This window comes from Streptomyces sp. SUK 48, from assembly GCF_009650765.1.
Classification (GTDB): Bacteria; Actinomycetota; Actinomycetes; order Streptomycetales; family Streptomycetaceae; genus Streptomyces.
Genome location: NZ_CP045740.1, coordinates 2,868,005 through 2,980,466, shown reverse-complemented (window position 1 = coordinate 2,980,466; position 112,462 = coordinate 2,868,005). Strand labels below are relative to the sequence as shown.

The following is a 112,462-nucleotide window of genomic DNA, read 5'->3' as shown; positions in this document are numbered from 1 at the left end:
GTCGATCAGGTTGTCGAGCCGGGCGGCGTGGATCCGGGCGAACTCGGCCGTCCGGTCGGCGATGAGCCCCTCGCGGTGACCGACGGCGACCGACTCGGTGAAGGACGTCACGCCCTGCGAGGCGGCCTCGGCGCGGATGGAGATGGTCAGCAGCCGGGCGGCGAGCCGCGAGTACGCGGGGTCCTCGGAGATCAGGCCGGCCGCGGCCTCGGTCGCGAGCTCGCGCAGCTCCGCCTCGTCGGCGCGGGCCGAGCGGCCGCGCAGCGCGGCGGCGGCGACCCGGCCGGGATCGGCGTCGGGGAGGTCCGCGGTCAGCTCGGTCAGGGTCCGCAGCAGCGCGGTACCGGGACCGTCGTTCTCCAGGCCCTGGGCTGAAGCCGGTTCGGCTGGCGCGATGGTCACGTGGGGCTCTCCCTCGCTCGGCACGGGGCCAGGCGGAGGGCAGGGGCAGTCACGAGCGCACACGGCGTCGCGTCCACCGGCCCACTCCGCGAGGCCCGGACGTCTCAGAGCACCCGGACCGGTGGGCCGGGTGCGCTGCCGGCAGGTCCTCGGACTGATCCCCGTGCGCGGATACGCACAAGTACACCGTTGCGGGACAGTTCCGGATTCGCACCGGATTCCCCTGCGACGACAGCGACCATGAGCATACATCTAGTGCCGGGCCGGAATGCCACCCCCAGATGTTGTGTCACCGTGTGTCTACGAGGGGTATGCGAAACGGGGCGCGAGGGGCACGCGAAACGGGCCGCCGACGCCCTCGGCGCCGCCGGCCCGCCCTTGGTCGCCCGTGTCCCCGGGCGCCGCGCTAGTGAGCGCTGCCCGCCGTGGCGGGCGGCAGTTCGACCGCCACGCCCGGGTCGCCGGCGTCCGCCGTGTAGTCCTCCGGACGGGTCTCGTCGATGCCCTCGGGGGCCTTCACGGCCTTCAGGACGACGGTCAGGACGACCGTGACGAGGACGTTGAGGACGAAGGCCGTCATGCCGATGTAGCCGATCTGGCCGATGCCCGGGATGTCGTCGGCGGAGCCGCCGAAGTGCTTCTGCGTCGGCGAGGCGACCCCGTAGGCGGCGAGGGTGCCGTAGATCATGCCGGCCGCCCAGCCCGCGAGCAGCGCCCAGCGGTGGAACCAGCGCGTGAACAGACCGCCGACCAGGGCCGGGAAGGTCTGCAGGATCCAGATGCCGCCGAGCAGCTGGAAGTTGATCGCGACCGTCTTGTCCATGCCGAGCACGAAGATCAGCGCGCCGACCTTCACCAGCAGCGACACGATCTTGGAGACCTGCGCCTCCTGCTTCGGCGTGGCGTCCGGCTTGATGAAGTCCTTGTAGATGTTGCGCGTGAACAGGTTCGCCGCCGCGATCGACATGATCGCCGCGGGCACCAGCGCGCCGATGCCGATCGCCGCGAAGGCCACACCGGCGAACCAGTCCGGGAACATGTCCTCGAACAGCTGCGGGATCGCCAGCTGCCCGTTGGTGACCTTCACCCCGGCCGCGATCGCCATGAAGCCGAGCAGCGCCAGCAGGCCCAGCATCAGGGAGTACAGCGGCAGGATCGTGGTGTTGCGCCGGATCACGTTACGGCTCTTGGAGGAGAGCGTCGCGGTGATCGAGTGCGGGTACATGAACAGCGCGAGCGCGGAACCGAGCGCCAGCGTGGCGTACGTCCACTGTCCGGCAGGCGCCGGCGCGAGCGCCCCGCGCGGCTTGCCGGTGGCCGGGTTGACCTGGCTGAACGCGTGGGCCGCCTTGGCGAAGATGTCGTCGAACCCGCCCAGCTTGATCGGGATGTAGATGATCGCCACACCGATCACGATGTAGATCAGCGCGTCCTTGACGAACGCGATCAGGGCGGGCGCCCGCAGACCCGAGGAGTACGTGTACGCCGCGAGCACCGCGAACGCGATGAGCAGCGGCAGGTCCTTCACGAACCCGTTGGTGTGCTCGCCGCCGCCGACGCCCATCACGTCCAGCACCGCCTGGATGCCGACGAGCTGGAGCGCGATGTACGGCATCGTCGCCAGGATGCCGGTCACCGCCACCGCGAGCGACAGCCCCTTCGAGCCGAAGCGGCCGCGCACGAAGTCGGAGGTGGTGACGTAGCCGTGGCGGTGCGAGACCGACCACAGCCGCGGCAGGAAGGTGAAGATCAGCGGGTACACCAGGATCGTGTACGGCACCGCGAAGAAGCCGGACGCGCCCGCCGCGTAGATCGCCGCGGGCACGGCCACGAAGGTGTAGGCCGTGTACAGGTCGCCGCCGAGCAGGAACCAGGTGATCCAGGTGCCGAACGACCGGCCGCCCAGGCCCCATTCGTCCAGCGTGTGCTCGTTCTCGGCCCGGCGCCAGCGCGCGGCGAGGAAGCCCAGGACCGTGACGGCCAGGAAGAAGAAGATGAAGACGCCCAGTGCGACGCCGTTGACCCCGGTCTTCACTTCGCGGCACCCCCCTGCGCGTCACGGCGGGAGCGCTGGTCGTGCTGCCAGAGCTTGTACGCGGTCATGGTGAGCGCGGTGGAGATCAGCACCCAGAGCATCTGGTACCAGTAGAAGAACGGGATCCCGATGAACGCCGGGTCCGTCTTCGCGTAGGAGCCGACCCACAGCATCGCCACGAACGGCGCGACGAGACACATGCCGATGACCACGCGCAGCGGTGTCACCACCGGTGGTTGCACTTCGGGCGTTTCTGACATGCTGCGGCTCCGTCCCCTCGCTGATCACCTGTGTAATGCGCAGGCAATCTAGGTGACGGTATCCAGTTGGTGGAAGACCCCGTCTCAAGCCGTGTGTATCGATTCGGCGAAGGAGCGAACGCCTCCGGACGCGCCCCCGCGCCCCCGCCTAGTCCATCGGGCGCTTGAGGCGGGCCACGAACTTGTACCGGTCGCCGCGGTAGACCGAGCGGACCCACTCGACCGGCTGACCCGCGCGGTCCAGCGAGTGCCGGGAGAGCATCAGCATCGGCAGCCCGACGTCCGTACCGAGCAGACCGGCCTCGCGCGGGGTGGCCAGCGAGGTCTCGATGGTCTCCTCGGCCTCGGCGAGATGGACGTCGTACACCTCGGCGAGCGCGGTGTAGAGGGACGTGTACTTCACCAGCGAACGGCGCAGCGCGGGGAAGCGCTTGGCGGACAGATGGGTGGTCTCTATGGCCATGGGCTCGCCGTTGGCCATCCGCAGCCGCTCGATGCGCAGCACCCGGCCGCCGGCGGAGATGTCGAGCAGCTCGGCGAGCCGGTCGTCCGCGGTGATGTAGCCGACGTCCAGCAGCTGCGAGGTCGGCTCCAGGCCCTGGGCGCGCATGTCCTCGGTGTAGGAGGTGAGCTGGAGCGCCTGGGAGACCTTGGGCTTGGCGACGAAGGTGCCCTTGCCCTGGATGCGCTCCAGGCGGCCCTCCACGACCAGTTCCTGGAGGGCCTGGCGGACGGTGGTGCGGGAGGTGTCGAACTCGGCGGCCAGCGTGCGCTCGGGCGGCACCGGCGTGCCGGGTGCCTGCGTCTCCGTCATGTCGAGCAGGTGCTTCTTCAGGCGGTAGTACTTCGGCACGCGCGCGGTACGGACGGTCGTGCCGGCCTCGTTCTCCGCACTGCTGACATCGGTGCTCATGCTCCGCCTTCCCGGCTCCGGATGCCGAAAGCGACCGACATCCCATCGGCCACGGCTCACATCGTGGCACGGCTTACTGTGTCAGGACTCCGCCCGCACGCTCCGTGATCCCCTCTGTATACCGTCGGGACCCGAGCTGGTCTAGTCCAACAGGGGTCCCGTGGGCACCGGGTCCGGCCGGGCTAGATCCCCTGCCACTCCGGCTTGTTCGCGTAGGTGTGCCGGAAGTAGTCCGCCAGCTTCAGCTTGGCGGCGGCCGGCTCGTCCACGACGACGGTGGCGTGCGGGTGCAGTTGCAGCGCCGAGGCCGGGCACACGGCCGCCACCGGACCCTCGACGGTCGCCGCGACCGCGTCCGCCTTGCCCTCGCCGGTCGCGAGCAGCACCAGGTGCCGGGCCTCCAGGATGGTGCCGATGCCCTGGGTGATGACGTGGTGCGGGACCTGCTCGATCTCGCCGTCGAAGAAGCGCGCGTTGTCCACGCGGGTCTGCTCGGTCAGGGTCTTGATCCGGGTGCGGGAGGCGAGCGAGGAGCAGGGCTCGTTGAACCCGATGTGCCCGTCGGTGCCGATCCCGAGCAGCTGGAGGTCCACCCCGCCGGCCGCGGCGAGCGCGCGGTCGTACGCCTCACACGCCGCCTGTACGTCCTTCGCCGTGCCGTCGGGACCGAGGAAGGAGTCCATGCCGATGCCCAGCGGCTCCAGCACCTCGCGGCGCAGCACCGAGCGGTAGGACTCGGGGTGCTCGGCGGGCAGCCCCACGTATTCGTCGAGCTGGGCTATCCGGGCCCGCGCGGGGTCCGCGGCGCCGGCGCGCACCTTGGCGGAAAGGGCCTGGTAGACGGGGAGCGGGGTGGAGCCGGTGGCGACGCCGAGCAGGGCGTCGGGCTTGCGTCGCAGCAGCTGCGCCATGGCCTCGGCGATCAGCTCGCCACCCGTCGCGGCGTCCGGAACGATGACAACTTCCACGCTGGGCCTGCCGTTCTGGAGAGGGCTCGTGCGTCTATGTGGTTTAGACCAATCTAACAGAGCGGGCCTCCCGCGCCGATGCCTCGGTGGCCGGGCCACGGAAATTGCCGGCGCCTTCTGTCCCCATGGTCGACCCGGGCGGGCTAGGCTGCGTGGCATCGAGTGCCATGGGCCGCGCATGCCCGTCCGGGCATGGACACGCCCCATGGTCTAGTCCACAATCGAAGAGACTGTTCGAGCCGGCGGTGCGCGGTGACACGCGGGCGGACAGTACGAAGCGAACAAGCCCCGTCTTCCCCGCACAGGAAGGCGGATCGAGGAACCGGCGCTCTCTGCCCTGACTGCCCCGGCTCCTCGGCCTTCGGCCGACCGGGACCGCACACCCCACGGCCGATGATGCTCCGGGCTGCGGTGCCGGGAGGGTTGAGGGTCCCTTCCAGGCGCCGCGGCCCGCGGGTGTTTTTCGGCCGTGCCGAGGCCCGCGGGTACGCTCGCCATCGTGCCCTCCATGAACGAGCTGGTCCGCCAGCACACCGCCCTCGACGACTCCGATCTCGAGTGGCTCCACCTGCTGGTCTCGGAGTGGCAGCTGCTCTCCGACCTCTCCTTCGCCGATCTGGTCCTGTGGGTCCCCACCCGGGACGGCACCCGGTACGTCTCGGTCGCCCAGATGCGTCCCAACACCGGTCCCACCTCCTACCAGGACGACATGGTCGGCCATCTGGTGCCGCGCGGCCGGCGGCCCATGCTGGACGTGGCGCTGGACGAGGGCCGGATCGTGCGCGAGGGCGACCCGGAGTGGCGCGAAGAGGTCCCCGTACGGGTCGAGTCCATCCCCGTGCGCCGCGAGGGCCGGGTCCTCGGGGTGATCGCCCGCAACACCAATCTGCTCACCGTGCGCACCCCGAGCCGGCTGGAGCTGACCTACCTCCAGAGCGCCTCCGACCTCGCCCAGATGATCGCGGCCGGGTCCTTCCCCTTCCCCGGCCAGCAGGTCGACATGGACGCCTCGCCGCGCGTCGGCGACGGCCTGATCCGGCTGGACGCCGACGGCATCGTCCAGTACGCCTCCCCGAACGCGCTGTCCGCCTACCACCGCCTCGGCCTCGCCGCCGACCTGGTCGGACACCACCTCGGGCAGACCACCGCCGAACTCGCCCCGACCCGGGGTCCGGTGGACGAGGCGCTGGCCAAGGTGGCCAGCGGCTGGGCGCCGCGCGAGTTCGAGATCGAGTCGCCCGACGGGGTGATCCAGTTCCGGTCCATCCCGCTCAAGCCCAAGGGCACCCGGATCGGCGCGCTGGTGCTGTGCCGGGACGTCACCGAACTGCGCCGCCGCGAGCGCGAGTTGATCACCAAGGACGCGACCATCCGGGAGATCCACCACCGGGTGAAGAACAATCTCCAGACGGTGGCCGCCCTGTTGCGGCTCCAGGCCCGGCGGATCGACTCCGAACGCGGGCGCGCGGCGCTGGAGGAGGCGGTGCGCCGGGTCGGCTCCATCGCCATCGTGCACGAGACGCTCTCCCAGAACCTGGACGAGCGGGTGGAGTTCGACGACATCGCCGACCGGGTGCTGTCGATGGTCGCCGAGATCTCGCCGGGCAAGGTGACCGGCCGGCGCAGCGGGCGCTTCGGGATACTCGACGCCGAGGTGGCGACCCCGCTGTCGATGGTGCTCACCGAGGTGCTCCAGAACGCCCTGGAGCACGGCTTCCGCGAGGGCGAGACCGGCACGGTGGAGGTGTCGGCGGTGCGCGGCGGCAGCACCAAGGAGGCCCGCCTCCTCGTCACCGTCCAGGACGACGGGGTCGGCCTGCCCGAGGGCTTCGACCCGCACCGCTCGGGCAACCTGGGGCTCCAGATCGTACGGACCCTGGTGGAGGGCGAGTTGGGCGGCACGTTCGACATGGTCCCGGCGCCGGAGCGGGGGACGAGGGTGATCCTGGACATCCCGGTGCGCGCGCAGAAGTAGTCAACGGCCCCCGGGGGAGGGGGCGTTGGTATGGACCAATGGTGGCGGGTGTGAAGGCCGGCGGGACGCGGCCCGGGACCTGGCCCGAGGTCCAGTCCGGGACCCGGGCCAGGGCAGCAAAAAGCCCCGGACCGTCATTGGTCCGAGGCTTGTGCTCGTTGCTGCGCTGCTGTTCGCTGGCGGCATCGGGGGGATACTGCGCGCTGCTGCTCGGGGGCGGGAGATGCGTGCTCGATGCACGCGCCGCCAAGCTCAGGCTGTCAGCTGGGGTGGGTGTGTCAGGCGGATGCCTGACGGGCCCGGTTGCGGGCGGCACGGCGCTTCATTGCGCGACGCTCGTCCTCGCTGAGGCCACCCCAGACGCCGGAGTCCTGGCCGGACTCAAGCGCCCACTGCAGACACTGCTCGATCACCGGGCAGCGGCGGCAGACGGCCTTGGCTTCCTCGATCTGCAGCAGCGCAGGACCGGTGTTGCCGATGGGGAAGAAGAGCTCGGGGTCTTCCTCGCGGCAAACGGCGTTGTGACGCCAGTCCATGGCTGCTACCTCTCCTTGGTATTACGTGCAAGTTGCTTGTGAATGTGAACGCTTTCACGAATCCCTCGACAAGTGAAGGGCCGAACGCCGAGTCTTCCCCGGCGGGGTCCTTGGTATGAAGAGGGGTTCCGGTGATCAGTGGAGGCCGGTGTTTGGGGGCCGTCCCGATCGCCACGTAGAGACTCGCAAACCTCAGCGGCGGATACAACCCCTTCCGGAAAGTTTTTTTTGATTCCTCGGTGTCGACTGGGTCACAGCCGTACTTCCATGGGGTGGATCCTGGCCTAAACGTTCGAGTGAAAGGACTTTCGCCTCTTCCGCTCACACAATCACACGCAGTGCGCGGCGTACGCCTGTGAACGTCACGCTTCTGCGCAGCCCCAGGTGGTCACCGTCCATCTGGAGCGGCAGGGGAGCCTTCGAATGCAAGGTGAAGCGGTCCAGATCATGGAGGGGGAACGCATGCCTGCCATGGGGTCCGCGCTCGGGGGACGAAGTGAGCAACTGGGTGCCATACCGGGCAACCGAGGCCGTCGAGAGGCGGCTGAGACCCAATACGTCGATGCCCGTGTCGAACGAAGCCTTAGGCGATGTGTACATGGGGCGATTGCCGAGATACGTCCAAGGGGACGTGTTCGAGACTATGGCGACAACAAGTTCCTCGATCGGGTCCTCGCCGGGCCGCTCCAGTGTGATCAGGCCGTGCCGGCGATTGGCCTCGCCGAGGAACTGCCGGATCACCTGCCGCACATAGAGCGCGTGCGTCGACTTCTTGCCGAGCTCGCGCTGCTGCTCGACCCGGCCGACGACACCGGCGTCGAAACCGAGCCCCGCGTTGAAGGTGAACCAGCGGGCCGGGACCCCTTCGTCCTCGGTACCGGGGGTGCCGGAGGCGAGGCCGAGGCCCACCACCCGCTCCCGCTTCTCCCGCAGCGCGTCCAGCAGAGCGCCGGTGGCCTCGACGGGATCGTTGGGCAGGCCGAGGGCGCGGGCGAAGACATTGGTCGATCCGCCGGGTACGACGGCGAGGCCGGGCAGCCGGTCCAGATCGGGGCCCGCGTGCAGCAGCCCGTTGACCACCTCGTTGACGGTGCCGTCGCCGCCGAGGGCCACCACCATGTCGATGTCGTCGCTCTCCGCGGCCTGCCGGCCCAGGTCCCGGGCGTGCCCGCGGTACTCGGTGGTGACCGCCTCCAGCTTCATCTCGCTGGCGAGCGCGTGGGTCAGCACATCACGCCTGCGTGCGCTTGTGGTGGTTGCCGCCGGATTGACCACGAGGAGAGCACGCATGCACGTCAGCGTACCTACCCGGCGGTACCGGGCCCAGGCCGAGGTAGGGATCGGGTAAGACGGACAGGGCAAGAGGGGAGGGCGTGAGCCCGCACCCGTGGGCGGCCACCGGTGACCGAGCCCACCCCCGGCCCGCCTCCGCCGACGGCTACCCTGCTGAGGTGAGCAGCGAGCAGACCTCCGTACCGGACACCGCCGAAGTCCAGGGCACCGGCCCCCGTCCCCGTCGGCTGACCTACGCCGCCGCGCTGGCCGGCCTGGAGGGCGTCGCGCTGTTCGTCGGCGGCCTCTGGGTCCTCGTGCTCGGCATCACCGGCGCCCCCGACGGCCGGCAGCAGGCCGTGACGCTGGGTATCACCCTCGCCGTACTCGCCCTGCTCCCGCTGCTCGCCGCCCGCGGCCTGCTGCTGCGCCGCGGCTGGAGCCGGGGCCCCGCCGTGATCACCCAGCTGATGGCCCTCCCGGTGGGGCTGAACATGCTCAAGTCCGGCGGCATCGCCGTGCCGGTCGGTATCGTGCTCGCCGTCGTGGCCGTCGCGGCGCTCGTGCTGCTCGTCAACCGCGAGACGACCCAGGCCCTGAACATCAAGGGCCCGGGCCGCGCCGAGTAGGGCAGGCGCGCCACCACCGCTCCCACGCGCTTCCGCTTCCGCGCGCTACTCCTCCACCAGCAGCTTCTCCCGCAGCTGCGCCAGCGTGCGCGCCAGCAGCCGGGAGACGTGCATCTGGGAGATGCCGACCTCCTGCGCGATCTGCGACTGCGTCATGTTCCCGAAGAACCGCAGCAACAGGATGCGCTTCTCCCGCGGGGGCAGATCCTCCAGCAGCGGCTTGAGCGACTCCCGGTACTCCACCCCCTCCAGCGCCTCGTCCTCCGCGCCGAGCGTGTCGGCGACCGCGGGGGACTCGTCGTCGGTGTCGGGGACGTCCAGGGACAGCGTGGAGTACGCGTTCGCCGACTCCAGGCCCTCCAGGACCTCCTCCTCGGAGATCGCGAGCTTCTCCGCCAGTTCGTGCACCGTCGGCGAGCGGCCGTGCAGCTGGGACAGCTCCGCCGTCGCGGTGGTCAGCGCGAGCCGCAGCTCCTGGAGGCGGCGCGGCACCCGGACCGCCCAGCCCTTGTCCCGGAAGTGCCGCTTGATCTCGCCGACCACGGTCGGCGTGGCGTACGTGGAGAACTCCACGCCGCGCTCCGGGTCGAACCGGTCCACGGACTTGATCAGACCGATCGTGGCGACCTGGGTGAGGTCGTCCAGCGGCTCGCCGCGGTTGCGGAACCGGCGCGCCAGGTGCTCCACGAGCGGCAGATGCATACGGACCAGCTGGTTGCGCAGCTCCGCGTACTCCGCGCTGCCCGTGTCGAGCCCGCGCAGTTCGACGAACTTCGCACGGGCGCCGCTGCGGTCGTGCGGGTCGTGCGGTGCGGCCTCCGCGCTCAGCGCGTCGTCGTCCGCGTATCGCTCGTGCTCGCTCATCGTCCCGCCCGTAGCCCTTCCCCGAGCCCTCGCCCCCGCGCGGCCGGCGGGAGCGGCCCCGCCGCGCGCCTCGGTCGAGGAGTCGGGGCCCGCGCCCGCATCGCCGGGCCCTGCGGAGTGGTCCTCCGGGTGTGGCCTGGCCTGCTCGGGGATGCCGTCGATGCCGTCCGCCATGCGCCGGGAACCGTCGCGGGGGCTCTCCCCGGAGGTCTCCGCCGCACTCGACCAGGGGGCACCCCCGTCCCCGGTCGGCAGCTCACGCGTGCCGCGCTCTTCGTCCCGCACCGGACCGTCCCCGTTCTCCCTCACGCCGGCCCGGGACCCGCGCCGCGCTGTTTGTAGAGGCTGATGGACACCGTCTTGTCCTCGTCGACGGCGGACGAGACCTTCCCCGCGAGGGCCGACAGCACGGTCCAGGCGAAGGTGTCCCGCGAGGGGGCGTGGCCGTCCGTGGTCGGGGCCGACACGGTGACCTCCAGCGAGTCGTCGACGAGCCGGAAGACACAGCTGAGCACCGAGCCAGGCACGGCCTGCTGGAGCAGGATCGCGCAAGCCTCGTCCACGGCGATGCGCAGATCCTCGATCTCGTCCAGGGTGAAGTCCAAGCGGGCCGCCAGACCGGCCGTGGCCGTCCGCAGCACCGACAGGTAGGCACCCGCGGCCGGCAGCCGGACCTCCACGAAATCCTGGTTCGCCGCGGGTTCGCCTGCGATCTGGGACACCCTCACCTCCATGGTGGTACAAGCTTTACAGGGGCCGAGGGTCGCCCCCCGGGGCTAACGCGTAGGTGGTTCAAGCGGTGACGCTATCGCGCGCCGAATGTTTCCGTCCCCGGGACCCCGACCCCCTGGCGTCACTCACAGTAAAGCTGTGGATACGCTCCGTGTCTAGGGGGTGTGCGGCCCCAAATCGGAAGAGCGCGCGCCGGGTTGACGTACCCAGACGTCAGACGCCCGAACCGTCGTGCGCACGCCGCCGCATGCAGTGTCACACGACACAGTGCCCGAACGAGAAGATGATCAACGATCGGACCCGGGAACCGCTCAGACGAGGACGTGGTCCACGAAGCACCACCGCCAGTCCTCGCCCGGTTCGAACGTCCGCATCACCGGATGCCCGGTCTGCTCGTGATGCCCGGTGGCGTGCCGGCCCGGTGAGGAGTCGCAGCAGCCGACATGGCCACAGGTCAGGCAGAGCCGCAGCTGCACCGGGTGCGTCCCGCTCGCCAGGCACTCGGGGCAGGTCGCGGAGCGCGGCTCGGGTTCCGGTCGCGGCAGCGCGTCGGCGTGCGTGCACTGTTTCATGATTGCCAGATTACGACGGGTGTGCGGGTGGCCGCGCGGAAAACGAGGGTGGGCGAGAAGCATGGACGTGATGCCCCTGCTGTTGCTGGTCGCGGGCAGTGCCGCGGTCGCCGGGATCGCCCGACGCACCCCGGTGCCCGCGCCGCTGCTGCTGGTCGCGGCGGGCCTGGTGGTGTCGTACGTCCCCGGCATCCCCGACTACACGCTCGAACCCGAGGTCGTGCTGCCCCTGGTGCTGCCCCCGCTGCTCTACAAGGAGGGCACCGAGAGCTCCTACCTGGACCTGCGGGCCCAGATGCGCCCGGTGGGGCTGCTGTCCGTCGGCTACGTGCTCTTCGCGACCTTCGTCGTCGGCTGGGCCGCCTATCTCCTCGTACCCGGGCTGCCGCTGCCCGCCGCGCTGGTGCTCGGCGCGGTCGTGGCGCCGACGGACGCGGTCGCGGCCGCGGCGATCGCCCGCCGGGTCGGGCTGCCGTCCAGGATCACCACGATCCTCCAGGGCGAGTCCCTGCTGAACGACGCCACCGCGATCACCGCCTACAAGGTCGCCGTCGCCGCCGCCGTCGGCGCGGGCTCCACCTGGGCCGGCGGCATCGAGGAGTTCCTGCGCGCGGCGGTCGGCGGCGTCGTCGTCGGCCTGGTGCTCATGGTGCCGATCCACTGGCTGCGCACCCGGCTGACCGAGGCGCTGCTGCAGAACACCCTCTCCCTGCTGATCCCGTTCGTCGCCTACGGGGTCGCCGAGCAGGTGCACGCCTCCGGGGTGCTCGCCGTCGTCGTGGTCGCCGTCTACCTCGGGCACCGCGCCTGGGAGGTCGACTTCGCGACACGGCTCCAGGAGGAGGCGGTGTGGAAGATGGTCGCCTTCGTGCTGGAGTCGGCCGTGTTCGCGCTGATCGGCCTCCAGCTGCCGCCCATCCTCAAGGGCCTCGCGGCCTACCACGGGGCCGACGCGGCCTGGTACGCGATCGCCGTCTTCCTGGTCGTCGTGGCCGCCCGGTTCGTCTGGACGTTCCCGGCGACCTTCCTGCCGCGCGTCCTGTCCCGGCGCGTCCGGGAGCGCGAGGAGAACCCCACCTGGCGGGCGCCGGTCGTGGTCTCCTGGGCGGCGATGCGGGGCGTGGTGTCCCTGGCCATCGCCTTCTCCATCCCGGAGACGGTACGGGGCGGCGCGCCCTTCCCGCAGCGCAACCTGATCCTCTTCCTGACCTTCACCACGGTCATCGGCACCCTGGTCGTCCAGGGCCTCACCCTCGCCCCGCTGATCCGCCTGATGAAGTTCCCGGGCCGCGACCGCCAGGCCGAGACCCTGGCCGAGGCCAACGCCCAGGCGCAGGCGTCCCTGGCCGCCGAACGCCGCCTGGAAGAACTCCTCGCCGACGAGCGCAACGCGCTGCCGCCGCCGCTCGCCGACCGCCTCCACGACGTCCTGGAGCGCCGCCGCAACGCCGTCTGGGAGCGCCTCGGCCAGGCGAACCCCGTCACCGGTGAGTCCGTGGACGACACCTACCGCCGGCTGTCCCGTGCCATGATCAGCGCCGAGCGCCAGGTCTTCGTACGGCTGCGCGACCACCGCTACATCGACGACGAGATGCTGCGCGCGCTGCTGCGGCACCTGGACCTGGAGGAGGCGGCGGCGTACCGGGAGGCGGCGTAGCCCGCCGCGTGGCTAGGACTCGGGGAACGGCCGGCCGGTGACGACGGCCGCCAGCGTCGTGCCGCGCGGGAAGGCGCCCTCCTCGGCGAGGGCGACGAGTCCGTAGAGCAACTTGGCGACATAGAGACGCTCCACGGGCAGTCCGTGCCGCCGCTCGAAGTCCTCGGCGAACGCGTCGAGTTCGGGGGTGGTCCTTGCGTATCCGCCGAAGTGGAAGCGGTCGTCCAGCGACCAGGTACCGGTACGACCGCCGAAGGCACCTTCCTGCAACGCCTCGACGTCGGCCGCCAGGAAGCCGCCCTTGAGGACCGGCACGCCGAGCGCGCGCTGCCCGTCCGCGAGCCCGGCCGCGAGCCCGGCGAGCGTCCCGCCGGTGCCGCAGGCGACCGCGACGACATCGGCGTGCCCGCGCAGTTCCGCCCCGAGCGCCGTACAGCCGCGCACCGCCGCCGTGTTGCTGCCGCCCTCCGGCACGACGTACGCGCCCTCGGCGCCGGCCGCGCGCAGGATCGCCGCCAGCGTCCGCGGCTCGGACGTGCGCCGGTAGGCCGGCCGGTCGACGAAGTGCAGCCGCATCCCGTCGGCCGCGCACCGGGCGAGGGACGGGTTGAGCGGCCGCCCGGCCAGCTCCTCACCGCGCACCACCCCCGTGGTGGCGATGCCCAGCAGCCGTCCGGCGGCCGCGGTGGCGCGCAGGTGGTTGGAGTAGGCCCCGCCGAAGGTGACCAGCGGCCGCCCGCCGGCCGCGGCGATGTTCGGCACGAGCTTGCGCCACTTGTTGCCGATCAGCTCGGGGTGGATCAGATCGTCCCGCTTGAGCACCAGCCGGACCCCGTGCCGGTCGAACCGCTCGTCCCGGAGCTCCCGGAGGGGCGAGGGGAGGCGGGGGGCGAGGGGATCGCTGCTGGTCACGGAGTCATTGTCGCCGACGCCGCGGAGTCGCACCCGAGCGTGGCCCGATAGCGGGCCGAGCACGTCCCGAACGCGTTCCGGGTACGGCCCGAGCACGGCGCCTTTTTCGCGGTCCTCCTTTCTGCCCACTAGTCCGATGATCCATTCCCCCTCTTTCGGGTAATGGCGTGGCAACCGTGCGTGATGGGACGCTCGATGCGAGACCGGCCCGTTGCGACCGGTGCATTACATGGGAGGGCATTTCCACATGTCGGTAGGCGAAGAGCTCCGCACGGATCAGGGCAAGCCGCAGCAGTCCCTCGGGACCGCGGCAGCGCGGAACCTGGCCACCACCACCAAGTCCGTTCCGCAGATGCAGGAGATCAGCTCCCGCTGGCTGCTGCGCACGCTCCCCTGGGTGGACGTCCAGGGCGGCACGTACCGGGTGAACCGCCGGCTGACGTACGCCGTCGGCGACGGCCGCATCACCTTCGTCAAGACCGGGGGCCAGGTCGAGGTCATCCCGGCCGAACTCGGCGAACTCCCGGCCCTGCGGTCGTACGAGGACGAAGAGGTGCTGGCCGAGCTGGCCCGGCGCTGCCGCCAGCGCGACTTCGCCCCCGGCGAGATCATCGCCGACTTCGGCAACCGCAACGACGGGGTGTATCTGCTCGCCCACGGCCGCGTCGAGAAGATCGGCACCGGCCCCTACGGCGACGACTCGGTCCTCGGCGTCCTCGCCGACGGCTCCTACTTCGGTGACCAGGCACTGGTCGACCCGGACGCCATCTGGGAGTACACGGTCCGCGCGGACACCGCCAGCACCGTGCTGATCCTCAGCCGCCAGGACTTCGAGCAGATCTCCGAGCGTTCGGAGTCCCTGCGCAACCACCTGGCCCAGCTGCGCTCCATCCCGGAGCAGCGCACCAACAAGTACGGCGAGAAGGCCGTCGACCTGGCCGCCGGCCACTCCGGCGAGGCCGACATCCCGCACACCTTCGTCGACTACGAGGCCCGGCCCCGCGAGTACGAACTGAGCATCGCCCAGACCGTGCTGCGCGTCCACTCCCGGGTGGCCGACCTGTACAACCAGCCGATGAACCAGACCGAGCAGCAGCTGCGGCTCACGGTCGAGGCGCTGAAGGAGCGCCAGGAGCACGAGCTGATCAACAACCCGGAGTTCGGTCTGCTCAGCAACTGCGAGTACGACCAGCGGATCCAGCCGCACGACGGCGTGCCGAGCCCGGACGACATGGACGAGCTGCTCAGCCGCCGCCGCGGGACCAAGCTGTTCCTCGCCCACCCGCGCGCGATCGCCGCGTTCGGCCGCGAGCTGAACAAGCGCGGTCTGGTGCCGGAGACCATCGACATGGGCGGCAACCGCATCCCGACCTGGCGCGGCGTGCCCCTCTTCCCCTGCGGCAAGATCCCGATCAGCGAGGCGCGCACCACCTCGATCATCGCGATGCGCACCGGCGAGGACGAACAGGGCGTCATCGGTCTGCGGCAGTCCGGTCTCCCGGACGAGATCGAGCCGAGCCTGTCCGTCCGCTTCATGGGGATCAACGAACAGGCGATCATCAAGTACCTGGTCACGGCCTACTACTCGGCCGCCGTCCTGGTGCCCGACGCGCTCGGCGTGCTGGAGAACGTCGAAATCGGCCGGTGGAGGTGACGTTTCCGCACGTCGCGGCCGTGTCCCCGGCCGCCCGGACGGGTACACCCTCGGGGTACGCGTCCGGCCGGGCAGGATCCGCCGAGGCCCGCGGACCTGGCGAGGGGGAGACATGGCCGAGTCCATGACGGAGACCGAACAACGTCCCTCCGGTGTGCCGTACCCCGGCACACCGGAGGGGCGGCGGGGGACCGGTGACACCGGCCCCGGCCCGCACGACGGGCAGGAGGCGCCGGCACTGCTGGAGCGGAGCCGGGCCCTGGTCGACCCGGCGATGCGCGCCGCCGTCGACTCGCTGCCCGCTTCCATGCGCCGGATCGCGCGCTACCACTTCGGCTGGGAGCACGTGGACGGCAGCCCGGCGGCGGGCCACGCGGGCAAGGCGATCCGCCCCGCCCTGGTGCTCGCCGCGGCCACCGCGCTCGGCGGTACGGCGGCCCGGGCGGCCGCCGTACCGGCCGCGGCGGCGGTGGAGCTGGTCCACAACTTCACCTTGCTGCACGACGACGTGATGGACCGGGACCCCACCCGCAGGCACCGGCCCACGGTCTGGACCGTGTTCGGGGACGCCGACGCGATCCTCGCCGGGGACGCGCTCCAGGCGCTCGCGCTGCGGCTGCTCGCCGAGGACCCGCACCCGGCCGCGGGCCCGGCCGCCGCCCGGCTCGCGGACTGCGTGCTGGAGCTGTGCGCCGGCCAGCACGCCGACACCGACCTGGAGCACCGCGCCCCGGACGAGGTCACGCTGGACGAGGTGCTCGCCATGGCCGAGGCGAAGACGGGAGCGCTGCTGGGCTGCGCCTGCGCCCTCGGCGCGCTGTACGCGGGCGCGGGGCCCGAGGAGGTGGCCGCGCTGGACGGCTTCGGCCGTCAGGCGGGGCTCGCCTTCCAGCTGATCGACGACGTCATCGGGATATGGGGTGAGCCGCTGCGGACCGGCAAGCCGGCCGGTGCCGATCTCGCGGCCCGTAAGAAGTCCCTGCCGGTGGTGGCGGCGCTCGTCTCCGGCACCCCGGCGGCGGCCGAACTCGCCGCGCTGTACGGAAAGCCGTACCTCACCGGGGACAGCGAGGGCATAGCGCGGATCGCGCTGGCCGTGGAGCGGGCCGGCGGCCGGGACTGGGCGCAGGCGGAGGCGGCCGACCGGATGGCCCGCGCGATGCAGGAGCTGGCCCGGGCGATCCCGGACCCGGAGGCGGCGGGCGGGCTGCTCGCCCTCGCCGAGTTCGTGACCCGGCGCAGCAGCTGAGCGCCGCGGTCCGTGCCGCCGGTCCGTCCGGCGGCCCCCAGGACCCGGAGTCCCCGGGCCCGTGCGGCTCCTGACCCCGCACGGTGCCCCGGGGGCTCCGGTCGGCCGGGTCCCGTGAATCCCCACAGTTCACGGGGCCCGCCGTCTACCGTGGAGCCATGCCGAAACCGTCCCGCGTCGTCCACATCACCGAGCGCTCCCTGTGGGAGGCCGCGCGCGAGCGGGGCACCTACGAGGTGTCGACCCGGGGCCGCACCCTCGACCAGGTGGGCTTCATCCACTTCTCCTCCCGCGAGCAGCTCCCGGCCGTCGCCGCGTTCCTGTACGGCGCGTACGAAGGCCCGGACGAACTGGTGGTCCTGGTGGTGGACCCGGCGCTCTTGGACGCGCCGCTCAGGTACGAGCCGGTGAAGGAGGGCGGGGAGGAATTCCCGCACCTCTACGGCCCGTTGCCGGTGAGCGCCGTCGTGGAGGTGGAGCCTTGGCGCTGAAGTGCCGCGTGCCGTAGGGGAGTTCAGGCCGACGGGCGCTGGGAGCAGCGCAGCAGGTTGCCCGCCGGGTCGCGGAAGGCGCAGTCGCGGACGCCCCACGGCTGGTCGGTCGGCTCCTGGAGGACGTCGGCGCCGGACGCGCGCAGCCGCTCCCACAGCGCGTCGCAGTCGTCGGTGGCCAGGATGACCCCGCGCAGCATGCCCTTGGCGAGCAGTTCGGCCAGCGCCTGCCGGTCGGCCGGGGACGCGTCCGGGCTGGCCCCCGGCGGCTCCAGCACGATCTCCACGTCCGGCTGGTGCGGCGAGCCCACGGTCACCCATCGCATCCCCTCGAAGGCCACGTCGTTGCGGACCTCCAGACCGAGGATGTCGCGGTAGAAGGCGAGGGCCTTGTCGTGGTCGTCCACGGCGATGAAGCACTGTGCGAGTCGTACGTCCATGCGTTCACGCTAAGCCGGTCGGGGCCCCGGCGCGCGCGGCTCCGGGGAACGGCCCGGGAAGATCAACAGGGGCGGCGGCGGGGCCGGGTGAAGGTGCGGGCCACACAGGAGGGGATCACCGCGGCCGGTTCGTGCGAGGCGGCGCGATAGGCGCTCGGGGTCCGGCCGACCAGCTCGGTGAAACGGGAGCTGAAGGACCCCAGGGACGTACACCCCACGGCCAGGCAGACCTCGGTCACCGTGAGGTCGCCCCGGCGCAGCAGCGCCTTGGCCCGCTCGATGCGGCGGGTCATGAGATAGCTGTACGGCGTCTCCCCGAACGCCTTGCGGAAGCTGCGCTGGAAATGGCCCGGGGACATCAGGGCGCCGCGCGCCAGCTCGCTCATGTCGAGCGGCTCGGCGTACTCCCGGTCCATCCGGTCCCGTACCCGCCGCAGCCGCCGCAGATCCTCCAGACTCACGCCCACCAGCTTGGCACAGCCCGCCGACAGCGAACCCGGACCAGCCGCCGGCCCCGGCCTCCGCACCCCTTCTCCTCCCGCGCATTCCTGGGCCTTCGCTCCCAGTTCGCGCGGAATTGGCCAGGTCTTGGTTGGCTGGAGTCATGGACCACATCACGTTGCTCGTGGCGGTCGTCATCGTGACGGCGCTGGCGTTCGACTTCACGAACGGGTTCCATGACACCGCCAACGCGATGGCCACCTCCATCGCCACCGGCGCGCTCCGGCCCAGAATCGCGGTCCTGATCAGCGGTGTTCTCAATATCGCGGGCGCTTTCCTGTCCACCGAGGTGGCCCGGACGATCTCCGGGGGCATCGTGGACGACGCGGTGGTCACCCCCGCGATGATCTTCGCCGGGCTGGTCGGGGCGATCCTGTGGAATCTGGCGACCTGGCTCGCCGGGCTGCCCTCCAGTTCCTCGCACGCCCTGTTCGGCGGGCTGATCGGCGCGGTCTGGGTCGGCGCGGGGTCCAAGGGGGTGCACTTCGACCAGGTCCTCGACAAGGTGCTGCTGCCCGCCCTCGTCTCCCCGGTGGTGGCCGGCGCGGCCGCCTGCGCCGCCACCTACCTCGCCTATCTGCTCTCCGCCCGCGCCCGCCAGGACCGGGTGACCAAGGGTTTCCGGTTCGGCCAGATAGCCTCCGCCTCCCTGGTCTCCCTCGCGCACGGCACCAACGACGCGCAGAAGACCATGGGCGTGATCACGCTGACCCTGATCTCCGCGGGCGCGCTCGGCCATGACGCCGGACCGCCGGTCTGGGTGATCGGCTCCGCCGGCCTCGCGATCGGCCTCGGCACCTATCTGGGCGGCTGGCGGATCATCCGCACCATGGGCAAGGGACTGACGGAGATCCAGTCGCCGCAGGGCTTCGCCGCCGAGACGGCCTCCACCGCGGTGATCCTCACCTCCGCCCACCTCGGCTTCGCCCTGTCCACCACCCAGGTCGCCTCCGGCAGCATCCTCGGCGCGGGCCTCGGCCGCCGGCTCGCGGAGGTCCGCTGGGGCGTGGCCGGGCGGATGGCGCTGGCCTGGCTGATCACCCTGCCGTTCGCCGCGCTGGTCGGCGGGCTCGCGGCGAGCGTGGTCAAGCACGGCGGCACCATCGGCACCGTCGTCGTCGCCCTGGTGGCGCTGGCGCTCGCCCTCGGCGTCGTCGCCGTCTCCCGGCGCAACCCGGTGCACGCCGACAACGTCAACGACCACCACGAGGTCACCGTCCGCTCCCAGACCCCCACCGACATCGGCTCGGCCGTCTGAACCCCGGGAGTCCGCCATGCACATCGACTGGTCCGCCCTCGCCCGGGTCGCCGCGGTCAGCCTCGGCGTCACCGTCGCCGTGGTCGTCGTCTTCACCCTCGGCGTCCTCGGCCTCTCCCGCGCCGCCGACCGCCGCGCCGGCCCCGCCGCCACCCTGGCCCGCGCCCAGGCGGGACTGTGCTTCCTGGCCTGCGCGGTGGTGGTGGGGTACGGCATCTACCTGATCGTGCCCCAGCTGCACTGACCGCCGCGCGCTAGCCGCCGGTCCCGCACGGAGGGTCGTACGGCCTGCCCGGCAGGTACTGCCGCCACTGCTTCCTGCTGATCGGGTCGCCGACCGAGTCGCACAGGTCGGAGACGAGGGGCGCGGCGGTGATGCTCCACAGATCGACCCCGCCCGAGTCGGAGCCGCGCACCACGGCGAGCCGCTGCCCGTCGGGGCTGAAGAGGACCGAGTACAGCTCGCCCGGGGCGTCTGAGGCCAGGTACGACTCCCGGTCGGGGTTCGCGGGGTCGCGCACGTCCCAGATCTCGGGGCGGGAGCCGTCGTCGTCGCCCGCGGTGATGACGGTCGAGATCAGCGCGAGCCGGGTGCCGTCCGGGCTGAACGACAGGGGGCTGCCGTACTGCCCGATCTGCGCGGTGGCGACCGGTCTGCCCGTGAGGCGGTCGTGGGCGAGGGGCCACAGGGCCAGGGTGCCGTCGTTCAGAGAGAGCGCGAGCAGCTTGCCGTCGGGCCGGAAGGCCAGGTCCATCGAGCTGGTGCCGGTGGGCAGCCGGTGCGTCCACAGCCTGGTCGGCCGGGCCGGGTCGGTGACGTCCCAGCTGTCCAGCCGGGACCAGGCGGTCCTGCCGGTCGTCTTGTCGGGCATGGCCCAGTCGGGGGCGAGCAGCGTCCTGCCGTCGGGGGAGAACGCCAATTCGAGGGAGCCCGACGCGATCGTGCCGACCTGCCGGGGGTGCCGTGGGTCCTTGATGTCGAAGAGCCGGACGACGGGCGGCACTTTGTTCCTGGCCACGTAGCCGTTCGCGTCGGAGATCGCGAGCAACGGCTCGGTGGGGCTGAAGGCGATCGCCTGGACGCCGTCGTGCAGCTCGTCGCCGATGGTGCCGAGCAGCGGGGCGTCCGGGCGGGTGGTGTCCCGCAGCCGTACGCCGACGTACTGCGTCCTGCCCTTCTTGTACACCTCGACATCGGCGAGCAGCTTCCCGTCGGGGCTCAGCGCGATGTCCGCGCCGGTGAACATGTCGGGGGCCCGGGTGACGGCCAGGAGACGGCGTCTGTCCAGGTGGGTCACGTCGACCAGGTAGTTGGCCCCGGCGCCCTCCCAGGCGAGCAGCTGCCTGCGGCCGGACCTGCGGAAGTCCAGCCGGCTCCCGGTTCCGGTCCTCAGCGGCAGTGTCGCGTCGGCGCCCGGCTGCATGGCATTGGACAGGTACCAGACGAGCACGCCGTGGTCGGTGGTCAGCATCAGCCGGCGGCTCTTGCCGGGATCGAACAGGATCGTCCCGGTCGGGCTGAATCCGGTCGGAGTGGCCACCGACGCCCCGGCGACGAGCAGGTGGTTGAGGGAGTCCGCGCTGTAGGCCCAGGCGTGCCACTTGTCGCACGTGCCGACGATCTGGTCGCGGACCGGGCTGAAGGCCAGGGACGTCAGGGCGCCGATGCAGTTCGACGCCTCGTATTCGCCCTCTCCCTCCCGGCGGATGCGCTGGGGGCGGCGGGGGTCGTCGAGGCGCCACAGCCCGAGGCCGTACTCGTTCTTGACCGCCATCGGCGCCGCCAGCAGCCGCCCGGTCCGGTCGAACGCCACCCGGTGCAGGGCGCCCGGGGCGGACGTCGTGTACGGCGCGCCGCTCAGTGTGGTCACCCGCTCCGGACGCGCCGCGTCGGCCACCTTCCACACCGCGATCCGGCCGTCCACGCTCATCGCGGCCAGCAGGTCCCGGCGCGGGGAGGCGGCGAGCGAGTCGATCTTCCCGGACCGGTCGTCCAGCGCCGGCAGCGCGGTGGGCGCCCCCGGGCCGCCGAGGTGCCAGCGCAGGATCCGCCCGTCCCCGGCGCCGCCGTACAGCACCTCGCCGTCGGCACCGAACACGAGCGCGCGGACCGGGCCGCCCGTCTTCAGGGCCGCCGTCGGCCGGGGCTTCGCCGGGTGCGTGAGGTCCCACAGCCGTACCGTCGCGGGCCCCGAGCCCTGGTCCGGGTAGGTGACGGCGGCCAGGGTCCGGCCGTCCCTGCTGACGGCGACGGAACCGGCCGAGGGTGCCGTGACCCGCGCCGGGCCGTCCTTGGTGCGCAGCACGAGCGTGTCGCCGGACGAGATCGCGAGCGTCCTGCCGTCCGCGCTGGTGGCGAGGTCGGTCGCGGGCTGTCCGCCGTTGATCAGACCGGGGGCCCGCCGGCTGTTCAGCAGGGCGGCGCGGCCGGCGTCCTTGTTCATCTCGAACGACATCAGGCTGAGCTGTTTCGCCAGGCCCGGCTGGGTGGTGCGCAGGTTCTCGGCCTCGGCCGCGAGATAGCGGGCGAGGTCGCGCCGGTGCGCCTGCTCGGCCTGCCGCTGGAAGACCAGCGAGCCGATCAGCCCGGTGGTGGCGAGCAGGAGGAGCGTGGTGAGCACGGCGACGGCGGCCCGGCGGCGGCGGACACCCTTCTGTTCCTGGCGGATCGACGCGTCCCTGAACGCGGTGGGCAGCGGGTCAAGGTCCCGGCCGCCCTCGGCGGCGCTCCCCGGACGGTCGCGCAGGGCGGACAGCCGGCTGCCCCGGTAGAGCAGGGCGGGGTCCCGCCCGGAACGGTCCCAGGCGGTGGCGTCGTCGGTGAGCCGCTGGCGCAGCCGCAGCCAGGCGCGGTCCGCGTCCACCCAGCCCTTGAGCGGGGCCCAGGCGCGGATCAGCGCCTCATGGCTGAGCCGGGTGGTGTCCTGCTCATGGGTGAGCAGGCGGGCGGCGGTGAGCCGCTCGATCACCCGCCGCGCCGGTTGTGCGGGCAGCCCGTGCACCAGGGCGGTACGGTCCACCGGCCGGGCCGTGTCGGGGGAGTCGCCCTCGCCGACCCGGACCAGCCGGGTGAGCAGCCGCTGAAGGACGGTCCGGCCCTCGGCGTCGAGGTGGTCGTGGATCTCCTGGGCGGTGCGCGCGAGGGCCTCGGAGATGCCCCCGGTGGCGCGGTAGCCGGCGAAGGTCAGGCGGGTGCCCTCGCATCTGCGCCAGGTCTCGAACAGGGCGTGGGACAACAGGGGCAGGGCACCGGCGGCGGGCCCCTCGCCGCTCAGCGCGCCGAACTCGTGCAGGATCAACTCGGCGAGGCCGTCGTCCAGCCGAAGGCCGTTGCGGGCGGCCGGTTCCTCGATCGCGGCCCGCAGTTCGGCGGTGGTCATCGGCTCGACCAGGACGGCACGGTCGCGCAGGGTGGAGAGCAGTTCGGGCTCGGCGGCGGCCCGGCCGTAGAAGTCCGCGCGCAGGGCGAGGACGACCAGCGCGCGGGCGGCGAGGGCGTTCAGCACCCGCAGGAACGCGCTCCGTTCGGTGTCGTCGCCGCAGAGCGTGAACAGCTCCTCCAACTGGTCGACCAGCAGCACCGGTCGCCGCCCGTCCCGCGCGCCGGGCAACCGGTCGAGCAGTTCGGCGGCGGCCCGCTCGGGGTCCGTGCGCAGCGCCCCGAGATCGTCCGGCGGTACGGCGTACCGCTCCGCGAGCCGGCGCAGAGGGGCGGCACCGGGAGTCATCCGCACCACGGGCCGGCCGGCCGAACCCGGCAGCGCCCCGTCCCGGAGCCGGCGCAGGAGACCGGCGTTGAGCAGCGAGGTCTTGCCGGACCCGGAGGCGCCGACGAGTATCCGGGGGCCGCGCGCACCAGGCCCCGCTCCCTCCGCTCCCGGCGTCCTGGCCGGGGGTCCGGCTTCCTCCGCTCCGGGCGGCTCCGTCGGGGGCCCGGTCTCCTCAGCCCCCGGGCCCTCCGTCTCCGGTGCCCCGGTCTCCTCGTGGAGCGCGTCGAGCAGGCGATCGACCATCCGCTCCCGCCCGTGGAACAGCCGCGCGTCGTCCGGGGTGAACGGGAACAGGCCGAGGTAGGGGGAGCGGCCCGGGGCGGGCGCGGCCGGTTCCTCCGGGTCCGCCTCGGGCACGGCCACCGCCGGGTTGGGCGCGAGGACCAGGTTGCCGGACAGGCCCTCGGCCTGCCGTCGCGGCAAGGGGAGTTGGCGCTCGCGCAGGGTGCGGAAGACCGCGTCGTACACGGAGTCCAGGGTCATCGGGTGCGGCCCGCGCGGATCGCCGTCGTTCAGTACGTCGATGAGCGCGCCGGTGAACGTGGTGCGCTCGGACTCCGGTGGGGCGAGGGCGAGTTGCTCGGCGGAGCCGATGAAGTACAGGCCCGGTGTGGACTCGGTGCTGAACGCCGGTACGGACCCGCCGTGGCCGAGCCTCGGGCGGCCGGAGAAGCAGCAGTCGAGGAGCAGGACGACGGACGCGGCGCGGCTCGCGGTGAGGGCCTGGCGCAACGCGGCGAAGGAGAGGGCCTGGTGGGCGGCGAGGCCCGGGGTGAGCCGGTCGGTGGCGCGGGCCGCGAGGTACAACTCGCCGTCCGCGTCAAGCAGTCCGTGCCCGACGAAGTGGACGAGCAGGACACCGTCCGCCCGCTGTGCCTCCTCGGCGACCGCCTGGGCCATGAACCGGGCGTCGGGCGGGTCGAGTTCGGCTCTGATCCGCTCGGGCGGCACCGCGCAGCGTTCGGTCAGGGCGGCACGCAGGGCGCGGTGGGTGGGGGCGACGGAGGGCATGGAGGGCAGGGCGGGGCCGTCGTGCTCGGCGGTCGCGAGAAGAAGGACGCGGACGCCGGCGCCGGTCAGGTCACTCATGCCGGCCCGCCGCGCCCCGGCCCCGCGTCCCCGCCCTGGCCGCCCGGGTCCGGCGCCGCGCCCCCGCCCCGAACGCCCGGGTCCGGCGCCGCGTTCCTGTCCCTGCCGCCCGGTTCCAGAGCCCCGTTGCTGTCCCTGCCGCTCGATTCCAGCCCCGTGCCCCCGTCCCGGTTCGGTTCGGTGCCCCCTCCCCGTTCAGCAGGGCGGCGAGGTCGGCGGTCTGCTGCCGTAGCGCGGCGGCGTCCAGACCGGCCACGCGCCTGGCGGTCAGCTCCAGCGAGCGGCCGTCCTCCAGGGTCACCTTCATCCGCACCTCACCGCGCCGGCCGCGCAGCCATGCGATGACCCCGGTGGCCAGCGCGGTCGCCGCGCCCCCGGGTCCGAGTGCCACCACGACCGCGTCCACCACCGGTCCGAGCGCCCCGGGGTCCGGCGGCCGCTCCCGCAGCCCGAGCCGGCCGCGCAGCGACTGATCGTCGCGCAGCCACCCGTGTAAGGAACGGAGCAGGTCCGCCGCTTCGGGACCCTCCGCGTCCAGCCGTACGTCCATGACGCCCCCGTCAGTCCGCCTGGTCACGCTTGCCGTGCCGGGAGGCTAGCAACGGTTCGGGAGGGATGAACAGGGCGCGGAGCGGGGGGAGCGCGCCCTCGACCCCCCTTCCCCTGCTGACCCAGCCCGCCGAGGACCGCTGGACCCCGCATCACCTCAGCGTGCCGGTCCTGTCCCGGATCACGAAGGTCCCGGTCGGCACCGTCATGCTCGACCACGCGGGGCACTACCCGCTGGAGGAGCCCGGCCTGCGGCAGATGCAGGACGCCATCGCGGACTTCGTCACGAAGTGCGCGGCCTGAGCGCCCCCGTGCGGGCGGGCACGGACGCGGGCGGGCCGGCGTACGAACGGCCAGGCGGGCGAACGGCCGGCCGCGCGAACGGTCAGGCGGAGCGCAGCAGTTCGCGCAGCTCCGCGACGTCGATGACGTACGACCGCATCGGGAACACCTTCTCCAGCAGCACCCGGTGGACCTCCTGGTCCCGGTCGGCGACACCGTCGGACAGCACGATGACGCGGTAGTCGCGGTCGGCCGCGTCGGTCAGCGTCGACAGCACGACCCCGCTGGTGCTGATGCCGGAGAGGACCAGCGTGTCGATGCCGCGCTCGCGCAGCCGCTCGTAGAGGTCGGTCGTGGACGCCGCGCCGATCCGGACCTTGCGTACGAGGATGTCGCCGTCCTCGGGCGCGATCCGCGCGTCGACCTGGGTGTCCGGGTCCTCGTGATGGTTGCGCCTGGCCGCGGCGAGCGGGCTGAAGGACTTGTTGGTCTCCGGGATCGCGGCCCAGTCGTCCTCGGTGAAGGCGACCCGGACGTAGCCGATGGTGCCGCCGGCGGCGCGGACGTCGGCGATGGCGCCCCTGACCCGCTCGACCAGGGCGTCCGGGTCCGCTACGAGCGGCAGGATGCCGCCCTGGAGGTCCATCGCCAGCAGGGCGGTGCGCGCGGGGTCGAGGGCGGGCAGGGCGGCGGGGCTGGTCATGCGGTGGTTCTCCTCGCGGATCTCAGGGGGTGTGCGGGTGGATCTCGGCCCCGGCAAGACGCTCCAGCAGCTCGACGGCCTTCTCCAGGTCCTCGCGCTCCTCCGGCCGCACGACCTGCGTGATCGCCCGGGCCAGGAACGACGCGCGCCCCGCGAGCAGCCGCTCGATCAGCGCGCCGGCCGAGGGATCGGCGCTGATCAGCTTGCGGCGGCCGTCCCGCGGGTCGGGGGCGCCGTGCACCAGCCCGGCGGCCTTCAGGACCGCGAGGCTCTGGGCGATGGCCTGGGGCGTGACGTGCTCCAGCACGGCGAGCCGGGCCGCGGTGACCGGGCCCTCGCGCACCACCTCGGCCAGGACGGCGAGCTGGGTGGCGGTCAGCCCCGTCGCGTGCTGCCCCGACTCCGCGCGCAGCCGCGCCCGCAGGCGCTTCATCGCGTGGTTGAGCCGCTGCGCGGTGTCGGAGGGGGAGGACGGGGACGAGGGCGGAGCCGGGGACGGCGACGTGGGCGGGGGAGCGGGAGGGGAGCCGGGGGTCACGCCCTCACCGTAGAATTCATCAAGCAACTTTGCCAAGTTGCTTGATGAATTCTTGGCCGAGGGTCCCCGTCGGTCGTCAAGGCGTCCGGGCGGTCACCAGGTGACGGGCAGCTCGTACACCCCGTAGACCGCCATGTCCTCCCGGAACGGGATCTCCGCCAGCGGCCGCTCCAGGCGCAAGCCCGGGAACCGGCGCAGCAACGCCGGGTAGGCGACCTGGAGTTCCATCCGGGCGAGGTTCTGGCCGAGGCACTGGTGGGGGCCGGTGCCGAAGGCGATGTGCCGGCGGGCGGCCCGGTCGACGTCCAGCCGGTCGGGGTCCTCGAAGACCCCGGGGTCGCGGTTGGCGAGATCGGTGGCGAAGACGACGCCCTCGCCCGCGCGGATCACCTGGCCGCCGACCTCCACGTCCGCGACCGCGACCCGGCGCCGCCCCAGATGCACGATGGTCAGGTACCGCAGCAGCTCCTCGACGGCGTTCACCACCCGGCGCGGCTCGCCGTCGCGCACGGCCGCGAGCTGCTCGGGGTGCTGGAGCAGCGCGCAGACGCCGAGCGCGATCATGTTGGCCGTCGTCTCGTGCCCGGCCACCAGCAGCAGCCGGGCCTGCTTGGCGCATTCGTCGCGGGTGCTGATCCCGGTGCGCAGGTACTGGACGGCCATCCGGCTGAGCAGGTCGTCGCCGGGGTCCCGCTCCTTGGCCGCCACCAGGTCGCCGAGGTAGTCCACCAGTTCCTGGGAGGCGGCGAGCGCCACCTCGGGGGTGCTGCGGGTGTCGATCATCACCGCGCTGACCCGCTGGAAGAAGGCGTGGTCGGCGTAGGGGACACCGAGCAGTTCGCAGATCACCAGCGACGGCAGCGGCAGCGCGAACGCCCGCACCAGGTCGGCCGGGGGCCCGGCCTGCTCCATCGCGTCCAGCAGCCCGGTGACGATCGCCTCGACGCGCGGGCGCAGCTCGTTGATCCGCTTGACGGTGAAGTCGGCGGTGAAGCGCCGCCGTTGCTCGTTGTGCTCCGGCTCGTCCATGGAGATGAACGTGCGGCTGTGGGCGCGGGTGGCCTGGCTTCCGGCGCTCACGCTCGGGAAGTTGGGCAGCCGGTTGTCCGCGCTGATCCGCTCGTCCCGCAGCAGTGCGACCTGGTCGGCGTGCCGGGTCACCAGCCAGGCGCCGTTGCCGTCCCACAGGGAGATGCGGGCCAGCGGGCCCTCGGCGAGCAGCCGGTGACGCTCGGGCGGGGGGTCGAAGGGGCAGCCGGGGGCGCGGTGGGCGGCGTAGGCGGGGGGTGCGGTCGACGCGGGGGCAGGGGTCGGGGCCGGCGGCGCGGTGGGGGTCTCGGTCATCGTCGTGGACCTCCTCGGTTACTTAACAAAAGTAAGTAAGCTGCTTTCATGTTACTCCGGCTGCCGGGGGAGGCGGAATAGGTGTAGGGGCCAAGTTTTGGTCGGAGGCGCCGGTGCGGGGGCCATGCCGGGGGCCGTACGACATGATCGGTGGATGGAACGACGGGTGGACCCCACGGAGTCCGAGGGGCGGGCGGCCCTGGACGGTCTCTACACCGCGCTCTCGGCGCTCGCGTACACCATGACCGGCAATCGCGCGCACAGCAGGCTGCGCCGGGAGGCCGGGGTCTCGGTGGACCGGGCGTCCCTCGCGGTGCTGCGGGTGCTGGCCGCGTCGCCGGAGCCGCTGCGGATGGGCGAGCTCGCCAAGGCCCTGCTGGTGAACGCCCCGCATGTCACCCGTGAGGTGCGCCGCCTGGAGGACAGCGGCCTGGTCGCCACCACCCGGGAACCGGGGGACCAGCGGGCGCGCCGGGCGCGGGCCACCGGCGAGGGCCGGGAGGCGGTCGCGCGCGCCGAGGCCACGGGGAAGCGGTGGCTCGGCGAGGCGCTGGGGGAGTTCTCGCCGGAGGAGCTGGAGACGGCGGCGGCGGTGATCAACCGGATCGTGGCGGTGCTGCGGCCGTGAGCGTGGCGGCCATGAGTGTGGCGACGTGGGGACGGCCGCGAGGAGGGTGACAGGCTGCTGCGGGGACCCTCCCATCCATGCCCTGCCCATGTAACCGCCCGTATGTCATATTCCACACATAACCCTCTACGGGATTCCGCACATGACCCCCTACGGGAAGGTGTGCCATGAAGGTCGCGGTCATCGGCGGTACCGGTCTGATCGGGTCGCGGGTCGTCGAGCACCTGAACGCCGCCGGGCACGAGGCGGTACCGCACGCGAAGTCCACCGGCGTCGACATCCTCAGGGGTCAGGGACTGGAGGAGGCGATGGCGGGCGCGGAGGTCGCCGTCGACGTGACGAACTCGCCGACCTTCGACGCGGCCTCCCCCGACTTCTTCCGCACCTCTGTGGGGCATCTCCTGGCCGCGGCAGAGAAGGGCGGCGTCGGCCACTTCGTCGTCCTGTCCATCGTCGGTGTGGACCGGGTGCCCGAACTGGACTACTACCGGGCCAAGGTGCTCCAGGAGAACCTCGTCGCGGCCGGCGGCATCCCGTACTCCATCGTCCGGGCCACCCAGTTCATGGAGTTCGTGGACACCATCATGTCCTGGACCTCGGACGCCGACTCCGTCCGGCTGCCCACCACACCGCTCCAGCCCATCGCCGCCGAGGACGTGACCACGGCGGTGTCGGACGTCGCCGTGGGCTCTCCGCTCAACGGCATCCAGAACATCGCCGGCCCCGATGTCTTCCCCCTGGACGAGCTGGGCCGCTACACCCTGTCCCGCAAGGGGGACGGCCGTACGGTCGTCACCGATCCCACGGCCGGGATGTTCGCCGCCGTCGAGGGGGATGCCCTCACGGACCGGCACGCCCTGCTCGCGCCCACGCACTACAGCGACTGGCTCGACCGCCCCACCGCCGAAGCGTCCGGCTGAAGGAGGCAGCGCCGCCCGGCCGTTCGGCGTGACTCTTGGTGCGCCATGCCCGTACGGCCCGGATCTCGCCCGTTCCCTCGGCCTTACGACGACATCACCACCGAGGCGACTGTCCCGCTCCTCCACGGCGGCACCGACTTCTCGGCCCGACTCGTCGGCGACTCGGGCCAGCTCGACGTTCGCGGAGCCGAAACGGTAGGAGCGGTTCGGCACTGTGTGGTTCCTCCATCCGTCGGTCGAGGCCGGCGGGCGCCCCCGCCCTACTGATCACCGATACGTTCGATCTCGATGGCCAGCGCGCCCAGCGCTTCCTTCTCGGGTGGGTAGATGGCCCGGATGTCGGCGAGTTGCTGAGAGCGGGTGGCGGTGGGGTTGACGTTCGGGAAGCCTGCGCCGTCGAGGAGGGATTCAAAGTCCGGGTACTCGGTGACCCGCCGGACCCGTACGTCGCAGGTCTCGTCGGTGCCGTTGGCGCGGAAGCGGATGGTGTCGCCCGCCGCCAGGTCGGCGAGACGCGGGTACTTCACCCGCACCTCGACGGTCTTGGCACCCGCCGCGACGAGGTCGAAGTACCGGCGATGGAGACTGAGCTGGCGGACGGGGGCAGGGCTGTCGGTCACGGGGCGGGCACGCTCCTGGCGGCTGGTTCGTCGATCCGGCGCGGAACAGGATGACGGGACGCCCGCACACAGACAAGGGGACCCCGCCGGACATGCCGACGGGGCCCCCTTGCCGCGGGAGAGGAAGGATCAAGCCTTCTTCGTCTCCTAGTAGTGGGGCGGGTTGGTGACCTGCAGGGATGTTTTCTGTGGGGCGCTGACCTGGCCTTTTGGTGATTGGTGGCGATGGGGTGCGACGGTCGTTAGCGGGTGTCCTGCGGACTGTGTGCGGACTGCTTGGGCCTGCGCAAGCAGGACCCCGCTGGGACGGGCGTCGAGAGTCCCCTGGAGCACGGTGTCAGCCGGGGCGCCATCCGCACCGCCGTCGCCGATCGTGAGCAGGTGCACCTCGGCCGGGCGGGCCTTGTGCTGTGCCGGGACCGCCGAGGCCCGGGGTGCCGTCCAAGGTCTGGCAGTCATCAGGCCGGCGTGAGACAGGGCTCCGGCGTTGGGTGCCTTTTGAGGAAGCGGAGTGGACTTGCCACAAGGCTTCCGAGGACCATGCGTTACACGCAAGGTGCTGGTCAGTCGGAGTACTCGTCGCCCCTCCGCGGCTGTCACGAGAGGTGTCGAGCGCACTCACGGGGCGTTAATGCCGGCCTTGCACCCGAGGCTCACTCGGCGGTGTCGCCCGGCTCGATCTCCTTGGCCTGGTCGCCAGGAAGCAGGCGGTTGACCATCGTCTGATTCGCCTGCATGTTCAGGGCCTTCATGGCGGCTGCGGCGTTGAGCCGGTCCTTGGCGTCCTTGTCCTGGACGCGGTCGATGAAGGTCGTCGCGGTTTCAAGCTGATGATCAGCGTCGATCTTGTCCTCGATGCGTTCGGCGGCCTTGGTCAGGTTGGCCATGGCGCGCTTCGAATGCAGGGCCAGCGCCCCGCCACCAGTGGTGATCAACACGCCCGTCAGGCCTGTCACGAGCGGCACGTAGCCGTGGTTAGGGCTCCCGGCGTGCACGAGCGCCAGGACGGCCCCCACGAGGATCACCGCCGCGCCGCCGGTCATGAAGTACACGCTCAGCCGGAACGTCCACTCGGCCTGCTTCAGGGCGTGCTTCAGGAACTCGAAGTGGAATTTCTGCCGCCGCTCGGCAAGCCCGATCTTGACGTTCTCAGTGTGATTGGCCTGGACAGTGCCCGTCGCGGACCCGATGAAGACGTTGTGGACCTCGCCAGCAGACTGGTACACGCGATGGTCCGGCTGGGTATCCGACACCAGGATCCTCGTGATCAGGTCCCCTATTTCTTCCAGATCCTCGTTTTTCTCCAGGAGCTGAACCAGTCGAATCCTGTCGGTTTCCGACGCCAGGTAAAAGGCACGAATAACTCGATTCCTATCGTCCGAGGTCATGCCCTGTATCTCGGCAGACCGGCGGTAGTACTCCAACACATCGTCTTCGTCTGAGGTTTCCCCCATCCCGGCCTCCCCCGATCACACCAACTGACGCATAGCCAACTCCCTTCAGCGTAGCGCCGGTCGGTGACACCGGCCCCAGTCCCCGGGCGGCCATCGACTTGTCTAGCCGGCACCCCCGCCCCGGGCTCCCGTGGGGTCTCCGGCGGCCTCTCGCGGGCCGGGCGGGCGTCTGGCCGGACCCGCCAGCACGAGGTCCGGGGAGACGCCGGTCCCGATCAACTACATGTGGATTGAGCCGACTTGTACGTCGCGGACGATCGCACCCGCTTGCGCTAACATCGGTGCCGGAGGGTGAAGATGCCCCTTCAGGTCCGCCACGGGGTCCAAGTCGCTTGGGCTGGCGGGCAGCTGGAGTCTTGTTGGGAGCTTTCGAGCCCTGACCGCCATCAGGCTGACGCACAGAGCAGGAAGACAAGACTCGTTGGTGACGAGCGCGCCGTAGAGGACGGCAAGGTACCCGCAAGGAACCTGGGCTGGCCATCAGCCCACCCGAGAACATTTGCGTGCAGTGCGTCCGCGCTCGTGTCTCGGTCCGAACCGTAAAGGGTTCGGATCGAGGCTGCCTGCGCACCCGATCCGACCCATGACAGGGAAGGTCAGGATCGGTGGACGGCACCGCCATCATCATCATTCTCGCCATCGCTGGCGTGGCCTCCGTGCTGCTCTTCGCACTGAAGGGAATTCTTGATCAGCTCCCCGACGTCTTCGACTCGGCCGGTCGGGCGCGCGAGGCATGGGAGCGCCTCAAGAACAAGCAGGACGGGGACGCCAAGCCCGAGGAAGCCGAGGAGCAGCCGCCCCCGGTGGCAGCCCCGGCGAACGACGAGGAGCCCCCGGTGGCCGCGTAGGCCGCCCAGGTCCTTGTAGTTCTCCGGGGGCCTCTCGTGGGCTGGACGGGCGTACGGACCGCGCGAGGGCACGGGAGCCCCGCCCGTCTACCGGGGGAGGACAGACGGGCACGGCGGCTACCGGTTGTAGCGGTGGTGGGGGCAGGTACAGCGACGTATGAGCAGGACCCCGCCACCGTGAGGCAGCGGCACGTCCTGGGTCTGGCGGCACTCGTCGTGCAGATCCTTGTAGTCCGGACGCTGGGCCAGGGCGCACTCGGCGGACATCGTTGAGGTGTCGACGGCTTGCGCGGTCACCTGAACGCCCCGCTCCTGCTGGCCGCGTTGAGAGCGCGGGTGCGCTCGCGCATCGCCTGAAGGCGCTCGCCCTCGGTTGCGGGGCGGACGCGAGCGGGGTCGGCGTCCCACTCGCGTCCGCCGGTCACGGGGCGCAGCTGTACGTACGGGCCTTCGTGCCCCATGACGTACCCCAGCCTGTTCGTCTCGGCGTCGACGACCAGGGCGCCCTCAGGCTGCTGCTCCTCGGCCATCATTCACGGCCGCCTCGCCGGAGTGCTTCGGCCAGGCGTTCGGCCACGTCGGCGCGCACGCGGCCCAGTTCAACGAGCTTCAGCGCGGGTGACGCCGCGTCGACCCTCAGCGAGGGGAGGACGATTCCGGCGTCGTCCAGGGCTGCTCTCAGAGCTTCCACCGCCACGTACGGATCGACGTCCCGCTTCTGCTTCGTAGCCATGAACCGGACGCTAGAAGTGGCGAGTTGGCTGGCGATATGCTGTTTTCTTGAGTTTGCTCGACGAATGGCTCAGATTGCTGGTGTTTTCTCCTGCGACCTGCCTCACCCCGTAGTGCCGAGCTGGGGCCCCGTCCATGCTGATTGGATCAACGCCACTGGAAGGGAGAGCGTCCATGGCTCGTCAGCTACGCTTCACCGGCACGGACAGCAAGGTCGACGGCTGCCCTGCACTGCACACGGACGTCCAGTCCGGTGAGATCGTCGTTCAGGGCACGCCGGTCACCGACCCCACAGACCTCGCGCAGCTCCAGCACTTCGGGCCAGACGAGGCCGCAGTGATCGTCCCGCGCGAACTGCTCGTGAACTGGGGACCGAAGGAGATGGAGCGGGTGCCCGAACTGGTCGACCGGGACACCTTCCGGCGCCTCTTCGAGACGTTCGAACACACCGCCTGGCGCCTGGAGACGCGGCGCGGCTACGCCTCCGACCGGCAGGACCCCGATTTCCAGATGTTCCTGGCCACCGGGACGACGATTCTGGACCCCGGCGAGCCCTGGTTCATCAACATCAAGGCCCAGACCGAGGCTGGTAAGCGGGTCGGCCGGGTCCGTATCGCCGACAAGCCGCCCACCACGGAACAGCTGTTCCTGCTCGACTATGCCCGCCACAACGCCGCGGTCGGCGAGGACATCCGTTACCGGTGGCGTGAGGACGCGGACCGGGCGGGTCTGCCTGCAGAGGACTTCTGGATCTTCGACTCGCGCATCGTCGCCCTGCTGAACTTCGACGACGCCGACAACCTGCGCAACATCGAACTGATCACGGAACCGGCCGAGGTCGTGCGGTACTGCATCGCACGTGACGCGGCCATGCACCACGCCGTGGCGTACGACCAGTTCGCCGCGCAGGTGGCCCAGGCCGACTAGCGTGCGTGACCGGTGAGCACTGACTACCAGCAGGCACGGGTGGCGCTGGGGGCGCGGCTGCGCGAACTCCGGTTCTCGTGTCCTGGCGGTCGGCTCACCGGTCAGCAGCTCGCCGAGCGGCTCGGCTGGGCGGGCTCGAAGGTCAGCAAGCTGGAGAACGGCAAGCAGACGGCCACTCCCGAGGACCTTCAGGCGTGGGCCGACGCCACCGAGCAGCCAGACGTGTACCCCGAACTCGCGGCGAGGCTTGCCGGCTTCGAAAGTCACATCAGGTCGTGGCGCCGGGCTCTGGCGAACGGCTTCAAGCCCCTGCACGAGAGCCTGACCAAGGAGATCGACCGCACCTCCGAGATGTGGGTGTGGGAAGAGTCCGTGATCGCTGGACTGATGCAGACCCCCGAGTACGCGCGCCACGTCATCCGGCGGTACGCGGAGCTGCTGGGGTCGGCCAGCGACATCGAGGACGCCGTGCGCGCCCGGGTGCAGCGCCAGGAGTGGTTGTACCGGTCCGGCCGCAAGCTCCACGTGCTGATGTGGGAGGCCGCGTTGCGCTCCCTGATCTGCCCTCCCTCGGTCCTCGCCGCACAGCTCGACCGGCTGACCGGCATGATCGGGATGGACACGGTCGAGCTGGGCGTCGTCCCGTTCACCGCCTCCGTGAAGATCGTGCCCGCCAACGGCTTCTGGGTGCTGGATGACCGCCTCGTCGTTGCAGAGGACTGGCACGCCGAGCTGTGGCTGGACGACGCCGACAACATCGCCCTCTACACGAAGGTCTGGAAGACCCTCCGGGAGTCCGCCGTGTACGGGGCCGACGCCCACAACGTCATCAACGTGGCCAGGCGGGCGTTGAACCCGCGTTGACCCGCCCGGTAGATCAGCCGGGCGGGCTGCTCAAAGAGCGTCGATTACGAGGCGAAGGAACGCGTTCAGCCAGGTCTTTGACGGCACGTCGTGCATGTCGATCAGGTCCGGCGTCTTCCGGATGTGGCGGTGCAGGGCGTCATGTCCCTGCGGCTTGAAGTCCAGCAGCTTGCGCAGGTAATCCTTGTCGGTCCTCGTCCATGCCGCGAGCGGGTTGCTGGCCACCTGCTCAAAGGTCGTCTTCTCGAACACCGGCGCCACGTGGTCGAGGATCGACCTCAACAACCCATGGCAGGCGTAAGGGTTCTCCGTCGCGAAGTTGCTGTTCAGCTCACGCGTGAGCCGGATCAGCTTCGTCAGGTCCCACTGCGACGTGGCGTTCTTGTCCTCCAGCTCCTTGATCAGCGACTCCTTGACGTAGACCGGAGCCGGGGGCTGCGGAGCGGCCGGAGTCGGGACCGGCGCCGACTGCGGCGGGGCGGGGCTGTAGAACACGTTCCCCCCGTTAACGATCAAACCGCTGCCAAGGAATGACGGTTCGGGCATCAGCTCGGTCACCCGAGCCACGTACGACTTCAGGTCGGTGACGTCGCCGTAACGAACGATCTCCCGGCTCAGCTCTCGCGTCCACCCTCCACCGTCCGACACAGAACGGGAACCGCCCCAGGTCGGCGGCTCGAAGTCTAGGAGATCGGGCATCCGGGCCATGAACAGGTCACTGATCGAGGGCAGCGCTCGCCGAATGGTCTCGCGCGTATAGGTCACGGGAGCCGCCTGGTCTGGCGAAATCGGTGCGTTGAGCTTGATGTCGACCAGCGCGCGCAGAACATTCAGAAATGGCTGACCGATCATCGCTGCCAGCTCGGGCACGTGGTACGCGGCGGCGACGGTCAGGGCGGGCCTGCTGTCCGGCGCGATGTGGTGCAGTCGGTTATACCAGGCCAGCCCGTACCCGTTGGTCTGTGGCCCCACTCGCGGCAGGGAGTGCATCAGCGCGTCAGCGTCCAGACGATGGAGGTCGAGCGTCGCCTGGACATAGCTCCAAGTCGGCCACTGACCAGACTTGCCGTACTGGTCGGTCATGGTCTGGAGCAAGAACGTCTGGTCGGGGCTGAGTGGGGCGAGCAGGTCCGTCACTGGTCATCCGATCACAAGTGCCATGAAGGTGACGAACATCGTACTGACGCCCGCTGACAGTCGGCCCCGGGTTTTCTGCGGGCACTCTCGGATGCCCCAGCACGGGCGCCGGAGAGCCCGAGAGGGGCGAGGGCACCGAGGACCCGCGCACACACGAGAGCGCCCCGGATGGCCACGGAGACCCGCGTCCCCCGCGTCTTCTTGTGCCCTGACACCCCGTCCGCTTCGGTACAGTTGGCCTCGTGCGAACTCGGACTCCGACGTACCGAGTAAGCAGCGCCGTGCACTACATCCCTTTCGGTGCGTGCACGTCGACTGCTGGGTCGCACCAGGAATCGGAAGGCTCTGGTGGAGGCACTCCGCCGGGGTGACGAGTACGTCCTAATGCGGAGGACTGCCAGAGACGCCCTGGCAAGGCACCGAGACCCTGAACGTCGGCACGGCCTCAGCAAGACCTCACGTAATCGCGTGGTGGTCGGGCTGAGCGCTACGTGCCGAAGGTCCGATCCACCGGAAAGGTACTCGGACCATTGAATCTCTCGTTCGGCGTCAAGCTGCTCCTCGTGGTCATCTGCGCCTTGATCTCCATAATCGTCGCCATGGTTGCTGCCTTCCTCAGCCACTCCCCCGGCTCTCCCGTCGGTCAGGCCGTCCTTTACGGCGGTGGCGCGTTCGGGAGCTGCCTCCTGCTGTGCCTGGCGGTCCTGAAGGCCCTCAAGGTCCTCTGAACACGCGGAAGCCCCGGAGAGGCGTTCTCCGGGGCTTCTAGGGGCGTCAGGCCGCGATCTCCAGAGAGAACGGGATCGAGGAAGAAGCGGTACCCCGGGAAGAGGTGTGGGCGTTCCTATCGCCAGCCGTCGAGGGAGACTTCCGGACCGCCCGCGAGGTAGCGGTGGAGGGCACTGGCGGTGGTGTCCACGAACTCCGCGGGGATGGCGTCGGCATCGACCCAGCAGACCTGGGAGTGTTTGCGTGGCTCGCGGTTTTCGGGTTCGCCGGTCCATTCGTGGGCGGCGAAGACGACGGTGAGGAAGCCGTTGGGTGCCTCCACGCCCCAGGCACCGTGGATGATGTGGGCGACCTTCAGGGATTCCGGCTTCACGGTCAGGCCGGTCTCCTCGTACAGCTCGCGTACGGCGGTCTCCGTGATGGGCTCGCCGGGTTCGCTCTTGCCGACGGGGAGGTCCCACATGCCCTGGGCGAACTTGGCGTTCTGGCTGCGCTGGAGGAGGACGACGCGGTTGGTGGCCTTGTCGTGGACGATGACGGCGGCGACCAGCAGGGTCATGGATTCGAGGGCGGGCGGTAGGGCTTTGGGCTGGTCGTCGGTTGTCCGCTGAGCCACGGCTTGTGTCCCTTCGTCGGCCGGATGGTGGCAGCTTAGGCCAGTGCTTCGCGTGCGCGGCGGGCGAGTTCGGCGGCTCCGGGCACTTTGCGGCGCTGGTAGATGGAGAGGGTGGAGCGGAGCGAGTTGATCGCTTTGCGGGTGCGGTCGGAGGTCATGCCTTCCATGAGTGTCAGGGCCTGTGACCAGGCGGCGACGGCTTCGTCGGCTCGGGCCTGGGCGGCGAGGCTGTCGCCGAGGTCGGCGTGCGTGAGGGCGTGGACGCGCTTGTACTTCTCGGGGTCCCAGCGCACCAGGGCGTCGCGGTGTTGTTGTTCGGTGCCGACGTGGTCGGCGAGGTCGGTTAGGGTGCGGGCGGTGTGGCTGGCGACGGTGCCGGCGGCCGGGCCGCTGACGCGGGAGTAGCTGGGCTGGGGGCCGTCGTCGCGAAGGAGGGCGTCTTCGGCGACGAGCAGGGCGCGGGCTGCTGCTGGCTTCGCGCCGACCGCGGCGTAAGCGCGGGCGTGGGTGATGTGCAGTAGCGCCTCGGTCTGGCCGTCGACGTGGCCCAGGCCGCGGGTGAGGGCGCCTTCGACGAGGTCGACGCAGTGGTGGGGCTGCTTGAGGCTCAGTGCCTGATGGGCGAGGGCGCGCATCATCCAGGCGGCGTGGCCGTGTGGGTCGGCTTCGCAGGCGAGCTGGTAGCCGACCTGGTAGTAGCGCTGGGCGGCGCCTTCCTGGCCGAGGTCGTGGTGCTTCCACCCAGCGAGGTACGCGAGTTCGGCGACGGCGCCGAAGGCCGCCTGCCGTAAGACTTCGTTCGGGAATCGGCCGCGGAGCATGGGAGCGGCGGTGTCGGCAAGGTAGGCGGTGACCGTGGTCAGGCCGTGGCCGCCGCCGAGGCGTTCGTCGGCCGCGCTGAAGGCAGCTGTGATTTGGCGTACGACGTCCACGTCCTCCATCCCGACCAGTGAGCTGCCGGTGCGGGCCCGCAACATCCGGGCGGTGGCCTCGTGGTCGTAGAAGAGGGGCATGGCCACGCCGGCCGTGGTGAAGGCAGCCACGGCAAGGAAGCGGCGGCGTTCGACATCGGCACGGCCCAGATCGGTGGCGGCCAGAACAGGATCGGGCTCCTGCGCCACCGTAGTTTCGGGTGCTCGAAGGCCAATCTCGACCAGAGTGATGGGGCGGCCTGTCCGGCGGGACAGCGCCTCAGCGAGGTACTGGCCGGTCCGTCCGGTCGGCTGGCGTGTGCCGTTCACCCAGTGGGAGACGGCCGACTTGTTGGTCTGGAGGATCTCGCCGTTCTCGGCCGCGATGCGCCGGATGTCCTTCGCCAGGGCCTCGTAGGTGCAGCCGATCGCCTCGATGACGTCACGCAGGCGGGAGTTGGGCCCTTTCGGCGCCGCCACGATCGCCTCCGCTCCAGAGCTGTAAACCGCGTATACCGCTTCAACTGCCTCTCACCGTACCCACTGTGCGTGACGGAGGGTTCACTAAACATCAGCCGCCCGGCCCCGGTCCGACACCGTGACCAGGCTCCCCCCTTCGGCCGGGCGGCCCCCGAAGTTCCGTACGCCTACACCGGGTTCGGGCATTCCTGTGCCCGAACCCGGCCGATCAGAGACGGAGACACGGTGACCACCATCGACACCAAGGCCGCCATCACGGTCGTACTGCCTGAGGCGTTCGACGAGCGCTGGAGCCGTTTGCCCGGCATCCAGGTCGACGGCCGGCGCATCACCATCGACCCGGCCGAGTACTTCTTCCGCTTCGAGTCCAACACCTGGCTCGTCGCCGACTGGGAGCTGGTCAGGTCCCAGCTCCTGGGCTTGGAGGAGACGACTGAGAGCGCGGTCGAGCAGCTAGCGCTCGACTTCATCAAGGCCCACGCCGCCTCAACCTCGGACGCCGCCCGAGTCCTGTCCACCGCGTACGAGGTGTACGCCTACCTGTTCCGCGACGAGCACCTCGCCAACCTCGGCCTGCCGCAGATCACCGCCGGGCACCTGCGGATGCTGCGCGAGGCCGCCACGCTGATGGCACTGAACAAGGTCGAGCTGGACGGGCACATCTCCAACGTCGGCCCGTGCTGGTTCTTCCCCGCCGCGACCTCCGTCGTCTTCGACCTGGACGACGAGATGGGCGGGACGCTCGATGAGGTCTACCACGGCGGCTGGTTCAACGAGCATCGCCGCATCGAGTCCATCAAGGCCCACGCCGCTCTCGGCGGCCGGCTCGTGCACGGCTGCCAGTCCGTGCCGGACCAGTCCGGCGGAGTCGTCGCGCCCTACGGTGCGTCGATGGCCGCCTTCCGCGACGACCTCGCGGCCTTCAAGTCCGCCTGGATCGAGCAGGTCTACGCCCACCGCGTGAGCCCTGCCGCCTAGCACCACCCCGCACGCCAGGCTCCGGGGCGGGTCGGCACCTCTCGCCCGCCCCGGACGCCCCCAACCTCCCTGGAGCCCCCACGTGACCGTGAACCCCAGCGCCGAACTCCTTGACAACCTGCTCACCGTGGCCGGACGTGCCACCGCCGTGCGCGAGGAGGTGCGCGTGTGGTCCATGTCCGGTGTCGAGCGCCTGACCTTCCCCGACGCCAGTACCGCGATCTTCAAGTACGCGAAGCGGCCTTTCGACGGCGAGGACCAAGCCCTCCGTCTGGCATATACGCTCGGCGTCCCCGTCCCGCAGGTCCACGCCTCTGCCGTCCTGGACGGTTGGCTCGGCATGCTCATGGAAGACCTCGGCCCCGCCATCCGCGAGGCCGACGACCTCGACGGCACCGCCGCCGCCGTGGTCCTGCACGGCACCCGTACGGCTGCCGCCCTGCCCGTCCTCGACCAGGTCCGCCTCCGCTCACTGCCGAACCGGGCCCTGGAACACCTTGCCCAGCTCCGCAAGGCCGAGCGCTGGCAAGACACGGACGACATCGAGGACGCGCTCGACCGGATCGCTCAGGCCGCCAAGGCCCGGTCGGCCGGTACGACGGTGGCGCCGTTCGGCTGGGTGCACTCCGAGTTCCACCCCACCAGCCTCCACATCGGCCAACAAAGCTGGCGGCTGCTGGACTTCGCCCACGCCTTCACCGGCCCCGGCCTGCTCGACCTCGCCAGCTGGCACGGCACCCTCGACACCCCCGACCCTGTACGCCTCCGTGTCTTCCTGGAGCAGTACGTCACCGCTGGCGGCACCCCGGACGCTCTCACCCAGCGCGGCGGACTCACCGCCGAGAACTGGGCGCTGGGTTGGCACCGCATGTGGGCCGTCGAGTGGTTCATGGAACAGTCCATCCGCTGGATCAACGACCCGGCCACCGACCCCGCCTACATCAAGGCCGTACGCCGCCACCTCACCGACGTCCTCCACCTCCTGGAGGTCTGACGTGCTCGCCCAGGCATCCCCCTGGTACGTCCACGCCCTCCAGCGCAGCACGGCCGGCCCCGCCGAGCCGCTGTCGGTACCCGCACGGATGGAGTGGACAACGCGGCCGGGCAGGGGGCCCGGAGCCGAGATTCTCGGCTCGGATCTGCGCCGCAAGCGGCTGCTGGAACTCGGCTGCGGCCCCGGTCACAACGCCGCCCACCTCGCCACCCGCTACGGCGCCCAGGTCACCGGTGTCGATCTGGTCGGCCTGCAGGTCCGCCGGGCCCGGTCGCACTACGGGCGGCTGAACAATCTGACCTTCGTCGCAGGCCATGCCCTGCACTACTTGCAAGCCTCCGACGAGCAGTTCGACGCCATCTACTCCGTCTTCGGGGCCGTCGGCTTGGTAGCCCCCGAGCTTCTGCTCCCGGCCATCGCCCAGCACCTCAAACCCGGGCGCACCCTCGCCTTCGCCGTCCCCCACCCCAAGCGCGGCGGCTTGCGACCCACCGCCGACGACCGACCCCGCCGGGACTACGTCACTCTCCCCGACCGCACCCGCCTACCCATCGCCCGCTGGGACTTCGATGCCGACCGATGGGAGAAACACCTCGACCGCGCCGGCCTCTGGCTCACCTCGGCCCAGGAGTTCCACGACGCCCGCCGCGGCCTCTGGCCCACCACGTTGCTGATCACCGCGCGCAAGCTCTGACCCCCACTCCGCCGTCTCTTGGGAGAAACCGATGCGCCCGCCCTATCTGCTCCTCGACGTCGACGGCGTCCTCATACCCTTCCCGGACGCCGATGGGACCAGTCCGGCCACCCACGACCGCCACGACGTCGTTCCCACCGGCCGTAGCGCCGACGATCCGGTCACCGTCTGGCTCAGTCCGAGCCATGGCCCCTTGCTCATGGACGTGATACGAACCGGCCTGGTCACCCCGATCTGGTGCACCAGCTGGCGCCAGGACGCCACCACACTGATCGGGCCGCTCCTCGGCCTCCCGTCCCTGCCATACGTCGACCTCCCGCGTCCGCACATCACCACCAGCCACCCCAACGGCTACCTCTGGAAACGAGACCATGTCGATGCCTGGCTGGGCGACAAGCCTGTTGCTTGGGTCGACGATGACTTCACCGCCCTCGACCATGCCTGGGCAGCAGAGCGCACGGCGCGGGGCATGGCGACTTTCTTGGTCCAGCCTGATCCCCACATCGGGTTGTTGGCCGAGCACCTGGCTGAAGTCATGGAATGGGTTGGCCGCTTGTCCGTCGTGCCAGCCGGCGAATCCGCTTCTGCTCCTGGAGCCGAAGCAGCCTGAAGTGATCACAGAGCAGGACGTCAACACTGTCCGACAGCCAACTGCTTGATCTACCGATGGCGTCCGCGTTCCTCGGGCCTGGGGGCCGGCGCCGTGGCCGAGGGCTGGAGCGCCAGGGGCCGAGAGGACACTCCCGGTGTGCTGCTTCGCTTGCGCGCTGCCTGTGCTCGCCTGTTCGGCTGGACGGCGATGCGCCAGTTGAGGACCTCGGCGGGGCGTTCGGCGGTGTCGAGTTCTCGCAGGGCGGCGACTTCGACCAAGAGACGCCGGGGGTAGTGACCGGCGGTCTCGGCGCGGGCAAGGGTTGTGGTCAGGGCTGGCCAGGCGGGATCGGCGAGGATGCGGTCGGCCTGGTCGGGGAGGGCTGCGCGTAGATCCTGCTCGAAGCGGCTGATGGTCGCGGCGCGTGGCGCGCGTCGGGTGAGATCCGCCAGGACCGGCGCGGCAGCTTCCTGGTAACCGGCCTGTAGGTGACGGAAGGCTTGCTCAGCCGCGGCGGCCTGCTGCTCGTGGCCGCGTTGTTCGTGCCACTTGGCAGCTGCACGCGACAGGTGGAGCGCAGCGAAGATCAGGGCGATGGCGAGTCCGCCCGGATCGTGTGTGGCGTAGGCGAGTTCCTTGGCGGCTTCCCGCAGAGCGGTGGCGGCTTGATGGTCGGCCCGGATCGCCGAGCGGCGGGCGCGGTTGAACGCCTGTGCCGCTGCTTGTAGTTCGGCCCGGTGCGGGCCGTGGCTGGCGAGGGCCAGGTTGTGGAGGGTGTCGCCGAAGGCATCCAGGTGGCCCTGGGCAACGGCCTCGCCACCTGAGTCGAGGACGGCGTGCGCGTGGCGGATGGCGGTTTCGGCGCGGTGCCACGGCTCGGCCGGGTCCCCCACCGGTTGAGGGCGGTCGGCCAGCTCCTGGGTCGGGAAGCGTTCGCGCAGACGGTTGCAGGACAGGTCGGGGGCGAGCTTTGAGCCGCCGTACCAGACCGGCTCGCCGTTGGCCGTGTCGCCGGGCGCGGCCAGGCTGTAGCCGGTCACCTCGCCGGTCTCGGGGCCGATGCGCGGCCTGACCTGGATGCCGAGGGACCGCAGCACGGTGAAGTACTCGTCGATGCTGCGTACGGCGGCGGCGACCGCGTACGCCTGCTCGCGCAGCCACTCCCTCGCGGTTTCCTCCCGGCGCTGGCGTTCCGCCTTCGCCCGCTCGGCGCCGGTAGGGGTACGCGGGGCCGTGAGGTCACCGGACTTCAGGCGGCGCAGCCCGAACTCGGCCTCGATCTTTCGGCATTCCAGCTGTGCCCGCCAGCCGTCCCGGTTCGTACGAGGGCGGCGGCCGTCGGCTCGGACGGTGGTGGCCATGATGTGGATGTGGTCGTCGGCGTGCCGGACCGCGATCCAGCGGCACGCCTTGTCGTCTCCCTCGGGGGCGATGCCCGTGGCGGCTACGACGCGGCGGGCTACCTCGGCCCACTCAGTGTCGGTGAGGTAGCGGTCGCCGGGCGCGGTGCGCACCGGGCAGTGCCACACATGTTGCGGTGGCTGCTTTCCGCCGAGCTCCCGGGTGCGCAGGTCGACGTGGTGGTCCAGGCGCCGGGCGAGCTGGGTGTAGGTGGCGGTGGGGTCGCGGCCGGGGTCGGGGGCGCCGGCCATGTCCCAGGCAGCCACGATGTGGGGGTCCGTGTGCTCGTCGCGCCGCCCCTTGCCGAAGAGGTAGTTGATCAGGCCGAGGGTGCTGGAGCCGGTGGAGACGTCAGGCACCATGACTGGCTCCTTCCGCCAGGAGCCGGTCCATGAGTGCGTAACTGGCCTGGGTGGCCTGCTCAATGCGGTCGAGGACGGCCTCGGCGCGCTCGGGTATCGCGCCGGAGTGGATGGCTGTCGTGACCTGGTTCAGGTTGGTGCCGATCCGGTTCAGCGCCTTGGTGTGCGCTTCGATGGCCTCCACAAGCGGGCGGATGGGGTCGTCCTCCGGGCTGCCGACCATGCCCGCCTTGCCGAGCGCGACGGCGAGGGCGGCGTCGCCGACGAAGCCGGCGAACCTCTGGTGGCGCCGCCTGGCCTCGGCATCGATGAGGCGGACCGCGGTCGGGGTAAAGCGGATCTTCTTCTCCTGGTCGCGTTTCTCGATGGTGCGCTTGCGGTTCATCCGCGCGGGCAGTGTGGGGGCGTCGGGCTCACGCCACGAGGGCTGCTCGACGGCGGCGGGCGGGTGACGGGCAGGCGGCTCGGCATGTGGGGTGACGGAGTCGGTGACGGGCTGCTCGGCGCTGTCGGCGGGAGACGCGGTGCGGGGCTCGTTCACCCCCTCCTCAGGCTCGGGCGCCCGCTGGCGCCCGGCCCCCTCTCCCTCCGCCACCCCAGGGGCGGGGGCAAGCGCGGACGAAGCCTCTTTAGGGGCTCGTTCGCTCCAGCTTGCTGCTGTTCGTCGGTCCCGGCTGAACCAACCCCAGCGGCGGGACGAAGAGGGGTTCGTGTCGTTCTCGGTGTGCATGGTGGTGCTCCGAAGGAGAGGGGGGATCGGGCTGTGTCACGTCCGTCGCATCCGTCGCATGCCTGGTGAACACAGGTACGGAGACGCGGGCAGGTACGGAGCACTCCGTCCCGGCGACAGAGTCCGTCCCCGCGCTGACCTGCGCGGGGACGGATGCGACGAAGTGATACGGACCCCGGTGGGATCAGAGAGCGCGCTTCGCCCGCCCGGCGGGGCCACCGGGCGGGCCGACAGGCAGCGTCCCCGCCGGGGCGGCGGGCAGCCTGCCCTGCGGCATGCGGGCAGGGGCAGCGCCGTGTTCGGGCTCGGGTGCCGCCTCGACGAGGTCCGGGCAGTTGCGGGCCCAGGCGTCCAGGAACCGGTTCCGCATGTACGCCTTGGCCTGCCTGCCCTTGTCGAACCGGTAGTTGGCCGGGCTGATGTTGAAGTCCCGCAGCAGGTTGCTCAGGTGGTAGGCGTTCAACCCTTTGGTGCCGTGCTCCGCCCACGGGGCCTCGGCGTCCTGGATCAGAGCGGCGACCAGATCCTGGGTGGCCAGGGCCTCGGGGTTGTCCGCCTGCGCGAAGATGCGATGGATGTCGCGCAGCAGCCGCGTCTTCAGGCTGCTCTGCTCGTCCTGGACCGCCTCATGGCGGGTCATGGCCAGGCAGGCGGCAAGGGCCTGGGCGGGCCAGTGGCCGCCGGCCAGGTCGGCGATGATGACCAGCGGCTCCCAGGTGTCCGCCGCCCGGTCCTCCACCGGCATGTGCGGCACCATGCGGGCAGCCTGCCCGCGCAGCGGGCCCAGCCAGGCGGCCAGCCGATCACGCAGCGCGTTGAGTTCGGGCACCGAATACCGGGAGCGGAAGGGGGTGACCTTCTCGCCCGGCTTACGCTTCTGCATCCGCAGAACGACCGCCCGATCCATGACCGTGTCCGGCAGGTCGCCAATACCCGCAATGGCAGCCATGGCGAAGGTGGGGAACGGGGTCGGTTTGTGATCCGGACCGGAGATCCGCCACGCGGGCCGGTTGCGCTGGTGCCCGGCATTCAGCAGGCCGCGCAGGATCTCACTGTCACCGCTCGCCTTGGGGCCGAAGATGGTGTCTGCCTCGTCCACCAGCAGGGTGGGAGGGTTCTTGCCGATGATCCGGAAGATGACCGCCGGGGAGGTGTTCACCGTCATCATCGGCTGGTGCACGGTCTCGTGGAGCACGTCCAGAACCCGGGACTTGCCGCACCCCTTCGTCGGGCTCACCACCGCCAGACGTGGCGCGTGCTGCAACGCCGTCTGGATGTGCGTGGCCGCCACCCACAAGGTGACAGCGGTCAGCGCCTCCTCGCTGGGCAGCACCACGTACTTGCCGATCGCTGCCCGCAACTCGTCCAGCAGCGCGACCCCGTCAGCACCTACCTGAGCACCGGCGCCTTCATGGCTGCCAGCGCGTGTCCCGCCATCGGTGGCTGCGATCTCTTCTTGCTCGGCCCGCTCCACGGGGACGTCCGTCCCCGGCGACAGGTGACGGCCGCTGTCCCGGTCCCCACTGCGGTCCCCTGGCGCAACTCCAGAGTCTTGGGGACCGGTCCCCGTTGGCGCGCCAATGCCGCTGACCTGCACGTCTCCAACGGATGTGGGTATGGGGACCGTAGCTCGCGCCGACAGCGGAGCGGATGTATCGAGGGGACGGTCCCCTGATACCGCAGCAGCAGAATGCTCGTCCCCGCGGCGTCCGGGGACGCCTTGGCCGGGGACCGCGACCTCGGGCCAGCTGACCTTGGGGACCGCGTTCGGGTTGGTGGGGGACGTAGAGTCCTCCATAGATGTTCCTCTCAGACGAGGGGCAGGACGGGCAAGGTCCAGCTCCTCGTCGGCTTGTTCGTTCAGGGATGGGCGGTATGCGGGGGACTCTCCGGCCTTCGGCGTTGGTGCGCCGAGGGCCGTTTCCGTGTCCCGGGCCTCCGACGGCTCAGGAGGCCAGACCCCACTCGTCTTGGCCCTCGATCAGCGCCCGCTCGTAGCGCAGCAGCTCGGCCTCGGGATACAGCACCCGCTTGCCGATCTTGATGCCGCGCGGGCCCTTCTCGATCTGGCGCCAGTAGCGGACGGTGCTCTCCGCTGTGCGGTAGCGCTCGGCGACCTCGGCGGTGGTCAGGTATCGCATGCATTCCCAATCGACTAGGTAGCAATCCGGTCTGCATAGGTTGTACCCGACGATCGCCGGTCAGCCAAATCGGCAAGCATGTGTTTCAATTGGGAAAGCAACGGTCGGGATGGAGGTTCGATGGCAGGCGACAAGGCCGACGGTGGTGAGGTGCCGCTGCTCTACAGCGAGGGCAACATCGCCGCGCGGGTGGCGCTGGAGCGCGAGGTCAGAGGGTGGAGCACGATCGAGCTGGCGGATCGGGTGTCCAAGGCCGGCGTCAAGATGAACCAGACCGCGGTCTGGCGCATCGAAAACGGCACCCCGCGCCGCCGTATCAACGTCGACGAAGCCCTCGCCTTCGCCCGCGTCTTCGAGCTGCCCCTCGAAGAGCTGATGTCCCCGCCGCTAGAGGGGCTGGACCTCGACAGCAGACGGCTCGTCCAGGAAGCCGTCGAGGCGTACTACGAGACACGCGACGCCGAGGACAGGCTGCACCACGCCGTCGTCGGCATCGCCGAGTACATCCAGACCCACCCCGACAGCTCACGGGCCATCCATGAGCAGTGCCTTCGCCTCATGGGCGACGAGCGCGACGCCCGCACCCTCACCGAGCACATCGAGGGCGGCGGCTACCACCGATAACCAACCCAAGGGAGAAGCCACTTGGCGAACATCCAGAAGCGCCCCAACGGCAAATGGCGGGCTCGCTACCGCGACCTCGACGGCAAGGAGCATGCCCGCCACTTCGACCGCAAGCTCGATGCCCAGCGCTGGCTCGACGAGGTCACGGCCAGCATCGTCACGGGCCAGTACGTCGACCCGCAGGCCGGACGGATCACCTTCGAGAAGTATGCGAAGAAGTGGGAGGAGTCGCTCATCGCCAGCGAGGCGGGCGAGCGCATCACCGACAACGCGCTCCGGCTCCACCTCGTCCCGGTGCTCGGCGCCCGCGCCATGGCGGCGATACGCCGCAACGACCTCCAGGTGCTCTTCAAGAGCCTGTCGGAGCAGCTCGGCCCCGGAAGTGTGCGCAACGTCTACGACGTCCTCGTACGCCTCATGACCGCAGCTGTCGAGGACAAGGTCATCGCCTCCAGTCCGTGCCGCCGGATCACCCTCCCGACCATGCCGGATGACGAGGTCACTCCGCCCACGGTCGCGCAGGTCGAGGCCATGGCCCGCGTGATGCCGCCGTACATTCGCGCGGCGATCGTCACGCTCGCCGGATCAGGCTTGCGAATAGGCGAGTTGCTCGGCCTCAAGGTCTCGGACGTCGACTTCAAGGCCGGCACCCTCCGCGTCGAGCGCCAGCGCCTCCAGTCCGGGAAGATCGGGCCGCCGAAGACCGCAAAGTCCCGGCGCACTGTCCCGGTCGGCGAGGTCGTCACCGACGCACTCCTCACGCACCTCGCCGCACGCCCATCCAAGGAGTGGCTGTTCACGATGGAGGAGGGCGAGCCCCTCAACTACCGCCGCTGGAAGACCGAATGGAACTGCGCTCGTAAGGAGCTGCAGAAGGCGGAGAACGAGGCGGCCGAGCGCGAGGGCCGCAAGCCCGTCGAGCTGCCGCACATGGTGACCCACGACCTGCGCCACTTCTACGCCTCCGCCCTCATCGCCGGCGGAGCGAGCGTCAAGCAGGTCCAGTTGGTCCTCGGCCACGCGTCCGCCGTCATCACGCTGCGGATCTACGCGCACCTGTGGCCGGGCGAAGAAGACCGCACCCGGACCGTCATGGACGCCGTTCTCGGCGGCCTGCGGACCGGGTGCGGACCGGAAGACCATGCGATCAAGGAAACCGCAGGTCAGGCGGCATGATCGAAGATCAAGCCTTCTTCGTCTCCCAGAAGATCTTGTCGATCTGGGCGATGTAGTCGAGCGCCTTCTGGCCCGTCGCCGGGTCGGTGGACGCCTTGGCGGCCGAGAGGGCCTTCAGGGTGTCGTTGACCAGCTGGTGCAGCTCCGGGTACTTCTCGAAGTGCGGGGCCTTGAAGTAGTCGCTCCAGAGGACGGAGACGTGGTGCTTCGCGAGCTCCGCGCGCTGCTCCTTGATGATGGTGGCGCGGGCCTGGAAGTGGGGGTCGTCGTTGCCGGCCATCTTTTCCTGGACGGCCTTGACCGACTCCGCCTCGATGCGGGCCTGGGCCGGGTCGTACACGCCGCAGGGCAGGTCGCAGTGGGCGCTGACCTTGACCTTGGGGGCAAACAGGCGGGAAAGCATGGAGCATTCCTTCCTCGTGATCGTCTTCTCAGGTGCGACATTACTCCCTGAGCGACCTGTTTTCCTGAGTGCCCCCTAGTGCTTAGGACAAAAGTCCAGGGTGAGACTGGGACTGGTGGAGGAACGGACCGGGGAGGTGCCGGGAATGCCGGAGCTGTCGCAGGAGAGCGAGCGGGGGAGGCCGCCCGCGCCGTTCGGGCTGGCCGAGGTGACGGGGCCGTCCATGGTGCCCACGCTCCAGCACGGCGATCAGCTGCTGGTCCGCTACGGCGGCACGGTCCGGCCCGGTGACGTCGTCGTCCTGCGGCACCCCTTCCAGCAGGACCTGCTGGTGGTCAAGCGGGCCGTGGAGCGGCGCGAGGGCGGCTGGTGGGTGCTCGGGGACAACCCGTACGCGGGCGGGGACAGCACCGACTACGGGGTCGTGCCCCAGGAACTGGTGCTGGGGCGGGCGTGGCTGCGGGTGCGGCCGTTCAGGGCCGGTCAGCGTTCGCCGCTGGCCGTGCTGGGCTGGGCCGTCTCGGCCGTACGCCCGCTGTTCGGCGACCGGTCGGCCTCCAGGCGCTTGCGGGCCCGGTAGGCGGCCACATTGGCGCGGGTGGCGCAGCGGTCGGAGCAGTAGCGCCGGGAGCGGTTGGTCGAGGTGTCCAGGTAGGCGTTGCGGCAGGGGACCGCCTGGCACAGGCCGAGCCGGTCCACGCCGTACTCGGTGAGATGGAAGGCGAGGCCCATCGCCGCGATCGCCGCGTAGCCCGCGGTGGCGTTGGAGGGGTGGTCGGCCAGGTGCATGTGCCACAGCGGGCGGTCGTCCTCGTCCCGGTGGTCGTGGCCGGAGATCTGGGGGCTGACCGGGAACTCCAGCAGCAGCGAGTTCAGCAGGTCCACCGCGAGCGTCTCGTCGCCCCCGTCGGCCGCCTCGAACACCGAGCGCAGCCGGGCCCGGACCGAACGGAAGCGGGTGACATCGGCGTCGGTGGCGCGGCGGGCCGCGGACGCGTTGACGCCGAAGAGGTCGCGGATGGCCTCGACCGAGGTCAGGCAGTCCTTGCCGCGGGCCGGTTCCTCGGTGTTGACGAGTCGTACGGCATAGTCCGAGTAATAGGCCAGTTCCACTTGTAGTCCTTACGGGCGCGCTCTATCGTCGTATCAGCGGTCGGGTAACAGTCGATCGTGCATCCAGGGTATTACGCGAGCGAGGGAAAAGGCGGGCTCCATGACCACGAGCACCGGAACCGACTGGGCGGCCTGGCAGAACAGCTGGGACCGGCAGCAGGAGTGGTACATGCCGGACCGCGAGGACCGCTTCCGGATCATGCTCGACATGGTCGAGGCCCTCGTCGGCACGGCGCCCCGGGTGCTCGACCTCGCCTGCGGCACCGGCAGCATCACCGCCCGGCTGCTGGCCCGGTTCCCCGAGGCCACCAGCACCGGTGTCGACCTCGACCCGGCCCTGCTCGCCATCGCACGCGGCACCTTCGAGGGCGACGACCGGGTCTCCTTCGTGACCGCCGACCTCAAGGACCCGGACTGGGTCACGAAGCTGCCGTACGAGTCGTACGACGCCGTGCTGACCGCGACGGCCCTGCACTGGCTGCACAGTGAACCCCTCGCGGACCTCTATGGCCGGATCGCGGAACTCGTCCCCGCCGGCGGTGTGTTCATGAACGCGGACCACATGATCGACGACAGCACGCCCCGGATCAACGCGGCCGAGCGCGCCCAGCGGCACGCCCGTATGGATCAGGCCAAGCGGGACGGCGCCCTCGACTGGGCCGAGTGGTGGCAGCTCGCGGCCGGGGACCCGGTGCTCGCCGAGCCGACCGCCCGCCGCTTCGAGATCTACGGCGAGCACGCCGACGGTGACGTGCCCCCCGTCGCCTGGCATGTGCGGACCCTGAAGGAGAAGGGCTTCGCGGAGGCCAGGCCCGTGTGGTGCTCCCCGTCGGACAGCCTGGTCCTCGCCCTCAAGTAGGCCCCCGGGCACGGACGGACAGCGGAAGGGGCGGTGCGCGCACCGCCCCTTCCCCGTCTGTTCGCGTCGCGGCCGGCTACAGCACCTTCGACAGGAACGACTGCGTCCGCTCGTGCTGCGGATTCGTCAGCACGTCCCGCGGATGGCCGGATTCGACCACGACACCGCCGTCCATGAACACCAGGCTGTCGCCCACCTCGCGGGCGAATCCCATCTCATGGGTGACGACGACCATCGTCATACCGGACTCGGCGAGGTCGCGCATGACGTCCAGGACGTCGCCGACCAGCTCCGGGTCCAGGGCCGAGGTCGGCTCGTCGAACAGCATCAGCTTGGGGTCCATCGCGAGCGCCCGCGCGATCGCCACCCGCTGCTGCTGGCCGCCGGAGAGCTGTGAGGGGTAGTTGCCCGCCTTGTCGGCCAGGCCCACCCGCTCCAGGAGCTGCGCGGCACGCTCCCGCGCCTCGCCCCTGGCCACGCCCTTGACCTGGACCGGCGCCTCCATGACGTTCTCCAGCGCCGTCATGTGCGGGAACAGGTTGAAGCGCTGGAAGACCATGCCGATGTCCCGGCGCTTCATGGCGACTTCGCTGTCCTTGAGCTCGTACAGCCTGCCGCCCTTCTGGCGGTAGCCGACCAGCTCGCCGTCGACGTACAGCCGCCCGGCGTTGATCTTCTCCAGGTGGTTGATGCACCGCAGGAAGGTGGACTTGCCCGAACCCGAGGGGCCGATGAGGCAGAACACCTCGCCGGGGCGCACCTCCAGGTCGATGCCCTTGAGCACCTCCACATGCCCGAACGACTTGTGGACGCCCTCCGCCCGGACCATCGCGGTGGTGTCCGCGGCTGCGGAGTCCCGCTTGCTCGGCTTGTCGCTCATGCCATGACCTTCCTGCTGGAGAAGGTCGTCAGATGCGCCCTGACCTTCTGCCACGGGGTGGGCGGGAGGCTGCGGCTGGAACCGCGGGCGTAGTACCGCTCGATGTAGTACTGGCCCACGCTGAGCACCGAGGTCATGATCAGGTACCAGGCCGCGGCCAGGAAGTACATCTCCACCGGGGCGCCGGAGTTCTGGCCGATGTCCTGGGCGTAGCGGAACAGCTCGGGATACTGGACGGCCGCCACGAGGGAGGTCGTCTTCAGCATGTTGATGACCTCGTTGCCGGTCGGCGGCACGATCACCCGCATCGCCTGCGGGATGACCACCCGGCGCAGCGTCTTCGCATGGCTCATGCCCAGCGCCTGGGCCGCCTCGGTCTGGCCCTCGTCCACCGCGAGCAGGCCCGCCCGGCAGATCTCGGCCATGTACGCCGCCTCGTTCAGACCCAGGCCGAGCAGCGCCGTCAGCAGCGGCGTCATGAAGTTCGACCAGTAGTCCTTGTAGAAGGGCATCAGGTTGATGTACTCGAAGACCAGGCCCAGGTTGAACCACAGGAACAGCTGGACCAGGACCGGGGTGCCGCGGAAGAACCAGATGTAGAACCACGCGATGGACGAGGTCACCGGGTTCTTCGAGAGCCGCATGACGGCCAGGACGACACCGCCGACGATGCCGATCAGCATCGAGAGGACCGTCAGCAGCAGCGTCTTGCTGACACCGGTCATGATCCGGTGGTCGAAGAAGTACTCCGGCACCGCATGCCAGTTGATCTTGCCCTGGCTGAAGGCGTTGATGATCGCGACGAGGATCGCGATGGCGACGACGGCGGACACATAGCGTCCGTAGTGCCGCACCGGGATGGCCTTGATGGCTTCCGGGCCGGCCGGGGGAGTGCCCTGCTCCCCGGCCGTCTTCTCTATGTCCGTCACGGATGTGCTGCCTCTCGGTGGCCGCTGGGTACGCGGGTCACTTGCCGCCGTTGATCACGGATTCCTTGACGGCGCCGTCCTGGGCGCCCCACTTCGCGAGGATCTTCTGGTACTCGCCGTTCTTGATGATCGCGTCCATCGCGGCCTTGATCGCGTCCCGCAGCTGGGTCGCCTCCTTGGAGACCGCGATGCCGTACGGCGCCGCCGAGACCTGGTCGCCGACGATCTGGAAGTCCTTGCCGCCGCCGGAGGTCTTCGCCGCGTACGCCGCGACCGGGAAGTCGGAGGAGGCCGCGTCCACGCCGCCCGAGCGCAGCCGGGTCTGGGACTGCTGGTCGTCGTCGAAGGGCTCGATGGAGAGCTTCTTGCCGGCCGGACACTTCTTGGCCTCGGCCTTGGCCAGGTCCTCCGAGACGGTGCTGCGCTCCACGGCGATCTTCTTGCCGCACAGGTCGGACCAGCCGGTGATGCCCTGGGTCTCGCCCTTGCGCGTGTAGATCGAGACGCCGGCGGTCAGGTAGTCGACGAAGTCGACGCCCTCGCCGACCTTCTTGCCGGTGTCCCCGTCGATGCCCTGCTGGCGGTCCTTGTTGTCGGTCATGGCCGACATGGCTATGTCGTAGCGGCCCGAGCGCAGGCCGGTGAGCAGGGCGTCGAAGGTGCCGTTCTGGAACTCGAACTTCACCCCGAGCTGCTTGCCCAGCGCGGCGGCGAGGTCCGGGTCCAGACCGACGGCCTTGCCGCTGGAGTCCTTGAACTCCACCGGGGCGTAGGCGATGTCCGAACCGACCAGGACCTTGCCCTTGGCGCGGACGGACTGCGGGAGCTTGCTCGCGAGCGGGGCACCGGCCGCGGCGCTGCCGGAGTCGTTGCTCTTGTCCTTCGTCTGGTCACCGCAGCCGGTGAGCAGCAGGGCGCCTGCGACCGCGATCGCACCGACCGCAGCCAGCCGGGGACGCGTGGCGGTCGAACGACGGGTGGAACGTGCGGTCATCGTGGATTCCTCCGGCGTAAGCGAAGAGTTTGCCGCTGGGTAGACGAGAACACACACCATTGGGTGGCGCGACCTCGCGGGTTTACGGCATCTTGCCATTCGGACTACGCCATCCAGGGGCGCCGATATGTCAAAATCGGATAACGGGTGACCCCCGAATCCGATCAGGTCGGTACATCCTTGGTCTCTCGGTGCCATACCGCACCGGGCCACCTGCGCGAATCCCGTCCCACCGCCGGAAAACAGCCGGCACGTCCCACCATGTGGACGGCCGGACCTGTGGGTGTCGTACGACCGTGTCGTGCGCCCGCCGCAGCCGTCCGGACCCGTCGAGTCCCCGGAGCCCCGCGTCGCCGTCAGCGTGGCCGTCAGCGGTATGTCATCTCTGTGTGGCGAACTGGTTCCCAGATGTGACCTTGCACCTATTGGACTCGTCGTGGGCGCCGTCTGTCCGGTAAGAAGGTTCTTTACACCCCTCATCCGGGGCTCAGGGCGCGTGTGCGGCGCGCCCGTCGCGCATGACCCGTGCGTATCCGCAATCGGGCCCTGCGCGGTGCCCGCCCACCCCTCACCAGGAGTGGTCGACCCTCAAACCATGCATAGCTAAGGGGTAGAACAAGTGGCAGCGGAGATCGTCAATCCTCGCAGCGACATCGGTACGGACCAGGACGGCGGGGCCGAGCCCCTCGATTCCTTCGACCCGGTGTTCGCTCTGCACCGCGGCGGCAAGATGGCTGTGCAAGCCACCGTGCCGGTCCGCGACAAGGACGACCTTTCCCTCGCGTACACGCCCGGCGTCGCGCGGGTGTGCACCGCGATCGCGGAACAGCCGGAGCTCGTCAACGACTACACATGGAAGTCCTCCGTCGTCGCCGTCGTCACCGACGGCACGGCGGTGCTCGGACTCGGGGACATCGGTCCCCAGGCGTCCCTCCCCGTGATGGAGGGCAAGGCGATCCTGTTCAAGCAGTTCGGCGGAGTCGACGCGGTGCCGATCGCGCTCGACTGCACCGACGTGGACGAGATCGTGGAGACCGTCGTCCGGCTCGCTCCCTCCTTCGGCGGAGTCAACCTGGAGGACATCTCGGCGCCCCGGTGCTTCGAGATCGAGCGCCGCCTCCAGGAGCGCCTGGACATCCCGGTCTTCCACGACGACCAGCACGGCACCGCCGTGGTGACGCTGGCGGCGCTGCGCAACGCGGCGCGGCTCAGCGGCCGGGAGATCGGCCAGCTGCGCGCCGTGATCTCGGGCGCCGGCGCGGCCGGGGTCGCCATCGCCAAGATGCTGGTCGAGGCCGGCATCGGCGATGTGGCGGTGGCGGACCGCAAGGGCGTCGTCTCCGCGGACCGCGAGGACCTGACCCAGGTCAAGCGCGAGCTGGCCGGCTTCACCAACAAGGCCGGCCTCAGCGGCACGCTGGCGGACGCGCTCCAGGGCGCGGACGTCTTCATCGGCGTCTCCGGCGGCACCGTCGCCGAGGAGGCCGTGGCCGGTATGGCCGAGGGCGCCTTCGTGTTCGCGATGGCCAACCCGAACCCCGAGGTGCACCCCGAGGTCGCGCACAAGTACGCGGCGGTCGTGGCCACCGGGCGCTCGGACTTCCCGAACCAGATCAACAACGTGCTGGCCTTCCCCGGGATCTTCGCGGGCGCCCTCCAGGTGCGGGCCTCCCGGATCACCGAGGGAATGAAGATCGCGGCGGCCGAGGCGCTGGCCTCGGTGGTCGGTGACGATCTCGCGGCGGACTACGTGATCCCGTCGCCGTTCGACGAGCGGGTCGCTCCGGCGGTCACCGCGGCGGTGGCCGCGGCGGCGCGCGCGGAGGGCGTTGCCCGTCGCTGACGCGGCTGGGACGGCCCCGCCCGTACTCCGGGCGGGGCCGTCTGCTTCCCGCCGGCCACCTCGGTCCCGCGCCGCGCGGTGACCCGTGAACGGCCGCGCGGCCCGCTGCGCCGCCCGGGTGCCGGAGTGCAAGAGGGCATGTGTCACAGCGCGGCCCGGTTCCCCTGATCGTCCTCTCGCCCCTATCGTCGGCAGCATGTTCGCCGTCTACGCCGCCCGAATCGACCGCGACCAGCCGCTCTCCGGCCTCGAGTTGGGGGAGCGTCCGGCTCCCGAGGCCCGCCCCGGCTGGAGCACCATCGACGTGCGCGCCGCCTCCCTCAACCACCATGACCTCTGGTCCCTGCGGGGCGTCGGCCTCCCGGAGGACCGGCTGCCGATGATCCTCGGCTGCGACGCCGCCGGGGTCGACGCGGACGGCAACGAGGTCGTCCTGCACTCCGTCATCGGCCAGACCGGCCACGGCGTCGGCCCGAAGGAGCCCCGCTCCATCCTGACCGAGCGCTACCAGGGCACCTTCGCCGAACAGGTCGCCGTACCGACCTTCAATGTGCTGCCCAAGCCGAAGGAGCTGTCCTTCGCCGAGGCCGCCTGTCTGCCCACCGCGTGGCTGACGGCGTACCGGATGCTGTTCACCAACGCCGGGGTACGGCCCGGGGACTCGGTCCTGGTGCAGGGCGCGGGCGGCGGGGTCGCCACGGCCGCGATCGTGCTCGGCAGGGCGGCGGGCCTGAAGATGTTCGCCACCAGCCGGGACGAGGCCAAGCGGAAGCGGGCCCTGGAACTGGGCGCCGTGGAGGCCGTGGAGAGCGGGGCGCGGCTGCCGCAGCGGGTGGACGCGGTCATCGAGACCGTGGGCGCCGCGACCTGGTCCCACTCGGTGAAGTCGCTGCGTCCCGGCGGGACGCTCGTCATCTCCGGCGCCACCAGCGGCGACCGGCCCTCGCATGCCGAGCTGACCCGGATCTTCTTCCTCGAACTGAAGGTCGTCGGCTCCACCATGGGCACCAAGGACGAGCTGGAGGACCTGCTCTCCTTCTGCGCCACGACCGGCGTACGGCCCGTCATCGACGAGGTGCTCCCGATGGACCGCGCCCGGGAGGGCTTCGAACGGATCGAGTCCGGCGACCAGTTCGGGAAGATCGTACTGACGACGTCCTGACCTCGCCGGCGGGGCGGGGACGGGGCAGCGGGCGGGTCGTGGGCGGGTCCGGGGTGCCGAGCCCGCCTTCCGCCACCCCGTCGGCCACCCCTTCCGTTATCCCTTCGGCGGGCGCAGGACCGAGGTGATCTCCGCCGCGGTGCGCGACAGCTGCTCCCGGGCCGTCCGCAACTGGTCCGGGGTCACGCCGTGGTCGCGGGACAGATCACGGATGTCGTCGCGGAAGCGGTCCAGCAGGCGATCGAGGTCGCGGGCGGGGTCGTCGGTGGGCGGCTCGTGGGCCCAGGCGGGGACGTACTCGGCGGGGAAGTCCGTCGTGGTGTGGGCCGGTGAGGGAGCCGGGGCCGGGGCCGGCCGGGGGCTGGTCCAGTCCTTGCTCAGGTCGCCCAGTTCCCGGGCCAGTTCGGTCAGGCCCTCGCGGACGCCCGCGGGCCAGTTGCCGCGCGCGAAGTGGTCCTGGACGCGGCGGGCGACCCGCTGCATCTCCTCCTGCGCCTGGGCGCGGGCCCGGGCCTGGGCCTCCTGGGCCTGATGGCGGGCGCGCTGGGCCTCCTCGCGGGCCCGGCGGCTCTCGTCCTTGGCGCGGCGGGCCTGCTCCTTCCACTCCTGCCGGACCCGGCGCATCTCCTCCTTGGCGGCGCGCCAGGCGTCCTTGTCGTCGGGCTCCCCGGCGGCTTCGCCACCCCCGCGGGCCTCCGACGCGGCCGCCCGCATCTCACGGCGCAGATCGCCGGCCGCGCCCCGCACATCGGCCTTGATCTCGGCCGCGAGTTCCGCCACCGACTCGCGGATCTCCAATTCCAAGTCGGCCAACTCGCCACTGCGGTCGGCCAGTTCGGCGCGGCCCGCGTCCGTGATGGCGTACACCTTGCGGCCGCCCTCGGTGGTGTGGGTGACCAGGCCCTCGGCCTCCAGCTTGGCCAGCCGGGGGTAGACGGTGCCCGCCGAGGGCGCGTACAGCCCCTGGAAGCGCTCCTCCAGGAGGCGGATCACCTCGTAGCCATGGCGCGGGGCTTCGTCCAGCAGCTTGAGCAGGTACAGGCGCAGGCGCCCGTGAGCGAAGACGGGGGGCATGTCAGAGCACCTTCTTGTCGGTCGGGCCGTCGGTCGGGCCGTCGCTCGGGTCGACGGTCGTGCCGTCGGTCGCCCGGTCGGGGCGCCGGAGCAGGGCGATCGCGCCGGAGACCGTGGTGGCCCGGAGCCGTCCCGTGCCCGCGCCCAGCCGGCCGGTGATCTTGTGGGCGCCCCACTGGCCGTGCACCCGCAGTCCCTCGAAGGCGTTGGAGATCCGGCCGCTCGCCGTGTTCGCCTCCACCTCCGCGTCCGCCGGATGCGGCAGCCGGATGGCGATCTCGCCCGAGACGCTGGTGAGGTGGACGTCCGTCGGGCCCTCCGGGTCCAGGTCCACGATCATCGAGCCGCTGACCGAGTCGGCCCGCACGGTGGGGCCCGAGCCCTCGACCACGGTCAGGTCGCCGGAGACGGAGGAGAAGCGCAGCTCGCCGGTGACGGCCTGCGCCTCCAGGTTCCCGGACACGGTGTTCGCCTGGACCGGTCCGGAGAGGCCGACCAGGGCGGTGTCACCGGTGACGCCCCGGACCACCGCCGGGCCCCGGATGCCGGAGACCACCGCGCCGGCCCCGACCGTGCCCACCTCGACCCGGGCGTCCGCCGGGACCGTCAGCGAGACGACCGCGTTGCGGCGCCAGCTGCTGCGGTCCAGGAGCTTGGTGAAGCCCTGCCAGGTCAGGTCCTCGTACCCCACCGTCAGGGTGCCGTTCTCGTGCGTCACCAGCAGGGGCGGGCCCTCGATGTCCGAGACCTCCAGGCGGGCGGGGCCCTCCTCGGCCCCCACCACATTCACCGTGCCGTTCACGATGCGCACCTGGAGGGTGCTCACCGGGGTGTCGAACGTCAGCTTCTGTGGCTCGGCGACGGACCACTCGGACATGGGGACCTCCTCGGCCGTACACGATCGCGACGCGCCATATCGCGTCCTCCCGGAAACACGATATATCGTGGTCCCGTGAAGTCAAGACACTCTTCCGGGAACGGCACGCCGCGCATTGCTTAGGCTGGTGGCGACGCCGGCGCCTGTCCCACCGGCCCGGGCGCATTCGCAGACCAGGAGACGCAACCCCATGTACTTCACCGACCGCGGCATCGAGGAGCTGGAGAAGCGGCGCGGCGAGGAGGAGGTCACCTTCGAGTGGCTCGCCGAGCAGCTGCGCACCTTCGTGGACCTCAACCCCGACTTCGAGGTGCCCGTGGAGCGCCTGGCCACCTGGCTCGCCCGCCTCGACGACGACGAGGACGACGAGTAGGAACGAGCAAGGACGAGCAAGGACGAGTAAGCAGGGGGAAACAGAACAGCGCCGAGGGCCCGGTTCCGTACGGAACCGGGCCCTCGGCGCTGTCGTGCCGGAGGCTTACGCCTCGAACACCTCACGCACCAGCTGCTCCTGCTCGGCCTGGTGACGCTTGGCGGAGCCCACCGCCGGGGACGAGGAGTGCGGGCGCGAGATGCGCCGCAGCCGCTCGCCGGCCGGGATGTCCGCGCCGACCGCCAGGTCGAGGTGGTCGATCAGGTTGAGCGCGATGAACGGCCAGGCACCCTGGTTCGCCGGCTCCTCCTGGACCCACAGGTACTTCTCGGCGTTCGGGTACTTGTTGACCTCCGCCTGGAGCTCGGCACCCGGCAGCGGGTACAGGCGCTCGATGCGGATGATCGCCGTATCGGTGGCGCCGCGCTTCTTACGCTCGGCCTCCAGGTCGTAGTAGACCTTGCCGGTGCAGAAGACGACCTTGCGGACCGCGGCCGCCTCGGCGGTGGCGTCGCCGATGACCGGCTGGAAGCCGCCCGTCGTGAACTCCTCCGCCTTGGAGGCGGCGGCCTTCAGACGCAGCATCGACTTCGGGGTGAAGACGACCAGCGGCTTGTGGGCCGGGTTGTGCACCTGCCACCGCAGCAGGTGGAAGTAGTTCGACGGCGAGGTGGGCATGGCCACCGTCATGTTGTTCTGGGCGCACAGCTGGAGGAACCGCTCCGGGCGCGCGGACGAGTGGTCCGGGCCCTGGCCCTCGTAGCCGTGCGGCAGCAGCAGGACGACGCCGGAGGTCTGGCCCCACTTCTGCTCGGCCGAGGAGATGAACTCGTCGACGACCGTCTGCGCGCCGTTGACGAAGTCGCCGAACTGGGCCTCCCACATCACCAGCGCGTCGGGACGCGCGAGCGAGTAGCCGTACTCGAAGCCCATGGCCGCGTACTCGGACAGCAGCGAGTTGTAGACGTTCAGCCGCGCCTGCTCCTCGGCGAGGTACTGGAGCGGGGTGTACTCCTCGCCGGTCTCCCGGTCGATCAGCACCGCGTGGCGCTGGCCGAAGGTGCCGCGCTGGGAGTCCTGGCCCGCGAGGCGGACCGGGGTGCCGTCGAGCAGCAGGGAGCCGATGGCCAGGGTCTCGCCCATGCCCCAGTCGATGGTGCCGTCCTCGACCATCGCCGCACGGCGCTGGAGCTGCGGCAGCAGCCGCGGGTGCACCGTGATGTGGTCGGGGATGTTGACCTGGGACTCGGCGATCCGCTTGACGACCTCGGCGGAGATGGCGGTCGGGACCGCGGCCGGGAAGCCGTCCTGGGCCTCCTGGGCGGCACCGGCGGCCGGCTGCGCGGTGGCCTCGCGGACCTCGGTGAAGACCTTCTCCAGCTGGCCCTGGTAGTCCTGGAGGGCCTGCTCGGCCTCTTCCAGGGTGATGTCGCCGCGACCGATCAGGGACTCGGTGTAGAGCTTGCGCACCGAGCGCTTCTTGTCGATCAGGTCGTACATCAGCGGCTGGGTGAAGGCCGGGTTGTCCGACTCGTTGTGACCGCGGCGGCGGTAGCAGATGAGGTCGATCACCACGTCCTTGTTGAACGCCTGGCGGAACTCGAAGGCCAGCCGGGCGACCCGGACGACGGCCTCGGGGTCGTCGCCGTTCACGTGGAAGATCGGGGCCTCGATCATGCGGGCCACGTCCGTCGCGTACATGGAGGAACGCGAGGACTCGGGGGCCGCGGTGAAGCCGACCTGGTTGTTGATGACGATGTGCACGGTGCCGCCGGTGCGGTAGCCGCGCAGCTGCGACATGTTCAGGGTCTCGGCCACCACGCCCTGGCCCGCGAAGGCCGCGTCGCCGTGGATCGCCACCGGCAGGACGGTGAAGTCCGTGCCGCCCTTGTTGATGATGTCCTGCTTGGCGCGGGCGACGCCCTCCAGGATCGGGTCGACCGCCTCCAGGTGGGAGGGGTTGGCGACCAGCGAGACCTTGATCTGCTCGCCGTCCAGGCCGGTGAAGGTGCCGTTGGCGCCCAGGTGGTACTTCACGTCGCCGGAGCCGTGCATCGACTTCGGGTCGAGGTTGCCCTCGAACTCGCGGAAGATCTGCGCGTACGACTTGCCGACGATGTTGGCGAGCACGTTCAGCCGGCCGCGGTGGGCCATGCCGATGACGACCTCGTCCAGGCGGGACTCGGCGGCGGAGTCGATGACCGCGTCCAGCAGCGGGATGACGGACTCGCCGCCCTCCAGGGAGAAGCGCTTCTGGCCGACGTACTTGGTCTGCAGGAAGGTCTCGAACGCCTCGGCGGCGTTCAGCCGGCGCAGGATGCGCAGCTGCTCCTCGCGCTCCGGCTTGGCGTGGCCGCGCTCCACCCGGTCCTGGATCCACTTGCGCTGCTTGGGGTCCTGGATGTGCATGAACTCGATGCCGGTGGTGCGGCAGTACGAGTCGCGGAGCACCCCGAGGATGTCGCGCAGCTTCATCATCGACTTGCCGGCGAAACCGCCGACGGCGAACTCGCGCTCCAGGTCCCACAGGGTGAGGCCGTGCTCGACGATGTCCAGGTCGGGGTGCTTGCGCTGGCGGTACTCCAGCGGGTCGGTGTCGGCCATGACGTGGCCGCGGACCCGGTAGGAGTGGATCAGCTCGAAGACGCGCGCGGCCTTGGTGACGTCGTCGTCGTGGGACGCGTCGATGTCCTTGAGCCAGCGGACCGGCTCGTAGGGGATGCGCAGCGCCTCGAAGATGTCGTCGTAGAACTTGTTCTCGCCGAGCAGCAGGTTGGAGACCTGGCGCAGGAACTCGCCGGAGGCGGCGCCCTGGATGACCCGGTGGTCGTAGGTCGACGTGAGGGTCATGACCTTGGAGACACCGAGCTTGTTCAGGGTGTCCTGGCTGGTGCCCTGGAACTCGGCCGGGTAGTCCATGGAGCCGACGCCCATGATCACGGCCTGGCCGGGCATCAGCCGCGGCACGGAGTGCACGGTGCCCAGGCCGCCGGGGTTGGTCAGGGAGACCGTGACACCGGTGAAGTCGTCCATGGTCAGCTTGCCCTCGCGGGCGCGCCGGACGATGTCCTCGTACGCCTGCCAGAACTCGAAGAAGTTCAGCGTCTCGGCCTTCTTGATCGCCGCGACGACGAGCTGGCGGTCGCCGTTGGGCTTGACCAGGTCGATGGCGAGACCGAGGTTGACGTGGGCCGGCTTGACCAGGGTCGGCTTGCCGTCCTTGACGGTGAACGAGTGGTTCATCGCCGGCATGGCCTTGATGGCCTGCACCATCGCGTACCCGATGAGGTGCGTGAAGGAGATCTTCCCGCCGCGGGCGCGCTTGAGGTGGTTGTTGATGACGATGCGGTTGTCGAACAGCAGCTTCACCGGGACGGCGCGGACCGAGGTGGCGGTCGGCATCTCCAGCGAGGCGTCCATGTTCTTCGCGACCGCGGCGGCGGGACCGCGCAGCGTGATCTGCTCGGGGCCGGCGGGGGCCTCGGCGGCGGGAGCGGCCTGCGCCTTGGGCTGAGCGGGCGCCTGTGCGGGTTGCGCCGGCTTGGCCGGGGAGGGGGCCGTCTTCGCCGCGGGAGCCGCGGCGGGAGCCGCAGCCGCGGGCGCCGGGGCGGCGGCGGGCTTCGGGGCCGCCGGAGCCGCGGGCGCCGGAGCGGCCTGGGGCGCCGGGGCGGGGGTCGCTGCGACCCCCGCGGCCGCAGTACCCGCCGGCGCGGGCGTGGCAGGCGCACCCGGCTTGTAATCGGCGAAGAAGTCCCACCAGGCACGGTCTACCGAATTCGGGTCCTGGAGGTACTGCTGATAGATCTCGTCGACGAGCCACTCGTTCGCGCCGAACGCGGCCGCGGGGTTCTTCCCGGTGGCTTGGTCGTCGGTGGAGATGCTCGAGTTACTGGGGGACTGTGGCGACACGGCGGCAACCGCCCTCTTCCGCTTCACAAGGTGATGGACAGCGGGAATAAAGGCTACGCCTTGGAGACGGTGAAGGTCAGGTCGGGCCCGTTCATCGTCGTGTAAGTCACATCGAAAATCTTGTTTCAGGGCTTGAAATGGCGGGAAACAAGCGTGGTTCCGGGTGCACTGGCCCGGCCCTGCGCCCCCGGCTTCTGCGGGCGGCGCGAGCCTGTGTCGCTTCACACGTGTCCAGCTGCGCGAAGACGGCGCAGAGGACCGTGGATCTTGTGCCTTCGCTGGAACTTTACGTCAACTTGAAGCGGAGTTCGCTCCCGGAAGAGTGACGATGATCCGGCAGCCCCGCTCCGATTCGGCCACCCCGATCCGGCCGCCGTGCAGATCCACCGCCCAGCGGGCGATCGCCAGCCCGAGGCCCGTGCCGCCGTCGCTGCCCGGGCCGTGCGGCCGGGTCACGGCCCCCCGGTTGAACCGCTCGAAGACCCGGTGCCACTCCGAGCGCGGGATGCCCGGACCCTCGTCCAGGACCTCCAGCTCCAGCGACTGCGGCTGGGGCCCGCGCCGCGCCTTCACGGTCACCCGGCCGTGCGGCGGGCTGTGCTTGACCGCGTTGTCGATCAGGTTGGCGACGACCTGGTGGATGCGCTCGGGGTCCGCGTGCGCGGTCAGCTCCGGCGGGGAGACGTCCAGGTGCAGATGGACGTCGGTACGGGTGTGGCTGCCCGAGCCGGTGGCCATGCCCGCGCGCGCCGAGGCGACCATGTTGGCCTCCTTCAGCACGCCCGACAGGTACGGCCACACCTCGAAGCGCCGCAGCTTCAGCGGTACGACGCCGTTGTCGAGCCGGGACAGGTCCAGCAGGGTCTCCACCAGGCGGCCGAGCCGCTCGGTCTGCTTCAGGGCCGTCCGCATGGTCTCCGGATCGGCCTCGGTGACCCCGTCGACGATGTTCTCCAGCACGGCGCGCAGGCCCGCGATCGGGGTGCGCAGCTCATGGGAGACGTTCGCGACCAGTTCCTTGCGCTGGCGGTCCTGGGCCTCCAGCTCGTCGGCCATGACGTTGATCGTCTGCGCCAGGTCGCCCAGTTCGTCGCGTCTGCTCTCGCGCACCCGGCGGGTGTAGTCGCCCTGCGAGATGGCACGGGCGACCGTGTTCATCTCGTCCAGCGGCATGGTGAGCGAGTGCGCCACGAACTGGGTGATCAGCAGGGTGGCGATCATCGAGAACACCGTGATGAAGCGCAGCTCCGTCTTGGTGTGCACCGCGACGATCGACAGACCGGTGGTGATCAGTACCGCGATGACCACCAGCGCGGTCAGCTTGGTCTTGATCGAGAAGGGGCGTACGCCGCCCCAGGGGTCCTCCGTGCGGACCCCGGAGCTCCTCCGTGCGGCCTGGCGCCCGCTCACGCTCACGGGTTCGGCGTCTCCAGCGCGTAGCCCACACCGTGCACGGTGCGGATGCGCTCGGCGCCGATCTTGCGGCGCAGCGCCTTGATGTGGCTGTCGACGGTGCGGGTGCCGGAGGCGTCCGCCCAGTCCCAGACCTCGGCCAGCAGCTGCTCCCGGGAGAGCACCGCGCGCGGGGTGTTGGCCAGGCAGACCAGCAGGTCGAACTCGGTGGGCGTCAGGTGGACGTCCTCGGACTTCACCCGCACCCGGCGCTGCGCGTGGTCGATCTCCAGTTCGCCGAGGCGCAGGATGCCCGAGCGGGGCGTGGAGGCGGCGATGGTGGCCCGCTCCACCCGGCGCAGCAACACATGCACCCGTGCGGCCAGCTCGCGCATGGAGAACGGCTTGGTCATGTAGTCGTCGGCGCCGACGCCGAGCCCGACCAGCATGTCCGTCTCGTCGTCCCGCGCGGTGAGCATCAGCACCGGCACCGGACGCTGGGCCTGCACGCGCCGGCAGACCTCCAGGCCGTCGAAGCCGGGCAGCATGATGTCGAGGATCAGCAGGTCGGGCTGCCACGCCTCGGCCGTGTCCACGGCGGCCGGTCCGTCGGCCGCGGTCTGCACGAGGAAGCCCTCGGCGCGGAGCCGGGCCGCGATGGCGTCGACGATCGTGGTGTCGTCCTCGACGACCAGTACCCGGCGCTGGGCGCCCGGAGTGGTGGTCGTCGCCGCCGCGCCGCTCTGGGAGGTGTGTGTCTGCTCCATCGCCCGCCCCTGCTTGTTGCTTTCCGGAACCCGTGGGGTGATCCCATGTCTGCGCTCGACGCGAAAGATCCGCGTCAGGGCAGCACCCTACGGGGATCGGCGGTGCCGTCGCTATCCAGGGCGGATGCCGAGGTGCACGGCGTCCGGAACTCCCCGGGCAACGGGCACCTCTTCGGTACGCACCCGTCGGAACCCGGCATTCCGCAAGGTTCCTTCAAATTCCGGAGACGGCCGCGCCGACCATACGGCAAGCACCCCGCCCGGTCTCAACACCCGTGCGCAGGCGGCCAGTCCGGCCGGCGAGTACAGGCCCTCGTTGTCCCCGGTGACCGTCCACCCGGGGCCGTTGTCGATGTCGAGGCACAGGGCGTCGAACGTGTCCGATGTCTCATTGACGTAACGGACGAGGTCGTCCCGGACGATCCTGGTGCGCGGATCGGCCCGTGCGGCGCGGGTCAGTCCGGCCAGCGGGCCCCCGTGATGCCAGTCCACGACGGCGGGCTCCCGCTCCACGACCGTGATCCGTCCCCAGCGGGGATCATCGGACGCGTGTGCGAGTGAGAACCCGACGCCCAGGCCGCCGATCAGCACGGCCGGCGCCGGGCGCCCGTCGAGGGCGTCGTGCGCCGCGTCGATCAGCAGCCGCTCCGAGCGGCCGTCCGAAGTGTCCATGAGGAAGCAGCCGTTGGCGATGATCTGGAGCAGCGCGCCGTGCCTGCGCAGCACCACCTCGCCGTACGGCCCCTCGCGCCGGTCCAGCACCACGGGGGAGTCGTCTGGGGCAGCCATGACTCCATCCTGCTTGAACGGGGCTTTGCTTTCACGGCAATTGCGGATGCCGGGCCGGTGGGGGCGCGGGTGCCGGGGCGGCAGGGCGACGGGCGGGCGGGGCGGCAGGCGGCCGGGGTGCGGCTGCCGGGCGTGGCCGGAACTTATGAGGTTGCCGTGAAATCGCTCTCCTTGGGCTCCGGACGTGGACAGCGGCTTCCTCCAGCACGGAGGGTGGGCGGGAACGGAAGGAGCGCCACCGTGGAACGGATCGCGCCGAAGACCGTGGGCGCGGACCTGCTGGACGGTGTGCCCCGCCAGCGGACCGTGCTGCCCGCGCCGCCGCCCGCCCGCCGCCCCGCGGTGCCGCGGGCGCGCCCCCGGCTGTCGCGGCCGACGCCGCTGTTGCTGCCGACGCCCGCCGGGACGCCGTTCACCTTCGGCTACGCGGCCCTGCTGGCCGTCACCTCCCTGATCGCGGCCCAGGCGCCCCCCGCCCTGGTGTACGCCCTCTACCAGGGCTCCAGTACGGACGTGGCGCACCTGATGCGCTCGCCCGTCGTGGTGCTGCTGGCCAGCGCGCTGTGGATCGCGGGCGGGCTGGTCTCGCCGTACGCGCTCGCGTTCGTCCTCGTGCTCACCGCGCTGGAGCGCCGGATAGGGGGTGCGCGGGCCGCCTGCGTCTTCCTCGCGGGCCATGTGCTGGCCACCCTGGCGACGGAGGTCCCGGTGGGCCTCGCGGTCCTCGCGGGGCATCTCCCGGAGACCTCCCTGCACCGCCTGGACTACGGCATCAGCTTCGGCGTCGCCGCGAGCACCGGCGCCCTGGCCGGCCTCCTGCGCCCCTGGCTGCGCTGGCCCCTCCTCGCCGGCACGGCCTACCTCCTGCTGGCCGATCTGCTCGCCTATACGGACCCCATGACGAACTGGGGCCACCTGATCGCGCTGACGATCGGCGTCTCGACATGGCCCGTCGTCCGCCGCTGGGCCGCCCTCAAAACCCCCTCCCACCTGCGCCTACAGGGTGATCGCTGACAGCGAACGCCCTGCGGGGAACATTCCCCGGCGATGAACATTGAGTCGGCATAACTCAAGTTGACTGCCGAAGGGGAGATCATGGCTGCTGAGTCACCGGCGTTCACGCTCGTCCTGCCCGTGCTGCCGCTCGACGACGAGGTCGTGCTGCCCGGCATGGTGGTCCCGCTGGACCTGAGCGACGCCGAGGTCCGCGCCGCGGTGGAGGCCGCCCAGGCCGCCGCGCGCTCGGAACCCGGCAAGCCCAGGGTGCTGCTGGTACCGCGCGTCGACGGCACGTACGCCAGGACGGGTGTGCTGGGCACGGTCGAGCAGGTGGGCCGGCTGGCCGACGGCGACCCCGGCGCGCTGATCCGCGGCCGCGGCCGCGTCCGCATCGGCGCGGGCACCCCCGGACCGGGCGCCGCCCTGTGGGTCGAGGGCGCCGAGGTGGACGACTCCGTGCCCGAGCCGCTGCCCGGCCAGGTCGCCGAACTCGTCAAGGAGTACAAGGCACTCGCCACCAGCTGGCTGCGCAAGCGCGGCGCCTGGCAGGTTGTGGACCGCGTCCAGGCCATCGAGGGCGTCTCCGCGCTCGCCGACAACTCCGGCTACTCGCCCTTCCTCACCACCGAGCAGAAGGTCGAACTGCTGGAGACCGCCGACCCGGTGGCCCGCCTCAAGCTCGCCACGCAGCAGCTGCGCGACCACCTCGCCGAGCAGGACGTGGCCGAGACCATCGCCAAGGACGTCCAGGAGGGCGTCGACAAGCAGCAGCGCGAGTTCCTGCTGCGCCGTCAGCTGGAGGCCGTCCGCAAGGAGTTGCGCGAGCTGAACGGCGACCAGGAGGGCGAGGAGTCCGACGACTACCGCTCCCGGGTGGAGGCCGCGGACCTGCCCGGCACGGTCCGCGAGGCCGCGCTCAAGGAGGTCGACAAGCTGGAGCGGTCCTCCGACCAGTCGCCCGAGGGCAGCTGGATCCGCACCTGGCTGGACACCGTCCTCGAACTGCCGTGGAACGAGCGGACGGAGGACGCGTACGACATCCGGGGCGCCAAGGCGGTCCTCGACGCGGAGCACGCGGGCCTGGAGGACGTCAAGGAGCGCATCACCGAGTACCTGGCGGTGCGCAAGCGGCGCGGCGACCGCGGCCTCGGTGTGATCGGCGGGCGGCGCGGGGGCGCGGTGCTCGCGCTCGTAGGTCCGCCAGGTGTCGGAAAGACCAGTCTGGGACAATCCGTCGCCCACGCCATGGGCCGCGAGTTCGTCCGCGTCGCGCTCGGCGGCGTCCGCGACGAGGCCGAGATCCGCGGTCACCGCCGTACGTATGTCGGCGCGCTGCCCGGCCGGATCGTGCGCGCGATCAAGGAGGCCGGGTCCATGAACCCGGTGGTGCTCCTGGACGAGATCGACAAGGTGGGCTCGGACTTCCGGGGCGACCCGGCCGCCGCCCTCCTGGAGGTGCTCGACCCGGCGCAGAACCACACCTTCCGCGACCACTACCTGGAGGTCGAACTCGACCTGTCCGACGTCGTCTTCCTGGCCACCGCCAACGTGCTGGAGGCGATCCCGGAGGCGCTCGCCGACCGTATGGAGATCGTCCGCCTGGACGGCTACACCGAGGACGAGAAGGTCGTCATCGCCCGGGACCACCTGCTGCCGCGCCAGCTGGAGCGGGCCGGGCTCGACACCGGCGAGGTCACGCTGGCGGAGAGCGCGCTGCGCAGGCTCGCGGGCGAGTACACGCGCGAGGCGGGCGTGCGCAATCTGGAGCGCTCGATCGCCCGGCTGCTGCGCAAGGTCGCGGCCCAGCACGAACTGGGCGAGCGGGAACTGCCGTGCACGGTCGCGGACGACGACCTGCGCGCCCTGATCGGGCGGCCGCACCATGTGCCCGAGTCGGCGCAGGACCCGGCCGAGCGCCGTACCGCCGTGCCCGGGGTGGCGACCGGGCTCGCGGTCACCGGCGCGGGCGGCGACGTGCTCTTCGTGGAGGCGTCCCTAGCCGACCCGGAGACCGGCGCGGCGGGGCTGACCCTCACCGGTCAGCTGGGCGACGTGATGAAGGAGTCGGCGCGCATCGCGCTGAGCTTCCTGCGCGGCCACGGCGCCGAACTGGGGCTGCCGGTGACCGATCTGAAGGACCGGGGCGTGCACATCCACTTCCCGGCGGGCGCGGTCCCGAAGGACGGCCCGAGCGCGGGTGTCACCCTGACCACCGCGCTGGCCTCGCTGCTCTCCGGCCGCCAGGTGCGCACCGACGTGGCGATGACCGGTGAGGTCTCGCTGACCGGCCGGGTGCTGCCGATCGGCGGGGTGAAGCAGAAGCTGCTCGCCGCGCAGCGCGCCGGGGTGACCACCGTGATCATCCCCAAGCGCAACGAGGCCGACCTGGACGACGTCCCGGCCGAGGTGCTGGACAAGCTCGACGTCCACACCGTGACCGATGTCCGCCAGGTCCTGGAGCTGGCGCTCGCGCCCGCGGCCACGGCCGACGCGGCGGCGCCGGAGGTTCCCCTGGCGGCGTGACGGACGCCTCGGGTACGGCAGGGCCCGGGTCCCGTGAGGGAGGCCCGGGCCCTCGCCGTGCGCACGCCCGGCTCGCCGAGCCGGGCGTGGCGGGCGCCGGCCGGCGGCGCCCCGGTTGCCGCCGCCGGGTCCGTCAGCCGTTGGCGAGCGCCTGGACGCGGTCGAGCGCGCCGTTGAAGTAGTCGTGGTCGCCGACGGTCGCGCCGGAGGAGGTGTACTGCCACATCGTGTAGTACGACCAGCCGCCCGGCAGCGTCCCCACGGACGAGGCGTAGCGGGCGATCCACAGCGGGTTGCTGCCCGCGAACCCGGCGTAGTCGCCGGTGCACTCGGTCCACCAGCTGGTGGCGGTGTAGATCACGGCGTCCCGGCCGGTGAGGGACCTGTACGTGTTCAGGAAGTCCGCGATCCAGCTGACCATCGCACTGGCGGACTTGCCGTAGCAGGCGGCGCCGTACGGGTCCCACTCGATGTCGAGCACGCCCGGCAGGGTCCTGCCGTCCTTGGACCAGCCGCCGCCGTGCGCGACGAAGTAGCTCGCCTGGGTGGCGCCGCTGGTGGTGTCCGGGGTGGCGAAGTGGTACGCGCCGCGGATCATGCCCACGTTGTACGAGCCGTTGTACTGCTGGGCGAAGGAGGGGTTCGTGTAGTACGTGCCCTCCGTCGCCTTCGTGTACGCCCAGCGGACGCCGCTGCCGTACAGGGTGGACCAGGCCACGCTGCCCTGGTAGTTGGAGACGTCCACCCCCTCGGTCTGGGTGGCGTCGCCGCTGGTGGGGGTGGAGTGGGTGCCGTCGTGGGCGGCGACGGTCTCACCCATGTAGGCGGTGCCGCGGGTGGGCGTGGACGCGGCCTGGGCGGTGCCGAGGGGGAGTGCGCAGGCCATCGCCGCGAACAGGGCCGTGACCATGACGGCGAGCGGGCGCGGACGGAGCGAGCGGGGTCTGGGCGCGGGCATGACGTGCCTCCGGGGAGGGTGGGGAGGGTGACGAGGGCGGGGAAGGCGGGGCGGAAGTGGGGGGAGCATGGCAGTGACCTCGGAAGTGGCGCACTGTCGTGGTCATGTCATTCAATGCCCTGACGAAAAAGCTACGCACGTAGACAGCGGCGTGGGAAGGGGGTCCGGCCGCCGCCGTTGGTCTACGCCTGCGAAATACTTACGGAGCTGCGGCTATGACCGCGTTTGGCAGAAACTTTCAGGACCGCGAAACCGATCAGGGGTGTGACGTGCACGAGGACGGAAACGGCGCAGAAGCACGCGTCGCCGAGCAGGTGACGCCCAGTGGTGCAGACCAGGAATTCCTGGCACTCGAACGCGAGTTGACCGTACTGCTGCGACGCGCCCGCGCCAACCAGGGCGAGATGGCCCGGGAGGTCCACCCCGACCTGGAGTCCTCCGCCTACGGGCTGCTGATCCGGCTGAACGAGCACGGCGGCCGGCGGGCCACCGAACTCGCCGGGTACTTCGGCGTCGGCAAGGCCACCATGTCCCGCCAGCTGCGCGCGCTGGAGGAGCTGGGCCTGATCACCCGGGAGCCCGACCCCGCCGACGGCCGCGCCTGGCTCGTCACCCTCACCGAGGAGGGCCACCGCCGGGTCGGCACGGTCCGCGAGGCCCGCCGTGCCCGGTACGTCAGCCAGCTCGCCCACTGGGACCGCCGCGAGGTGGCCGAGCTGGCCCGGCTGCTGCACGAGTTGAACGGGGTCATGGAGAGGTGACCCGCGGCTGAAGAGGGCGCGCTACAGCTCGACGAAGACGACCGTCGCGTCGTCGTGCGTCTTGCCGCGCCCCAGGAACGCCCGCTCCCGCGCGTCCGCCGACTCCAGCTGCCGTACCCGGTCGACGAGCGCGCGGGCGCCGTCCTTGGCGAGGACGTCGAACAGTCCCGTCCAGTCGCCCTGGTGGAACTTCTCCGTCCAGCGGGTCGCGCCGTCCGTCAGGGCGGCCAGCGCGGCGACCTCGCCGCGGGGCACGGTGCCGGTCACCGCGCGGGCGGCGACCGAGGGGTCCGCGGCGGCCGTGAAGAAGCCGCCCTCCTTGTTGCGCAGGTGCGCGTCCACCAGGGCGTCGGTGGCCAGCGCGGCGCGGGGCAGCCGGGCGAGCCGGTCGTCCAGGACCGCGGTGACCTCCCCGTCGGGCGAGCGCAGCAGCAGCGCCGAGTCGGAGAGCACCAGGTACTCGACCGTCTCGGCGGACCACCGCACGACGACCACGGTTGCCTGCGGAGTGCGCGGGTGAGAAAGGTCACAGGTGTCCGCGTGTGCTCGCGCGGTGTGCTCGATCGCCCGGGAGAGGATGCCGGCCGGCGTCAGATCTCGCCCGGAAACGGTCAGTTCGGTCAGCGCGCCGCCGAGCCGGGCGGTGAACCAGGGGACGGAATGCAGACAGCCCGTCTCCCCGGCGGGCGGCGTCACCCCGTCCAGCAAGATCACGCAACCACCCTGTCCGGACGCGGGTAGTCCGACATCGGCGAAGTCCTCGTTGGGTCGGGTCGCGTCGCCGGGTTCCGAAACGAGATCAGTTCGCATCCGGCCAGTCTGCACGACCCCTTCACGCGCTCTCCCAAAGGCTGGCAATCGCCGCCGGATCGGCATCCTCGCGCAGGTCAGCCGCCTGGTTTGGGCGGTAATGGGCCGCTTGGAAAAAGCGCGGTGGCGAATACTGCCAAACCCTGTCGCGCGCGTCCAACCGGCCCACCGCGACACGGCCCCGCACACGCCAGAGGAACTTGCCCGCCAACTCCCCTCCGGGGTTCACTCCTTCGGGTGGCGGGTCAGGTGATGCGCGACCACTGCCCACCGGCGCTGGGAGGGTCGGGAACCGTACGAACCGGGTGCACGCACCACTTGGCACCGAGCTGACGGGGCGCCACCCGGGCCCTTGGGTAGACGAGTTCAGGAATGCGAGCACCGGTGCAGATGAAGCGGCCTCGGCGCACAGGCAGGCAGACGGCCCCCGAGAAGGCCGCCCCCGAGACTCCCGTGGGCACCGGGCGGCCCACGCATGTGCGCACCCGGCTGATCGTCGCCGTCGCGGTCGTGGCCGCCGCGGTCGCCGGAGCCGGAGCCCCCTCTCTCCTCACCGCCTCCTCGGACGTGAGCGACTCCCAGGACCTGGTGACGCTGGCCTCCCGCACCCAGGACGCGCTCGCCCTCGCGGGCTCCCTGGCCGACGAACGCGACGAGGTCACCTCCTACATCGCGGCCGGCCGCCCCGAGTCCAAGGCACCCTCCGAGGACCGCGGCACCCGTGTCGACCGCCAGGTGGCGGACCTGCGCGCCGACAGCGGCACTCCGGCGGGCCTGCGCGGCGACCTGGACCACATCGCGACCGTCCGGCGCGCCGCCCTCACCGGCAAGAGCACGGCGCTCGAAGCCCACCAGGCGTACTCGGCGACGATCACCGACCTGCACCGGCTCGCCGAGCAGCTGGCCGAGCGGATGCCCCCGCGGGCCGGCTCCGGCGCCTACGCCCTCGCCGAACTGGACACCGCGGTCCAGCAGTCCGCCGCCGCCCGCGGCCTGCTGCTCGCCGCGCTCAACGTCCCGGCGACCACCCAGACGGTGTTCAACCCCGTCACCGGGCTGCCGGCCACCACCTCCGTGCCCACCGCGGCCGGCCGCAAGCAGCGCGACGCGCTCACCGCCGCCGCCCAGCAGGCCCGGCTGCGCTCCGACGCGGCCCTCGCCGACTTCCGCGACAACGCGCCCAAGCAGGCCGTGGACGCGTACGACTCCACGGTCACCGGCGCCGACGTCAACTCGGCCGAGAAGTACCTGGACACCTTCACCGCCCAGCCGGCCTTCCCCGACGGCGCCTCGGGCACCAGCGCCGCCAAGCTGGACACGGCCCTGTCCGGACGCCTCGACCTGATGCGCGGCGCCGAGTCGGCCCTCTACGAGCACCGCACCCGGGACCTGGAGAAGCTGCGGGACGACGACGTCACCGCGCTGGAGATCCGCGTCGCCGTCCTCGGCGTGCTGCTGCTGGTCGCGGTCGGCATCGCCACCGCCATGGCCCGCACCCTCACCCGGCCGCTGTCGGTGCTGCGCCGCGGCACGGCCCGGCTCGCCGAGCCCGGTGACGCGGCCGGCCGCGAACCCATCGCCTTCACTGGCCGCAACGACGAGTTCGCCCAGGTCGTCCGCTCCGTCAACGCCCTGCACGCGCACGCCGCCGCCCTGCACGAGCGGGTCGCCACCCTGGAGACCGACCGCAAGCACCTGGTCGGACAGCGGCAGAAGATGGCCGACGCCCGCGAGGAGCTGCGCGCCGAACTCGCCGAGGCGACGGCCGAACTGGGCCGGGTGCGCGCCGGCATCGGCGGCACCTTCGTCAACCTGGCGCTGCGCACCCTCGGCCTGGTCGAGCGCCAGCTCGCCGTCATCGAGGGCCTGGAGGACCGCGAGCAGGACCCGGAGCGCCTCGCCACCCTCTTCAAGCTGGACCACTTCGCCACGGTGATGCGCCGGCACAGCGAGAACCTGCTGGTCCTCGCCGGCACCGAGCATGTGCAGCAGCACCACGGACCGGTGCCGCTGGTCGACGTGGTGCGCGCCGCGGTCAGCGAGATCGAGCGGTACGAGCGGGTGCGCATCGCCGCGCTGCCGCCGCACGCGCACCTCGCCGGCTTCGCCGCGGACGACCTCTCGCACCTGCTGGCCGAACTGATGGAGAACGCCACCACGTTCTCCCCGCCGGACGTGCCGGTCGAGGTCTCCGGCTGGCTGCTGGAGTCCGGCGAGGTCATGCTCTCCGTGCACGACGAGGGCATCGGCATGACGGAGGACCGGCTCACCCGGCTCAACGCGCGCCTCGCCGACTTCGACCCGGAGGCCGGGTACGACCAGGAGGGCGACGACGGCCTCGGGCTCGGCCTGTACGTCGTGGCCCGCCTCGCCCACCGGCACGGCGTGCGGGTGCAGCTGCGCGAGCAGAAGCAGGGCGGGGTCGCCGCGGTCGTGGTGCTGCCGGCCACCCTGCTGGCCGAGGCCCCCGCCACGGCCGTACCCCCGCAGGCCGCCACCTCCACCACCGGCACCTTCACCCTGCCGGGCGCCGTCGCCGAGGCCAACTCCCACGTGCTGCCGACGCGTCCGAAGGAGGGTGCCGAGCAGCAGGACCCGCTGGTGGCACTGGCGGAGCAGGCGGTCAGGGACGCCGACGCGGAGCCGGAACCGGAGCCGGAGGCCGGGCAGGACGACGTCACGGACCCGGCCACGTCCGGAGCGGCGGCGCCGGAAGCCGCCGAGGAGACGACGCACGAGCAGGCGGGGCCCGGTCCGGACGAGGCCGAGGCCCGTCCCAAGGCGCCGGTGGAGACCTTCGCCGAGACGACGATGGAGCTGCTGCTCCCGCTCACGGACGAGGCCCCGGGCAAGGCCCACGAGAACGCGCCAAAGAAGACACCGGGCAGCGCGCCGGAGAACGTGCCGGGCAGCGCGTCGTACGAGGAACCGGACGACCGGCCGGACGAGCGGCCGGTCGCGCCCGCCGATGCCGACCACCTCAGCCACGCGCGGACCGTGACCGGGGCCGCCGACGAGAACGGCGGGGTCGGCGGGGACGGCGAGCGGGTCACCAGCAAGGGGCTGCCCAAGCGCACGCCCAAGATCACCGCACCCGCACCCCCGCCCCGCCAGCGCAGCACAAGCGTCGACGCCGAGGCCCTGCGCCGCAGGCTCGGTGGCTTCCGCCGAGGAGCACAGGCCGGCTACCGCGACGTGGAAGCAGAGAGCGCAGACCATTCCGAAGAAGCCACGGGGGGCCCCATCGAGGAGGCAAGCAGTTGACCGCTCCCAGTACCTTCGGGCTGAGCACGGAGGCCCGCAATCTGCACTGGCTGCTGACCAACCTGGTCGAGGAGGTCCCCGGCATCCAGTCCGTCGCCGTGGTCTCCTCGGACGGTCTGCTGCTGCTGTCGTCCGACCCGGGCCACACGGCGCAGTCCCGCCAGGCCCGTCCCGGCAAGGGCCCCCGCGGCTCCTCCGCCGACCTCGCCACCATCGTCTCCGGCATCGGCAGCCTGACCGTCGGCGCCGCCAAGCTGATGACGTTCGGCGGGGTCAAGCACACCATGGTCGCCATGGAGGAGGGCAGCCTGTTCGTGATGTCCATCAGCGACGGCTCGCTGCTCGGCGTGCACGGCTCCGCCGAGTGTGACATGAGCGTGGTGGCCTACCACATGGCGCTGTTCGTCGGCCGCGCCGGCCACGTCCTCACCCCGGAACTCCGCAGCGAGCTGCGCAAGTCCCTGGAGTCGGCGGGGAGCGCCCGATGAGCGGCACACCGAAGCTCCCGGTGCGCGGCGGCGAGCGCAAACCCGCCCGCGTGCGCCCCTACTCACTCACCGGCGGCCGCACCCGCTTCGGGCACGTCCTCCTCGTGGAGACCTTCGTGGCCAGCACCGCGGCCATCGAGGCGCCCGAGGAGCGCAGGGAACTGACGAAGGGCTCGCTCGCCGGTGTCATGCCGGAGATGCGGGCCATCGTCGAACTGTGCCGCCGTATGCGCACGGTGGCCGAGATCGCCGCGCTGCTGAAGATGCCGCTCGGCGTGGTCCGCGTACTCCTCAGCGACCTCGCGGACCAGGGAAAGATCCGTGTGTACGGCACCGGAACCGGTCACGGCACCGGCCGCCCGGACCGCGCTCTGCTGGAAAGGGTGCTGAGTGGACTCCGCCGTCTCTGACGCCACCGCCTCCGTGGGAGGCGCCGCCCCCCTCGTCGCCGGCTTCGCCGAGCCCGACGAGGATCTGAAGGTCTGGCAGACGGACCGGACGCGGGCCCCCATCGCGACGAAGATCGTGGTGGCGGGCGGCTTCGGCGTCGGCAAGACCACACTGGTCACGGCCGTCTCGGAGATCACGCCGCTGCAGACCGAGGCGCTGATGACCCAGGCGAGCGAGGGCACCGACGACCTGTCCGGCACCCCGGACAAGGTCACCACGACCGTGGCCATGGACTTCGGCCGCATCACGCTCGACGACGACCTGGTGCTCTATCTGTTCGGCACGCCGGGTCAGCAGCGGTTCTGGTTCATGTGGGACGACCTGGTGCGCGGCGCGATCGGCGCCGTCGTGCTGGCCGACACCCGCCGCCTGAAGGACTGCTTCCCCGCCCTGGACTACTTCGAGAGCTGCGGACTGCCGTACGTCGTCGCGGTCAACCACTTCGACGGCAGCGAGCGGTTCGACATCGAGGACGTACGGGAGGCGCTGACGATACCCGCGCACATCCCTGTCATGATCATGGATGCGCGCCAGCGGATTTCGGCCATCGAGACCCTTCTGGCCCTGGTCGGTCACGCGCTGGACGAAACCCCCGAGTAGTCCTGTAAGGAGCCACCACCCGCATGCGCAAGATACTCGTCGTCGGAGCCGGCCAGTCCGGCCTCCAGATCGCCCTCGGCCTTCAGTCGCACGGCTACGAGGTCACCCTGATGTCGAACCGGACCGCGGACGAGATCCGGTCCGGCCGCGTCATGTCGACGCAGTGCATGTTCCACACCGCGCTCCAGCACGAGCGCGACCTCCAGCTGAACTTCTGGGAGTCCCAGGCCCCGAAGATCCAGGGCCTCGGCGTCTCGGTCGCCGCCCCCGGCTCGCACGACCCCGGCCCCACCCAGCGCGCGATCGACTGGGTCGGCAGGCTCGACGGCTACGCCCAGTCCGTCGACCAGCGCGTGAAGATGGCCGGCTGGATGGAGACCTTCGCCCAGCGCGGCGGCCAACTGGTCATCCACGGCGCGGCGGTGGGCGACCTCGACTACTTCTCGCGCACCTACGATCTGGTGCTGGTCGCGGCCGGCAAGGGCGAGCTGGTGTCCATGTTCGGCCGCGACGCCGCGCGCTCCGCGTACAGCGAGCCGCAGCGCGCGCTCGCGGTGGCGTACGTGCACGGGCTCGGCCCGCGCCCCGAGCACCCGGAGTTCGACGCGGTGCGCTGCAACCTGGTGCCGGGCGTCGGCGAGCTGTTCGTGATGCCGACGTACACCGTCTCCGGGCGCGCCGACATCCTGTTCTGGGAGGGAATTCCGGGCGGTCCGCTCGACGTCTTCAAGGGCGTCAAGGACCCGGCCGAGCATCTCTCCCTGACCCTGGAACTCATGGAGAAGTTCACGCCCTGGGAGTACGCGCGGGCGACGAAGGTCGAACTCACCGACGCCGGTGGCACGCTGGCCGGGCGGTACGCGCCGACCGTGCGCAACCCGATCGGCCGGCTGCCCTCGGGCGGCCTGGTGCTCGGCGTCGCCGACGTGGTCGTCGCCAACGACCCGATCACCGGCCAGGGCTCCAACTCCGCGTCCAAGTGCGCGGCTTCCTACCTCGCGTCGATCCTGGAGCGCGGGGAGCAGCCGTTCGACGAGGAGTGGATGCGGGGCACGTTCGAGCGGTACTGGCAGACGGCGCGGCACGTCACCAAGTGGACGAACGCGATGCTGGCGCCGCCGCCGGAGCACGTCCTGAACCTCATCGGCGCGGCCGGGCAGCTCCAGCCGGTGGCGGATCGATTCGCCAACGGGTTCGACAACCCGGCCGACTTCGAGAACTTCTTCTTCGAACCGGAGAAGGCGGAGGCGTACCTGTCGGCTGTGGCGGGGGCCTAGGGGCGCGGGTGTGCGCGGCCGCGGGTTCGCCGTGGCTGGTCGCGCGGTTCCCCGCGCCCCCGGCAGGGCGCTACCCCGGGCGTACGGCTCCCAGGACCGGGTTCGACGCCAGTGGGGAGATCTTGATGGTGGAGCCAGGTCTCGGGGCCTGGACGACCTTGCCGTCGCCGGCGTAGATCGCCACGTGGGTGGCCTCGGGGAAGTAGATCACCAGGTCGCCGGGGCGCAGTTGGCGCAGGGTGATGTGGCGCAGGTGGCGCCACTGTTCCTGGCTGGTGCGGGGGATCGGGGTGCCCGCGTGCTGCCATGCCTGGGAGGTCAGGCCGGAGCAGTCGTAGGAGGAGGGGCCCTGCGCGCCCCAGACGTAGGGCTTGCCGACCTGTTTCAGGGCGAAGCGGACGGCGCGTTCGCCCAGGGGGGAGGCCGGGCGGTCGTCGGAGAGCGAGCCGGCGAGGGCCCGCTGGGCCGCGCTGACGCCCTGCTGTTCGAGGTGGTCGACGGCGGCCAGCTGGTCCGGGTCGAGGGAGGCCAGGAGACGCTCCACGCCCGCGAGTTTCGCCTGGACGGCGTCGCGCTGCTTCTTCTGCCGTCCGGCGAGGTCCCGTTGGGTGTCGAGGGCCTTGCGGGCGGTGCGGGCGACGGCGTCCGAGTGCCGCTCGGCGCCGGTCAACCGGTCGACCGTACGGGCGCGTTGGCGGGCCAGCTCGCCGAGCACATGGCCCTCGTCCAACGCGCGCTGCGGATCCGGGGCGAACAGCAGGCTGACATAGGGGCCGAGGCCGCCGGAGGCGCCCTGGTACTGCTGGCGGGCCAGCCGGCCGGCGTCGGCGCGGCCGGCCTCCAGGGCGCGCCGGGCCCGGCTCAGCTCCTTGTCGAGGCGGGCCACCTCGGACTTCTGCCGCCCCAGCCGGTCGGCGGTGGCGTCGTAGCTCTCGGTGGCCTGCTCGGTCTGGCGGTACAGCTTCTGCAGGTCCGTCAGCAGCTGGGAGACGGAGCGCTGCGGCTCGGGCGCGGCGGTGGCGGACACGGGCGCGAGGACGGCCTGAGTCGCCACCGTGGCCGTACAGGCCAGGCGCACAAGCTTTCCTGACACGTCATCACCTCGGGTGCGGAAGGGGAAGGCGCATTGCCGTCGCCTATCCGACCCCGATAATCAGACGTATACCTGCGGGACGCGCGCCGCGTGTGCGCGGTTCGGCGCAACCCTGTCACTCCTGGGTGTCACCCGGCTTGCCGGACGGCCTCGACCAGGGCCAGCGCAGGCGGCCGCCGGAGGTGTCGTCGGGGTCGTACACGTACTTCCAGCCCTGGATCAGGCCGAGCCGTCTGCTGTGGCCGCGCGGCACGCGCCGGTAGACGTACACCGTGGGCGGGCCGTCGTCCGGCTCGGGGACGGGGATGCGGTACGTCTTCGGGGGATGTCCGGTCGGCCCGAGCAGGACGGGCAGTACGCGTCCGTCCATGGGGCCGCCCTCGAACGGGATGTCCTGGCTCTTCACGGTCTCAGTCTCGGCCATCCGCCGCGAGGGTGCCCACGAGGGCGGCCGTCTGCTCGTCGCGGGCCGCGGTGACCGAGAGGGTGGCGACGAACTGGTCCACCAGCCAGTCCCGCAGTTCACCGGCGGGCGGCTGCTTGTCCTCGTCCAGCCAGATCAGGGAGGCCGCCTCGACGGCCGTGATCCACATCCGGATGGTCATCCGCAGCCGGGGCCCGGGGTCGGTGGCGCCGAGGTGGCTGAGAATGTGCTCGGCGGCGGCCCGCCGCACCCCGTCCACGATGGCCGTGGTGCGCGAGGTCTCCACCACGCTGCCGCCCCGCAGCAGCGCCGCGAAGCCGGTGTCGTGCTCGTCCACGAAGGCCAGATAGCGGGTGAGGGCACGGGTCAGCCGGGCCAGCGGGGAGCCGGTGCGGGGCTCGTCGAAGCACTGCCGCAGCTCGTCCGCCGCCGACCCCAGCGCGGCCTCGTACAGCTGCTGCTTGCCGCCGGGGAAGTACCGGTACACCAGGGGCCGCGACACCCCGGCCGCCTCCGCCACGTCGTCCAGCGACACGTCCTCGGGCGCCCGGTGCGCGAACAGCGTCAGCGCGGCGTCGAGCAGCTGGCGCCGGCGCTCCTCGACACTGAGCCGGCGGTAGGCGGGGGTGGTGGCGGTCTGGGGGGTCATGACACGCAGCGTAACGCGCGGGTCCCCGGGAGCGCCGGGTGCCGGTCGGCCGATCATGGCCGCGCTCGACAGCGGGGGCGGTCCGCGGATACACACGGGGGGACAGCGGACGAGAAGGAGTACGGGATGACGGTGCGGGTGCTGAGGGCCGGGGAACGTCCGGCGGCGCCGTGGAAGAACGGGGGCGGGCTGACCCGGGAGATCGCGGCGGCCCCCGAGGGCGCGGACATGGCCGGCTTCGCCTGGCGCGTCAGTCTCGCCGACGTGGCCCGGGGCGGCCCGTTCTCCCGCTTCGAGGGGGTCGACCGGGTCATCACCCTGGTCGAAGGACCCGGCATGGTGCTGGCCGTCGACGGGAGCCCGCACACCGTGGCCGAGCCGTACGTCCCCTTCGCCTTCCCCGGGGACGCGGCCACCGACTGCCGGCTGCTCGGCGGCCCGCTCGTCGACTTCAACGTGATGACCCGGCGCGGCCGGGCCGGCGCGCGGGTGGAGATCGTACGGGGGCGGACGGCGCTGCCCGCCGCGTCCGAGGCGCCCGCGCTGCTCGTCGTCGTCCTGGAGGGCTCCGCCGTCCTCGAAGGGGCGGGTACGGACCTCGGCCGTCTCGACGCGGCCCTGTTCACCGGCGCCCGTGACGAGGCCCTGGCCGTCGAGGGGGTCGCCGCGCTCGTCGCCTTCACCGGCGCGACCGAGGAGAGCTAGAGGTTCGCGCGTTGTTACCAAGTGCGGACAGAACCGGGTGAACTGCGTGGGCGCCGAGGTCATCTGATGGGGCGTAGGCAATGACCACCCGATGCCCGAGGGGGATTTCGATCATGACCGCTCGCACGGTGCGCCGCACCGCCCGTACCACTCGTTCCGTCCGTACCACCGGCCTGGTGGCCGTCGCCGCCGCCGCGGCGCTCTCACTGGCCGCGGTCTCCGCGCACGCCGCCACGTCGGCCGCCACCGGTGGCGCGCACCGCGCCGCCGTGTCGGCCACCGCGGCCAAGAAGCCGGCCCCGGAGCGCACCCAGAAGCTGCCGGACGGCAGCACGGCCGAGATCTACAGGCTCGGTGAGCAGCGCTACCGCGCCAAGATCGTCAGCCGCGGCTCGGTCCTGGCCACCCTGGACACGAACGGGCACGACGCCGGGCTCGACGCCAACGACATGTTCATCGTGCTCACCCTGGGCGGTGAGCTGCACGCCTGGATGGGCGGCGGCCACCAGGGCCCTGGCACCTTCAAGGTCGCGGGCGGCTGGACCGTCAAGGTGACGAAGTTCGGCGAGCTGCGCTACCGCGCGCAGATCATCGGCCACGACGGGGTGGCGGCCACCATCGAGACGAAGGACCAGCACGACGTGGGCCTCGACGCCAACGGCGTGTACATCGTGCTCAGCAACGGCGGTGTGCTCAGCGCCCACGAGTAGGAGGCGCCGGGATGCCGAAGTCCCCGCCGGACAAACGGAGTTCCGTCGGCGGGGACTTCGCGCGCCCGGCTACGCCAGCAGCCCCGACGACTGCCACAGCCGCCGCCCGACCCCGCGCAGCACGCCGATGTCGTCCAGGAAGTCGGTCAGCCGCTTCGCGCCGGTCTGCATGATCTCGCGGCGGTGGCCGCTGGCCTTGACCTGGGCCATGGCCTCCCGCCGGTCGAGGCCGACGTTGGTGTACACCTCCGGGTTGACGAAGGCGACGGAGAAGACGCGGGCGAACTCGCCGGAGGTCACCCGGGTGAACTCCTGGGACCAGCGCGGGGCGGTCACCATCTGGCGGCGCAACTCCTCACGCGCGTACCGGACATGGCGCGCCTCCTCGACCACATGGATGCGCGTCACGCCCCGCACCAGCGGCTGCACCCGCTCGTCGGGGAAGGTCAGGCGCTGCATCCAGTCCAGGACCTCCTCGCCCAGCAGGGTCGCCGTGAAGGAGCCCGGGGTGGTGGAGATCGTCTTGAAGAGGCGGCCCAGGTTCAGGTGCGCCCTGCTGACCGGGTACCAGGGGGTGTCGCCACGCTCGATCAGGCGCGCGAACATCTTCGAGTGGCGGCACTCGTCCTCGATCTCGGTGAGGGCGTAGCGCACATGCGCGCTCGTGGCGGCCTTGTCGTAGATGTGCCGCACCAGCAGCTGCATCAGGATGAGTTCGAACCAGATGCCGAGCGAGGCCAGCGCCGCCGCCTCGTGCTGGGAGAGCAGGATGCGCTGCTCCTCGCTCATCCGCTGCCACATCGGCGTGCCGTACAGCGAGACCAGCTCGGGCGGCCAGTACCACTTGCCCTCCTCGAAGGGCGCGTCCCAGTCCAGCTCCTTGTCGGGGTCGAAGGAGTGCTTGGCGGAGGAGACCAGCAGCCGTTCGGCCACCTGCTCCCGGTCCTTGAGCAGGCCGAGCGCGTCGCGCAGGCCGTTCAGCGCGTCCGCTTCCGTCAGGGTCGTCATGGCTCCCTCACCTCGTCACCCGGGGGTATGTCGTCCGGTATCTTATGAGACTGCCTGTCAGCAAGGGCGTCAATCCCCCGCGCAGGACTTGTTGACCGCGCGTCTACGTGTGAGCCTGCGAGATATGTCCACCCATGACCTGTACGCCGACGAACCCGGAGAGCCCACCTGGCAGGTGCCCGCGTCCGGCGCGGCCCGGTTCAGCTGGGAGTACGACGACGGCCGCGAGCGGCTGCTGGCCCTGTACCAGAAGGGCAAGGACAAGCAGTGGGACGCCACCCGGCGCATCGACTGGGATCTGGAGGTCGATCCCCATGACGTGCTCGGCACCCCCGACGAGGCGACGGCCCTGTACGGGACGCCGTACTGGGACCGGATGAGCGAGCGCGACCGGGGCGAGCTGCGCCGGCACTTCGCCTCCTGGCAGTTCAGCCAGTTCCTGCACGGCGAGCAGGGCGCGATGATCTGCGCGGCCCGGATCGTGGAGTCGGTGCCCGACCTGGACGCCAAGTTCTACTCCGCGACCCAGACCATGGACGAGGCCCGGCACGCCGAGATCTACAGCCGGTTCCTGAAGGAGAAGATCGGGCTCGTCTATCCGATCAACGACAACCTCCGGTCGCTGCTGGGCGACACCCTGCGCGACAGCCGCTGGGACATGCCCTACCTCGGCATGCAGGTGCTCATCGAGGGGCTGGCGCTCGCCGCCTTCGGCCTGATCCGGGACACCACCGACAAGCCGCTGCCCCGGCAGATCCTCACGTACGTCATGCAGGACGAGGCCCGGCACGTGGCCTTCGGCCGGATGGCGCTGCGCGACCACTACCGGCAGCTCACCGACGCCGAACTGCGCGAGCGCGAGGAGTTCGTCGTCGAGGGCTGCTATCTGATGCGCGACCGGCTGCGCGGGGTGGAGGTGCTGGAGAACTTCGGCATCCCGCGCGCCGAGGCCGAGGAACTCACCGAGCACACCGAGTTCCTCCGGCTCTTCCGCAAGCTGCTGTTCAGCCGCATCGTGCCCTGCGTCAAGGACATCGGCCTGTGGGGCGAGCGGCTCCAGCGGGCGTACGTCGATCTCGGCGTGCTGGAGCTGGGCGACACCGATCTGGAGCAGCTGATGGCCCAGGACGAGGAGCTGGCCGACCAGTTGGACGCGCGGCGCTTCGCCGAGGAGGAGCGGGCGCGGGTCGCGGAGGTGGGGGAGGCGATCGAGGCGGGCGCGGACGAGGGCTGAGCGGGCCGGTGGACGCGGGGCGGACGAGGGCGGAGCGGGCCGGTGGAGGTGAGGGAACGCGGCGGGCCCGGTGCCGACTCGGTGCCCGCGCGTTCACTCGTGTGCAGTAGCGTGCTGGCGTGTCCATGCCTCCGTCGCCGCAGCAGCCGCCGTACCCGAACCAGCCCGGTTCCCCGTACGGCCAGCAGCCTCCCCAGGGCCAGCAGCCCCCGTACGGCCAGCAGTCCCCCTACGGGCAGCAGGCCCCTTACGGGCAGCCCCAGCCGCAGAACCCCGGCCCCTACGGCTCGCCGTACCCCCCGCAGGGCCCGCAGCAGCCGCCGTACCAGGGCTGGGGCGGTATGCCGCCCGTCGTGCCGCCGCCCCCGAAGAAGAGCCGGGTCGGTCTGATCCTCGGGATCGTCGGCGGCGCGGTCGTGCTGATCGTGGGCGGTCTGGTCGCCCTCGGCGCGATCGGCTACAAGGCGGCGACCACCTTCCCCGACGCCAAGAACAAGCTGACGCTGCCCCAGACGCTGCTCGACGGGAAGTACGAGCTGGCCAAGGACCTCTCCGACACCGAGGGCAAGAAGATCGGGGACGAGGCGGACGGCGCCTGGGACGCCAAGGACACCCACGGTGTCGTCGGCAGCTACAGCCTGGGCGGCGACGACACCAAGGGCACCCTGGTGGTGTCCGGCATGTACGGCCGGTTCAAGAACACCGACGAGGCCCGCCGCAACATGATGAAGGGCGCCTCCGAGGGCAGCGGCGCCAAGATCGCCGTACCGGCGAAGGACTTCGACCTCGGCGGGATCACCATCTCCTGCGAGGTGCTGACCCAGGAGCAGCTCGGCTCCAAGATGACCCTGCCCATGTGCGCCTGGGCCGACGACAACACCGGTGCCAGCATCGCCCTCGTCGACACCCCGCACCTCACCGAGGACCCCGCCCAGGTCGACCTGGCGGCGCTCGCCAAGCAGACCCTCCAGGTCCGCTCCGAGGCGGTCAAGCCGATCGGCTGACCGCCGCCTCCTCCCCGGGCGCGAACGGCGCCCGCAGCGTGAAGGCGTACGCCGTCGGGCCGTGCGCCCTCAGGTGCAGCAGCCGGTCCTCCGCCTCGGTGACCGCCGGGCGGTGGCCGGCCGGCACCCACCACAGCGCGGTCACCGCCTCCTGGAGCCGCTCGAAGAACTCCCGGCGCCGGGCCAGCAACTCCCGGTGCAGCCCGCGGTACATGAACGCGGTGAGCGCCTCCGGGTCCCGCCACACCGATATGTTGACGATCACCCAGTCGTCCCCGAGCACCGGGACGTCGGTCGCGTTGCCGGAGTCGTTCTGCAGCCGCCACACGAAGCCGTCCGAGGCGTCGGCGGCGGCGTTCACCGGGTCGAGCCCGTCCACGAAGTCCTTCAACTCGGCGGAGTCCAGCGGGTGTCTGAGGCGGGCGATGTTGACCTGGGCGAGTTCGTACGCGGGTGCGATGTCCGTCATGGTCGCACCCTAAGGAGATCCCGGCCGCCTTGGGCAGCCCCGTCTCACCGGCCGAGCACCGCCCGCATCACGTCCCGGGCGATCGGCGCCGCGTCGCCCCCGCCGCTGATCTCGCCCCGGTCCGCCGAGGCGTCCTCCACCACCACCGCGACCGCGACCGCCGGCTCCACCGCGTTCTGGTCCTGCGCCCAGGAGACGAACCAGGCGTACGGCAGACCGGTGTTGCCCACCCCGTGCTGCGCGGTGCCCGTCTTGCCCCCGACGACCGCGCCGGGGATCGCCGCCCGGGTGCCGGTGCCCTCCCGCACCACCCCGGTCATCAGCGCCTTCAACTGCTCGGCCGTGTACGGGCGCATGACCTGGCGCACCGGATGCGTCCCGCTGCCCGCGACCGTCTCGCCGCCGTGCCGCGTCGTCCGCTCCACCAGGTACGGCAGGTGCAGCCGCCCGTCGTCGGCGACGGCCGCCGCGACCATCGCCATCTGGAGCGGGGTGGCGCGGGTGTTGTACTGCCCGATCGAGGAGAGCGCCAACTGGGCCTTGTCCACATGGGGGTCGAAGGTGCTGGGCGCGACGGAGAAGGGCACCCGCACCCCGCCGTCGTTGAACCCGAACGCCTCCGCCGTGGCCGTCATGTCCCGCACCCCGACGTCCACGCCCAGCTTGGCGAAGACCGTGTTGCAGGACCACTCGAAGGCGTCCCGCAGCGAGGTGTCCGCGCAGCCGTCGCCCTCGTTGGTCAGCGTGGTGCGGGTGCCGGGCAGCCGATAGGGGTCGGGGGAGTCGGTGCGCGCGTCCAGGTCGGTGACCACCCCCGCGTCCAGCGCCGCCGCCGCCGTGACCACCTTGAACGTCGAACCCGGCGGATAGGTCTGCCGCACCGCCCGGTTGAGCATCGGCTTGTCCGGGTCCCCGTTGAGCCGCGCCCACGCGGCCGCCACCGACTCGGCGTTGCCGGAGAGCTGGCCCGGGTCGTACGACGGGCTCGTCACCAGGGCCAGGATGCGCCCGGTCGAGGGGTCGACGGCGGCCACCGCGCCCTTGCGCCCGCCGAGTCCCCGGTACGCGGCCTCCTGCGCCTTGCGGTCGAGGGTCGTCACGACGTCGCCGCCCGGATCGAGGCCCCGGGTCAGGTCGTTCCACAGGGGCAGCGGCGCGAGCATCGGATCGGTGCCGGAGAGCACCCCGTCCTCGGTGTCCTCCAGGAGCGTGGTGCCGTACGACTGGGAGGCGAAGCCGGTCACCGGCGCGTACAACGGGCCGTCCTGGTAGGTGCGTTCGTAGCGCAGCTGCTCATGGGTGTCCACGGAGCCGGTGACCGGCTTGCCGCCGACCAGGATGTCGCCGCGCGGCTGCTGGTAACGGGCGATGGCGGCCCGGCGGTTGGCCGGGTTGCCGGTGTAGTCGCCGGCCTGGACGAGCTGCACCCGGGCCGCGTTGACCAGCAGCGCCGCGAGCAGCAGGGTGCAGAACGCGCAGGCGTGCCGGATGTACCGGGCCATCGGCCGCCCGCCCTCGCCGCCCATCCCGGTGTAGTCGCTCATGGCGCCTCCCTGCCGTCGTACTGGCTGCGCGCCGAGTCGCTCACCCGGATCAGCAGCGCCACGATCGCCCAGTTGGTGACCACCGAGGAGCCGCCCTGGGCGAGGAAGGGCATCGCCATGCCGGTCAGCGGGATCAGCCCGGTGACCCCGCCCGCGATCACGAACACCTGGAGCGCCAGGATCGAGGCGAGCCCCACCGCGAGCAGCCGCCCGAACGGCTCGCGCAGCGCGAGGGCCGCCCGGTAGCCGCGCTCCACCAACAGCGCGTACAGCAGGATGATCGCCGCGAGGCCCACCAGGCCCAGCTCCTCGCCGGCCGTGGCCAGGATGAAGTCCGACTTGGTGGCGAACCCGATGAGCACCGAGTGCCCGAGCCCGAGCCCGGTGCCCAGCAGGCCGCCCGCCGCGAACGCGAACAGCGACTGGGACAGCTGGTTGGGACCCCGCCCGGCCTCGATGGTGGCGAACGGGTGCAGCCAGTCCGCGATCCGGCCGCCCACGTGCGGCTCCACCCGGCCGACGGCCACCGCGCCCAGTACGGCGAGCACCAGCCCCACCGCGATCCAGCCGGTGCGCCCGGTGGCGACGTAGAGCAGCACCACGAACAGCCCGAAGAACAGCAGCGAGGTGCCGAGGTCCCGCTCCAGGACCAGCACCCCGACGCTGAGCAGCCAGATCGTCACGATCGGCCCGAGCACCCGCCCGGTCGGGAACTGCATCCGCCAGATCCGGCGGCCGGTGTACGCGAGGGCGTTGCGGTTGGCGGCGAGGTAGGCGGCGAAGAACACCGCGAGCAGCACCTTGGCGAACTCGCCCGGCTGGATGGAGAACCCGGCGGCCCGGATCCAGATCCGGGCGCCGTTGACCGCCGGGAACAGGCCCGGCAGCAGCAGCAGGACGAGCGCGGCGACCACGCACACATAGGAGTACCGCTGCAACAGCCGGTGGTCGCGCAGCAGCAGGACGACGACGATGAACAGGGCCACCCCGAGCGCGGACCACACCAGTTGGGCGGGGGCAGCCCGGTCGCCCGCCGTCTCCAGGTCCAGCCGGTAGATCAGCACCAGGCCGAGCCCGTTGAGCAGCACCGCGATGGGCAGCGGCAGCGGATCGGCGTACGGCGCCCGCAGCCGTACGGCGAGATGGGCGAGCAGCGCGAGCACCCCGAGCCCGGCCCCGTACGCCAGCGCCCCCGGCGGCAGCCGCCCGGCCCGGGCCAGCCCCACCGCGCAGTAGCCGTACACCGACAGCGTGACGGCCAGCACGATCAGCGCGAGCTCGATCCCGCGGCGCCGGGGCAGCCGTACGACGGGTACGGCGGCCGGGGCCGTCGCCGCGGCGGTTCCGGCGTCGGTCATGCCGTGAACCTACCTAAAACAGGCAATTCCGCCCCGCTGCAACGCGCCCCCGGGCTCTACCGCGCCTGCCAGGCCGCCGGCAGGATGAGCGTCGCCACCGCGCCCCCGTCCACCGCGTTCCGGAACGACAGCCGCGCGCCCAGCACCTCCGCCTGCCCCACCGCGATGGTCAGCCCGAGCCCGTGCCCCTTCGCCCCGCCCTCGGTGCGGAACCGCTGCGGCCCGTGCGCGACCAGGTACTCGGGATACCCGCCCCCGTGGTCCCGCACCGTCACCACCGGCCCGTGCACCGTGAGCAGCACCGGCGCCGCCCCGTGCTTGTGCGCGTTGGCCACCAGGTTCCCCAGCACCCGCTCCAGCCGCCGCCGGTCCGTCTCCACCAGGGCGTCCCGCACGACCCGCACCTCGGTGTCCGTGCCCGACGCCCGCACCACCCGCTCGGCGAGCGCCCCGAGCCCCTCGGCGTCGGCCTCCAGCCGCTCCCGCCCGCTGTCCAGGCGGGAGATCTCCAGCAGGTCCTCGGTGAGCGTGCGCAGCGCCGCCACCCGGTCCCGCACCAGTTCCGTCGGCCGCCCGGGCGGCAGCAGTTCCGCCGCCGCGTGCAGCCCGGTGAGCGGGGTCCGCAGCTCGTGCGCCACGTCCGCGGTGAACCGCTGCTCGCTGAGCAGCTTGCCCTGCAGCGAGGCGGCCATCGTGTCCAGCGCGGCGGCCACCGCGGCGACCTCGTCCTGGGGCCGGACCAAATCCTTCGTACGGGGGTCGTCGACCCGCGCGTCCAGATCGCCCGCGCTGATCCGGCGGGCCACCCGCGCCGTCGCGTGCAGCCGCCGGGTCACCCGGGACACGGCGAACACGCCGACCAGCACGGTCGCGCCGATGGCGAGCGCGGAGGACCACAGGATCGAGGTGTCGAGCCCGGCGATGGTGCCGGACTGCTGCGAGTAGTCGATCTCCACCGCGAGCACCCGGTGCCCCTGGACGGGGCCCGCCGCCCACATCGTCGGCCGCCCCCGGTGCGTGGACACGATGGTGCCGCGCCGCCCGGAGACCGCGAGCGTGTGCAGCGAGCCGGGGAGCCCCTCCGGGTCGACCCCGGCATTGGGCAGGAGGGTGTCCCCGGCCTCGTAGGCGCGGGTGGCGTCCGCGAGCCGGGACAGCGCGAGGTCGCGGGCCTGGCCGACGGTCTGGTCGGTCACCGAGACATGCACCAGCACCCCGAGCAGCGCGGCCAGCGCGCAGCACATCACGGTGATGAACACGGCCGCCTTCACGGCGAGCGGCCCCGCCCAGCGGGCCAGCAGCAGCCTCATGACGCGCTCGGGGAGGCGGCGGGGGAGGCGGACGGGCGCGCCTTGTGGAGACGGCGGCCCGTGCCGGTGTGCAGGTACTCGTCGCGGGAGAACACCATCGCGCGCTGGCCGGGGTCCCACTCCCAGGTGGTGCGGTACTCGTAGCCGGAGATGTCCGCCGGGTTGCGCTCGATCAGCGCGCGCCCGGCCAGCTCCACGCCGAGGATCGCGTCGTTGTCGGCCAGTACCTGCACCAGGCGGCTGCCCTCGACGGTGTAGACCCGGACCGCCGTCTGGTTGGTCGGGTAGAGCCGGAAGCCGAGCGTGAGATCGGGCCGGCCGTCGCCGGTGAGGTCCCGGTAGTACGGCTTGAGCAGCGGGCACAGCGCCCGGTCGCCGCCCGGGCGGCAGTCCTTCATCCGGTCCACGGTGCCGTGGAACGCCCCCTTGGACCCGTAGTCGGCCGGGTGCGCCTTCAGCTCCGCCTCGACGATGTCCACCGGATCGATCCTGCGTATGTCGCCGCCGGGCGCGGTCAGGCCCTTGACGGTCTCCCGGGTGGCCACGTCGTACGGGTACGCCGGGCTGGACGCCGGGCGCAGATCGGGCCAGAGCTTGGCGGGGCTGTCCGCGGTCTGGGTCGGCCCGGCGCTCTGTAGCTGGCCGGCGTCGCCGCAGGCCGCCGCCGTCGCCGACAACAGGGCGACGGCGGCCGCGGCGAAGGCGGTGCGCACAGGGCGACGGAGGGGCACGGTGCTCCAGGGGCGATGGTTTTGCAGGTCAGTAGGCCAGTATGCACATAGATTCCAAGGAAGCCCCTTTTAGTCCGTTCTGTGCACCTGGGCCGTCGGCCGGTGCCGGGACAGAGAGGCTACTCGGCCAGTTCCTCGAGCAGCCGTACGGTATGCAGCCCCGCCCGCAGATACGCCACGAACAGCTCGTTGTGCAGTGCCCACGCCCCGCGGCGGGCCCGGATCAGCCGGATGGCCTCGTCCGGCGCGCCGCCCCGCTGCACCAGCGCGTGCGCCACGACCAGGCCCGAGCGGTTGTACCCGTGGTAGCAGCGCACCAGCACCCGGCGGCCCGCGTCCAGCGCCTCGTTCGCCGCCCGCGCCAGCCGGATCACCCCGGCGAGCTGCGTCCCGTCCAGCGGCCCGTCCGGGATCGGCCACACATGGTGCTCGACGCCCGCGTCCGGGCCGTGGCCCGGCAGCCGCAGCAGCGACTGCACCACCTCGAACTCGTCCCGCACGACGGCCGTCTCCAGCCGTCCCGTACGCCCCCGGTACTCGTGCCCGCCCATCCACAGGCCGGGCACGATCTCGCTCCACGGGCTTCGTGGAGCCGGCACCTCGGGCTGCGTTCCGCGGGCTCGCACCGGCGCCTCCCCAACTCCCCTGCGCGGGGCCGCTCCCCACGGTAGCCGGTCTTGCCCGGGAAGCACCCGGCCTGTTCCCATGGTCGAGGGGTGATGCGCATGAGCGGACTGCGCGTGGTGCCGGGCCGCCGAGGGGACCGGGACCGGCTGTACGTCTGCCGCCCGGACGGCAGCCGGATCGCCTGGTACGACCGTGCCGCCGGCCGGGTCGACCTGCTCGCCGGGGACGAGCGGGAGCGGGTGCTCGAAGCGCTGCAACCCTTTCTCACCGGCCCGGTGGCCGTGGGCCCGCCCCCGGTCCCCACCCCCGCCGAACTCGCCCGGCTCGCCCTGCACCCGGACGACGACCTCGCGCCCAACCGGCCCGGCGAGGCGCTGCTGATCGCCCTCGACCGCGAGCCGGACGCCGGACACCGGCTGCGCCCCGACCCGCGCCGGCGCGCCCTGCTGGCCGAGCAGACCGTGGGCGACGTCCTCGACGGCCTGGCGGGCGCCGGCTGGCACGCCCTGCACTCGCTGCCGCTGCCCGGCGGCGACCGCGTCCACCATCTGCTGATCGGCCCCGGCGGGCTGTTCGCCGTGCACGCCCTGTACGCCCGCAGGGCGCGGGTGCGGGTGGCCGACCCGATGGTCACCGTGGGCCGGCGCGCCGCCGAGCCCCTGCTGCGCCTGCTGCGCGCCCAGGCCGGCCGGGCCGCCTACGCCCTGACCGCCGAGGTCCGCCCGGTGCTCGCCCTGACGGACCCCTCCGGGGTGACCCTGACCGCCGCGCCCCGGGGGATACGGGTGCTGACCGCCGGGGAGCTGCCGGGGCTGGCCCGGCTGGGCGGCGTACTGAAACCGGCGGACGTGACGGCACTGCACGCGATGGCCCGGGACCGCCGCACTTGGGAGAAGGTCTAGGGCGGCGGCTGAGCGGGGTCTGGCCGGGCTCTGGTCGGTTCTGAGCCGGGGCCGGCGGTTCGCGGTGCCGCGGCGGATGGCCGGGGCTCTCCGTTCCTCCCGCTCCGGGCGGTCGTCACGGGTGAGGGGGTGTCGCTCGGACGAGTCCCGTCTGGTAGGCGATGACGACGAGTTGGGCGCGGTCGCGGGCGCCGAGCTTGGTCATGGCCCGGTGGATGTGCGTCCGGGCGGTGAACGGGCTCAGGACGAGGGTCTCGGCGATCTCCGAGTTCGAGAGACCTTCCGCGGCCAGGGCCATGACCTCGCGTTCGCGCGCCGTGAGTCCGGCGAGGCGTCCGGGAGCCGCGAGGCGGGCGCCGGGGTCGGCCGACATGAGGAAGCGCGTGATGAGGGAGCGGGTCGCGGCCGCCGACAGGAGGGACTCGCCGGAGGCCACGGTGCGCAGGCCGTCCAGGAGGGCCTCGGCGGTGACGTCCTTGCCCAGGAAGCCGCTGGCGCCCGCGCGCAGGGCCTGGGCGACGTACTCCTCCGTCTCGAACGTGGTCAGGATGAGGACGCGGGTGGCCGTGAGGTCCGGGTCGGCGCACAGCGCGGAGGTGGCGGCGAGGCCGTCGGTGCCCGGCATGCGGATGTCCATGAGGACGATGTCGGGGCGGTGGGTGCGCGCCAGGGCGACGGCCTCCGCGCCGTCGCACGCCTCGGCGATCACCTCCATGTCCGGGCAGGAGTCGATGAGGATGCGGAAGGTGGCCCGCAGCAGTGCCTGGTCGTCGGCGAGCAGCACGGTGATGGTCATGCGGCCGTCTCTCCCGGGAGTTCCCGTACGGGCGGCGACAGCGGCAGGGTCGCGGAGACCTCGTAGCCGCCGTCGCGGGGGCGGGGTCCCGCGGTCAGGTCGCCGCCCACGGAGCGGGCCCGCTCCCGCATCCCCAGCAGGCCGAAACCGCCGTCCCGCGGGGTGCGGAGCCGGGGCGGCCCGTCGTTGGCCACCGAGATCGACAGGCGGGAACCCGTGTGCGCGAGGTGCACCCGGGCGGTCTTGGCGGTGGCGTGCTTGGCGACGTTGGTCAGCGCCTCCTGCACGATCCGGTAGGCGGTCAGGTCGACGCCCGGCGACAGCGGCTCGGGTTCTCCCTCGGTCGTCACCGTGACCTCCAGACCCGCCGACGCGCACATCTCGACGAGGTCCGGCAGCTGCGCCAGGCCGGGGAGCGGGCTGAGCGAGGAGTCGCCCGGGGGTCGTCGGTCTGCCGGAGCAGGCCGAGGGTGGCCTTCAGCTCGCGCAGCGCGGAGGAGGTCGTGTCGGTCAGGCCCACGAGTATCTTGCGCGTCTGCTCGGGGTTGCTGAGGGCGAGGTGCGCGGCGGTGCCGGCCTGCGCGTTGGCCAGGGCCATGTGGTGGGCGACCACGTCGTGGAGCTCGCGGGCGATGCGGACGCGTTCCTCGGCGACCCGCAGCCGGGCCTCCTCCTCACGGGTGCGCTCGGCGTGCTCGGCCCGGTGCTGCGCGGCGTGCAGGTAGGCCCGCCGCAGCCGTGCCATGGTGCCGGCGACGAGGGGTAGGGCCAGCCAGCAGGCAGGCCCGAACATCTGCAGGGGCAGCGTGACGGGGTCCGAGAGGTCGGTGAGCACGGCCGTGAGGGTCACGGCGAGCACGGTGGCGACGCCGTACCGGCGGGTGGTCCTCGGGCCGGTGCGGGTGGCGAGCCAGTACAGGGCGCCCATGAGCGGAGCCAGCAGCAGGGGCGTGAGCAGATAGCCCAGGGCGGCGGTACCCGCCGCGCACACGGCGCAGACGGTGACGGCGAGGCGCGGACGGGCCCGGCGCCCGAGCAGGGCGAGGCAGGACGTCCCCATGAGGGCGACGGCGGCCTTGTCGTGGTCCGGGGGTCTCTGGCCGGGCAGGTTGAGCCAGATACCGAAGGCCGCGCAGGCCAGCAGCGCCAGGGCCGCCGCGAGGTCGACGGCGAAGGGGCGTCGTTCGCCGATCTTCTCCAGACGGTTCGCGCCGGGCCGCTCGGTTGCCGTTCTCATCTGGTTCTCCGGTCAGTGGGCGCCAGTTTCAGTATGGCCGTTCCGGTCGGCCCCGCGGGCTGTCCGTCTCGGAGGCCGTCCGCCCCTCGGGACGGACGGCCTCCCGAACGGCGCCGGCCGGTCAGTTGCGCGCGGCGGTCTCGGGGACGGCCTCCGTCCCCGGCCGGCTGAGGGCCTCGCCCTCCACATCGATCCGGGGGAGCACCCGGCCCAGCCGCCCCGGCAGCCACCACGCCCTGTCGCCGAGCAGGGCGAGCACCGCGGGCACCAGGGCCATCCGGACGACGAAGGCGTCGAAGAGGACGGCGGCGGCCAGTCCGAAACCGATCATCTTGATCATGGAGTCGCTCTCCGTGATGAACCCGGCGAACACCGCGATCATGATGAGAGCGGCCGCCACGACCACCCGGGCACTGTGGGTGAAGCCGGACCTGACGGCCCGGTCGGCCGTCTCGCCGCGGACGTACGCCTCCCGCATCCGGGAGACCAGGAACACCTCGTAGTCCATCGCGAGGCCGAAGACGATGCCCACCAGGAAGACCGGCATCAGGCTCATGATCGGACCGGTCTGCTCCACGCCGAACAGCCCGGCGCCGTGGCCCTGCTGGAAGACCATGACGACCGCGCCCAGCGAGGCCAGTACGGACAGCAGGAAACCGAGGGCCGCCTTGAGCGGGATGAGCAGGGACCGGAAGACCATCATCAGCAGCAGGATCGCCAGACCGACCACGACGATCAGGTAGGGGGCGAGCGACGCCTGGACCTTCTGGGCCATGTCGATGTTCAGCGCGGTGGTGCCGGTGACTTCGTAGCGGGCACCGGTGGCGGACTCGACGCCGGGGCGCTCGTGCCGGATGACCTTCACCAGATCGACGGTCTTCTCGGCGGTGGGCGCGGTGGACGGTACGGCGGAGAAGACGGCGGTGTCCCCGGCCCGGTTGAAATGGGGCTCGGACACCGAGACGACCCCCTTCGTGCCGTGTATCTCCCGGATGACGGTGCCGACGGCGGCGCGGGGTTTCGCGGCGTCCTTGGCGTCCACGACGATGGTCAGCGGGCCGTTGAAGCCGGGCCCGAAGCCCTCGGCCAGCGCGTCGTAGGCCCGGCGTTCGGTGGTGGTGCGGGGCAGGGATTCGTCCCCGGGCATCCCCAGCCGCAGATCCGCCACCGGCAGGGCGAGGGCACCGAGAGCGGTGATTCCCAGGAGCAGGACGGGAACGGGCCGGCGCTGCACGAACCTGGCCCACCGGACGGCGCCGGAACTCTGCCGGCCACCGGTGTTCCTGCGGACACCGCGGGCCAGTACCGCGTCCGGCCAGAATCCGAGCAGGGCCGGGACGAGGGTCAGCGCGATCAGGACGGCGACGGCGACGGCACCGGCGGCGGCCAGTCCCATCTCGGTGAGCATCGGCACCCCGACCACCGAGAGACCGGCCAGGGCGATCACGACGGTCAGGCCCGCGAACACGACGGAGGAACCGGCCGTGGCGACGGCCGTCTCGCTCGCCTCCCGGGCCGTGCGCCCTCCGGCGCGTTCCTCCCGGTAGCGGGAGACGATGAACAGCGCGTAGTCGATGCCGACGGCGAGGCCCAGCATCATGGCCAGGGTGCCGGTGGTGTCGGACAGGCCCAGCGGGCTGGACAGGACGAGGATCGCGGCCATGCTCACGCCGACGCCGACGACGGCCGTCAGCAGGGGGAGCCCGGCGGCCGCGAGGGAGCCGAAGGTGAGGAGGAGCACGAGGGCGGCGACCGATATGCCGACCAGTTCGGCGGTGCCGCCCGGACCGCCGCCCTCGGAGAGTGCCGAACCGCTGGTCTCCACGGTCAGCCCGGAGTGCCTGGCCTCGGCGATGGTCCGCCGCACCGGCGCCCGGTCGGCATCGGTCAGATCGCCGGCGGCGATCTTGAAGGTGACGGTGGTGAACGCGGTCGTGCCGTTCGCGCCGACCCCGCCCGCCGTGAAGGGGTTGTCGGCGCTCGCCACGTGCGCGCCCCGGCCGAGCTCGGCGACGGCCTTCTCGACGGTCCGCTCGTGCCCGGCCGCGGTGATCTTCTCTCCGGCCGGGGCGATGAAGACGATCGTCGCGGACGCGGTGTCGGCCGTCTCGCCGGGGAAGCGCTCCTCCAGGAGGTCGAAAGCCTTCTGGGACTCGATGCCCGGCATCGAGAGCCCGTCGTCGACGGCCGCCGGAGCCTTCAGGGCGCCCAGCCCCGTGGCGACCAGAACAGCCGCCCAGACCAGGACGACGCGCCAGCGCCGCCTGAAGGCCAGCCGGCCCACGCGACAGAGAAAAGTAGCCACGACAGAAGATCTCCACATCTGATGATTGGAACGTCTGTCCAGCGTGGCTGTGCGAAGGGCGGCCTGTCGTCGTGCGGCTGCCGACAGTCCGGCGTACTGAGAACGCAGTAGACGAGGGGGGTCCGTCGGCCGGACGTACGGATACGCACGCCCGAGACCGGGCGTACGGATACGCCCGCCCCAGACCGGCGCGCCTAGGCGGGTTCCGGGAGGGGTGCGGCCCGGCGCCGGTCCAGCAGGGGGGCCATCAGGTCGCCGTGCTCCCGCAGGCGCGGGGCGATGTCCTCGGCCCGGAACTCCAGCCGCTCCGGTGAGCGGCACTCGGCGACCTCCTCCCAGGTCACCGGCGCGGAGACCAGCGGGGCATGGCGGGCGCGCAGAGTGTAGGGGGTGGCGGTGGTCTTGCGGGCCGCGTTCTGGCTCCAGTCCACGAACACCTTCCCGGGCCGCAGGCTCCTGGTCATCCGGTGCACCACCAGCCGGGGCAGCGCACGCTCCGCCTCCACCGCGAGCGCCCTGGCGTACTCGCTGGTCCGCTCCGGAGAGGCGCCGGACACCGCCGCCAGCAGGTGCAGCCCCTTGGACCCGGCCGTCTTCGGGTACGCCTCGATCCCGTCCGCCGCGAGCCGCTCGCGCAGCCACAGGGCCACCTCGCAGCACTGCACGACGGTCGCCGGCGCCCCGGGGTCGAGGTCGAACACCAGCCGGTCGGCCTCGTCGGGCGAGCCCACCAGCCACTGGTGGGTGTGGAACTCGGTGACCAGGTTCGCCGCCCACACCAGGCTCGGCAGATCCTGTACGACGACCATCCGGGCCGGGCTGTCCGCCGACGACCTCGGCACCTCGGCGGTCGTGACCCACTCGGGCGTACCCGGCGGCACGTTCTTGGTGAAGAACACCTGGCCGCCGGGGCCGTCGGGATAGCGCAGGAAGGACACCGCGCGGTCACGCAAGTGCGGGAGCAGCGCCTCGGCGGTGGTCGCGTAGTAGTGCACCAGCTCCGCCTTGGTGAAGCCGGTCTCCGGATACAGCACCTTCTCCAGGTTGGTCAGCGGGACCCGCCGCCCCTCCACCTCTGTGATAGGCGTCATAGGATGACAATCCCAGACAAACCGGTCCCCATGGCAAAGGAAGGGTGCGGCACGTGCGATCGATATGGAACGGCGCCATCTCCTTCGGGCTGGTCAGCATCCCGATCAAGCTGGTCAACGCGACCGAGAGCCATGCGATCTCCTTCCGCCAGATCCACACCGAGGACAACGGCCGCATCCGCTACCGCAAGGTGTGCGAGGTGGAGGACCGCGAGGTCGCCCAGTCCGAGATCGGCAAGGCGTACGAGGACGCGGACGGCACCATCGTCCCGATCACCGACGATGACCTGTCCCATCTGCCGATCCCGACGGCCCGCACCATCGAGATCGTCGCCTTCGTGCCGGCCGACAAGATCGACCCGCTCCAGATGGGGGCGGCGTACTACCTCGCCGCGAGCGGCGCCCCCGCCGCCAAGCCGTACACCCTGCTGCGCGAGGCCCTGAAGCGCAGCAACAAGGTCGCCATCGCCAAGTTCGCCCTGCGCGGGCGGGAGCGGCTCGGGATGCTGCGGGTGGTCGGCGACGCGATCGCCATGCACGCCCTGCTCTGGCCGGACGAAGTGCGGGCCCCCGAGGGGGTCGCCCCGGACGTGGACGTCAAGATCCGGGACAAGGAACTCGACCTCGCGGACGCCCTGATGGACACCCTCGGCGAGGTCGAGATGGCGGATCTGCACGACGAGTACCGGGAGGCCCTGGAGGAGGTCATCGCCGCCAAGGCCGCGGGGGAGGCGCCCCCGCAGGCCCCCGAGCCGGCGGAGGGCGGCAAGGTCCTCGACCTGATGGCCGCCCTGGAGAACAGCGTCCGCGCCGCCCGCGAATCCCGCGAACCGGCGGGGGAGGCCGAGGTCAGACCCCTGCCCGACCGCCGGTCCACCCCCAAGGAGACCGGCACCAAGAAGTCCACCTCCACCGCGAAGAAGACGACCGCCAAGAAGGCCCCGGCGCGGAAGTCCACCTCGAAGTCGGCCGAGCCGGCCAAGAAGAGCGCCGCGAGGTCGGGCACCGCGAAGTCGGGCGCGGGGAGCACGGGGAAGAAGACGGCGGCGAAGAAGACGGCCGCGCGGAAACGCCCTGCCTGAGCGGCTCCCGCGGGCCGGCCGTACCTGGGCCGGCCGCACCGCGGACCGGGCGGCTCAAGAGGCGGGTCCTTCCGCGTCCGGGAGCGCCTCGCGCAGGGCGCGGGGGAGACCGGGCAGGGCGCGCCAGTCGAACGGGTCCGTCCCGGGGGCGCCGCCGTCGGCGGTGGCATGGACCTCGGCGGCCAACCAGTGCGTGCCGGGCGGCAGTTGACCCCGCAGCACGGGCAGCGCCGTACGGGGCCAGAGGAGATGGCTGCCGGGGTCGGGGAGCATGATCTCGCCGGTACGCGCCCCGAGGAGATCGGTCACGGCGCTGGCGAGGTCACCGCACCCGGCCCGCGCGGCGGCGCCCTCGGCCCGGGTGGCGGCGCCCTCCAGGGGGACCGCGAAGCCGCCCTCCACCGTGTGCAGCGGGCGGGGCGTGGCCAGGCGGTGGACGCGGATATGCCGGCCGGGTCCGGCGGGCAGCAGCCAGGTGTCGACGGTGACATCGGGCCAGGGGTGCCAGCGGGCCCGCACCCGGTCGGCGGTCACGGAGCGGGAGGCGCAGGCGATCCGGGAGCGCCAGTACAGGCCGTCCTCGCTGAGCAGCAGGGCGCTGTCGGGGGCGGCGGCCTCCGCGCCGAGCGGCCCGGTGGAGACGGAGCAGCCGAAGGCCGTGGAGTACGCGAACCTGCCGTACTTACCCGGCGCGTTGCGCACCCAGGTGTCCGCGTCGCAGGCGGCCAGCGCCGTGGTGTGCCCGCCGCCGTGCAAAACGAGCAGACCCGCCTCCGGCTGGGGGTGCACCGCGCCCGGGGCGGGCGGCGGCTCCTCCTCGGCGGTCCAGAACGGGTGGTCGGCGGGCAGGGCGAGCGGCAGGAACGCCTTGAACGCCCAGTACGGGGAGCCCGCCGCGTTGTACTGCTCGCTCATGAACAGATTCGGGTAGGCGTAGCCGACCGACAGCGTGCCGTCGGCCGCGAACACCGGCTGCCGCGCCCACCAGCGCAGATTCCGGGCCCACAGCCCGCGCAGCACCCCCCAGGGCAGCGCCTCGACACCCGCGTGCGCGAGCGCGCCCCAGAACGCGCACTGCGCGAACCGGTACGTCAGACTGCGGCCGAAGGGCAGCGCCGCGCCGTCGGCCGCGAACCAGTGCCGGAACTCCCCGGCGAACAGCGCGGCCCGCTCCCGCACCCGCGCCACGACCGCCGGACCGGCGTCCGGCGCGAGCGTCGTGTACAGCAGCGAGTACAGGTGCAGGGCCCAAGGTCCGTAATAGTCACAGGGTTTGCCCTCCGGGCCGTCCGAATACCAGCCGCCGCCCCGGTAGAAGTCCTCCACGCGCGCCAACGCCCGCTCGGCGAGTCCGGGTTCGGGCCGCTCCCCGACCGCGGTCAGGCCCAGCTCCGCCATCACGGGGAACAGATGCCAGTTGTTGTCGGGGACGCGTGCGGCCCGCGCGGCCCGGCGCAGCCAGGCGGCGAGCCGCGCCCGCTCCTCCCCGGCGAGCGGCTCCCACAGCTCCCCGGGCGCCAGGGCCAGCGCGCAGCCGAGCCCGGCCGCCTCCACCAGCCGCTGGTCCATCGCGCCGGGCTCGCCCCAGTACTCCGGGTGCCCGGGATCGGTCCCGGCGGCGACGGCCCGGCGGAGCCGCTCCCAGCCGTCGTAGTGCCCGCCGCCCGCCGCCAACGGGGCGAGCCCCCACAGCGGTCGTACGGTCGCCTCCAGCCGGGCGACCCGGGGCGCGTACGCGGTGCCGGGGGCGGCCAGCGCCGCGTCGTCGGCGTAGGCGCCGGTGAGCGGGGCGCACAGGCCGAGCAGCGCGCGCTGCCAGTCGGCGCGGCTGTGCAGGGGATTGCCGGAGAACGGGTGCGGGCGCTCGCGGGTCATGGCTCCTCGTTCGGGTCGGGCCGGCGGACGGTGTGACTGCCCGGCCGGTCTTCCCCCGGCCGGTGTGCCTCAGGCCGAGTGCGCGAACCGCTCGCGCACGACCGGATGGGCGAACGGCCGCCCCCGTGCCAGGCGTTCCAGCTCGTCCAGCGCCGAGTCCGCCATCCGGTGCAGCTCACCGCCGAGCGAACCGGCGATGTGCGGGGTGAGCACCACGTTGTCCAGGTCGTACAGCGGGGAGCCGGGCGGCAGGATCTCCGGTTCGGTCACATCCAGTACGGCGTTCAACCGGCCGCCGGTCAGCTCGCGGGTCAGCGCGCCGGTGTCCACCAGCGCCCCGCGCGCGGTGTTGACCAGGGTGGCGCCGTCCGGCATCAGCCCCAGCCGCCGCTCGTCGATCAGGTGCCGGGTCTCGGGCAGCGCGGGCGCGTGCAGCGAGACCACGTCGCAGCGCTCGCACAGCTCGTCCAGGCCGACCGGCTCGACGCCGAGCGCGCGGGCGTCCTCGGCACTCAAGTAGGGGTCGTGCACGAGGAGTTCCATGTCATGGGGGGCGAGCAGGGCGATGACACGGCGCCCGGTGCGGGAGGCGCCGACGATACCGACGGCGCGCCGAAAGTTCCCGGCCTCGCGGTACTCGTGCTGCCAGGACACCTGGCCGCGCACGGCCCGGTACCGGTCGCGCGCGGCCAGCGCCCGCTTGTTGGCGAGCAGGATCATCGCCAGCGCGTACTCCGCCACCGGCAGCGCGTTGGCGTCGGCGGCCGAGGAGAGGGCGATGCCCCGCTCCCAGCAGGCGTCGGTGACGAAGCCGCGCACCGAGCCCGCGGCATGCACCACCGCCCGCAGCCGGGGCGCCCCGGCCAGCACCTCGGGGGTGAGGGGAGGGCAGCCCCAGAAGGTGAACAGCACGTCGGCGCGGGCGAGTTCGGCGGCGACGCCGGGGGCGGCGAAGTCGTCGGCGACCAGTGCGGGGTCCAGGTCGGCGAGACCGGTGAGCCGGGCCGTCCGCGCCGGGTCGAGCAGCAGGGGCCGCAGGTCGGGCCGCATGGCGAGCAGGACTCGGGGGCGGTGGGGCGCGGGCGAGGGCGAGGGCACGGGGGTCCGGGGGTGGCGGGACGCGGGGGGCAGGTCGGGCATAGAACTCCTCGGGTCATGGTGGGGGCCGCCTGTGCGGGCGGCGCTCCACGCGGGAGGTGCGGTACGTCGGCCCGTGGCCGCCGGGGTCACCACGCGGTCCGCATCACCACGCGGCCCGCGTCACCGCACGGTCCGACTCACCACGCGCCCGGGCTCACCACGTGCCCGGACTCACGCCGGGCGGACTGGCTCACCACCGGCGGACTGGCTCACCTCCGGCGGCCTGGCCGGAGGCGGTGGGCGACCCCGCGCCCAGCCACCCGGCGGCGGAGATCCTCCCGCTGCCCGTCTCGGCCACGGCGAGTTCCCCGGCCATCCGGTCGACGCCGTTCCGCTGCCCGATCCGGGCGACGGCGCTGTTCCGGCCGGCCGGACATCTTGCGCCTTCAGCATCCGGTCGGGTCCGTAACCCGTCAATGAGGTCGTGCGCATCCGGAACGACCCGGAAGTGTCCCCAGCCGTTCGGTATCCCCTTCTCCGCCCATTCACCCCCGTTCCTCCCTTCAGTGACCCGTCACCTCACCACCCCCCACCACCCCTCTGTCCCCACCGGGCCATCGGGGACTGCCCAACTCCCTTCCGGCACGCTAGGTTTCTTGCGTTTCCAACAGTTCGGAAGGTGGCGCGTGATGCTCTCTCCGGACCGGCACGACCTGCTCCTCGCCCATCTGCGGGAGCACGGCTCGGCGCGGATCAGCGACCTCGTGGGCCTGCTGGGGGTCTCCGACGTCACGGTGCGACGCGATGTCGAGGCCCTCGAACGCGAGGGTCTGGTACGGCGGTTCCACGGCGGTGTCGCCCTGGACCGCAGGGGCGGTACGACGGACCACGAGTCCGAACGGGCACCGGACACCGTGCGGTTGGGCCTGCTGCTGCCCAAAGGCCCCTACTTCCGGGAGGTGCTGGAGGGAGCCCGCGAGGCGGCGTCGGAACAGAACGCCGAACTCACCCTCGCCTTCTCCGACTACCAGCCCGAGCAGGACCTGGTCGCCATCCGCCGCCACCTGGACGACGGCGTCGACGGCCTGCTGCTGGCCCCGCCGCCCCTGGAGAACTCCCGCCACACCCGCTTCGAGGAACGTCTGCGCGAGCTGAGGGTCCCGGTGGTCCTGGTGGAACGCGAGCTGCGCTCCACGACCCTGGTCGACCGCCTGGACCACGTGGTCACCGACCATCAGGCGGGCGCCCGGCTGGCCGTGGAACACCTGGCCCGCCTCGGGCACCGCCGGATAGCCCTCATGGTCAAGGACCTGGGCCCGACGGCCCCCGCCGTCCGCCTCGGCCACGCCCACGCCCTGCGCGCCCTGGGCCTCGACCTGGACGCCCCCGTCCACGTGGTCCCGCAGCGCGAGACCTCCCCCCGCACCGAGCAGCGCGTCGACGAGGTCCTCGACGACCTCCGCGCCCACGGCGCCACCGCCGTCCTCGCCCACGGCGACGCGGAGGCCATCGTCCTGCTCCAACTGGCCGCGCAGCGCGGCCTCCGCGTCCCCCGGGACCTGGCGATCGTCTCCTACGACGACGAGGTCGCCGCCCTGGCCAGCGTCCCCCTGACCGCCGTCGCCCCACCGAAACGCGCCCTGGGCCGCAAGGGCGTCGAACTCCTCACCTCCCGCCTCCGCTCCCCCCACCCCCTCCCGGTCCACCACCTGACCCTTCAACCGGCCCTGGCGCTGCGAGCTTCCTGCGGGAGGGGCACGGGGAGCCGGGGGAGAAGGGGTTACTGAATCCGGGGCCGGCCGGGCAGGACTCCTGGGACCGGGACGGGCCACCGCCCGCCCCCGCCCTTGCCGCCGCACGCCCCGGCGCCTGCGGCCACCGGCCCGCAGGAGCGCGTCCCGGCCATGGCTCCCCGGTCACCGGTTGCCGGACACACCACCCGGGCCGCCCCCCGCCTCCTCGGGTGACGGCCGCCCCGCCCGTCCCGTCCGACGAGCGCCCTGCGCCGCGGACGCCGGTGTGCCGACCCTCGTCCTATGGGGGGCCTCGGAGCGGATTCCGCGTCGGCTCGGCCGCGGGCGGTCACGCTGCCCGCACCGCGGCCTGCCACAGGACCGGGTGGCGACGCTCGGACACGAGTGGGTCCTGCTGGAACCGGGTCTGCGGCCGCTGGCCCACGAGGTTCCGGCGGGGCACCGGTGGATCGAGCTGTCCGACGGACGGGTGACCGTCTACGGCGTCTGCCCACCGGATCAGTCCCAGCGGTGCCGCATCGAACACCGTCTCGCCTGCCCGGCCCGCCCCCTGCCCGACCTGTGGCCGTGGCTGACGGACCTGCGGGACGAGAAGGCGCGGCAGGCGGAAGGGCAGAGCGCACCGGAGCCGCCGGCGCCCCCCGAGGAGTGGCCGGACACCGGTTGACGAACGCGCGGGTCGCTCCCCGCCCTCCGCCCTCCCCGCTCACCGGTCCCAGGGCCGGCCCGCCGCCCCCTCACCTCTCCCGGGCAACCCGCTCCCGCCCCCGCGTCCCGTTGCTTATTGCCCTTTGCATATTGGTTGACCTGCGGGCAAGATGAATCCGATTCCCGACCGGCACGCGGCGGCCACCCCGGAAGCGGGCGGGCGGCGGAGGCCGGCGGGATGCGCAGGTGCGCGGCGTCGGCCGTGCGGGCTGAGCGGGGGCAGACATGGAACGTAGCAGTGCGAGAGGCGACCGGGCCCACTGTCCGGCCGTGACCTCCCCGGATCCGTCGATCCCGCCGGGCGCCCCCGCCCGGCCCCATCCCGCCTGACACCGGAGACCGGCCCGGCACCGCAGACCGGCCCGATATCAGAGATCGGCCCGATATCGGAGTCCGGCCCGCGCGGCCCGCACCCGGCGATCCCCGGGCGGTGAACCGACCCCGTCCCGAACCGCGTCGGTCCCGCCCAGGTCAACCGTGCCGCCGACCGGCGGGAACACCGGCGCCCGGCCGTGCCCGCGGCCGCCGGGCCACTCCTGTGCCATTCATCAGGAAACTCATGGCAATCACCGGATGTCAGCTCCGAACCAGGGCTACGGTGCTGATCGTTGTGCGCGACGCTACGTGGGGGGAAGGCGAGGGTGGACGACATGATCCTTCGGCTGCTGGGGCCGGTCGAGCTGGTCCACGAGGGTCGTGCGCTCGAGGTCGGCGGCCCGCGCCAGCGGGTGGTCCTGGCGATGCTGGGGCTGAACATCAACCGCACGCTGTCCACGGAACAGCTGATCGACGCGGTATGGGGCGACGCGCCCCCCGTCACCGCGCGCGGTCAGATCCAGGTCGCCGTCTCGACGCTCCGCAAGCAGTTCGCCCTGGCCGGCCGCCCCGACGCGATCAAGACCCGCGCGCCCGGCTACGTCCTCGAACTCGCCGCGGACGGTGTGGACAGCCTGGAGTTCGACCGGCTGGTCACCACCGCCCGCGAGCACTCCCGCGCCGGCCGCGTCACCGAGGCGGCGGCGGCCCTGCGCCAGGCCCTCGGCCTCTGGCGCGGCCCCGCCCTCGACGGCGTCCCCAGCGACTCCGTACGGCATGTGGCCCGGCATTACGACGACAGACGCCTGGCCGCGATCGAGGAGTGCCTGCGCCTCGACCTCCTGTTGGCCCGGCATGGCGAGGTCTGCGCGGAACTGACCGTGCTCATCGGCCGGTTCCCGCTGCGCGAGCGCCTCTACGAGCTCCTCATGCTGGCGCTGTACCGCTCCGGGCGGCAGGCGGAGGCGCTGGCGACGTTCCAGCGGGCCCGCAGAACCCTGGTCGAGGAGATGGGGATCGAGCCGGGGCAGGAACTGCGCGATCTGGAACAGGCGATCCTGACGCAGTCCCCGGCGCTCGACCTCCCCGCTCCGCCACCGGACCGGGACGTCCCCGCCCGCCCCGCCGCCGGGCCCGGCACCCGGGACACCGCGGACACCCCCGACGCGCGGGAGAGCGGCTTCCGTCTCATCCCCCGCCAGCTCCCCGCCACCATCGGCGACTTCACCGGCCGCCGCGCCCAGCTCGACGAGATCAAGGAACTGCTCGTCGCCTCCGCCCGGGCACAGAGCCCGGGCTACGCCGTGCCGATCGTGGACATCTCCGGCCCCGGCGGCGTCGGCAAGTCGGCCCTCGCCGTACGCGCCGCCCACGAGGTGAGCAAGCACTTCCCCGACGGCCATCTCTACGCCGACCTGCACACCGTCTCCGGCGACGCGCAGATCACCGCCCTGCTGGCCCGCTTCCTCCGGGCCCTCGGCATCCCGGCCAAGGCCATCCCGGACGACGCCCAGGAACGCGCCGAGATGTACCGCAGCAGACTCGCGGACAGCCGGGTGCTCGTGGTCCTGGACGGGGTGACCGGCGCCGGGCAGGTGACCCCGCTCCTGCCCGGCAGCGCCACCTGCGCGGTGATCACCACGAGCCGGGCCCGGCTGGCCGGCACGGACGGCGTCCGCGGGATCGACCTCGCCGCCTTCGACATGGCCAACGCCCTGGAACTGCTGGCCGGCATCGTCGGCCGCGAGCGCGTCCAGGCGGAACTCGACACGGCCGTCGAACTGGTCAACCTGTGCGACGCGCTGCCCCTGGCGCTGCGGATCGCCGGCGCCCGGCTGGCCTCCCACCCCCACTGGCGGATCGAGTGGCTGGTCCAGCGGCTACGGGACGAGCGCCGCCGGCTGGACGAGCTGAGCCACCGTGGCCTCGAACTGCGCTCCACCATCAGCCTGACGTACCGGGCGCTGCCCCCCTCCGCCCAGCGCCTGTTCCGGCTGTTCGCCCTGGTCCAGGCCCCCGACTCGCCGGCCTGGGTCGCCGCCGCGCTGCTGGACGCGGACCTCGGTGCCGCCGAGGACACCCTCGACGCCCTGGTCGAGGCGCAGGTCATGGACACCGTGCGATACCCGGACTCGCTCCGGCCGCGCTACCGCTTCCACGACCTCATCCGCGCCTACGCCCGCGAGGAACTCCTCGCCGCCGAACCCCCGAGGAGCAGGACGCCGCCCTGGCGCGCGTGCTCGGCGGCTGGCTCTCCCTGGTCGAGGAGGCCCACCGGGAGGAGTACGGCGGGGACTACACGATCATCCACGGCCACGCCGAGCGCTGGAAGCTCCCCGCGGACGCCGGCGCGGAGCCCGCCGCCCGGCCGATGGAGCGCCTCAGCGGGGAACGCCGGGCGCTGGTGACGGCCGTACGGCAGGCCGCCGCGGCCGGCCTGGACGAGCTGTGCTGGGACCTCGCCCTCACCTCGGTCACCCTGTTCGAGGCCAAGGGGTACTTCGACGACTGGAAGGAGACCACGCGCCTGGCCTACGAGGCGTCGGCCCGGGCCGGAAACCGCATCGGCCAGGCGGCGATGTCGTACTCGCTGGGCACCCTGCACATGTTCCAGACCCGCATGGAGCAGGCGGACGAGCGCTTCGGTCAGGCGCGTGAGCTGTTCGAGGCGGCGGGCCACGACCACGGGCGCGCCCTGGTGCTGCGCAACGCCGCCTACCTGGACAGCGTGCGCGGGGACGACGCCGCCATGCGGGAGAAGTACGACGAGGCGCTGGCCATCACCAGACTGGTGGGCGACCGGATCGGCGAGGCGCACATCCTGCGCAGCCTGGCCGGCTGGTGGCTGGCCTCGGGAAACACCGAACGCGCCCGGGCGCTGCTGGAGCAGGCCCTCACCATCTCCCGGGAGGAGAACTGCCTGCGCGTCCAGGCGCAGGTGCTCCAGCGGTTCGCCGAGCTCCACCTCGCGATCGACCAGCCGCGCCAGGCCCAGGAGGCGCTCCAGGAGGTCCTGCGGATCGTGCGGGACAGCGGCGACCGGATCGGCGAGGCGTACGCGCTGTACGGCCTCGGCGCGCTCCGCCGCCGGGAGAAGCGGCTGGACAGCGCCACCGACACGCTGACCCGCGCCCTGCATCTGTCGCGGCAGGTGGGGGAGAGGCTCGTCGAGGCCAGGTCGCGCTACGCGCTCGCCGAGATCGCCCTGGTCCGCGGCGATCACCAGCTGGCCTCGGCGCAACTGGAGGCGGCGCGCGACCTGTTCGCCGACCTCGGCTCCCGGACCTGGCTGGAACGGACCGAGGACCTGATGGTCGAGGCCGGCGGCCCGAACACCGCCGCCAGCGGGGCTACGACCGCCACCTGAACCCCGCCGGCGAGGGACCCGGACGCCCCGGTCGCCGGACAACTCCGCTTCCGCACAGCGGAGTTCGCCCCTCACCTCCGGTGCTCGCCCCGGCTCAGCCCCGTGCCGTGCCCGGTTCCCCGCAAGCCGCCGCCACCGCCCGCAGCCGCTCCGCGCGGTCCACGCGTTCCCAGGTGAAGTCGGGCAGTTCGCGGCCGAAGTGACCGTACGCGGCCGTCTGGGCGTAGATCGGCCGCAGCAGGTCGAGGTCGCGGATGATCGCCGCCGGCCGCAGGTCGAAGACCTCGATCACCGCGTCCTGGATGCGCGCCACCGGCACGGTCTCGGTGCCGAAGGTCTCCACGAACAGGCCGACGGGCTCCGCCTTGCCGATCGCGTACGCCACCTGCACCTCGGCGCGCCGGGCCAGACCGGCCGCCACGATGTTCTTGGCGACCCAGCGCATCGCGTACGCGGCACTGCGGTCCACCTTGGACGGGTCCTTGCCCGAGAACGCGCCGCCACCGTGCCGCGCCATACCGCCGTACGTGTCGATGATGATCTTCCGCCCGGTCAGACCCGCGTCCCCCATCGGACCGCCGATCTCGAACCGGCCGGTGGGGTTGACCAGCAGGCGGTAGCCCTCGGTGGCGATGCCGAGGGCGGCCAGCTCGGGCTCCACCACCTGCGCGCGGATGTCCGGGACGAGGGTCCCCTCCAGATCGGTGTCCGCGGCGTGCTGCGCGGAGATGACGACCGTGTCGAGACGGACCGGCCGGTCGCCGTCGTACTCGATGGTGACCTGCGTCTTCCCGTCGGGGCGCAGATACGGCAGGGTGCCGTTCCTGCGGACCTCGGACAGCCGCCGGGACAGCCGGTGGGCCAGGGTGATCGGCAGGGGCATCAGCTCCGGCGTCTCGTCGCAGGCGTAGCCGAACATCAGGCCCTGGTCGCCCGCGCCCTGCCGGTCCAGCTCGTCGCGCTCGCCACCCGCGGCGGCGCCCCCGACCCGCGACTCGTACGCCGTGTCCACACCCCGCGCGATGTCCGGGGACTGCGCGCCGATGGACACGGAGATGCCGCAGGAGGCGCCGTCGAAGCCCTTGAGCGAACTGTCGTAGCCGATCTGGAGGATGCGGTCGCGCACCAGGGCCGCGATCGGGGCGTACGCGGTGGTCGTCACCTCGCCCGCGACATGCACCAGGCCGGTGGTGACCAGGGTCTCCACGGCGACCCGGGAGCCCGGGTCCTCCTTGAGGAGGGCGTCGAGAATGGTGTCGCTGATCTGGTCGGCGATCTTGTCGGGATGGCCCTCGGTCACGGACTCCGAGGTGAACAGACGACGTGACACGGTGACTCCTCAGGACGTGGCGGTCAGTGGTGGTTGCGCGGGCTCGCCATCGAAGCGGCCCCGGCCCGCGCGGCGGCCGCTTCCGGCGCCGGTTCGTCCCCGGCCCAGACGTCACCCCGGATCAGCAGCTCGCCCGGTACGGCCCGGCGCACCACGAGGTAGACCTCGTCGCCCGGCACCCCGAGCAGGGCGCTCAGCTCGTCGCGCAGCAGCCGCAGCAGCCGGCCCACGGTCTCCCGCGGATACGTCGCCTTGCAGGTGATGAAGCCGATCGGGGCACGCGGGTGGCCGGCCGGGCGGTCCCATTCGGGCCGGTGCGCCGCGTCGTCGTCGAGCCGCTGCCAGGTCACCCAGCAGTGCTGCGGGGCGATGCCCAGCAGCCCGGTGACCGCCTCGGCGATCTTCGCCAGGGCGGGACGGCCGGGGCCGGCGTCGGGCGACATCAGGGTGATGACGGGCATGGAACTGCCTTTCTCGGCGGGGATGTCTCGGGCCTGTGGTCGTCGCGCGGGCCTGCGGCCGCCCGCGCGCTCACCCGACGAGCGTGGCGAGCAGCTCCGACCGGTCGACCTTCCCGTTGGCCGTCACCGGCAGCCGCTCCACCCGCCGCACGACGTCCGGCACGGCGTGCGCGGGCAGCCGCAGGGACAGGGAGCGGCGCAGCAGCACCGGGTCCTCCTCCGTCTCGGCGGCGGAGGTGTAGAACAGCGCGAGCCGGTCGTAGTTGCCCAGTTCGCCCGGGACCGGGACGGCCACGCAGCGGGTGACGCCGGGGAGCCCGGCCGCGTGGGTCTCGATCTCCTCCGGCTCGATGCGGTAGCCGCGGATCTTGACCTGGCGGTCGGTGCGCCCGGTGAAGTGGAGGACGCCGTCGGTGTCCCGCAGGCCGTGGTCGCCGGTCCGGTAGAGCCGGGTGCCGGCCGACGGGTGCCCGGTGAAGCGCGCGGCGGTGAGGTCCGGGTCGCCGAGGTAGCCGAGCGCCAGCCCCGCCCCGCCGACGCACAGCTCGCCGGTGACCCCGGGCGGACACTCCCGCCCCGCCTCGTCCAGCACATGCACCCGGGTGCCGGGGACCGGGCGGCCGATGGGAACGCCGTGCTCCGCCGCGCAGTCCGCCGCGGTGATGGGGTGCACGCTGGCGAACACGCAACTCTCCACCGGACCGTAGCCGTTGAACAACTCGGTTTGGGGGTGCGCGGTGAGGAACCGGCCCACGTGCGCGGCCGACAGCCGCTCCCCGCCGATGTAGAGGCGGCGCAGGCCCCGGAAGCAGTCCGGGTCGATCTCGGTGAACAGGTTGAACAGGGACGACGTGAGCCAGGCGGTGTCGAGGGCGCGGGTGTCGATCAGGTGGCGCAGCGTGTCCGGCAGGAGGTAGTCCTCCGCGGCGGTGACACAGGTGCCGCCGGTGGTGAGCATCCCCCACAGCTCCAGGGAGAAGGCGTCCCAGGACGCGGGGGCCGCCTGCAGCATGACCGTGCCGGGGCCGAAGGCGAGGGGCCCGTCCGCCGTGAACAGCCGGGTGGTGGCCGCGTGCGGGGACACCACGCCCTTCGGGGTGCCGCTGGTGCCGGAGGTGAAGAAGACGGTGGCGGGCACGTCGGCCGGCCCGTCGTAGGCACGGAACGCGCTCCCGCCGTCCCGGGTGGCGGCCGCGTCCGTGAACGCGTCGAATCCGGCCGGGGGCTGCCACACCGGCCAGGGCCCGAACCGCATCCCGGACGGCTCTCCCGTCGTCTCACCGGAGTCCGTCACCAGCACCGGACCGCCGAGCTGCCCGAGCACGGACTCGATCCGCTCCCGGGGCCACCTCGGGTCCAGCGCGGCGTACCCGGCACCGCACTTGAGCACCGCGAGCAGGGCGACGTACAGCCGGGCCGAGCGCGGCAGCAGGACGGGGACCAGGGTGCCCGGCCCCGCGCCGGCCGCCGCCAGGGCGGCCGCCCAGGCGTCCGCCGCCGCGTCGAGCGTGGCGTAGTCGAGCCGGGTGGAGCCGTCCACCACGGCCGGCGCGTTCGGCCGGGTCCTGGCCCGGTGTGCGACCGCCCGGTGGATGAGGCCGACTCCCATGGAAATCCCTCCGGTTCCGCAGACGGTACGAGGACCGGGCCGACCGGAATTCCGGCAACCCGCCACCGATACTCCGCCCCCTTCACTCGCGGTGTCACGTACCCGAATCCGGGGACAGCGCCCGCCGTTGACTTCATGGGCCATGGAATCGGAATCTGACGGGGCCGGGCAGCCACCTCGGCTTTCCACAAGGGGGTTGATCTCCATGAGCGTTGCCGGACCGGAAGACCGTGTTCTTCCCACACCGGCCCTGGCGGGACACGGCAGCGGTGTCCAACTGCTGGACTACGACGCCGTCCCCGGGCGCTCCGGGGCCGCCGGCGCCCCCGGCAGCATGCTCCTGCTGCACGGATTCGGCGGCGACAAGACCCAGCTGAGGCCCATCGGCGACGCCCTGTGCCCGCCCGGTTCCGTCGCCGTCCACCCCTCGCTGCGTGCCCACGGCGACAGCCACCGGCCGGCCTGGGGCTACTCGGTCCTGGACTTCTCCGCCGACCTGCACCGCGTCGCCGACATCCTCCCGGGCGAGGTGCACCTGGTCGGATACTCGTACGGCGGCCTGGTGGCGGCCGTCTCCGCGGTCACCTGGGGAGCGTCCCGGGTGCGCAGCCTCGTGGTGATCGACCAGTCCTTCGACGCGCACCCCGCGCTGCACGAGGCCGACGAATGGGCCGAGGGCAGCCTGCTGCGCTGGACCTACGACTTCGGGCACCTGCCGGACCTGCTGGAGCGCCTCGGCGTCCCGGTCCTGGTGCTGGCCGGCGCCGGCAGCCGCAACATCCTGCCCGGCGAACGCGAGCGCCTCGCGGCCCGCGGCGGGACGCTCCGGCTCGAAACCATCCGGGGATCGCACGCCGACTGTTATCGCAATACGGCCGAGATCACCGCGGTGATGCGTGATTTCTACCAGGACGTATTCCCCGGGATTCCCGGCAGGGAAAACGCCGAGGAGGGCGAAGTCGCATGAAATCCCGTCTTGTCGAGGAAGGCCCCGCCCGCACCCTTGTGCTCGGCACGCTCGCCAATTCCCTCGGAAACGGCGTCTTCGTGACCTGTTCCGCCCTCTATTTCACCCGGATCGCGGGCTTCACCCCGGCCCAGCTCGGCCTCGGCCTGAGCATCGCGGGCATCGCCGGACTGTTCGCGGGCGTCCCCTTCGGACACCTCGCCGACCGCAGGGGCCCGCGCGGCACCGCGGCGGCCCTCCTCGTCCTCGCGGGCCTCGCCACCGCCGCCTACCTGCTGACCGACGCGTATCCGCTGTTCATCGTGTTCGCCTTCCTGTACGCGCTGTTCGACCGCGGGGCCTACGCGGCCCGCCAGGCACTGATCCCGGCCGTCCTCGAGGGCGAGAACCTGGTCCGGGTCCGCGCCAAGATCCGTGTCGTCACCAATGTGGGCGTCTCGGCCGGCGCCGCGCTCGGCGGCCTCGCCCTGCTGTGGGACACCGGAACCGCGTACCGGCTCACCTTCCTGCTCAACGCGCTGAGCTTCGTCGTCTGCGGCCTGGTGTTCCTGCGGCTGCCCGCCGTACCGCCCGCCCCGCAGCGCCCGCCGGGCGAACCCCGGCTCGCGGTGCTGCGCGACACCCCGTACGCGCTGCTCGCCGTGCTCAACATGGTGATGCAGCTGCACATCCCGATCCTCGAGGTGATCCTGCCGCTGTGGATCGCGCTGCACACCGGCGCCCCGCACGCGCTCACCGCCGTACTCCTCCTCCTGAACACCCTCGCCTGCGTGGGCCTCCAGGTCCCCGTGACCAAGAAGATCGACGAACTGCGCTCCGCCGTCCGCGCCTTCCGCGTCGCCGGAGTGGCCCTGCTCGGCTGCTGCGCGGCCTTCGCGCTCTCCTCGGGCCGCGGCCCCTGGGCCGCGACCGTGACGCTGGTGGTGGCCGCGGCCCTGCACGTGTACGGCGAGATGGTCCAGTCGGCCGGCTCCTGGGTGATCGGCTACGAACTCGCCCCGCCCACCAGACAGGGCCAGTACCAGGGCCTGTTCAACACCGGCATCGCGGCGGTGCAGATGTTCGGCCCG

The 112,462-nt window shown here is 71.8% G+C and carries 107 protein-coding genes, 1 pseudogene and 1 riboswitch (2 of these 109 cut by a window edge); of the genes and pseudogenes, 46 read left to right on the top strand and 62 right to left on the bottom strand.

Translation table 11 applies throughout. The features are described 5' to 3' along the window. From GHR20_RS12550 to nagB, 5 genes are all read right to left on the bottom strand, one after another. A protein-coding gene (locus GHR20_RS12550; RefSeq protein WP_111584755.1) for a ribonucleoside-diphosphate reductase subunit alpha crosses the window boundary here: on the bottom strand, positions 1-402 show its 5' portion. The gene continues 1,956 nt to the left of window position 1, outside the view; only the first 402 of its 2,358 coding nucleotides appear in the window; it begins with the start codon at positions 400-402; its stop codon lies off the left edge, out of view. Between the two features lie 122 nt (positions 403-524). After that, a riboswitch (cobalamin riboswitch) is annotated at positions 525-660 on the bottom strand. 148 nt (positions 661-808) lie between these two features. After that, positions 809-2,437 carry a sodium:solute symporter family protein gene (locus GHR20_RS12545; RefSeq protein ID WP_111584754.1) on the bottom strand — a complete coding sequence of 543 codons (1,629 nt, stop codon included), beginning with the start codon at positions 2,435-2,437 and terminating at the stop codon, positions 809-811. Further along, positions 2,434-2,697 (bottom strand): DUF3311 domain-containing protein, encoded by a 264-nt coding sequence (locus tag GHR20_RS12540; protein WP_111584753.1) that lies wholly within the window; start codon positions 2,695-2,697, stop codon positions 2,434-2,436. Before GHR20_RS12540 ends, GHR20_RS12545 begins: the two co-directional genes overlap by 4 nt. 148 nt (positions 2,698-2,845) lie before the next feature. Then, the gene (locus tag GHR20_RS12535; RefSeq protein WP_111584752.1) at positions 2,846-3,610 is read right to left on the bottom strand and encodes a GntR family transcriptional regulator; all 765 of its coding nucleotides are present in this window, start codon (positions 3,608-3,610) and stop codon (positions 2,846-2,848) included. Positions 3,611-3,792: 182 nt separating this feature from the next. Then, positions 3,793-4,578, bottom strand: coding sequence for a glucosamine-6-phosphate deaminase (gene nagB / locus GHR20_RS12530; RefSeq protein WP_148027789.1), 786 nt, complete (start codon positions 4,576-4,578; stop codon positions 3,793-3,795). Positions 4,579-5,086: 508 nt separating this feature from the next. On the opposite strand from nagB, the gene GHR20_RS12525 reads away from it, so the two are divergent. Beyond that, a complete protein-coding gene (locus tag GHR20_RS12525; protein ID WP_111584750.1) occupies positions 5,087-6,553 on the top strand; it encodes a PAS domain-containing sensor histidine kinase in 1,467 nt (488 codons plus the stop codon). Positions 6,554-6,831: 278 nt separating this feature from the next. Here the strand turns inward: GHR20_RS12525 and GHR20_RS12520 are convergent, their stop codons facing one another. Then, positions 6,832-7,089, bottom strand: coding sequence for a WhiB family transcriptional regulator (locus GHR20_RS12520; RefSeq protein ID WP_003992873.1), 258 nt, complete (start codon positions 7,087-7,089; stop codon positions 6,832-6,834). Positions 7,090-7,410: 321 nt separating this feature from the next. Next, entirely contained in the window at positions 7,411-8,379 is a 969-nt protein-coding gene (locus GHR20_RS12515) for a diacylglycerol kinase family protein (RefSeq protein WP_111584749.1), read from the bottom strand. Positions 8,380-8,540: 161 nt separating this feature from the next. Between GHR20_RS12515 and GHR20_RS12510 the strand changes: the two genes are divergently transcribed. Further along, positions 8,541-8,990: a hypothetical protein gene (locus tag GHR20_RS12510; protein ID WP_111584862.1), complete on the top strand. Its 450-nt coding sequence runs from the start codon at positions 8,541-8,543 to the stop codon at positions 8,988-8,990. A gap of 45 nt (positions 8,991-9,035) precedes the next feature. Here GHR20_RS12510 and GHR20_RS12505 read toward each other — a convergent pair whose 3' ends face one another. The 3 genes from GHR20_RS12505 to GHR20_RS12495 all read right to left on the bottom strand — a co-directional run bounded on the left by GHR20_RS12505 (position 9,036) and on the right by GHR20_RS12495 (position 11,158). Next, on the bottom strand, positions 9,036-10,139 hold the full coding sequence (locus GHR20_RS12505) for an RNA polymerase sigma factor SigF (protein WP_181516446.1): 1,104 nt from the start codon (positions 10,137-10,139) through the stop codon (positions 9,036-9,038). A 20-nt stretch (positions 10,140-10,159) separates the two neighbouring features. Then, the gene (locus tag GHR20_RS12500; protein WP_009190566.1) at positions 10,160-10,576 is read right to left on the bottom strand and encodes an anti-sigma regulatory factor; all 417 of its coding nucleotides are present in this window, start codon (positions 10,574-10,576) and stop codon (positions 10,160-10,162) included. A gap of 321 nt (positions 10,577-10,897) precedes the next feature. Then, on the bottom strand, positions 10,898-11,158 hold the full coding sequence (locus GHR20_RS12495; RefSeq protein WP_111584747.1) for a UBP-type zinc finger domain-containing protein: 261 nt from the start codon (positions 11,156-11,158) through the stop codon (positions 10,898-10,900). Between the two features lie 61 nt (positions 11,159-11,219). On the opposite strand from GHR20_RS12495, the gene GHR20_RS12490 reads away from it, so the two are divergent. Beyond that, on the top strand, positions 11,220-12,815 hold the full coding sequence (locus tag GHR20_RS12490; RefSeq protein WP_153813215.1) for a Na+/H+ antiporter: 1,596 nt from the start codon (positions 11,220-11,222) through the stop codon (positions 12,813-12,815). A 12-nt stretch (positions 12,816-12,827) separates the two neighbouring features. Here the strand turns inward: GHR20_RS12490 and GHR20_RS12485 are convergent, their stop codons facing one another. Further along, positions 12,828-13,727 (bottom strand): pyridoxal-phosphate dependent enzyme, encoded by a 900-nt coding sequence (locus GHR20_RS12485; RefSeq protein WP_153813214.1) that lies wholly within the window; start codon positions 13,725-13,727, stop codon positions 12,828-12,830. A 247-nt stretch (positions 13,728-13,974) separates the two neighbouring features. Here GHR20_RS12485 and GHR20_RS12480 point away from each other — a divergent pair, with 247 nt between their 5' ends. The 3 genes from GHR20_RS12480 to GHR20_RS12470 all read left to right on the top strand — a co-directional run bounded on the left by GHR20_RS12480 (position 13,975) and on the right by GHR20_RS12470 (position 17,121). After that, positions 13,975-15,381 (top strand): family 2B encapsulin nanocompartment shell protein, encoded by a 1,407-nt coding sequence (locus GHR20_RS12480; RefSeq protein ID WP_148027787.1) that lies wholly within the window; start codon positions 13,975-13,977, stop codon positions 15,379-15,381. A gap of 112 nt (positions 15,382-15,493) precedes the next feature. Then, a complete protein-coding gene (locus GHR20_RS12475; RefSeq protein ID WP_148027786.1) occupies positions 15,494-16,630 on the top strand; it encodes a family 2 encapsulin nanocompartment cargo protein polyprenyl transferase in 1,137 nt (378 codons plus the stop codon). Between the two features lie 158 nt (positions 16,631-16,788). Beyond that, positions 16,789-17,121, top strand: a complete 333-nt coding sequence (locus tag GHR20_RS12470) for a DUF952 domain-containing protein (RefSeq protein WP_153813213.1) — start codon at positions 16,789-16,791, stop codon at positions 17,119-17,121. A gap of 23 nt (positions 17,122-17,144) precedes the next feature. Here GHR20_RS12470 and GHR20_RS12465 read toward each other — a convergent pair whose 3' ends face one another. Then, positions 17,145-17,561 (bottom strand): VOC family protein, encoded by a 417-nt coding sequence (locus GHR20_RS12465; RefSeq protein ID WP_153813212.1) that lies wholly within the window; start codon positions 17,559-17,561, stop codon positions 17,145-17,147. A 62-nt stretch (positions 17,562-17,623) separates the two neighbouring features. Further along, entirely contained in the window at positions 17,624-18,022 is a 399-nt protein-coding gene (locus GHR20_RS12460; RefSeq protein ID WP_172427631.1) for a helix-turn-helix transcriptional regulator, read from the bottom strand. 143 nt (positions 18,023-18,165) lie between these two features. On the opposite strand from GHR20_RS12460, the gene GHR20_RS12455 reads away from it, so the two are divergent. Both GHR20_RS12455 and GHR20_RS12450 read left to right on the top strand, forming a co-directional pair. Beyond that, positions 18,166-19,320, top strand: a complete 1,155-nt coding sequence (locus GHR20_RS12455) for an inorganic phosphate transporter (RefSeq protein WP_111584741.1) — start codon at positions 18,166-18,168, stop codon at positions 19,318-19,320. Between the two features lie 16 nt (positions 19,321-19,336). Continuing rightward, positions 19,337-19,564 (top strand): hypothetical protein, encoded by a 228-nt coding sequence (locus GHR20_RS12450; RefSeq protein WP_111584740.1) that lies wholly within the window; start codon positions 19,337-19,339, stop codon positions 19,562-19,564. 10 nt (positions 19,565-19,574) lie between these two features. On the opposite strand, the gene GHR20_RS12445 is transcribed toward GHR20_RS12450, so the two are convergent. Beyond that, a complete protein-coding gene (locus tag GHR20_RS12445) occupies positions 19,575-24,179 on the bottom strand; it encodes a caspase family protein (RefSeq protein ID WP_153813211.1) in 4,605 nt (1,534 codons plus the stop codon). Continuing rightward, the gene (locus GHR20_RS36770) at positions 24,172-24,756 is read right to left on the bottom strand and encodes a hypothetical protein (protein WP_194858875.1); all 585 of its coding nucleotides are present in this window, start codon (positions 24,754-24,756) and stop codon (positions 24,172-24,174) included. Before GHR20_RS36770 ends, GHR20_RS12445 begins: the two co-directional genes overlap by 8 nt. A 38-nt stretch (positions 24,757-24,794) precedes the next feature. Between GHR20_RS36770 and GHR20_RS12435 the strand changes: the two genes are divergently transcribed. Continuing rightward, positions 24,795-25,031, top strand: a complete 237-nt coding sequence (locus GHR20_RS12435; protein WP_241671011.1) for a hypothetical protein — start codon at positions 24,795-24,797, stop codon at positions 25,029-25,031. An 82-nt stretch (positions 25,032-25,113) separates the two neighbouring features. On the opposite strand, the gene GHR20_RS12430 is transcribed toward GHR20_RS12435, so the two are convergent. The 3 genes from GHR20_RS12430 to GHR20_RS12420 form a co-directional block, all read right to left on the bottom strand. Further along, positions 25,114-25,713 carry a cysteine hydrolase gene (locus GHR20_RS12430; protein WP_153813210.1) on the bottom strand — a complete coding sequence of 200 codons (600 nt, stop codon included), beginning with the start codon at positions 25,711-25,713 and terminating at the stop codon, positions 25,114-25,116. A 22-nt stretch (positions 25,714-25,735) separates the two neighbouring features. Next, positions 25,736-26,146: a MarR family transcriptional regulator gene (locus GHR20_RS12425; RefSeq protein WP_153815951.1), complete on the bottom strand. Its 411-nt coding sequence runs from the start codon at positions 26,144-26,146 to the stop codon at positions 25,736-25,738. Positions 26,147-26,344: 198 nt separating this feature from the next. Beyond that, positions 26,345-27,595, bottom strand: coding sequence for a cytochrome P450 (locus GHR20_RS12420; protein WP_153813209.1), 1,251 nt, complete (start codon positions 27,593-27,595; stop codon positions 26,345-26,347). A 154-nt stretch (positions 27,596-27,749) separates the two neighbouring features. Between GHR20_RS12420 and GHR20_RS12415 the strand changes: the two genes are divergently transcribed. Together GHR20_RS12415 and GHR20_RS12410 are read left to right on the top strand one after the other, a co-directional pair. Further along, positions 27,750-28,223: a MarR family transcriptional regulator gene (locus GHR20_RS12415; RefSeq protein WP_194858874.1), complete on the top strand. Its 474-nt coding sequence runs from the start codon at positions 27,750-27,752 to the stop codon at positions 28,221-28,223. Between the two features lie 167 nt (positions 28,224-28,390). Next, a complete protein-coding gene (locus GHR20_RS12410; protein ID WP_153813207.1) occupies positions 28,391-29,143 on the top strand; it encodes an SDR family oxidoreductase in 753 nt (250 codons plus the stop codon). A 260-nt stretch (positions 29,144-29,403) separates the two neighbouring features. Here GHR20_RS12410 and GHR20_RS12405 read toward each other — a convergent pair whose 3' ends face one another. Beyond that, a complete protein-coding gene (locus GHR20_RS12405; protein ID WP_153813206.1) occupies positions 29,404-29,763 on the bottom strand; it encodes an ASCH domain-containing protein in 360 nt (119 codons plus the stop codon). A gap of 653 nt (positions 29,764-30,416) precedes the next feature. Continuing rightward, positions 30,417-31,217, bottom strand: a complete 801-nt coding sequence (locus GHR20_RS12400; RefSeq protein ID WP_243878011.1) for a hypothetical protein — start codon at positions 31,215-31,217, stop codon at positions 30,417-30,419. A 605-nt stretch (positions 31,218-31,822) separates the two neighbouring features. On the opposite strand from GHR20_RS12400, the gene GHR20_RS12395 reads away from it, so the two are divergent. After that, positions 31,823-32,065: a hypothetical protein gene (locus GHR20_RS12395; protein ID WP_153813205.1), complete on the top strand. Its 243-nt coding sequence runs from the start codon at positions 31,823-31,825 to the stop codon at positions 32,063-32,065. A 117-nt stretch (positions 32,066-32,182) separates the two neighbouring features. On the opposite strand, the gene GHR20_RS12390 is transcribed toward GHR20_RS12395, so the two are convergent. From GHR20_RS12390 to GHR20_RS12380, 3 genes are read right to left on the bottom strand one after another with little or no spacing between them, the layout of a single operon-like run. Then, entirely contained in the window at positions 32,183-32,362 is a 180-nt protein-coding gene (locus GHR20_RS12390; RefSeq protein ID WP_153813204.1) for a hypothetical protein, read from the bottom strand. After that, on the bottom strand, positions 32,359-32,595 hold the full coding sequence (locus GHR20_RS12385) for a hypothetical protein (protein WP_153815949.1): 237 nt from the start codon (positions 32,593-32,595) through the stop codon (positions 32,359-32,361). Before GHR20_RS12385 ends, GHR20_RS12390 begins: the two co-directional genes overlap by 4 nt. Further along, positions 32,595-32,798, bottom strand: coding sequence for a hypothetical protein (locus GHR20_RS12380; RefSeq protein ID WP_153813203.1), 204 nt, complete (start codon positions 32,796-32,798; stop codon positions 32,595-32,597). The genes GHR20_RS12385 and GHR20_RS12380 overlap by 1 nt, the downstream gene beginning before the upstream one ends. 173 nt (positions 32,799-32,971) lie before the next feature. Here GHR20_RS12380 and GHR20_RS12375 point away from each other — a divergent pair, with 173 nt between their 5' ends. Together GHR20_RS12375 and GHR20_RS12370 are read left to right on the top strand one after the other, a co-directional pair. After that, positions 32,972-33,724 carry a DUF6879 family protein gene (locus GHR20_RS12375; protein WP_153813202.1) on the top strand — a complete coding sequence of 251 codons (753 nt, stop codon included), beginning with the start codon at positions 32,972-32,974 and terminating at the stop codon, positions 33,722-33,724. A gap of 12 nt (positions 33,725-33,736) precedes the next feature. Next, positions 33,737-34,588, top strand: coding sequence for a helix-turn-helix transcriptional regulator (locus GHR20_RS12370; RefSeq protein ID WP_153813201.1), 852 nt, complete (start codon positions 33,737-33,739; stop codon positions 34,586-34,588). A gap of 30 nt (positions 34,589-34,618) precedes the next feature. Here GHR20_RS12370 and GHR20_RS12365 read toward each other — a convergent pair whose 3' ends face one another. After that, the gene (locus tag GHR20_RS12365) at positions 34,619-35,671 is read right to left on the bottom strand and encodes a hypothetical protein (protein ID WP_153813200.1); all 1,053 of its coding nucleotides are present in this window, start codon (positions 35,669-35,671) and stop codon (positions 34,619-34,621) included. Positions 35,672-36,255: 584 nt separating this feature from the next. Between GHR20_RS12365 and GHR20_RS12360 the strand changes: the two genes are divergently transcribed. Next, complete coding sequence (locus tag GHR20_RS12360) at positions 36,256-36,453, top strand: hypothetical protein (RefSeq protein ID WP_153813199.1); 198 nt, start codon at positions 36,256-36,258, stop codon at positions 36,451-36,453. A gap of 116 nt (positions 36,454-36,569) precedes the next feature. On the opposite strand, the gene GHR20_RS12355 is transcribed toward GHR20_RS12360, so the two are convergent. Both GHR20_RS12355 and GHR20_RS12350 read right to left on the bottom strand, forming a co-directional pair. Further along, positions 36,570-37,070, bottom strand: a complete 501-nt coding sequence (locus GHR20_RS12355; RefSeq protein WP_153813198.1) for an NUDIX domain-containing protein — start codon at positions 37,068-37,070, stop codon at positions 36,570-36,572. A 35-nt stretch (positions 37,071-37,105) separates the two neighbouring features. After that, positions 37,106-38,461, bottom strand: coding sequence for a tetratricopeptide repeat protein (locus GHR20_RS12350; protein WP_153813197.1), 1,356 nt, complete (start codon positions 38,459-38,461; stop codon positions 37,106-37,108). A gap of 225 nt (positions 38,462-38,686) precedes the next feature. Here GHR20_RS12350 and GHR20_RS12345 point away from each other — a divergent pair, with 225 nt between their 5' ends. From GHR20_RS12345 to GHR20_RS12330, 4 genes are all read left to right on the top strand, one after another. Next, positions 38,687-39,439 carry a hypothetical protein gene (locus tag GHR20_RS12345; protein WP_153813196.1) on the top strand — a complete coding sequence of 251 codons (753 nt, stop codon included), beginning with the start codon at positions 38,687-38,689 and terminating at the stop codon, positions 39,437-39,439. Between the two features lie 82 nt (positions 39,440-39,521). Further along, complete coding sequence (locus tag GHR20_RS12340; RefSeq protein ID WP_153813195.1) at positions 39,522-40,433, top strand: phosphotransferase; 912 nt, start codon at positions 39,522-39,524, stop codon at positions 40,431-40,433. 1 nt (position 40,434) lies between these two features. Continuing rightward, on the top strand, positions 40,435-41,127 hold the full coding sequence (locus tag GHR20_RS12335; protein ID WP_153813194.1) for a class I SAM-dependent methyltransferase: 693 nt from the start codon (positions 40,435-40,437) through the stop codon (positions 41,125-41,127). 31 nt (positions 41,128-41,158) lie between these two features. Then, a complete protein-coding gene (locus tag GHR20_RS12330) occupies positions 41,159-41,737 on the top strand; it encodes an HAD domain-containing protein (RefSeq protein ID WP_153813193.1) in 579 nt (192 codons plus the stop codon). Between the two features lie 50 nt (positions 41,738-41,787). On the opposite strand, the gene GHR20_RS12325 is transcribed toward GHR20_RS12330, so the two are convergent. From GHR20_RS12325 to GHR20_RS12310, 4 genes are all read right to left on the bottom strand, one after another. Continuing rightward, the gene (locus tag GHR20_RS12325; protein WP_153813192.1) at positions 41,788-43,482 is read right to left on the bottom strand and encodes a mobilization protein; all 1,695 of its coding nucleotides are present in this window, start codon (positions 43,480-43,482) and stop codon (positions 41,788-41,790) included. After that, a complete protein-coding gene (locus GHR20_RS12320; protein WP_153815948.1) occupies positions 43,472-44,077 on the bottom strand; it encodes a hypothetical protein in 606 nt (201 codons plus the stop codon). The genes GHR20_RS12325 and GHR20_RS12320 overlap by 11 nt, the downstream gene beginning before the upstream one ends. Before the next feature lie 319 nt (positions 44,078-44,396). Further along, positions 44,397-45,584, bottom strand: a complete 1,188-nt coding sequence (locus tag GHR20_RS12315) for a DUF3631 domain-containing protein (protein ID WP_243878336.1) — start codon at positions 45,582-45,584, stop codon at positions 44,397-44,399. 574 nt (positions 45,585-46,158) lie between these two features. After that, positions 46,159-46,353 (bottom strand): helix-turn-helix domain-containing protein, encoded by a 195-nt coding sequence (locus tag GHR20_RS12310; protein ID WP_067035420.1) that lies wholly within the window; start codon positions 46,351-46,353, stop codon positions 46,159-46,161. Positions 46,354-46,473: 120 nt separating this feature from the next. Here GHR20_RS12310 and GHR20_RS12305 point away from each other — a divergent pair, with 120 nt between their 5' ends. Continuing rightward, positions 46,474-46,977: a helix-turn-helix transcriptional regulator gene (locus tag GHR20_RS12305; RefSeq protein ID WP_153813191.1), complete on the top strand. Its 504-nt coding sequence runs from the start codon at positions 46,474-46,476 to the stop codon at positions 46,975-46,977. Between the two features lie 21 nt (positions 46,978-46,998). Further along, the gene (locus GHR20_RS12300) at positions 46,999-48,153 is read left to right on the top strand and encodes a site-specific integrase (protein WP_153813190.1); all 1,155 of its coding nucleotides are present in this window, start codon (positions 46,999-47,001) and stop codon (positions 48,151-48,153) included. A 7-nt stretch (positions 48,154-48,160) separates the two neighbouring features. Here GHR20_RS12300 and sodN read toward each other — a convergent pair whose 3' ends face one another. Further along, positions 48,161-48,556: a superoxide dismutase, Ni gene (sodN, locus tag GHR20_RS12295; protein WP_046418451.1), complete on the bottom strand. Its 396-nt coding sequence runs from the start codon at positions 48,554-48,556 to the stop codon at positions 48,161-48,163. 145 nt (positions 48,557-48,701) lie between these two features. Between sodN and sodX the strand changes: the two genes are divergently transcribed. Beyond that, positions 48,702-49,136 (top strand): nickel-type superoxide dismutase maturation protease, encoded by a 435-nt coding sequence (sodX, locus tag GHR20_RS12290; protein ID WP_111584723.1) that lies wholly within the window; start codon positions 48,702-48,704, stop codon positions 49,134-49,136. Here sodX and GHR20_RS12285 read toward each other — a convergent pair. Next, positions 49,040-49,669 (bottom strand): CGNR zinc finger domain-containing protein, encoded by a 630-nt coding sequence (locus GHR20_RS12285; RefSeq protein WP_148027776.1) that lies wholly within the window; start codon positions 49,667-49,669, stop codon positions 49,040-49,042. The genes sodX and GHR20_RS12285 overlap by 97 nt on opposite strands. Positions 49,670-49,769: 100 nt before the next feature. Between GHR20_RS12285 and GHR20_RS12280 the strand changes: the two genes are divergently transcribed. Continuing rightward, entirely contained in the window at positions 49,770-50,528 is a 759-nt protein-coding gene (locus GHR20_RS12280) for a class I SAM-dependent methyltransferase (RefSeq protein ID WP_111584721.1), read from the top strand. Between the two features lie 76 nt (positions 50,529-50,604). On the opposite strand, the gene GHR20_RS12275 is transcribed toward GHR20_RS12280, so the two are convergent. Genes GHR20_RS12275 through GHR20_RS12265 form a run of 3 tightly spaced genes read right to left on the bottom strand, consistent with a single transcriptional unit; the run spans position 50,605 to position 53,331 of the window. Next, on the bottom strand, positions 50,605-51,357 hold the full coding sequence (locus GHR20_RS12275) for an amino acid ABC transporter ATP-binding protein (protein ID WP_111584859.1): 753 nt from the start codon (positions 51,355-51,357) through the stop codon (positions 50,605-50,607). 47 nt (positions 51,358-51,404) lie between these two features. Continuing rightward, the gene (locus tag GHR20_RS12270; RefSeq protein WP_111584720.1) at positions 51,405-52,337 is read right to left on the bottom strand and encodes an amino acid ABC transporter permease; all 933 of its coding nucleotides are present in this window, start codon (positions 52,335-52,337) and stop codon (positions 51,405-51,407) included. Between the two features lie 37 nt (positions 52,338-52,374). Then, the gene (locus tag GHR20_RS12265; RefSeq protein ID WP_153813189.1) at positions 52,375-53,331 is read right to left on the bottom strand and encodes an ABC transporter substrate-binding protein; all 957 of its coding nucleotides are present in this window, start codon (positions 53,329-53,331) and stop codon (positions 52,375-52,377) included. Between the two features lie 619 nt (positions 53,332-53,950). Here GHR20_RS12265 and GHR20_RS12260 point away from each other — a divergent pair. Both GHR20_RS12260 and GHR20_RS12255 read left to right on the top strand, forming a co-directional pair. Further along, positions 53,951-55,174 carry an NADP-dependent malic enzyme gene (locus tag GHR20_RS12260; protein WP_111584717.1) on the top strand — a complete coding sequence of 408 codons (1,224 nt, stop codon included), beginning with the start codon at positions 53,951-53,953 and terminating at the stop codon, positions 55,172-55,174. A 196-nt stretch (positions 55,175-55,370) separates the two neighbouring features. Continuing rightward, entirely contained in the window at positions 55,371-56,336 is a 966-nt protein-coding gene (locus GHR20_RS12255; RefSeq protein WP_111584716.1) for a zinc-binding dehydrogenase, read from the top strand. A 96-nt stretch (positions 56,337-56,432) separates the two neighbouring features. Here the strand turns inward: GHR20_RS12255 and GHR20_RS12250 are convergent, their stop codons facing one another. Beyond that, the gene (locus tag GHR20_RS12250) at positions 56,433-57,410 is read right to left on the bottom strand and encodes a PadR family transcriptional regulator (RefSeq protein ID WP_153813188.1); all 978 of its coding nucleotides are present in this window, start codon (positions 57,408-57,410) and stop codon (positions 56,433-56,435) included. A gap of 1 nt (position 57,411) precedes the next feature. Beyond that, complete coding sequence (locus tag GHR20_RS12245; RefSeq protein WP_153813187.1) at positions 57,412-58,287, bottom strand: DUF4097 family beta strand repeat-containing protein; 876 nt, start codon at positions 58,285-58,287, stop codon at positions 57,412-57,414. Positions 58,288-58,477: 190 nt separating this feature from the next. On the opposite strand from GHR20_RS12245, the gene GHR20_RS12240 reads away from it, so the two are divergent. Then, positions 58,478-58,660: a DUF6104 family protein gene (locus GHR20_RS12240; RefSeq protein ID WP_019058231.1), complete on the top strand. Its 183-nt coding sequence runs from the start codon at positions 58,478-58,480 to the stop codon at positions 58,658-58,660. 105 nt (positions 58,661-58,765) lie between these two features. Here the strand turns inward: GHR20_RS12240 and GHR20_RS12235 are convergent, their stop codons facing one another. The 4 genes from GHR20_RS12235 to GHR20_RS12220 form a co-directional block, all read right to left on the bottom strand. Further along, complete coding sequence (locus GHR20_RS12235; protein WP_111584858.1) at positions 58,766-62,569, bottom strand: multifunctional oxoglutarate decarboxylase/oxoglutarate dehydrogenase thiamine pyrophosphate-binding subunit/dihydrolipoyllysine-residue succinyltransferase subunit; 3,804 nt, start codon at positions 62,567-62,569, stop codon at positions 58,766-58,768. A 291-nt stretch (positions 62,570-62,860) separates the two neighbouring features. Continuing rightward, positions 62,861-63,985: an ATP-binding protein gene (locus GHR20_RS12230; RefSeq protein WP_111584713.1), complete on the bottom strand. Its 1,125-nt coding sequence runs from the start codon at positions 63,983-63,985 to the stop codon at positions 62,861-62,863. Continuing rightward, positions 63,982-64,728 (bottom strand): response regulator transcription factor, encoded by a 747-nt coding sequence (locus GHR20_RS12225; protein WP_111584712.1) that lies wholly within the window; start codon positions 64,726-64,728, stop codon positions 63,982-63,984. Before GHR20_RS12225 ends, GHR20_RS12230 begins: the two co-directional genes overlap by 4 nt. A gap of 111 nt (positions 64,729-64,839) precedes the next feature. Further along, positions 64,840-65,517 carry a spermidine synthase gene (locus GHR20_RS12220; RefSeq protein ID WP_153813186.1) on the bottom strand — a complete coding sequence of 226 codons (678 nt, stop codon included), beginning with the start codon at positions 65,515-65,517 and terminating at the stop codon, positions 64,840-64,842. Positions 65,518-65,757: 240 nt separating this feature from the next. On the opposite strand from GHR20_RS12220, the gene GHR20_RS12215 reads away from it, so the two are divergent. After that, the gene (locus GHR20_RS12215) at positions 65,758-66,531 is read left to right on the top strand and encodes a rhomboid-like protein (protein WP_243878010.1); all 774 of its coding nucleotides are present in this window, start codon (positions 65,758-65,760) and stop codon (positions 66,529-66,531) included. 81 nt (positions 66,532-66,612) lie between these two features. Then, positions 66,613-69,039 carry an endopeptidase La gene (lon, locus tag GHR20_RS12210; protein WP_153813185.1) on the top strand — a complete coding sequence of 809 codons (2,427 nt, stop codon included), beginning with the start codon at positions 66,613-66,615 and terminating at the stop codon, positions 69,037-69,039. Positions 69,040-69,172: 133 nt separating this feature from the next. Here lon and GHR20_RS12205 read toward each other — a convergent pair whose 3' ends face one another. Beyond that, entirely contained in the window at positions 69,173-69,949 is a 777-nt protein-coding gene (locus GHR20_RS12205; protein WP_243878334.1) for a lysozyme, read from the bottom strand. Positions 69,950-70,266: 317 nt separating this feature from the next. Here GHR20_RS12205 and GHR20_RS12200 point away from each other — a divergent pair, with 317 nt between their 5' ends. Beyond that, positions 70,267-70,758, top strand: coding sequence for a MarR family transcriptional regulator (locus GHR20_RS12200; RefSeq protein WP_111584707.1), 492 nt, complete (start codon positions 70,267-70,269; stop codon positions 70,756-70,758). A gap of 21 nt (positions 70,759-70,779) precedes the next feature. Here the strand turns inward: GHR20_RS12200 and GHR20_RS12195 are convergent, their stop codons facing one another. Further along, positions 70,780-71,568: a protein phosphatase 2C domain-containing protein gene (locus GHR20_RS12195; RefSeq protein WP_111584706.1), complete on the bottom strand. Its 789-nt coding sequence runs from the start codon at positions 71,566-71,568 to the stop codon at positions 70,780-70,782. A gap of 384 nt (positions 71,569-71,952) precedes the next feature. Here GHR20_RS12195 and GHR20_RS12190 point away from each other — a divergent pair, with 384 nt between their 5' ends. From GHR20_RS12190 to GHR20_RS12170, 5 genes are read left to right on the top strand one after another with little or no spacing between them, the layout of a single operon-like run. After that, positions 71,953-74,832 (top strand): nitrate- and nitrite sensing domain-containing protein, encoded by a 2,880-nt coding sequence (locus tag GHR20_RS12190; RefSeq protein WP_243878009.1) that lies wholly within the window; start codon positions 71,953-71,955, stop codon positions 74,830-74,832. Further along, positions 74,829-75,320, top strand: a complete 492-nt coding sequence (locus GHR20_RS12185) for a roadblock/LC7 domain-containing protein (protein WP_086810163.1) — start codon at positions 74,829-74,831, stop codon at positions 75,318-75,320. The genes GHR20_RS12190 and GHR20_RS12185 overlap by 4 nt, the downstream gene beginning before the upstream one ends. Continuing rightward, positions 75,317-75,730, top strand: a complete 414-nt coding sequence (locus GHR20_RS12180) for a DUF742 domain-containing protein (protein ID WP_037660266.1) — start codon at positions 75,317-75,319, stop codon at positions 75,728-75,730. The genes GHR20_RS12185 and GHR20_RS12180 overlap by 4 nt, the downstream gene beginning before the upstream one ends. Further along, the gene (locus GHR20_RS12175) at positions 75,711-76,370 is read left to right on the top strand and encodes an ATP/GTP-binding protein (protein WP_153813183.1); all 660 of its coding nucleotides are present in this window, start codon (positions 75,711-75,713) and stop codon (positions 76,368-76,370) included. Before GHR20_RS12180 ends, GHR20_RS12175 begins: the two co-directional genes overlap by 20 nt. A 23-nt stretch (positions 76,371-76,393) precedes the next feature. After that, positions 76,394-77,647 (top strand): styrene monooxygenase/indole monooxygenase family protein, encoded by a 1,254-nt coding sequence (locus GHR20_RS12170; RefSeq protein WP_111584704.1) that lies wholly within the window; start codon positions 76,394-76,396, stop codon positions 77,645-77,647. A gap of 70 nt (positions 77,648-77,717) precedes the next feature. Here the strand turns inward: GHR20_RS12170 and GHR20_RS12165 are convergent, their stop codons facing one another. From GHR20_RS12165 to GHR20_RS12155, 3 genes are all read right to left on the bottom strand, one after another. Then, positions 77,718-78,740, bottom strand: coding sequence for an NlpC/P60 family protein (locus tag GHR20_RS12165; RefSeq protein WP_111584703.1), 1,023 nt, complete (start codon positions 78,738-78,740; stop codon positions 77,718-77,720). A gap of 115 nt (positions 78,741-78,855) precedes the next feature. Next, positions 78,856-79,164 carry a hypothetical protein gene (locus tag GHR20_RS12160; RefSeq protein WP_194858872.1) on the bottom strand — a complete coding sequence of 103 codons (309 nt, stop codon included), beginning with the start codon at positions 79,162-79,164 and terminating at the stop codon, positions 78,856-78,858. Beyond that, on the bottom strand, positions 79,151-79,813 hold the full coding sequence (locus GHR20_RS12155; protein WP_111584702.1) for a TetR/AcrR family transcriptional regulator: 663 nt from the start codon (positions 79,811-79,813) through the stop codon (positions 79,151-79,153). The genes GHR20_RS12160 and GHR20_RS12155 overlap by 14 nt, the downstream gene beginning before the upstream one ends. Before the next feature lie 126 nt (positions 79,814-79,939). Between GHR20_RS12155 and GHR20_RS12150 the strand changes: the two genes are divergently transcribed. Both GHR20_RS12150 and GHR20_RS12145 read left to right on the top strand, forming a co-directional pair. Further along, positions 79,940-80,518 (top strand): HutD family protein, encoded by a 579-nt coding sequence (locus GHR20_RS12150; RefSeq protein ID WP_153813182.1) that lies wholly within the window; start codon positions 79,940-79,942, stop codon positions 80,516-80,518. 113 nt (positions 80,519-80,631) lie between these two features. Further along, the gene (locus tag GHR20_RS12145; RefSeq protein ID WP_153813181.1) at positions 80,632-81,228 is read left to right on the top strand and encodes a hypothetical protein; all 597 of its coding nucleotides are present in this window, start codon (positions 80,632-80,634) and stop codon (positions 81,226-81,228) included. Between the two features lie 69 nt (positions 81,229-81,297). Here the strand turns inward: GHR20_RS12145 and GHR20_RS12140 are convergent, their stop codons facing one another. Further along, positions 81,298-82,236 (bottom strand): diiron oxygenase, encoded by a 939-nt coding sequence (locus tag GHR20_RS12140; protein WP_111584699.1) that lies wholly within the window; start codon positions 82,234-82,236, stop codon positions 81,298-81,300. A gap of 124 nt (positions 82,237-82,360) precedes the next feature. Between GHR20_RS12140 and GHR20_RS12135 the strand changes: the two genes are divergently transcribed. Next, complete coding sequence (locus GHR20_RS12135; RefSeq protein ID WP_153813180.1) at positions 82,361-83,470, top strand: ferritin-like domain-containing protein; 1,110 nt, start codon at positions 82,361-82,363, stop codon at positions 83,468-83,470. 125 nt (positions 83,471-83,595) lie between these two features. Next, positions 83,596-84,474, top strand: a complete 879-nt coding sequence (locus tag GHR20_RS12130; protein WP_153815943.1) for a hypothetical protein — start codon at positions 83,596-83,598, stop codon at positions 84,472-84,474. On the opposite strand, the gene GHR20_RS12125 is transcribed toward GHR20_RS12130, so the two are convergent. The 6 genes from GHR20_RS12125 to GHR20_RS12100 all read right to left on the bottom strand — a co-directional run bounded on the left by GHR20_RS12125 (position 84,458) and on the right by GHR20_RS12100 (position 90,512). Then, on the bottom strand, positions 84,458-84,943 hold the full coding sequence (locus GHR20_RS12125) for a DUF3291 domain-containing protein (protein WP_153813179.1): 486 nt from the start codon (positions 84,941-84,943) through the stop codon (positions 84,458-84,460). The two genes, GHR20_RS12130 and GHR20_RS12125, sit on opposite strands and share 17 nt — an antisense overlap. 44 nt (positions 84,944-84,987) lie before the next feature. After that, the gene (locus GHR20_RS12120) at positions 84,988-86,445 is read right to left on the bottom strand and encodes a penicillin-binding transpeptidase domain-containing protein (protein WP_194859116.1); all 1,458 of its coding nucleotides are present in this window, start codon (positions 86,443-86,445) and stop codon (positions 84,988-84,990) included. Between the two features lie 38 nt (positions 86,446-86,483). After that, positions 86,484-87,845: an FtsW/RodA/SpoVE family cell cycle protein gene (locus GHR20_RS12115; RefSeq protein WP_153813177.1), complete on the bottom strand. Its 1,362-nt coding sequence runs from the start codon at positions 87,843-87,845 to the stop codon at positions 86,484-86,486. Between the two features lie 56 nt (positions 87,846-87,901). Beyond that, the gene (locus GHR20_RS12110; RefSeq protein ID WP_111584693.1) at positions 87,902-89,155 is read right to left on the bottom strand and encodes a HAMP domain-containing sensor histidine kinase; all 1,254 of its coding nucleotides are present in this window, start codon (positions 89,153-89,155) and stop codon (positions 87,902-87,904) included. Then, on the bottom strand, positions 89,152-89,886 hold the full coding sequence (locus GHR20_RS12105) for a hypothetical protein (protein WP_111584692.1): 735 nt from the start codon (positions 89,884-89,886) through the stop codon (positions 89,152-89,154). The genes GHR20_RS12110 and GHR20_RS12105 overlap by 4 nt, the downstream gene beginning before the upstream one ends. 119 nt (positions 89,887-90,005) lie before the next feature. Next, positions 90,006-90,512, bottom strand: coding sequence for a dual specificity protein phosphatase family protein (locus GHR20_RS12100; protein ID WP_181516440.1), 507 nt, complete (start codon positions 90,510-90,512; stop codon positions 90,006-90,008). 99 nt (positions 90,513-90,611) lie between these two features. Here GHR20_RS12100 and GHR20_RS12095 point away from each other — a divergent pair, with 99 nt between their 5' ends. Further along, entirely contained in the window at positions 90,612-91,415 is an 804-nt protein-coding gene (locus GHR20_RS12095) for a nuclease-related domain-containing protein (RefSeq protein ID WP_153813176.1), read from the top strand. Between the two features lie 115 nt (positions 91,416-91,530). Here GHR20_RS12095 and GHR20_RS12090 read toward each other — a convergent pair whose 3' ends face one another. From GHR20_RS12090 to ligD, 4 genes and pseudogenes are all read right to left on the bottom strand, one after another. Next, positions 91,531-92,211, bottom strand: coding sequence for a response regulator transcription factor (locus tag GHR20_RS12090; RefSeq protein WP_153813175.1), 681 nt, complete (start codon positions 92,209-92,211; stop codon positions 91,531-91,533). Beyond that, positions 92,208-93,448 (bottom strand): annotated as a pseudogene (locus GHR20_RS12085) (sensor histidine kinase). Before GHR20_RS12085 ends, GHR20_RS12090 begins: the two are co-directional and overlap by 4 nt. 121 nt (positions 93,449-93,569) lie before the next feature. Further along, positions 93,570-95,753, bottom strand: a complete 2,184-nt coding sequence (locus GHR20_RS12080) for an MMPL family transporter (protein WP_153813174.1) — start codon at positions 95,751-95,753, stop codon at positions 93,570-93,572. Between the two features lie 194 nt (positions 95,754-95,947). After that, positions 95,948-96,844: a non-homologous end-joining DNA ligase gene (gene ligD / locus GHR20_RS12075; protein WP_153813173.1), complete on the bottom strand. Its 897-nt coding sequence runs from the start codon at positions 96,842-96,844 to the stop codon at positions 95,948-95,950. A gap of 53 nt (positions 96,845-96,897) precedes the next feature. Here ligD and GHR20_RS12070 point away from each other — a divergent pair, with 53 nt between their 5' ends. After that, positions 96,898-97,926, top strand: a complete 1,029-nt coding sequence (locus tag GHR20_RS12070; protein ID WP_194858871.1) for a Ku protein — start codon at positions 96,898-96,900, stop codon at positions 97,924-97,926. Positions 97,927-97,980: 54 nt separating this feature from the next. Here the strand turns inward: GHR20_RS12070 and GHR20_RS12065 are convergent, their stop codons facing one another. Together GHR20_RS12065 and GHR20_RS12060 are read right to left on the bottom strand one after the other, a co-directional pair. Then, a complete protein-coding gene (locus GHR20_RS12065) occupies positions 97,981-99,801 on the bottom strand; it encodes a DUF2264 domain-containing protein (protein WP_153813171.1) in 1,821 nt (606 codons plus the stop codon). 69 nt (positions 99,802-99,870) lie between these two features. Further along, positions 99,871-100,851, bottom strand: coding sequence for a hydroxyacid dehydrogenase (locus GHR20_RS12060; RefSeq protein WP_153815942.1), 981 nt, complete (start codon positions 100,849-100,851; stop codon positions 99,871-99,873). Positions 100,852-101,570: 719 nt separating this feature from the next. Here GHR20_RS12060 and GHR20_RS12055 point away from each other — a divergent pair. The 4 genes from GHR20_RS12055 (at position 101,571) to GHR20_RS38330 (ending at position 107,025) form a co-directional block, all read left to right on the top strand. Continuing rightward, positions 101,571-102,668, top strand: a complete 1,098-nt coding sequence (locus GHR20_RS12055; protein WP_194858869.1) for a LacI family DNA-binding transcriptional regulator — start codon at positions 101,571-101,573, stop codon at positions 102,666-102,668. A gap of 232 nt (positions 102,669-102,900) precedes the next feature. Continuing rightward, positions 102,901-103,302 carry a DUF6083 domain-containing protein gene (locus tag GHR20_RS12050; protein WP_275549643.1) on the top strand — a complete coding sequence of 134 codons (402 nt, stop codon included), beginning with the start codon at positions 102,901-102,903 and terminating at the stop codon, positions 103,300-103,302. A gap of 691 nt (positions 103,303-103,993) precedes the next feature. Further along, a complete protein-coding gene (locus tag GHR20_RS12045; protein WP_153813169.1) occupies positions 103,994-106,066 on the top strand; it encodes a BTAD domain-containing putative transcriptional regulator in 2,073 nt (690 codons plus the stop codon). Then, on the top strand, positions 106,030-107,025 hold the full coding sequence (locus tag GHR20_RS38330; RefSeq protein ID WP_343336041.1) for a tetratricopeptide repeat protein: 996 nt from the start codon (positions 106,030-106,032) through the stop codon (positions 107,023-107,025). The genes GHR20_RS12045 and GHR20_RS38330 overlap by 37 nt, the downstream gene beginning before the upstream one ends. A gap of 94 nt (positions 107,026-107,119) precedes the next feature. On the opposite strand, the gene metK is transcribed toward GHR20_RS38330, so the two are convergent. From metK to GHR20_RS12030, 3 genes are all read right to left on the bottom strand, one after another. Next, the gene (gene metK / locus GHR20_RS12040) at positions 107,120-108,355 is read right to left on the bottom strand and encodes a methionine adenosyltransferase (protein ID WP_153813168.1); all 1,236 of its coding nucleotides are present in this window, start codon (positions 108,353-108,355) and stop codon (positions 107,120-107,122) included. A 23-nt stretch (positions 108,356-108,378) separates the two neighbouring features. Continuing rightward, complete coding sequence (locus tag GHR20_RS12035; protein WP_153813167.1) at positions 108,379-108,816, bottom strand: hypothetical protein; 438 nt, start codon at positions 108,814-108,816, stop codon at positions 108,379-108,381. A gap of 70 nt (positions 108,817-108,886) precedes the next feature. Next, the gene (locus GHR20_RS12030) at positions 108,887-110,425 is read right to left on the bottom strand and encodes an amino acid adenylation domain-containing protein (protein WP_194858868.1); all 1,539 of its coding nucleotides are present in this window, start codon (positions 110,423-110,425) and stop codon (positions 108,887-108,889) included. Positions 110,426-110,630: 205 nt separating this feature from the next. On the opposite strand from GHR20_RS12030, the gene GHR20_RS12025 reads away from it, so the two are divergent. Both GHR20_RS12025 and GHR20_RS12020 read left to right on the top strand, forming a co-directional pair. Then, entirely contained in the window at positions 110,631-111,392 is a 762-nt protein-coding gene (locus tag GHR20_RS12025) for an alpha/beta fold hydrolase (RefSeq protein WP_161214868.1), read from the top strand. Beyond that, positions 111,389-112,462: the 5' portion of an MFS transporter gene (locus GHR20_RS12020; protein WP_153813165.1), read on the top strand. 165 nt of this gene lie beyond the right edge of the window; 1,074 of the gene's 1,239 nt are visible here — the first part of the coding sequence; it begins with the start codon at positions 111,389-111,391; its stop codon lies beyond the right edge, outside the window. Before GHR20_RS12025 ends, GHR20_RS12020 begins: the two co-directional genes overlap by 4 nt.

Bases quoted from the DNA above. Each gene is read 5' to 3' on its own strand.
- GHR20_RS12540 (WP_111584753.1), bottom strand. From the start codon at position 2,697: ATGTCAGAAACGCCCGAAGTGCAACCACCGGTGGTGACACCGCTGCGC.
- GHR20_RS12535 (WP_111584752.1), bottom strand. From the start codon at position 3,610: ATGAGCACCGATGTCAGCAGTGCGGAGAACGAGGCCGGCACGACCGTC.
- GHR20_RS12525 (WP_111584750.1), top strand. From the start codon at position 5,087: ATGAACGAGCTGGTCCGCCAGCACACCGCCCTCGACGACTCCGATCTC.
- GHR20_RS12520 (WP_003992873.1), bottom strand. From the start codon at position 7,089: ATGGACTGGCGTCACAACGCCGTTTGCCGCGAGGAAGACCCCGAGCTC.
- GHR20_RS12515 (WP_111584749.1), bottom strand. From the start codon at position 8,379: ATGCGTGCTCTCCTCGTGGTCAATCCGGCGGCAACCACCACAAGCGCA.
- GHR20_RS12495 (WP_111584747.1), bottom strand. From the start codon at position 11,158: ATGAAACAGTGCACGCACGCCGACGCGCTGCCGCGACCGGAACCCGAG.
- GHR20_RS12490 (WP_153813215.1), top strand. From the start codon at position 11,220: ATGGACGTGATGCCCCTGCTGTTGCTGGTCGCGGGCAGTGCCGCGGTC.
- GHR20_RS12480 (WP_148027787.1), top strand. From the start codon at position 13,975: ATGTCGGTAGGCGAAGAGCTCCGCACGGATCAGGGCAAGCCGCAGCAG.
- GHR20_RS12475 (WP_148027786.1), top strand. From the start codon at position 15,494: ATGGCCGAGTCCATGACGGAGACCGAACAACGTCCCTCCGGTGTGCCG.
- GHR20_RS12470 (WP_153813213.1), top strand. From the start codon at position 16,789: ATGCCGAAACCGTCCCGCGTCGTCCACATCACCGAGCGCTCCCTGTGG.
- GHR20_RS12465 (WP_153813212.1), bottom strand. From the start codon at position 17,561: ATGGACGTACGACTCGCACAGTGCTTCATCGCCGTGGACGACCACGAC.
- GHR20_RS12455 (WP_111584741.1), top strand. From the start codon at position 18,166: ATGGACCACATCACGTTGCTCGTGGCGGTCGTCATCGTGACGGCGCTG.
- GHR20_RS12450 (WP_111584740.1), top strand. From the start codon at position 19,337: ATGCACATCGACTGGTCCGCCCTCGCCCGGGTCGCCGCGGTCAGCCTC.
- GHR20_RS12445 (WP_153813211.1), bottom strand. From the start codon at position 24,179: ATGAGTGACCTGACCGGCGCCGGCGTCCGCGTCCTTCTTCTCGCGACC.
- GHR20_RS12435 (WP_241671011.1), top strand. From the start codon at position 24,795: ATGAACAGGGCGCGGAGCGGGGGGAGCGCGCCCTCGACCCCCCTTCCC.
- GHR20_RS12430 (WP_153813210.1), bottom strand. From the start codon at position 25,713: ATGACCAGCCCCGCCGCCCTGCCCGCCCTCGACCCCGCGCGCACCGCC.
- GHR20_RS12425 (WP_153815951.1), bottom strand. From the start codon at position 26,146: ATGAAGCGCCTGCGGGCGCGGCTGCGCGCGGAGTCGGGGCAGCACGCG.
- GHR20_RS12420 (WP_153813209.1), bottom strand. From the start codon at position 27,595: ATGACCGAGACCCCCACCGCGCCGCCGGCCCCGACCCCTGCCCCCGCG.
- GHR20_RS12415 (WP_194858874.1), top strand. From the start codon at position 27,750: ATGGAACGACGGGTGGACCCCACGGAGTCCGAGGGGCGGGCGGCCCTG.
- GHR20_RS12410 (WP_153813207.1), top strand. From the start codon at position 28,391: ATGAAGGTCGCGGTCATCGGCGGTACCGGTCTGATCGGGTCGCGGGTC.
- GHR20_RS12400 (WP_243878011.1), bottom strand. From the start codon at position 31,217: ATGGGGGAAACCTCAGACGAAGACGATGTGTTGGAGTACTACCGCCGG.
- GHR20_RS12385 (WP_153815949.1), bottom strand. From the start codon at position 32,595: ATGGCCGAGGAGCAGCAGCCTGAGGGCGCCCTGGTCGTCGACGCCGAG.
- GHR20_RS12380 (WP_153813203.1), bottom strand. From the start codon at position 32,798: ATGGCTACGAAGCAGAAGCGGGACGTCGATCCGTACGTGGCGGTGGAA.
- GHR20_RS12375 (WP_153813202.1), top strand. From the start codon at position 32,972: ATGGCTCGTCAGCTACGCTTCACCGGCACGGACAGCAAGGTCGACGGC.
- GHR20_RS12365 (WP_153813200.1), bottom strand. From the start codon at position 35,671: ATGACCGACCAGTACGGCAAGTCTGGTCAGTGGCCGACTTGGAGCTAT.
- GHR20_RS12330 (WP_153813193.1), top strand. From the start codon at position 41,159: ATGCGCCCGCCCTATCTGCTCCTCGACGTCGACGGCGTCCTCATACCC.
- GHR20_RS12325 (WP_153813192.1), bottom strand. From the start codon at position 43,482: ATGGTGCCTGACGTCTCCACCGGCTCCAGCACCCTCGGCCTGATCAAC.
- GHR20_RS12310 (WP_067035420.1), bottom strand. From the start codon at position 46,353: ATGCGATACCTGACCACCGCCGAGGTCGCCGAGCGCTACCGCACAGCG.
- GHR20_RS12305 (WP_153813191.1), top strand. From the start codon at position 46,474: ATGGCAGGCGACAAGGCCGACGGTGGTGAGGTGCCGCTGCTCTACAGC.
- sodN (WP_046418451.1), bottom strand. From the start codon at position 48,556: ATGCTTTCCCGCCTGTTTGCCCCCAAGGTCAAGGTCAGCGCCCACTGC.
- sodX (WP_111584723.1), top strand. From the start codon at position 48,702: ATGCCGGAGCTGTCGCAGGAGAGCGAGCGGGGGAGGCCGCCCGCGCCG.
- GHR20_RS12280 (WP_111584721.1), top strand. From the start codon at position 49,770: ATGACCACGAGCACCGGAACCGACTGGGCGGCCTGGCAGAACAGCTGG.
- GHR20_RS12275 (WP_111584859.1), bottom strand. From the start codon at position 51,357: ATGGTCCGGGCGGAGGGCGTCCACAAGTCGTTCGGGCATGTGGAGGTG.
- GHR20_RS12265 (WP_153813189.1), bottom strand. From the start codon at position 53,331: ATGACCGCACGTTCCACCCGTCGTTCGACCGCCACGCGTCCCCGGCTG.
- GHR20_RS12255 (WP_111584716.1), top strand. From the start codon at position 55,371: ATGTTCGCCGTCTACGCCGCCCGAATCGACCGCGACCAGCCGCTCTCC.
- GHR20_RS12250 (WP_153813188.1), bottom strand. From the start codon at position 57,410: ATGCCCCCCGTCTTCGCTCACGGGCGCCTGCGCCTGTACCTGCTCAAG.
- GHR20_RS12245 (WP_153813187.1), bottom strand. From the start codon at position 58,287: ATGTCCGAGTGGTCCGTCGCCGAGCCACAGAAGCTGACGTTCGACACC.
- GHR20_RS12240 (WP_019058231.1), top strand. From the start codon at position 58,478: ATGTACTTCACCGACCGCGGCATCGAGGAGCTGGAGAAGCGGCGCGGC.
- GHR20_RS12225 (WP_111584712.1), bottom strand. From the start codon at position 64,728: ATGGAGCAGACACACACCTCCCAGAGCGGCGCGGCGGCGACGACCACC.
- GHR20_RS12220 (WP_153813186.1), bottom strand. From the start codon at position 65,517: ATGGCTGCCCCAGACGACTCCCCCGTGGTGCTGGACCGGCGCGAGGGG.
- lon (WP_153813185.1), top strand. From the start codon at position 66,613: ATGGCTGCTGAGTCACCGGCGTTCACGCTCGTCCTGCCCGTGCTGCCG.
- GHR20_RS12205 (WP_243878334.1), bottom strand. From the start codon at position 69,949: ATGGTCACGGCCCTGTTCGCGGCGATGGCCTGCGCACTCCCCCTCGGC.
- GHR20_RS12195 (WP_111584706.1), bottom strand. From the start codon at position 71,568: ATGCGAACTGATCTCGTTTCGGAACCCGGCGACGCGACCCGACCCAAC.
- GHR20_RS12180 (WP_037660266.1), top strand. From the start codon at position 75,317: ATGAGCGGCACACCGAAGCTCCCGGTGCGCGGCGGCGAGCGCAAACCC.
- GHR20_RS12170 (WP_111584704.1), top strand. From the start codon at position 76,394: ATGCGCAAGATACTCGTCGTCGGAGCCGGCCAGTCCGGCCTCCAGATC.
- GHR20_RS12160 (WP_194858872.1), bottom strand. From the start codon at position 79,164: ATGGCCGAGACTGAGACCGTGAAGAGCCAGGACATCCCGTTCGAGGGC.
- GHR20_RS12155 (WP_111584702.1), bottom strand. From the start codon at position 79,813: ATGACCCCCCAGACCGCCACCACCCCCGCCTACCGCCGGCTCAGTGTC.
- GHR20_RS12150 (WP_153813182.1), top strand. From the start codon at position 79,940: ATGACGGTGCGGGTGCTGAGGGCCGGGGAACGTCCGGCGGCGCCGTGG.
- GHR20_RS12145 (WP_153813181.1), top strand. From the start codon at position 80,632: ATGACCGCTCGCACGGTGCGCCGCACCGCCCGTACCACTCGTTCCGTC.
- GHR20_RS12140 (WP_111584699.1), bottom strand. From the start codon at position 82,236: ATGACGACCCTGACGGAAGCGGACGCGCTGAACGGCCTGCGCGACGCG.
- GHR20_RS12135 (WP_153813180.1), top strand. From the start codon at position 82,361: ATGTCCACCCATGACCTGTACGCCGACGAACCCGGAGAGCCCACCTGG.
- GHR20_RS12130 (WP_153815943.1), top strand. From the start codon at position 83,596: ATGCCTCCGTCGCCGCAGCAGCCGCCGTACCCGAACCAGCCCGGTTCC.
- GHR20_RS12125 (WP_153813179.1), bottom strand. From the start codon at position 84,943: ATGACGGACATCGCACCCGCGTACGAACTCGCCCAGGTCAACATCGCC.
- GHR20_RS12120 (WP_194859116.1), bottom strand. From the start codon at position 86,445: ATGGCCCGGTACATCCGGCACGCCTGCGCGTTCTGCACCCTGCTGCTC.
- GHR20_RS12115 (WP_153813177.1), bottom strand. From the start codon at position 87,845: ATGACCGACGCCGGAACCGCCGCGGCGACGGCCCCGGCCGCCGTACCC.
- GHR20_RS12110 (WP_111584693.1), bottom strand. From the start codon at position 89,155: ATGAGGCTGCTGCTGGCCCGCTGGGCGGGGCCGCTCGCCGTGAAGGCG.
- GHR20_RS12095 (WP_153813176.1), top strand. From the start codon at position 90,612: ATGAGCGGACTGCGCGTGGTGCCGGGCCGCCGAGGGGACCGGGACCGG.
- GHR20_RS12090 (WP_153813175.1), bottom strand. From the start codon at position 92,211: ATGACCATCACCGTGCTGCTCGCCGACGACCAGGCACTGCTGCGGGCC.
- ligD (WP_153813173.1), bottom strand. From the start codon at position 96,844: ATGACGCCTATCACAGAGGTGGAGGGGCGGCGGGTCCCGCTGACCAAC.
- GHR20_RS12065 (WP_153813171.1), bottom strand. From the start codon at position 99,801: ATGACCCGCGAGCGCCCGCACCCGTTCTCCGGCAATCCCCTGCACAGC.
- GHR20_RS12060 (WP_153815942.1), bottom strand. From the start codon at position 100,851: ATGCGGCCCGACCTGCGGCCCCTGCTGCTCGACCCGGCGCGGACGGCC.
- GHR20_RS12055 (WP_194858869.1), top strand. From the start codon at position 101,571: ATGCTCTCTCCGGACCGGCACGACCTGCTCCTCGCCCATCTGCGGGAG.
- GHR20_RS12045 (WP_153813169.1), top strand. From the start codon at position 103,994: ATGATCCTTCGGCTGCTGGGGCCGGTCGAGCTGGTCCACGAGGGTCGT.
- GHR20_RS38330 (WP_343336041.1), top strand. From the start codon at position 106,030: ATGGAGCGCCTCAGCGGGGAACGCCGGGCGCTGGTGACGGCCGTACGG.
- GHR20_RS12035 (WP_153813167.1), bottom strand. From the start codon at position 108,816: ATGCCCGTCATCACCCTGATGTCGCCCGACGCCGGCCCCGGCCGTCCC.
- GHR20_RS12030 (WP_194858868.1), bottom strand. From the start codon at position 110,425: ATGGGAGTCGGCCTCATCCACCGGGCGGTCGCACACCGGGCCAGGACC.
- GHR20_RS12025 (WP_161214868.1), top strand. From the start codon at position 110,631: ATGAGCGTTGCCGGACCGGAAGACCGTGTTCTTCCCACACCGGCCCTG.